Source organism: Sphaerisporangium fuscum (genome assembly GCF_018531465.1).
GTDB classification, from domain to species: domain Bacteria; phylum Actinomycetota; class Actinomycetes; order Streptosporangiales; family Streptosporangiaceae; genus Sphaerisporangium; species Sphaerisporangium fuscum.
The window spans coordinates 113,208-226,212 of record NZ_JAHDTF010000005.1 but is presented as its reverse complement, the minus strand read 5'-3'; the positions used below and the strand labels follow the sequence as shown (position 1 = coordinate 226,212).

109 protein-coding genes and 4 pseudogenes (2 of these 113 only partly in view) are annotated in these 113,005 nt (G+C 70.8%); 80 read left to right on the top strand and 33 right to left on the bottom strand.

The window, feature by feature from the left end; all coding sequences use genetic code 11:
- Positions 1-606: the beginning of an acetate--CoA ligase gene (gene acs / locus KIK05_RS08410; RefSeq protein WP_214410010.1), read on the bottom strand. The gene continues 1,371 nt to the left of window position 1, outside the view; 606 of the gene's 1,977 nt are visible here — the first part of the coding sequence; its start codon is at positions 604-606; the stop codon falls past the left edge of the window.
- Between the two features lie 412 nt (positions 607-1,018).
- Here acs and KIK05_RS08405 point away from each other — a divergent pair, with 412 nt between their 5' ends.
- Positions 1,019-1,804, top strand: coding sequence for a Fic family protein (locus KIK05_RS08405; RefSeq protein ID WP_214410009.1), 786 nt, complete (start codon positions 1,019-1,021; stop codon positions 1,802-1,804).
- An 804-nt stretch (positions 1,805-2,608) separates the two neighbouring features.
- On the opposite strand, the gene KIK05_RS08400 is transcribed toward KIK05_RS08405, so the two are convergent.
- Complete coding sequence (locus tag KIK05_RS08400; protein ID WP_214410008.1) at positions 2,609-3,181, bottom strand: TetR/AcrR family transcriptional regulator; 573 nt, start codon at positions 3,179-3,181, stop codon at positions 2,609-2,611.
- Between the two features lie 88 nt (positions 3,182-3,269).
- Between KIK05_RS08400 and KIK05_RS08395 the strand changes: the two genes are divergently transcribed.
- From KIK05_RS08395 to KIK05_RS49390, 9 genes are all read left to right on the top strand, one after another.
- Complete coding sequence (locus KIK05_RS08395; RefSeq protein ID WP_214410007.1) at positions 3,270-3,641, top strand: DUF4267 domain-containing protein; 372 nt, start codon at positions 3,270-3,272, stop codon at positions 3,639-3,641.
- Positions 3,642-3,677: 36 nt separating this feature from the next.
- Positions 3,678-4,172, top strand: a complete 495-nt coding sequence (locus tag KIK05_RS08390) for a cupin domain-containing protein (protein WP_214410006.1) — start codon at positions 3,678-3,680, stop codon at positions 4,170-4,172.
- 99 nt (positions 4,173-4,271) lie between these two features.
- Positions 4,272-5,312 carry a septum site-determining protein Ssd gene (ssd, locus tag KIK05_RS08385; protein WP_214410005.1) on the top strand — a complete coding sequence of 347 codons (1,041 nt, stop codon included), beginning with the start codon at positions 4,272-4,274 and terminating at the stop codon, positions 5,310-5,312.
- A complete protein-coding gene (locus KIK05_RS08380; protein WP_214410004.1) occupies positions 5,309-6,466 on the top strand; it encodes a TadA family conjugal transfer-associated ATPase in 1,158 nt (385 codons plus the stop codon). The genes ssd and KIK05_RS08380 overlap by 4 nt, the downstream gene beginning before the upstream one ends.
- 137 nt (positions 6,467-6,603) lie before the next feature.
- A complete protein-coding gene (locus tag KIK05_RS08375) occupies positions 6,604-7,314 on the top strand; it encodes a type II secretion system F family protein (RefSeq protein WP_214410136.1) in 711 nt (236 codons plus the stop codon).
- Positions 7,315-8,137: 823 nt separating this feature from the next.
- On the top strand, positions 8,138-8,743 hold the full coding sequence (locus KIK05_RS08370; protein WP_308249816.1) for a type II secretion system F family protein: 606 nt from the start codon (positions 8,138-8,140) through the stop codon (positions 8,741-8,743).
- Between the two features lie 872 nt (positions 8,744-9,615).
- On the top strand, positions 9,616-9,867 hold the full coding sequence (locus KIK05_RS48005; protein WP_214410002.1) for a DUF4244 domain-containing protein: 252 nt from the start codon (positions 9,616-9,618) through the stop codon (positions 9,865-9,867).
- Positions 9,868-10,303: 436 nt separating this feature from the next.
- Positions 10,304-10,891 (top strand): TadE family type IV pilus minor pilin, encoded by a 588-nt coding sequence (locus KIK05_RS48785; RefSeq protein ID WP_308249815.1) that lies wholly within the window; start codon positions 10,304-10,306, stop codon positions 10,889-10,891.
- Complete coding sequence (locus tag KIK05_RS49390; protein ID WP_372455576.1) at positions 10,891-11,322, top strand: Rv3654c family TadE-like protein; 432 nt, start codon at positions 10,891-10,893, stop codon at positions 11,320-11,322. The genes KIK05_RS48785 and KIK05_RS49390 overlap by 1 nt, the downstream gene beginning before the upstream one ends.
- Before the next feature lie 146 nt (positions 11,323-11,468).
- Here the strand turns inward: KIK05_RS49390 and sftH are convergent, their stop codons facing one another.
- A complete protein-coding gene (gene sftH, locus KIK05_RS08355; RefSeq protein WP_504740186.1) occupies positions 11,469-13,712 on the bottom strand; it encodes a DNA 3'-5' helicase SftH in 2,244 nt (747 codons plus the stop codon).
- Positions 13,713-13,945: 233 nt separating this feature from the next.
- Here sftH and KIK05_RS08350 point away from each other — a divergent pair, with 233 nt between their 5' ends.
- From KIK05_RS08350 to KIK05_RS08330, 5 genes and pseudogenes are all read left to right on the top strand, one after another.
- Positions 13,946-14,296 carry an STAS domain-containing protein gene (locus KIK05_RS08350; RefSeq protein ID WP_114029683.1) on the top strand — a complete coding sequence of 117 codons (351 nt, stop codon included), beginning with the start codon at positions 13,946-13,948 and terminating at the stop codon, positions 14,294-14,296.
- A gap of 2 nt (positions 14,297-14,298) precedes the next feature.
- Positions 14,299-14,769 (top strand): ATP-binding protein, encoded by a 471-nt coding sequence (locus KIK05_RS08345; RefSeq protein WP_214409999.1) that lies wholly within the window; start codon positions 14,299-14,301, stop codon positions 14,767-14,769.
- Between the two features lie 791 nt (positions 14,770-15,560).
- A pseudogene (locus KIK05_RS08340) lies at positions 15,561-15,665 on the top strand (IS481 family transposase); the annotation flags it as partial.
- Between the two features lie 635 nt (positions 15,666-16,300).
- Positions 16,301-18,637, top strand: coding sequence for a sodium-translocating pyrophosphatase (locus tag KIK05_RS08335; RefSeq protein WP_214409998.1), 2,337 nt, complete (start codon positions 16,301-16,303; stop codon positions 18,635-18,637).
- A 114-nt stretch (positions 18,638-18,751) separates the two neighbouring features.
- Positions 18,752-19,234 (top strand): SixA phosphatase family protein, encoded by a 483-nt coding sequence (locus KIK05_RS08330; protein ID WP_214409997.1) that lies wholly within the window; start codon positions 18,752-18,754, stop codon positions 19,232-19,234.
- A gap of 66 nt (positions 19,235-19,300) precedes the next feature.
- Here the strand turns inward: KIK05_RS08330 and serB are convergent, their stop codons facing one another.
- Positions 19,301-20,539 (bottom strand): phosphoserine phosphatase SerB, encoded by a 1,239-nt coding sequence (serB, locus tag KIK05_RS08325; protein WP_214409996.1) that lies wholly within the window; start codon positions 20,537-20,539, stop codon positions 19,301-19,303.
- A gap of 113 nt (positions 20,540-20,652) precedes the next feature.
- On the opposite strand from serB, the gene KIK05_RS08320 reads away from it, so the two are divergent.
- The gene (locus KIK05_RS08320; RefSeq protein WP_214409995.1) at positions 20,653-21,426 is read left to right on the top strand and encodes a GNAT family N-acetyltransferase; all 774 of its coding nucleotides are present in this window, start codon (positions 20,653-20,655) and stop codon (positions 21,424-21,426) included.
- Positions 21,423-22,259: a lysophospholipid acyltransferase family protein gene (locus KIK05_RS08315; RefSeq protein WP_214409994.1), complete on the top strand. Its 837-nt coding sequence runs from the start codon at positions 21,423-21,425 to the stop codon at positions 22,257-22,259. The genes KIK05_RS08320 and KIK05_RS08315 overlap by 4 nt, the downstream gene beginning before the upstream one ends.
- 68 nt (positions 22,260-22,327) lie before the next feature.
- Here KIK05_RS08315 and KIK05_RS08310 read toward each other — a convergent pair whose 3' ends face one another.
- The 4 genes from KIK05_RS08310 to KIK05_RS08295 form a co-directional block, all read right to left on the bottom strand.
- Positions 22,328-22,891, bottom strand: a complete 564-nt coding sequence (locus KIK05_RS08310) for a hypothetical protein (RefSeq protein ID WP_214409993.1) — start codon at positions 22,889-22,891, stop codon at positions 22,328-22,330.
- Positions 22,892-23,071: 180 nt separating this feature from the next.
- On the bottom strand, positions 23,072-23,632 hold the full coding sequence (locus KIK05_RS08305) for a hypothetical protein (RefSeq protein WP_214409992.1): 561 nt from the start codon (positions 23,630-23,632) through the stop codon (positions 23,072-23,074).
- 104 nt (positions 23,633-23,736) lie between these two features.
- Entirely contained in the window at positions 23,737-24,813 is a 1,077-nt protein-coding gene (locus KIK05_RS08300) for an S-adenosylmethionine:tRNA ribosyltransferase-isomerase (RefSeq protein ID WP_214409991.1), read from the bottom strand.
- 20 nt (positions 24,814-24,833) lie between these two features.
- Positions 24,834-25,523: an SDR family NAD(P)-dependent oxidoreductase gene (locus KIK05_RS08295; RefSeq protein WP_214409990.1), complete on the bottom strand. Its 690-nt coding sequence runs from the start codon at positions 25,521-25,523 to the stop codon at positions 24,834-24,836.
- A 122-nt stretch (positions 25,524-25,645) separates the two neighbouring features.
- Here KIK05_RS08295 and KIK05_RS08290 point away from each other — a divergent pair, with 122 nt between their 5' ends.
- A complete protein-coding gene (locus KIK05_RS08290) occupies positions 25,646-26,779 on the top strand; it encodes a GAF domain-containing sensor histidine kinase (RefSeq protein WP_308249814.1) in 1,134 nt (377 codons plus the stop codon).
- A complete protein-coding gene (locus KIK05_RS08285; protein ID WP_214409988.1) occupies positions 26,776-27,411 on the top strand; it encodes a response regulator in 636 nt (211 codons plus the stop codon). The genes KIK05_RS08290 and KIK05_RS08285 overlap by 4 nt, the downstream gene beginning before the upstream one ends.
- 25 nt (positions 27,412-27,436) lie before the next feature.
- Here KIK05_RS08285 and KIK05_RS08280 read toward each other — a convergent pair whose 3' ends face one another.
- Positions 27,437-28,171 carry an Rv1486c family protein gene (locus tag KIK05_RS08280; protein ID WP_214409987.1) on the bottom strand — a complete coding sequence of 245 codons (735 nt, stop codon included), beginning with the start codon at positions 28,169-28,171 and terminating at the stop codon, positions 27,437-27,439.
- Between the two features lie 132 nt (positions 28,172-28,303).
- Here KIK05_RS08280 and KIK05_RS08275 point away from each other — a divergent pair, with 132 nt between their 5' ends.
- Positions 28,304-29,098: an ABC transporter ATP-binding protein gene (locus KIK05_RS08275; protein ID WP_214409986.1), complete on the top strand. Its 795-nt coding sequence runs from the start codon at positions 28,304-28,306 to the stop codon at positions 29,096-29,098.
- Here KIK05_RS08275 and KIK05_RS08270 read toward each other — a convergent pair whose 3' ends face one another.
- Positions 29,099-30,184, bottom strand: a complete 1,086-nt coding sequence (locus KIK05_RS08270) for a M20 family metallopeptidase (RefSeq protein ID WP_214409985.1) — start codon at positions 30,182-30,184, stop codon at positions 29,099-29,101.
- Between the two features lies 1 nt (position 30,185).
- Complete coding sequence (locus tag KIK05_RS08265) at positions 30,186-31,196, bottom strand: LacI family DNA-binding transcriptional regulator (RefSeq protein WP_214409984.1); 1,011 nt, start codon at positions 31,194-31,196, stop codon at positions 30,186-30,188.
- Between the two features lie 249 nt (positions 31,197-31,445).
- Here KIK05_RS08265 and KIK05_RS08260 point away from each other — a divergent pair, with 249 nt between their 5' ends.
- From KIK05_RS08260 to KIK05_RS08220, 9 genes are all read left to right on the top strand, one after another.
- On the top strand, positions 31,446-32,393 hold the full coding sequence (locus tag KIK05_RS08260; protein WP_250562426.1) for a substrate-binding domain-containing protein: 948 nt from the start codon (positions 31,446-31,448) through the stop codon (positions 32,391-32,393).
- Between the two features lie 14 nt (positions 32,394-32,407).
- Positions 32,408-33,163, top strand: a complete 756-nt coding sequence (locus tag KIK05_RS08255; RefSeq protein WP_250562425.1) for an ATP-binding cassette domain-containing protein — start codon at positions 32,408-32,410, stop codon at positions 33,161-33,163.
- On the top strand, positions 33,160-34,161 hold the full coding sequence (locus KIK05_RS08250) for an ABC transporter permease (RefSeq protein ID WP_214409982.1): 1,002 nt from the start codon (positions 33,160-33,162) through the stop codon (positions 34,159-34,161). The genes KIK05_RS08255 and KIK05_RS08250 overlap by 4 nt, the downstream gene beginning before the upstream one ends.
- Positions 34,158-35,189 (top strand): phosphotriesterase family protein, encoded by a 1,032-nt coding sequence (locus KIK05_RS08245; RefSeq protein ID WP_250562424.1) that lies wholly within the window; start codon positions 34,158-34,160, stop codon positions 35,187-35,189. Before KIK05_RS08250 ends, KIK05_RS08245 begins: the two co-directional genes overlap by 4 nt.
- A 43-nt stretch (positions 35,190-35,232) precedes the next feature.
- Entirely contained in the window at positions 35,233-35,982 is a 750-nt protein-coding gene (locus tag KIK05_RS08240) for a glutamine amidotransferase (RefSeq protein ID WP_214409981.1), read from the top strand.
- Between the two features lies 1 nt (position 35,983).
- Positions 35,984-36,937, top strand: a complete 954-nt coding sequence (locus tag KIK05_RS08235) for a nucleoside hydrolase (RefSeq protein ID WP_214409980.1) — start codon at positions 35,984-35,986, stop codon at positions 36,935-36,937.
- A 169-nt stretch (positions 36,938-37,106) separates the two neighbouring features.
- Positions 37,107-38,027 (top strand): SPFH domain-containing protein, encoded by a 921-nt coding sequence (locus KIK05_RS08230; protein WP_214409979.1) that lies wholly within the window; start codon positions 37,107-37,109, stop codon positions 38,025-38,027.
- Positions 38,028-38,166: 139 nt separating this feature from the next.
- Positions 38,167-38,922 (top strand): sulfite exporter TauE/SafE family protein, encoded by a 756-nt coding sequence (locus tag KIK05_RS08225; RefSeq protein WP_214409978.1) that lies wholly within the window; start codon positions 38,167-38,169, stop codon positions 38,920-38,922.
- 29 nt (positions 38,923-38,951) lie between these two features.
- Complete coding sequence (locus KIK05_RS08220; RefSeq protein WP_214409977.1) at positions 38,952-39,200, top strand: DUF8836 family protein; 249 nt, start codon at positions 38,952-38,954, stop codon at positions 39,198-39,200.
- 13 nt (positions 39,201-39,213) lie between these two features.
- Here KIK05_RS08220 and KIK05_RS08215 read toward each other — a convergent pair whose 3' ends face one another.
- From KIK05_RS08215 to KIK05_RS08205, 3 genes are all read right to left on the bottom strand, one after another.
- A complete protein-coding gene (locus tag KIK05_RS08215) occupies positions 39,214-40,155 on the bottom strand; it encodes a Rieske (2Fe-2S) protein (protein WP_308249813.1) in 942 nt (313 codons plus the stop codon).
- Positions 40,156-40,219: 64 nt separating this feature from the next.
- Positions 40,220-40,831, bottom strand: a complete 612-nt coding sequence (locus KIK05_RS08210; RefSeq protein WP_214409976.1) for an HD domain-containing protein — start codon at positions 40,829-40,831, stop codon at positions 40,220-40,222.
- A 49-nt stretch (positions 40,832-40,880) separates the two neighbouring features.
- On the bottom strand, positions 40,881-43,073 hold the full coding sequence (locus tag KIK05_RS08205; RefSeq protein ID WP_214409975.1) for a molybdopterin-dependent oxidoreductase: 2,193 nt from the start codon (positions 43,071-43,073) through the stop codon (positions 40,881-40,883).
- A 195-nt stretch (positions 43,074-43,268) separates the two neighbouring features.
- On the opposite strand from KIK05_RS08205, the gene KIK05_RS08200 reads away from it, so the two are divergent.
- The 4 genes from KIK05_RS08200 (at position 43,269) to KIK05_RS08185 (ending at position 48,048) form a co-directional block, all read left to right on the top strand.
- Positions 43,269-44,462 carry a CapA family protein gene (locus KIK05_RS08200; RefSeq protein ID WP_214409974.1) on the top strand — a complete coding sequence of 398 codons (1,194 nt, stop codon included), beginning with the start codon at positions 43,269-43,271 and terminating at the stop codon, positions 44,460-44,462.
- Positions 44,463-44,662: 200 nt separating this feature from the next.
- A complete protein-coding gene (locus tag KIK05_RS08195) occupies positions 44,663-46,369 on the top strand; it encodes an SDR family oxidoreductase (RefSeq protein ID WP_214409973.1) in 1,707 nt (568 codons plus the stop codon).
- A 33-nt stretch (positions 46,370-46,402) separates the two neighbouring features.
- Positions 46,403-47,086 carry a TetR/AcrR family transcriptional regulator gene (locus tag KIK05_RS08190; RefSeq protein ID WP_308249812.1) on the top strand — a complete coding sequence of 228 codons (684 nt, stop codon included), beginning with the start codon at positions 46,403-46,405 and terminating at the stop codon, positions 47,084-47,086.
- A gap of 119 nt (positions 47,087-47,205) precedes the next feature.
- Positions 47,206-48,048 carry an alpha/beta fold hydrolase gene (locus tag KIK05_RS08185; RefSeq protein ID WP_214409972.1) on the top strand — a complete coding sequence of 281 codons (843 nt, stop codon included), beginning with the start codon at positions 47,206-47,208 and terminating at the stop codon, positions 48,046-48,048.
- A gap of 14 nt (positions 48,049-48,062) precedes the next feature.
- Here the strand turns inward: KIK05_RS08185 and KIK05_RS08180 are convergent, their stop codons facing one another.
- On the bottom strand, positions 48,063-48,398 hold the full coding sequence (locus KIK05_RS08180) for a hypothetical protein (RefSeq protein ID WP_214409971.1): 336 nt from the start codon (positions 48,396-48,398) through the stop codon (positions 48,063-48,065).
- 161 nt (positions 48,399-48,559) lie between these two features.
- Here KIK05_RS08180 and KIK05_RS08175 point away from each other — a divergent pair, with 161 nt between their 5' ends.
- Positions 48,560-49,099 carry a tetratricopeptide repeat protein gene (locus KIK05_RS08175; protein WP_308249811.1) on the top strand — a complete coding sequence of 180 codons (540 nt, stop codon included), beginning with the start codon at positions 48,560-48,562 and terminating at the stop codon, positions 49,097-49,099.
- 88 nt (positions 49,100-49,187) lie between these two features.
- Here the strand turns inward: KIK05_RS08175 and KIK05_RS08170 are convergent, their stop codons facing one another.
- From KIK05_RS08170 to KIK05_RS08140, 7 genes and pseudogenes are all read right to left on the bottom strand, one after another.
- Positions 49,188-49,859, bottom strand: coding sequence for a hypothetical protein (locus KIK05_RS08170; protein ID WP_214409970.1), 672 nt, complete (start codon positions 49,857-49,859; stop codon positions 49,188-49,190).
- Between the two features lie 97 nt (positions 49,860-49,956).
- On the bottom strand, positions 49,957-52,536 hold the full coding sequence (gene clpB, locus KIK05_RS08165) for an ATP-dependent chaperone ClpB (protein WP_214409969.1): 2,580 nt from the start codon (positions 52,534-52,536) through the stop codon (positions 49,957-49,959).
- 370 nt (positions 52,537-52,906) lie between these two features.
- Positions 52,907-53,159, bottom strand: a pseudogene (locus tag KIK05_RS08160) (heat shock protein transcriptional repressor HspR); the annotation flags it as partial.
- Between the two features lie 21 nt (positions 53,160-53,180).
- Positions 53,181-54,359 (bottom strand): molecular chaperone DnaJ, encoded by a 1,179-nt coding sequence (gene dnaJ, locus KIK05_RS08155; RefSeq protein WP_214409967.1) that lies wholly within the window; start codon positions 54,357-54,359, stop codon positions 53,181-53,183.
- A 35-nt stretch (positions 54,360-54,394) separates the two neighbouring features.
- A complete protein-coding gene (gene grpE, locus KIK05_RS08150) occupies positions 54,395-55,000 on the bottom strand; it encodes a nucleotide exchange factor GrpE (RefSeq protein ID WP_372455573.1) in 606 nt (201 codons plus the stop codon).
- Between the two features lie 35 nt (positions 55,001-55,035).
- The gene (gene dnaK / locus KIK05_RS08145; protein ID WP_214409965.1) at positions 55,036-56,913 is read right to left on the bottom strand and encodes a molecular chaperone DnaK; all 1,878 of its coding nucleotides are present in this window, start codon (positions 56,911-56,913) and stop codon (positions 55,036-55,038) included.
- Positions 56,914-57,111: 198 nt separating this feature from the next.
- The gene (locus tag KIK05_RS08140) at positions 57,112-57,570 is read right to left on the bottom strand and encodes a hypothetical protein (protein ID WP_214409964.1); all 459 of its coding nucleotides are present in this window, start codon (positions 57,568-57,570) and stop codon (positions 57,112-57,114) included.
- Positions 57,571-57,719: 149 nt separating this feature from the next.
- Here KIK05_RS08140 and KIK05_RS47995 point away from each other — a divergent pair.
- Positions 57,720-58,193: pseudogene (locus KIK05_RS47995) on the top strand (FtsX-like permease family protein); the annotation flags it as partial.
- Between the two features lie 78 nt (positions 58,194-58,271).
- Here the strand turns inward: KIK05_RS47995 and KIK05_RS08135 are convergent.
- Together KIK05_RS08135 and KIK05_RS08130 are read right to left on the bottom strand one after the other, a co-directional pair.
- Positions 58,272-58,442, bottom strand: a pseudogene (locus KIK05_RS08135) (ATP-binding protein); the annotation flags it as partial.
- Positions 58,443-58,559: 117 nt separating this feature from the next.
- Positions 58,560-60,119, bottom strand: a complete 1,560-nt coding sequence (locus KIK05_RS08130; RefSeq protein ID WP_308249810.1) for an alpha/beta hydrolase — start codon at positions 60,117-60,119, stop codon at positions 58,560-58,562.
- A 258-nt stretch (positions 60,120-60,377) separates the two neighbouring features.
- Between KIK05_RS08130 and KIK05_RS08125 the strand changes: the two genes are divergently transcribed.
- Both KIK05_RS08125 and proC read left to right on the top strand, forming a co-directional pair.
- Positions 60,378-61,235, top strand: a complete 858-nt coding sequence (locus KIK05_RS08125) for a proline dehydrogenase family protein (RefSeq protein ID WP_308249809.1) — start codon at positions 60,378-60,380, stop codon at positions 61,233-61,235.
- Between the two features lie 108 nt (positions 61,236-61,343).
- A complete protein-coding gene (proC, locus tag KIK05_RS08120) occupies positions 61,344-62,138 on the top strand; it encodes a pyrroline-5-carboxylate reductase (protein ID WP_214409962.1) in 795 nt (264 codons plus the stop codon).
- Between the two features lie 141 nt (positions 62,139-62,279).
- Here proC and KIK05_RS08115 read toward each other — a convergent pair whose 3' ends face one another.
- Positions 62,280-62,501, bottom strand: a complete 222-nt coding sequence (locus KIK05_RS08115; RefSeq protein WP_214409961.1) for an EF-hand domain-containing protein — start codon at positions 62,499-62,501, stop codon at positions 62,280-62,282.
- 241 nt (positions 62,502-62,742) lie between these two features.
- On the opposite strand from KIK05_RS08115, the gene KIK05_RS08110 reads away from it, so the two are divergent.
- The 10 genes from KIK05_RS08110 (at position 62,743) to KIK05_RS08065 (ending at position 72,692) form a co-directional block, all read left to right on the top strand.
- A complete protein-coding gene (locus KIK05_RS08110) occupies positions 62,743-63,999 on the top strand; it encodes an MFS transporter (protein ID WP_214409960.1) in 1,257 nt (418 codons plus the stop codon).
- Between the two features lie 37 nt (positions 64,000-64,036).
- Complete coding sequence (locus tag KIK05_RS08105; RefSeq protein ID WP_214409959.1) at positions 64,037-65,458, top strand: efflux RND transporter periplasmic adaptor subunit; 1,422 nt, start codon at positions 64,037-64,039, stop codon at positions 65,456-65,458.
- An 82-nt stretch (positions 65,459-65,540) separates the two neighbouring features.
- Complete coding sequence (locus KIK05_RS08100) at positions 65,541-66,263, top strand: ABC transporter ATP-binding protein (RefSeq protein WP_214409958.1); 723 nt, start codon at positions 65,541-65,543, stop codon at positions 66,261-66,263.
- On the top strand, positions 66,260-67,444 hold the full coding sequence (locus KIK05_RS08095) for an ABC transporter permease (RefSeq protein WP_214409957.1): 1,185 nt from the start codon (positions 66,260-66,262) through the stop codon (positions 67,442-67,444). Before KIK05_RS08100 ends, KIK05_RS08095 begins: the two co-directional genes overlap by 4 nt.
- A gap of 169 nt (positions 67,445-67,613) precedes the next feature.
- Entirely contained in the window at positions 67,614-68,777 is a 1,164-nt protein-coding gene (locus KIK05_RS08090) for an acetoin utilization protein AcuC (protein WP_214409956.1), read from the top strand.
- Between the two features lie 76 nt (positions 68,778-68,853).
- Positions 68,854-69,651, top strand: a complete 798-nt coding sequence (locus KIK05_RS08085) for a phosphatase (protein WP_214409955.1) — start codon at positions 68,854-68,856, stop codon at positions 69,649-69,651.
- 321 nt (positions 69,652-69,972) lie between these two features.
- Entirely contained in the window at positions 69,973-70,176 is a 204-nt protein-coding gene (locus KIK05_RS08080) for a helix-turn-helix domain-containing protein (RefSeq protein ID WP_030456159.1), read from the top strand.
- A 317-nt stretch (positions 70,177-70,493) separates the two neighbouring features.
- Positions 70,494-70,592, top strand: coding sequence for a 30S ribosomal protein bS22 (locus KIK05_RS08075; RefSeq protein ID WP_018654693.1), 99 nt, complete (start codon positions 70,494-70,496; stop codon positions 70,590-70,592).
- A 109-nt stretch (positions 70,593-70,701) separates the two neighbouring features.
- Positions 70,702-71,742: an NAD-dependent epimerase/dehydratase family protein gene (locus tag KIK05_RS08070; protein WP_214409954.1), complete on the top strand. Its 1,041-nt coding sequence runs from the start codon at positions 70,702-70,704 to the stop codon at positions 71,740-71,742.
- The gene (locus KIK05_RS08065; RefSeq protein ID WP_308249808.1) at positions 71,739-72,692 is read left to right on the top strand and encodes a lysophospholipid acyltransferase family protein; all 954 of its coding nucleotides are present in this window, start codon (positions 71,739-71,741) and stop codon (positions 72,690-72,692) included. Before KIK05_RS08070 ends, KIK05_RS08065 begins: the two co-directional genes overlap by 4 nt.
- Here KIK05_RS08065 and KIK05_RS08060 read toward each other — a convergent pair.
- Positions 72,689-73,585 carry a LysR family transcriptional regulator gene (locus KIK05_RS08060; protein WP_214409953.1) on the bottom strand — a complete coding sequence of 299 codons (897 nt, stop codon included), beginning with the start codon at positions 73,583-73,585 and terminating at the stop codon, positions 72,689-72,691. The two genes, KIK05_RS08065 and KIK05_RS08060, sit on opposite strands and share 4 nt — an antisense overlap.
- Before the next feature lie 186 nt (positions 73,586-73,771).
- On the opposite strand from KIK05_RS08060, the gene KIK05_RS08055 reads away from it, so the two are divergent.
- A complete protein-coding gene (locus KIK05_RS08055) occupies positions 73,772-74,560 on the top strand; it encodes an EamA family transporter (protein WP_214409952.1) in 789 nt (262 codons plus the stop codon).
- A gap of 24 nt (positions 74,561-74,584) precedes the next feature.
- On the opposite strand, the gene KIK05_RS08050 is transcribed toward KIK05_RS08055, so the two are convergent.
- The 3 genes from KIK05_RS08050 to KIK05_RS08040 form a co-directional block, all read right to left on the bottom strand.
- The gene (locus KIK05_RS08050) at positions 74,585-75,454 is read right to left on the bottom strand and encodes an HAD family hydrolase (protein WP_214409951.1); all 870 of its coding nucleotides are present in this window, start codon (positions 75,452-75,454) and stop codon (positions 74,585-74,587) included.
- Between the two features lie 132 nt (positions 75,455-75,586).
- Positions 75,587-76,309, bottom strand: coding sequence for a DUF5667 domain-containing protein (locus tag KIK05_RS08045; RefSeq protein WP_214409950.1), 723 nt, complete (start codon positions 76,307-76,309; stop codon positions 75,587-75,589).
- Positions 76,310-76,430: 121 nt separating this feature from the next.
- Positions 76,431-76,961, bottom strand: a complete 531-nt coding sequence (locus tag KIK05_RS08040) for a sigma-70 family RNA polymerase sigma factor (protein ID WP_308249807.1) — start codon at positions 76,959-76,961, stop codon at positions 76,431-76,433.
- 299 nt (positions 76,962-77,260) lie between these two features.
- On the opposite strand from KIK05_RS08040, the gene KIK05_RS08035 reads away from it, so the two are divergent.
- Positions 77,261-78,865, top strand: coding sequence for a putative quinol monooxygenase (locus KIK05_RS08035; protein WP_214409948.1), 1,605 nt, complete (start codon positions 77,261-77,263; stop codon positions 78,863-78,865).
- Positions 78,866-78,885: 20 nt separating this feature from the next.
- On the opposite strand, the gene KIK05_RS08030 is transcribed toward KIK05_RS08035, so the two are convergent.
- Entirely contained in the window at positions 78,886-79,134 is a 249-nt protein-coding gene (locus tag KIK05_RS08030; protein WP_214409947.1) for a glutaredoxin family protein, read from the bottom strand.
- A 244-nt stretch (positions 79,135-79,378) separates the two neighbouring features.
- Between KIK05_RS08030 and KIK05_RS08025 the strand changes: the two genes are divergently transcribed.
- The 13 genes from KIK05_RS08025 to ccsA all read left to right on the top strand — a co-directional run bounded on the left by KIK05_RS08025 (position 79,379) and on the right by ccsA (position 92,861).
- Positions 79,379-80,074: a redox-sensing transcriptional repressor Rex gene (locus KIK05_RS08025; RefSeq protein ID WP_214410128.1), complete on the top strand. Its 696-nt coding sequence runs from the start codon at positions 79,379-79,381 to the stop codon at positions 80,072-80,074.
- On the top strand, positions 80,071-81,417 hold the full coding sequence (locus tag KIK05_RS08020) for a glutamyl-tRNA reductase (RefSeq protein ID WP_214409946.1): 1,347 nt from the start codon (positions 80,071-80,073) through the stop codon (positions 81,415-81,417). The genes KIK05_RS08025 and KIK05_RS08020 overlap by 4 nt, the downstream gene beginning before the upstream one ends.
- Complete coding sequence (gene hemC / locus KIK05_RS08015; RefSeq protein WP_214409945.1) at positions 81,414-82,352, top strand: hydroxymethylbilane synthase; 939 nt, start codon at positions 81,414-81,416, stop codon at positions 82,350-82,352. Before KIK05_RS08020 ends, hemC begins: the two co-directional genes overlap by 4 nt.
- Complete coding sequence (locus KIK05_RS08010) at positions 82,349-83,986, top strand: bifunctional uroporphyrinogen-III C-methyltransferase/uroporphyrinogen-III synthase (protein ID WP_214409944.1); 1,638 nt, start codon at positions 82,349-82,351, stop codon at positions 83,984-83,986. The genes hemC and KIK05_RS08010 overlap by 4 nt, the downstream gene beginning before the upstream one ends.
- Positions 83,987-84,061: 75 nt before the next feature.
- Positions 84,062-85,051, top strand: coding sequence for a porphobilinogen synthase (hemB, locus tag KIK05_RS08005; protein WP_214409943.1), 990 nt, complete (start codon positions 84,062-84,064; stop codon positions 85,049-85,051).
- A gap of 85 nt (positions 85,052-85,136) precedes the next feature.
- Positions 85,137-85,790: a bifunctional DNA primase/polymerase gene (locus KIK05_RS08000; RefSeq protein WP_214409942.1), complete on the top strand. Its 654-nt coding sequence runs from the start codon at positions 85,137-85,139 to the stop codon at positions 85,788-85,790.
- A 73-nt stretch (positions 85,791-85,863) separates the two neighbouring features.
- Entirely contained in the window at positions 85,864-87,165 is a 1,302-nt protein-coding gene (gene hemL / locus KIK05_RS07995; RefSeq protein WP_308249805.1) for a glutamate-1-semialdehyde 2,1-aminomutase, read from the top strand.
- Positions 87,166-87,214: 49 nt separating this feature from the next.
- The gene (locus KIK05_RS07990; protein WP_214409940.1) at positions 87,215-88,180 is read left to right on the top strand and encodes a LysR family transcriptional regulator; all 966 of its coding nucleotides are present in this window, start codon (positions 87,215-87,217) and stop codon (positions 88,178-88,180) included.
- Between the two features lie 13 nt (positions 88,181-88,193).
- Positions 88,194-88,826: a histidine phosphatase family protein gene (locus tag KIK05_RS07985; RefSeq protein ID WP_214409939.1), complete on the top strand. Its 633-nt coding sequence runs from the start codon at positions 88,194-88,196 to the stop codon at positions 88,824-88,826.
- A gap of 171 nt (positions 88,827-88,997) precedes the next feature.
- Complete coding sequence (locus KIK05_RS07980) at positions 88,998-89,573, top strand: TlpA family protein disulfide reductase (RefSeq protein ID WP_308249804.1); 576 nt, start codon at positions 88,998-89,000, stop codon at positions 89,571-89,573.
- Positions 89,574-89,600: 27 nt separating this feature from the next.
- Complete coding sequence (locus tag KIK05_RS07975) at positions 89,601-90,332, top strand: cytochrome c biogenesis CcdA family protein (RefSeq protein ID WP_308249803.1); 732 nt, start codon at positions 89,601-89,603, stop codon at positions 90,330-90,332.
- Positions 90,332-91,915 carry a cytochrome c biogenesis protein ResB gene (gene resB / locus KIK05_RS07970; RefSeq protein ID WP_214409938.1) on the top strand — a complete coding sequence of 528 codons (1,584 nt, stop codon included), beginning with the start codon at positions 90,332-90,334 and terminating at the stop codon, positions 91,913-91,915. The genes KIK05_RS07975 and resB overlap by 1 nt, the downstream gene beginning before the upstream one ends.
- Positions 91,905-92,861 carry a cytochrome c biogenesis protein CcsA gene (ccsA, locus tag KIK05_RS07965; RefSeq protein WP_214409937.1) on the top strand — a complete coding sequence of 319 codons (957 nt, stop codon included), beginning with the start codon at positions 91,905-91,907 and terminating at the stop codon, positions 92,859-92,861. Before resB ends, ccsA begins: the two co-directional genes overlap by 11 nt.
- A gap of 144 nt (positions 92,862-93,005) precedes the next feature.
- On the opposite strand, the gene KIK05_RS07960 is transcribed toward ccsA, so the two are convergent.
- Positions 93,006-93,314 carry a PLDc N-terminal domain-containing protein gene (locus KIK05_RS07960; protein WP_214409936.1) on the bottom strand — a complete coding sequence of 103 codons (309 nt, stop codon included), beginning with the start codon at positions 93,312-93,314 and terminating at the stop codon, positions 93,006-93,008.
- Between the two features lie 389 nt (positions 93,315-93,703).
- Here KIK05_RS07960 and KIK05_RS07955 point away from each other — a divergent pair, with 389 nt between their 5' ends.
- The gene (locus KIK05_RS07955; RefSeq protein ID WP_250562422.1) at positions 93,704-94,555 is read left to right on the top strand and encodes a hypothetical protein; all 852 of its coding nucleotides are present in this window, start codon (positions 93,704-93,706) and stop codon (positions 94,553-94,555) included.
- Between the two features lie 121 nt (positions 94,556-94,676).
- Positions 94,677-94,925 (top strand): hypothetical protein, encoded by a 249-nt coding sequence (locus tag KIK05_RS07950; protein ID WP_214409935.1) that lies wholly within the window; start codon positions 94,677-94,679, stop codon positions 94,923-94,925.
- A gap of 210 nt (positions 94,926-95,135) precedes the next feature.
- Here the strand turns inward: KIK05_RS07950 and KIK05_RS07945 are convergent, their stop codons facing one another.
- A complete protein-coding gene (locus KIK05_RS07945; RefSeq protein WP_214410124.1) occupies positions 95,136-95,375 on the bottom strand; it encodes a BldC family transcriptional regulator in 240 nt (79 codons plus the stop codon).
- Positions 95,376-95,668: 293 nt separating this feature from the next.
- On the opposite strand from KIK05_RS07945, the gene KIK05_RS07940 reads away from it, so the two are divergent.
- Complete coding sequence (locus KIK05_RS07940; protein ID WP_214409934.1) at positions 95,669-95,869, top strand: DUF4229 domain-containing protein; 201 nt, start codon at positions 95,669-95,671, stop codon at positions 95,867-95,869.
- Here KIK05_RS07940 and KIK05_RS07935 read toward each other — a convergent pair.
- On the bottom strand, positions 95,866-97,143 hold the full coding sequence (locus KIK05_RS07935; RefSeq protein ID WP_214409933.1) for a delta-60 repeat domain-containing protein: 1,278 nt from the start codon (positions 97,141-97,143) through the stop codon (positions 95,866-95,868). The genes KIK05_RS07940 and KIK05_RS07935 overlap by 4 nt on opposite strands.
- A gap of 78 nt (positions 97,144-97,221) precedes the next feature.
- On the opposite strand from KIK05_RS07935, the gene KIK05_RS07930 reads away from it, so the two are divergent.
- From KIK05_RS07930 to KIK05_RS07860, 15 genes are all read left to right on the top strand, one after another.
- Positions 97,222-97,956 carry a demethylmenaquinone methyltransferase gene (locus tag KIK05_RS07930; protein WP_214409932.1) on the top strand — a complete coding sequence of 245 codons (735 nt, stop codon included), beginning with the start codon at positions 97,222-97,224 and terminating at the stop codon, positions 97,954-97,956.
- Positions 97,957-98,084: 128 nt separating this feature from the next.
- The gene (locus KIK05_RS07925) at positions 98,085-99,359 is read left to right on the top strand and encodes a geranylgeranyl reductase family protein (RefSeq protein WP_214409931.1); all 1,275 of its coding nucleotides are present in this window, start codon (positions 98,085-98,087) and stop codon (positions 99,357-99,359) included.
- A gap of 91 nt (positions 99,360-99,450) precedes the next feature.
- Complete coding sequence (locus KIK05_RS07920; protein WP_214409930.1) at positions 99,451-99,810, top strand: NADH-quinone oxidoreductase subunit A; 360 nt, start codon at positions 99,451-99,453, stop codon at positions 99,808-99,810.
- 40 nt (positions 99,811-99,850) lie between these two features.
- On the top strand, positions 99,851-100,402 hold the full coding sequence (locus KIK05_RS07915; RefSeq protein ID WP_214409929.1) for a NuoB/complex I 20 kDa subunit family protein: 552 nt from the start codon (positions 99,851-99,853) through the stop codon (positions 100,400-100,402).
- Positions 100,399-101,076: an NADH-quinone oxidoreductase subunit C gene (locus tag KIK05_RS07910; protein ID WP_214409928.1), complete on the top strand. Its 678-nt coding sequence runs from the start codon at positions 100,399-100,401 to the stop codon at positions 101,074-101,076. Before KIK05_RS07915 ends, KIK05_RS07910 begins: the two co-directional genes overlap by 4 nt.
- Positions 101,073-102,443 carry an NADH-quinone oxidoreductase subunit D gene (locus KIK05_RS07905; RefSeq protein ID WP_214409927.1) on the top strand — a complete coding sequence of 457 codons (1,371 nt, stop codon included), beginning with the start codon at positions 101,073-101,075 and terminating at the stop codon, positions 102,441-102,443. The genes KIK05_RS07910 and KIK05_RS07905 overlap by 4 nt, the downstream gene beginning before the upstream one ends.
- Positions 102,440-103,117 carry an NADH-quinone oxidoreductase subunit NuoE gene (gene nuoE, locus KIK05_RS07900; RefSeq protein WP_214409926.1) on the top strand — a complete coding sequence of 226 codons (678 nt, stop codon included), beginning with the start codon at positions 102,440-102,442 and terminating at the stop codon, positions 103,115-103,117. Before KIK05_RS07905 ends, nuoE begins: the two co-directional genes overlap by 4 nt.
- Entirely contained in the window at positions 103,114-104,403 is a 1,290-nt protein-coding gene (gene nuoF, locus KIK05_RS07895) for an NADH-quinone oxidoreductase subunit NuoF (RefSeq protein ID WP_214409925.1), read from the top strand. The genes nuoE and nuoF overlap by 4 nt, the downstream gene beginning before the upstream one ends.
- A complete protein-coding gene (locus tag KIK05_RS07890; RefSeq protein ID WP_214409924.1) occupies positions 104,400-106,829 on the top strand; it encodes an NADH-quinone oxidoreductase subunit G in 2,430 nt (809 codons plus the stop codon). The genes nuoF and KIK05_RS07890 overlap by 4 nt, the downstream gene beginning before the upstream one ends.
- On the top strand, positions 106,826-108,175 hold the full coding sequence (gene nuoH / locus KIK05_RS07885; RefSeq protein WP_214409923.1) for an NADH-quinone oxidoreductase subunit NuoH: 1,350 nt from the start codon (positions 106,826-106,828) through the stop codon (positions 108,173-108,175). The genes KIK05_RS07890 and nuoH overlap by 4 nt, the downstream gene beginning before the upstream one ends.
- On the top strand, positions 108,162-108,677 hold the full coding sequence (gene nuoI, locus KIK05_RS07880) for an NADH-quinone oxidoreductase subunit NuoI (RefSeq protein ID WP_214409922.1): 516 nt from the start codon (positions 108,162-108,164) through the stop codon (positions 108,675-108,677). The genes nuoH and nuoI overlap by 14 nt, the downstream gene beginning before the upstream one ends.
- On the top strand, positions 108,670-109,551 hold the full coding sequence (locus tag KIK05_RS07875) for an NADH-quinone oxidoreductase subunit J (RefSeq protein WP_214409921.1): 882 nt from the start codon (positions 108,670-108,672) through the stop codon (positions 109,549-109,551). Before nuoI ends, KIK05_RS07875 begins: the two co-directional genes overlap by 8 nt.
- Entirely contained in the window at positions 109,548-109,844 is a 297-nt protein-coding gene (gene nuoK / locus KIK05_RS07870; RefSeq protein WP_214409920.1) for an NADH-quinone oxidoreductase subunit NuoK, read from the top strand. The genes KIK05_RS07875 and nuoK overlap by 4 nt, the downstream gene beginning before the upstream one ends.
- A 9-nt stretch (positions 109,845-109,853) precedes the next feature.
- Complete coding sequence (nuoL, locus tag KIK05_RS07865; protein ID WP_308249802.1) at positions 109,854-111,764, top strand: NADH-quinone oxidoreductase subunit L; 1,911 nt, start codon at positions 109,854-109,856, stop codon at positions 111,762-111,764.
- Positions 111,764-113,005: the 5' portion of an NADH-quinone oxidoreductase subunit M gene (locus KIK05_RS07860; protein ID WP_214409919.1), read on the top strand. The gene runs 288 nt beyond the window's last position; 1,242 of the gene's 1,530 nt are visible here — the first part of the coding sequence; it begins with the start codon at positions 111,764-111,766; the stop codon falls past the right edge of the window. The genes nuoL and KIK05_RS07860 overlap by 1 nt, the downstream gene beginning before the upstream one ends.

The window sequence follows — 113,005 nt, the reverse complement described above, 5'->3', positions numbered from 1 at the left end:
CCTGCGGAAGCCGCCGTCGGCGGTGATGACGAGCTTGGCGTCGGCGTCCTGGATGCGGCCGCTCAGCGCGGAGGCGGAGAAGCCTCCGAAGACCACCGAGTGGATGGCGCCGATGCGGGCGCAGGCCAGCATCGCGATGGGCAGCTCGGGGATCATCGGCATGTAGATCGCCACGCGGTCGCCCTTGCCCACCCCCAGCTCGGTCAGGGCGTTGGCGGTCTTGGCGACCTCGCGCTGCAGGTCGGCGTAGGTGATGGTGCGGCTGTCGCCCTCGGGCTCGCCCTCCCAGTAGTACGCCACCTTGTCACCGCGCCCCGCCTCGACGTGCCGGTCGACGCAGTTGTAGGCGACGTTCAGCGTGCCGCCGAGGAACCACTTGGCGAAAGGCGGGTTCCACTCCAGGGTGGTGTCCCAGCGCCGGCCCCAGCTCAGCCGGTCGGCCGCCCGCTCCCAGAAGCCGAGGCGGTCGTTGGCCGCCTCGTCGTAGGCGTCGGCCGTCACATTCGCGGCCGCCGCGAGGTCCGCCGGGGGCTCGAAGCGCCGCGTTTCGTGAAGCAGGTTCGACAGAGTCTCCTGGGTCTCGCGACCAGGGGTTTCCGGGGCCACAACGTACTCCTTCACATGGCCTGGCTCGATTGGCTGGGTCCCACTTCACCAGCAGGGGGGCGGGGGGGACAAGTGGTCCCTGCTCACTCTAGGCGGAGGTCCGGCGAGTCCGAAGCCGTTCACAACCGACTTAACAGGCAGTCACAAAAGCTGCGGATTCGTTGCGGGAATGATATCTAACAATAAATGCGACACGGGGGAGAGGGGTTTTCAGCGGGACCGCGTTGAACGGTACGAAGCGTGCGCCCAGCGGCCCGGGAGCATTCAGAGCGGCCCAGTCTTGACCTCTCGGGGAAGCATCCTTGGTAAGTGACGGCCTCCGGTACCCCCTCCCTGGCGCCACCTTGACCGGGCGTTGACCCAGGGGCGGTGCTGTGAGGTCTCCGGCTACCGGCCGGTAGGGTCGGGAGGCGTGAGCGACCCACTGGCTGCCATCGCCGAACTGCCCGGTGTGCCCGAGGCCGTGCAGAACGCCCGCGCCGCGGTCGACAAGCTGTACAGGCACCGGGTGCTGCGCCGTCGCGGGCCCGAGGTGTCGGCGGAGTCCGCCCTGAGAGGCGCGCGGGCCTCGGCGGCTCTCGAAGGCGCCGACATCCCGCTGGCGTCGCTGCGCTCGGGCGAGGCCGGCTCGCCGGTCGCCCAAGGAGCTCTTCGCGTGTCCTCCGAGGTGGGCAGGCTCGGCGCCACCTGGCGCACGGCGCCCCGGCAGGTTCTCGCCCGGCTGCACGCCCTGGCCGCCGTGGGACTCGTCGGCGACGATCTCCTCGGACGCCCGCGGGCCGCCTCCGAGGCCGCCGACCCGCTCGAGATCGGTCCGGCGCCCGGGGCGCAGGCCACGGCGGGGCGGGTCTCGGCGCTGGTGACGCTGATCACCGGCGAATCCAAGGCCCCCGCGCTCGTGCTCGCCGCGATCGTCCACGCCGAGCTCGCCGTGCTGCGCCCGTTCGGGACGGCCGACGGGCTGGTGGCCAGAGCGGCGGAGCGGCTGACGCTGGTGGAGTTCGGGCTCGATCCGAAGTCGCTGGTGGCGGTCGAGGTGGGCCACGCCGACCTCGGGCAGGCGTACGCCGAGAGCCTGCGCGGTTACCTCAAGGGGACGGCCGAGGGGGTCGGCGGCTGGGTACGGCACTGCGCGAGCGCGGTCGAGCTGGGCGCCCGCGAGGCGACGGCGATCTGCGAGGCGTTGCAGCGAGGCTGAGGGGCCGGCGGCGCGGCTGAGACACCCCCACACACAGGCGAACGGCGTCCCTGGTGTGGGACGCCGCCGCCGGTACGACACGCCGGGTTACCAAGCGTGCACCTCGTATCGTCTGAGCGGGTCAAGCCCGGCTCGACGCGCCTCCCGCGGCTGGTCGCGCGTGGGTGCCCGGCGGTCGTACGCGAACATTGAGTCCGTGAGACCTTTCTACGACGGATCCGGGCTGATGGGAACCCCTCGGACCAAGACCTTTACCGACTTCTGGCCTGCCTCGGGCCGGTCGGGGAGCATGTGGCACGAACCGGTGAGATGCCACCGGTCCCGGGCGGGTGGGCGGCCCTGACAGGCCGGTGTGAAACGGTCTCGATCACCCTCGGTGATGAGGCTTCCGGTACGCCGTTTTTCGCATACTTCCAGTAGCCGATCCGCTACCGCCGAAAAAAACCACTGGAAATTAGAGATTGCTCCTCGACGGAACTTGAGTTCATCGGGCACCATACGTTGGTGTCCACATGACTGTGGCGATCGAGCTTGGGTCACGTTTTACGATCCCTTGCCCGCGTCGCGGCGGACCTTGAAAGCTTTCTTCTGAAACGGGACCGGCTCTACCCCCCCCGGAGCCGGACCGGTTGGCGACCCCCGCTCTCCCCCCCCGGCGGGGGTCGCCTCTTTTTCGTCACCCCTGGCGTGGCCTCCCCGGCCACCGGGATCGGCCCGTTCCGGGTACGCCCCGCCGGAGCCTCGTCGGCTCTTCGGGTGCTGCGGCGGGGCTCTCCGTACCGCCGGGCAGGCCGAGGTCCTGGGTCAGCCGCAGAACCGCTTGATCAGCGTCGCCAGGCGCTCCTCGTGATGCCCACCGAGGAGCCGGCCGTTGCGCATGAGCGTGAGAAGCCCGTGCAGCCCGCTCCAGAGGGTCTCGGTGAGGACGTCCACGTCGTCGTCCCCCGCGAACGGCAGTACGGCCTCGCGGAGCTCGCCGAACGCCTCCTGCAGTGGGGCCGGCGCTTCGGGGGTGGCGAACGGCAGGTCGACGATGTGCGTGAACATCGCGTCGTACAGCGCCGGGCGCCGCTCGCCGAACGACGAGTAGGCGGTCGCGATGCCGGTCAGGGCCTGCCGGGGGTCGGACGCCGCTGTGCGGGCGGCGCGCAGCTCGATGGCCAGCTCGGCGCAGCCCTCGACGGCGACCGCCGCCATGATCGCGTCTTTGCCCTTGAAGTGGCTGTAGAGGACCGGCTGGCTGTACTCGATCTCCTCGGCCAGCCGCCGCGTCGTCACCGCGTCCCAGCCCTCTGACTCCGCCAGCTCTCGTGCGGCCGTGACGATCAACCGCTCCCGTTCTGCTCGCTCGCGCTCGCGGCGCGTCTGGATCGACATGACAAATAGTCTAGCGCCGCTAGCGCTGCTGTCGAGGCTATGTTAGTGTCGCTCTTGCTCCTAGCGGTGCTAGCAAAGGAAACCCGAGATGCTCACTACCGTTGCCTACGGGCTCGCCATCGTTCTCAACCTGCTCTTCCTCTTCATCGGCTTCCGGTTCCTCACCGTCCCTGTGCCCGCCGCCGCCGGGTACGGCGTCCCGGCCAAGCCGGACGGAGACCGTGCCTACCTGACGATCAAGGGGATGCGCGACGGCTGCTACGGCCTTCTCGGTCTCGCCCTTCTCGTCTTCGTGGGCGCCCGCGCCGAGGCCTGGTTCATGCTCGTCGGGGCCATCCTCCCGTTCGTCGACACCTCCATCGTTCTGCGCTACGGGGGCGCCAAGGCCACCGCGTTCGGCGTCCACTTCGCCACCGCCGTGGTCATGCTCGCCGGCGCCGCCCTCCTGTTCGCCATCTGACACCTCTGTCTTGACAGCTTGAAGGAGTAATACGAAATGACGCTCATCGTGCCGAACTTCGCCGAGTCCGTTGTCGTCCGCTCCGCCGAGGCGGAAGTGATCGGCCAAGCCCCCACCACCATCAGGCTGCTGGCCGACAGCAGCTCGACCGGTGGCGCCCTCTCGACCCAGCGCGTCACCCTGACCGACGGCGCGGACGGCGCCAAGCCGCACCACCACGCCAACTCCGCCGAGCTGTTCTACATGCTGGACGGCACGGCCCAGCTGCTGTCCGGCGAGCAGGTCGTCACCGCCGAGCGCGGCGACCTGGTCATCGTCCCGCCCGGTCTCGCCCACGCCTTCGCCGCGGCCCCGGGAGAGAACGCCGACATCCTCATCGTCATCACGCCGGGCGTCGAACGCTTCGAGTACTTCCGCCACCTGGAGCGCATCGCCTACGGCAAGGTGCCGCCGGAGAGCCTGCTGGACGTCCAGGAGCTCTACGACACCTACTTCCTCCAGAGCAAGCCCTGGGACGACGCCCGGGCCTGAGCCCTCTTCCGAGGGTTATCCACAGAACGCGGTTCGGGGCGACGGGGGCGGTGCCAGATTCCGCAAGGTGGGTCTCCCGACGACAGACGGAGGCCCCCCATGAACCGCCCCTTGGTGATCACCGAAGACCAGGATCTCCTCGACGATCTCTTGAGGATCGCGGCGGCCGCCGACGTGGAGATCGACGTGGCCCACGCGCCCGTCCATGCCCGGCCCTACTGGAAGCGGGCGCCCCTCGTCGTCGTGGGAGCCGACGCCGCCGACTCGCTCGCGGCCACCGGGCCACCGCCGCGCCCCGGGGTGCTGCTCGTGACGCGCACTCCGGACGATCCCGGCGTCTGGCGGCGGTGCGTCGCCGTCGGCGCACAGGCGGTCCTGGAGCTGCCGGAGGCCGAAAGACAGCTGGTCGACGAATTCGCCGAGGCCTCCGAGCCCATGGTCAGAGCAGGCGAGACGGTGTGCGTCATCGGCGGCAGAGGCGGGGCGGGGGCCAGCGTCCTGGCGACATCCCTCGCCCTCGCCGGTTCCCGCCGCGGGCTTCGCACCCTCCTGGTGGACGCCGACCCGCTCGGCGGCGGCATCGACGTCGTCCTCGGCCAGGAGCAGGCCACCGGAGCGAGGTGGCCCGATGTGGTCGAAAGAGAAGGCCGGGTGAGCTTCACCGCGCTTCAGGAGGCGCTGCCCACCGTCGGTGAGCTGACAGTCCTGTCCTGGCATCGCGGCGAATCCCCACCCATCCCTCCAGAAGCCATGCGCGCGGTCCTGGAGGCGGCCCACCGCGGATGCGATCTCATCGTCGTCGACCTTCCCCGCCACGTGAGCCCCGCGGCCGCCGAAGCGCTGTCCCGGGCGGCGTCCACCCTGGTGCTCGTGCCCGCCGACGTCAGAGGAGTGCTGGCGGCCTCCCAGCTGCTGATCGAGCTGCGCAGGCACACCTCGGCCCTCGGAGCGGTCGTACGCGACGGCGTGCTGCACCCCGACGTCATCTCCACCTCGCTCGGGGTGCCGTGCCTCGGCCTCCTGGCCGACCAGCGCGGCCTCGCCGAAGCGCTCAACCGAGGCGATGCCCCGCCGCTCAACGAGCGCACACCCCTTGGCCGCTTCTGCGCCCAGTTCCTCACCACCCTGGGGGCTCGATGACCAGGGCCACGGTGTCACCGGAGCTCGTCGAGGCCGTCCGCGTGCGGCTCGCCCGGTCGGGAGCGGAGCCGTCCGCCGCGCAGGTGGCCGCCGCTCTCCGCGCGGAGCGGGCGGTCCTGGGGGACGCCGAGATCCTCGCGGTGGCCCGCGCGCTGCGGGCCGACCTGATCGGCGCGGGGCCGCTGGAGCCGCTCCTCGCCGAGCCCGAGGTCACCGATGTGCTCGTCAACGGCGCCCGCGAGGTCTGGATCGACGACGGGCGAGGCCTGCGGCGTACCCCGGTCACGTTCGCCGACGACGACGAGGTCCGCAGGCTGGCTCGGCGGCTCGCCGCCGCCGCGGGGCGACGCCTCGACGACGCCTCCCCCTATGTCGACGCCCGGCTGTCCGGCGGTGTCCGGCTGCACGCCATCCTGCCCCCTGTCGCCCCCGAGGGCACTTGCCTGTCACTCCGGCTTCCGCCACGCCGCTCCTTCACCCTGGAGGAGCTGGTTCCCGGCCGGGGGGCGGTGGCGCTCCGTGCGATGGTCGCCGCGCGATCGGCGTTCCTGGTGACAGGAGGCACGGGCACCGGCAAGACCACTCTGCTGTCGAGCCTGCTGTCCCTGGCCGACCCGGGTGAGCGGCTGCTCCTCGTGGAAGACTCCTCGGAACTGCGGCCGATCCACCCCCATGTCGTCCGGCTCGAGACCAGGCCCGCCAATCTCGAAGGCGCGGGCGGGGTGAGCCTGCGTGACCTCGTCCGGCAGGCGCTGCGCATGCGGCCCGACCGGCTGGTCGTGGGAGAGGTGCGAGGCGCCGAAGTCGTCGACCTCCTGGCCGCTTTGAACACCGGGCACGACGGCGGCTGCGGCACCCTGCACGCCAACAACCCGGCCGACGTGCCCGCCCGTCTGGAAGCGCTGGCCTGCGCGGCAGGGCTCACCAGGGAGGCCGTGCACAGCCAGATCGCGGCGGCACTCGACGCGGTGATCCACGTCGTCCGCGAGCCCGGCGGCGGCCGGCGCCGGGTCGCCGAGATCTGCGTGCTCGAACGCGCCTCCTCGGGCCTCGTCCGCGTCGTCCCCGCCCTCCTCTTCCCCGCCCGCGGCGAACCCGAAGCGGGCCCTGCCCTCCCCAGCCTCCTCACCCGAGCCCCGGGGGTAGCGGGGTGAGCGCCTCTTCAGCCCGGTGTCCCGGACGCCTACCTGGTCGTTCTCCGGCCCCTTACGACGGTCGTAGATCGGACAACGGCATGGGGGGAGGCGTATGAAGCTGTCGACGGAGCGGAAGGGATTGAGCAGTGCTTGTGATGGCCGTCGCCTTGGCCGTGGTCGCGGCCCTGGCCTGGACGGCGCCCGATCCAGAGACGATTCGGCTGCTGTCGATCACGCGCGTGCCCGGTGCCGGACGACGGTGGTGGGCATCCCGCCTCACACGGCTGGTCCGCCGGCCCGATCGAAGGCGCCTGGCCGCCGCCTGGAGACGGACCTCCATCGAGCTGTGCCAGGCCATCGTCGCTGAGCTCGCGAGCGGGCGCACGCCTGGGGAAGCCATGGCACGGGCGGCCTCCTCCCTCGAACCACCGGATCCTGCCGTCCTGCGTCCGGTGATCGCCGCAGCTCGCGATGGTGGTGACGTCGCCGGGGCTCTCCAGGGCGCCGTCCCCGCTCACGGAGGGGAAGGGCTCTTAGGCCTCGCGGCGTGTTGGCGGGTCAGCGTCACCGTGGGCGGAGGGCTGACGGCGTTGGTAGAGCGCGTCGGGCAATCCCTCAGAGAGGCCGAGGCTCATCGCGCGGAGGTGGCCGCCCAACTGGCCGGTCCGCGCTCCACGGCCCGATTGCTCGCGGTTCTCCCGGTGTTAGGGGTGCTGCTCGCGGCAGGTCTGGGACTTCGCCCCTTTTCCTTCCTTGTGGGCAGTCCGGCCGGCCTCGCGTGTCTCGCAGTCGGTGTGCTGCTCGACCTCGCCGGGGTGGCATGGACGAACCGTCTCGTAGCCCGTGCGGAACGTACGGGCGCCTGAGCCGGCGGACCCTGCGGGCAGTGGGCGCACACCGGACCTTGATCCCGAGGTCCCAGCAGGACCCGCGGCGCCGGCGACACGACCGTCCGACCAGGAGCGGGCACCCCGAGCGCACGGGCAGGGCCCCGGGTGCGACGCGTCGTTGCCCAGCCCGGCATGACTCGGCTGTACGACGAGGCCGGAGCAGGACCGGGGAGGTCATTCGAAACCGGTGAAGCAGCCTCTAACGATCTATGAGGCGGCGTAGCGGGCACCCCGAGCGCACGGGCAGGGCCCCGGGTGCGACGGCGTCACTGCCCAGCCCGGCATGACTCGGCTGTACGACGAAACCGGAGCAGGACCGGGGAGGTCATTCGAAACCGGTGAAGCAGCCTCTAACGATCTATGAGGCGTGGACGACAGAAGGACGATCGGCATGATCCTCTTGTTAGCCGCAGGGCTGGCCGCCCTGGCGACCTGGCTGTGGCTCACGCCCTGGGACGCAACCGAGCGGCTGGCCCGCCTCCATGACCAGCGGCCTCCGTCGGATTGGCCTGACGCCCTCGACACGGCTGGAGCGGGCGCGGAAACAGGAGCGCCTTCGGGGTGGGCGGGAGCAGACGGGGGCTGGGGTCACTCGTCCGACCCTCCTGCCCTATGGGCTGGGCGGCAGAGGAGTGAACGGGAGGATCACCGCTTGCGCCGACGCGTCCCTCATCACCCTGGTGACCCTCTGCTCCTAGCCTCGCACCCCGGCCTGCTGAGCCAAGGGCGCGCAGGCGGATCAGGGCGCATCCGGCGCTTTCCTGTCGGTGATCGATCCATGCGTCCAGACGACGGCGGTGTGCGGCAGCAGCGGCTCGGTGAGGTGCTTACGGTCCTGTCGGCCGCTGTGGGCGGGTTTCTTTTCATCGGGGGACTGCCAGGCCTGATCGGCGGCGCCGGCATCGGTGTGGTCGTGGTCGTGGTCCGGCGCCGCCGGGAGCCGGGAGAGGTGCGGCGGCGACAGGCTCGCATCAGCACTGATCTGCCGTTCGCGGCCGACCTCATGGTCGCCTGTCTACGCGCCGGTCAGCCGGTGAGCGGCGCGGTGGAGGTGACGTCGGAGGCGGTGGGAGGGCCGCTGGGGGAGCGCCTGGCATGGGTCAACGGCCAGTTGCGCCTCGGTGCGCGCCCGGAGTCCGCCTGGTCGGCGCTGGAAACCGACCGCCCGCTCGCCGCGTTCGCCCGTGGCATGGCCCGTGCCGCGGTCAGCGGTGCTCCGGTCGCCGATGTGCTGTCCAGACTGGCCAACGACGCCCGCCAGGAGACAAGGTCGGCCTCCTCCGCCGCCGCACGGCGAGCGGGAGTCCAGGTGGTCGCCCCCCTCGGGTTGTGCTTCCTGCCCGCCTTCGTCTTCCTGGGCATCATTCCGGTCGTCGCAGGATTGGCGGACCAGGTATTCGGTTGATCTAGCCCCCTGTGAAGACGCCTGAGAGACCAGGGTGGCCACCCCCTGGAAGCAGGGCAGCCAGACCTTACACGCACCTGCTCACAGGTCGTCGCGGTCATCGCCGCCGGGTCATCGTCAGCGCCGGTCAGCGCACCTGGGGATCATTTGTCATCCCTCGGCCGACGCATCGGCTGACCGTGTCCGTCTTGGGCGCTGGGGGAGTTGTCTTTCGGACGGCTGTTTCTCAGGTTTGTCGCTTTCGAGAAGGTCCTTCTCCGCTTTGTTGCCGTTTCGAATGACTCTTTTCGCTTGTCGTCGTGGCGCTATTTCGGTACCGCGTCCGCAAGGAAAGGTGCGCCGGATACGGTGCCGACACGCGGCGGTGTTGAGCGAACCCGAGATGATCGATCAGGTGGCCAAGGTGGCCGTTGACCTCAGGGAAGAAGAGATCTTCCCCTTTCACCACTGGGCCTTCCCGTCGTACCCTTCGGTCCCTGCCGTACCTCTGTCCGCGGATTTTTCGCGTTATGCCGGCTTGTAGAGCGGGCAGCGCCCGTTGGCGCGACGCTGGTCCGGTGTGATCGCCCGAGAGCAAAGGGAATCCCTCTTGACCACCCTGTGCAAGGGGGTGGCTGACGGAGACATGCTCTCGTTCAGAGGTCGTCCTGAACCTTCTCGCGATTGGAAGTAATCCACTTATCCACAGGCGTCGCGGTATTGGGTGAAGTTGTCCACAGAATCTCGTTCGGCTGATTCTTGGGCTTCGCCGCTAGGCCAATCTGATCCTGCCTGTTCGGGCCGCTGCGGATCCTCCGTAGAGCGGCGACACGACAAGGGGAGGTCGGATGCGCAGGTCGGTTGAAGTTCGCGGCCGGAGCACTTTGGGGCGGATGCTGATCAGGAAGACGCTGGAGGTAAGGCGGCTGGTTCACAACTGGCGGAGACAGGCCGAAGACTGCGTGCGCAGGGTCAGTGCTGTGGCCCGCGCGCGCTCGGAGGCAGGCATGTCCACGGCCGAATACGCGGTCGGCACCATCGCGGCCTGCGCCTTCGCCGGCCTCCTGTTCAAGATCGTCAGCAGCCCGGAAGTACGCAAGATGCTCTCCGACGTCATCGGTCGAGCTCTACAGCTCGCAGGGTGACCGCGGCGGGGCACGGTGGCGAGCGCCACTCCACCGCCGCGCCCCGCCCTCAGCCGCCCTGGCACACCTGAAGGGCAAGAAGAGGTTGGACGATACGGGGGTGCGAGGGCATGAACAGCCGCAACGACCTCTGGAGGCCGAGGAACCGAGCCAAGTGAACAGCCTGAGCGAGGCGGAGGGGTGGCCGGCCTGGACGACCAGGAGGACCGCCTCAGTAGGTACACCCGGGCGTGCTTCCGGATGTACGAGGGGGCGGCCCAGGACGTCACTCCCAAGGAAAGTCGGAGGCGCCGACAGGGGTCTGGCGGGGGCACGTGGGGGGCCAGTGGTGGTCAGTCGGCTCTCGACGATGCCCTTGACGGCCTTGGTGTCCGAGATCTGAGTCAGGCCGGGCGGCAGCGAAGAGCCGGCACGGGAGTGAGGTCGTGAACGGCGGATGACAGAGAGCCCTGAACAGGAGTGCGTGCCGGGGCGGAGGACGGGAGGGGCGGAGTGCGTGGAGTGGCACAAAGGGCATGGAGAGCCTGAACGAGGTCAAGGCAGTAGAGGGGGTGAAGGGGAGGGACGGCGTGGGCGGGCGGGCTCGGGTGGCGGCGGGTTTGGTGGAAGTAGTGGTGGGACAGGGAGATCAGGGCGAAGCGACATGGGCTCGGTGACGGCTGAAATCGCTGTGGCTCTTCCGTCGCTCGCTCTGCTGTTGGGGGCGGCTCTCTGGGCGGTCGCCGCCGTGCAGGCCCAGCTGGAGTGTGTCGATGCCGCCCGGGCCGGTGCCAGGGCCGCGGCCAGGGGCGAGTCGCTCGATGCTGTCCGTCTCGCGGCCAGGCGTGCGGCACCTCCCGGTTCCGCTGTATCGGTCGTGCATGAAGCGGAGCTGAGCCGCGTCACCGTTTCAAGCTCGATCCGGCCCAGCTGGGGGTTCGCGTTACCGCCTGTCCAGGTCGGTGCCTCTGCCGCGTCCCCCAACGAACCCGGAGCCGTCGGCTCGTTTCCTGCGGGCGGCCATGCTCTCGAGGACGTGCCGTGATGTTCGTTGCGCTTCTTGTACGGATTCGCAGGCTTCGCCTTGGCTCAAGGCTCGGCCGCCTCCTCGACGTGGCTCGTCGGCGGATCAGTACGGGAGGGGATCGCGGTTCGGGCACCGTATGGGTGCTCGCGGGGGTGGTGCTGATCTGGTTTCTCGCCGGAACGGTGCTGTTCGTCGGCTCGGCTCGAGTCGCACGCCATCGCGCGCAGTCCGCGGCCGATCTCAGTGCTCTCGCCGGTGCGGCTCACGCCCTCGCCGCTCCGGAACGGGCCTGCCTCCGCGCACGCGATCTTGCCGGTGCCAACCATGCCAGCCTGGTGAGGTGCGTGGTCCGCGACGGGGTGGTGGACGTACGAGTGAGCGTCAGACTCTCGCTTCCTGGTTTAGGACCCCGGTTCGCCCTCGCTGACTCACGTGCCGGCCCCAGGTAGCCCTCACGCAGGTGGGGAGGTGGGCGGACGGCGTGGGCACGTGCTGGCCCTAGGAGGTGGGTGGCCGGGTGGGCGCGTGTCGGCCCCTGGTCGCTCTCATCCGGGTGGGGAGGTGGGCGGGTCGGGTGGCAGGTCAGGTTGGGTGGTCAGAGAGGCGGAAGGAGGGTGTCGAGGAGTTGGATGGCGCCTTGCTTGTCCAGGGGTTCGTTGCCGTTGCCGCACTTGGGGGACTGTATGCAGGATGGGCAGCCGCGTTCGCATTCGCAGGACGCGATGGCTTCGCGGGTGGCCGTGAGCCAGTCGAGGGCGCGGGCGTAGCCGCGTTCGGCGAAGCCGGCGCCGCCCTCGTGGCCGTCGTACACGAAGACGGTGAGAAGACCGGTGTCCATGTGCAGTTCGGTGGAGACGCCACCGATGTCCCAGCGGTCGCAGGTGGCGAACAGCGGGAGCAGGCCGATGGAGGCGTGTTCGGCCGCGTGGGCGGCCCCGCCGAGGTCGAGGCCCTCGGCGCGCAGGGGGGCGAGCACGTCGTCGGGCAGGGTCCACCACACCGCTCTGGTCCGCAGGGTGCGGGGCGGCAGGTCGAGGGGTTCTTCCCCGAGGACCTCCCCGGTCTGGACCCGGCGCTTCAGGAACGAGACCACCTGCCGCGTCACCTCGACGGTGCCGAAGTGCAGCTCTCCAGGCCCGAGGGGATGAGATCGAAGCGACTCGAGCACCGAGATGTCGGTCACGTCCCTGGCGAAGGTCGAATAGTCGGGGCTGGCCTGCGTGACGAGGGCGACCTCGGCGTCCAGGTCCAGCATCTCGACCAGATAGGTCTCACCCTGGTGGAGGTACACCGCGCCCGTGTGCACCGAGGAGTGGGCGGAGGGCTCGTCCACGGTGCCGAGCAGTCGCCCGGTCGAGGACTCCACGACCTGGACGGGAGGCCCGCCCGATCCTCTGATGTCGGCGAGGTTCGCGGCGCGCTCCCGCCGGGTCCAGAACCATCCCTGGGCGCGTCGCCGCAGCATGCCCTGCTGCACGAGATCGTCCAGCACCGTCTCCGCCGAGGGCCCGAACACGGGCAGGTCCGCCTCGGTGAGCGGAATCTCGGCTGCCGCGGCGCACAGGTGGGGGCCGAGGACATACGGGTTGTCCGGGTCGAGCACGATGGCCTCGACCGGCTGCCCGAAGAGCGCCTCGGGATGGTGCACGAGGTAGGTGTCGAGAGGGTCGTCCCGCGCGATCAGCACCGCGAGCGCGTCCTGGCCGTCCCGTCCGGCACGGCCCGCCTGCTGCCACAGGGACGCCCGCGTGCCCGGCCAGCCGGCGATCAGTACGGCGTCGAGGCCGGACACGTCGATGCCGAGTTCCAGGGCGTTGGTCGTGGCCAAGCCCATGATCTCGCCCGAGCGCAGCCCCTTCTCGAGCATGCGCCGGTCTTCGGACAGATACCCGGCGCGGTAGGCCGCCACCCGCGCCGGCAACTCGGGCGAGATCTCCTCCAGGTGCCCCCGGGCGATCAGCGACACGGTCTCGGCGGCCCGGCGGGAGCGGACGAACGCCAGGGTTCTCACGTCGTCGACCACCAGGTCGCTCAGCAGGTCGGCGGTCTCGGCGGTCACGGTGCGTCGTACCGGGGCGCCGCTCTCGCCCCGCAGGTCCGTCAGAGGCGGCTCCCACAGGGCGAAGGTGGTGGAACCCCTAGGAGAGGCGTCCGTGGTCACCTCGGCCATCTCAAGGCCCGTCAGGCGCATCGCGGAGGCCGCGGGGTCGCTCACTGTGGCCGAGACGAGGATGAACACCGGCCGGGAGCCGTATTTGCCGCAGATCCGGCGCAGGCGGCGCAAGATCTGGGCCACGTGCGAGCCGAAGACGCCTCGGTAGCCGTGGCACTCGTCGACGATCACCACCTTGAGCCGCCGCCAGAACGACGTCCACGCCGAATGGTGGGGCAGCATCGACCGGTGGAGCATGTCGGGGTTGGTCAGCACGTAGTTGGCGTTCCGGCGGACCCACTGTCGCTCGTCGGGCGGGGTGTCGCCGTCGTAGGTGGCGGCGCGCACCTGGGCGAGCTTGAGCCCCCGGACCGCGCGCAACTGGTCGGCGGCCAGCGCCTTGGTCGGTGTGAGGTAGAGGACGCTACCCCCGGAGAGTATCTCCGACACGGCCGGCACCAGGTAGGCGAGAGATTTTCCCGAGGCCGTTCCAGTGGAGATGATCACGTTTTGGCCACGGTGTGCCAGCTCGGCGGCCTCTGCCTGGTGTTCCCACAGGCCCTCGACGCCCTGATTTCGCAGACGGCTGACAAGCAGTTCGCCGACCCATTCCGGCCAGCACACATGACCTGGCTGACGTGCGGGAACGTGCTCTACATGGGTGACACGCTCCCGGCGTGCGGGCATGGCGAGCAGGCGGCTCAGGATCGGCCCTGGTCGCCGCGATGGTGATGTGGTCGCAGTCACTGGTTTCCAGTTTGGCATCTTGGGGGAGAGTCGCCCGGAGTCGTGATTTCGTATAGACACGAAGGCGGGGCGTGGTTGAATGCCGCGCGTCAGGGTATTGCGCGCTGGGACTTGGGGTCCCAGCATGTCAGACCCCTCGTCGTGGACTCAGCAGGCAAGGCGCTGGAGGATCTGTGGATCTGAAGTTGGACCACCACACTGAAGACCGACTCACCATCGTGGAAGTCGAGGGTGAGATCGACGTCTATACCGCGCCGAGGCTGCGTGAGCTGCTGATCGACCTGGTTAACAAGGGCAACTTCCACCTCCTCGTCAACATGGAGAAGGTGGACTTCCTAGATTCCACGGGACTTGGAGTCCTGGTCGGCGGGCTCAAGCGCGTTCGGGCGCACGACGGCTCCCTGGAGCTCGTCTGCACGCAGGAGCGGATCCTGAAGATCTTCCGGATCACCGGTCTCACCAAGGTCTTCGGGATCTACGCCTCGGTCGAAGAGGCCAAGGAAGCTCACGGCCGAGACAAGTAGTCATGGCCACCGTCGAGCTGACGTTCAGTGCACTGCCGGCCCACGTGCGCACCGCGCGGCTGGTCGCCACGGCGATCGCCCGGCGCACGGGGGTCGCGGAGGCGCTGCTGGACGAAGTGCGGCTCGCCGTCGGAGAGGCCTGTTCACGGGCAGTGGAGGCACACCGCGTCCACTGCCCGGGCGAGCCGATCCGCATCGAGCTGTGCGACGATTCAGGGCGCTTCGAGGTCACCGTCACCGACTCGGCACCTAGCGACGATCTCGAGCAGGCGTACGCGGGGGAGGGCGAGCCGCCGGCCGCCGTCAACGGCACGGCCTTGGCCAGCCTGCTCCCCGCCGACACGCTGATGTCCGGGTTCGGCATCGCGGTCATCGCCGCCTTGGCCGATGACGTCGAGGTGTATCCGAGTGCGAAGGGGCTGCGGATCAGGATGAGCTGGCCCGCCGCCACCACCGGCCTGGCCACTGCCTGAGCCGTTCGGCCCCGTCGTCGGGGCGGTCTCCGATCCGGCTCCTCGCATCCGGCCGTGCCGGCCGGGCGTGCGAGCGCTGGCTGCCCGGAGCTGCGGACGGCCACCGCGAGGGACCGGCAGGCCCTGCATTCGAGCCTGCCCACTCCCGGGATGAACGGCCGCTGCGAGGGATCGGTAGGCCCTGCATTTGCCCAGCCCGGGATGAACGGCTGGCGCGAGGGACCGGCAGGCCCTGTATTCGAGCCTGCCCACTCCCGGGATGAACGGCCGCCGCCGAGGGACGGCAGGCCCTGCATTCGAGCCGCCCCCCGTACGAACGGCCGTCGAGAGGGAACGGCAGAGGATGGGCGTCGGCCGTATTGGGCCTGTGCGGGGGATTCCTGGCTGTGGGCGCTGCAACGCGGACGTACGCCCCTCTGCGGGCCTTTCGCTGGTGCTGAGGCATGGACCGGGACCGGAGACCAGGGGTGACCAGGGCCGAGCAGCCGATCGCCCGGAGGGCTCTGTGAGGGCTGGCTGCCCGGCAGCCCAGAAAGGACCCCACGGCGACCAATCACCTCCAGCATGGTGAAAACCCGCGGTTCTCCGTAGGGCACCGCCGGGCCACAGCCAGGGCCGCCGGCAGGCCTTCCGGTGGTGCCGGCCAAGCCCCTGATCGTGGCTGCGGAGGGCCGGGATGAGGTGGCCTGGACTAGGTGTATTGACCACGAGCGTTGTTGACGGTGGGGTTTGATCAATAGAGAGGCCTCCGGTGTGGTGTAGGTGTCGAATCTGCATCACACGGAGGCCTCGTGTCCCACCGTAACGCCCGGCTGACCGTTCATGGTCGGCGTCTGCTGGTCCACCGCGTACTCGCCGGCCGTCCGGTCGCGCATGTCGCCGCCGGGATGAGGGTGCTGGGGGCGGTTGGTGCGCCGAGGCTGGGATGTGTGGCGTTCGGTAAGAGGGCGGGGTCGCTTTCTGATTGCTGTCTGGGGTCGGGGTCGGGGTCGGGGTCGGGGTGTGGCCGCAACGAGGCGGCCGGGGGTTGGGGCGCCGAGGTTGGGATGCGTGGCGTTAACAGGGGCGGGGTCGCTTTCTGATTGCTGTCTGGGTGGGCCTCGTCGGGGGCGGGGTCGGGGGGCCGAGGGCGGGGTCGGGGGCGGCGCGGGGTGGGAGGGGTGGGGGCGTGTCGGGTCGGCATGTCACTTGTTATAACGGTCATAATTTTTCGGTAATAAAAGCCTGTCCGTAACCCGGATGTCACGGGCTGTCAGAGGGGGAAAACCGCGTTGTTGTAGGGCAAAGCCGCGCGGCTTACTGGACGAGGCCCTAATTAGCTGGCGGGAGAGGCTTCATATCTGGCCCGTGCCTGCGTAGACTCCCCGCACCGGCCAAGGTTTTGTCCCCGCAGATCGACGTCGCCCTGCGGGCAGGTCTGCGGACGTTACCGGAAGCGGCACTGCCAATCCAGCTCGGATGCGCGCCGCCCCCCGAGTGATTTCGCAGCGCGGTCCGGGCTTGGACCAACCCGTCTGGCCGAGGAGGACGGATGCCCAGGCTCAATCTGGCCGCTGGCGACACCGCAGCGGTATCCCTTAGCGGCTCCCATCTCACCATCGTGATCGTGGTTGCCGCGGTGGCGCTGCTCGCGCTCGCCGTCGCAGGTGGTCTCGTCCGAGAGGTGCTCGCTGCCGGTCAAGGCACCGAGCGCATGCAGAACATCGCCCGAGCCGTCCAGGAAGGCGCCGCCGCCTACCTGACGCGACAGTTCAGAACCCTCGCTGTCTTTGTCGTACTCATCCCGTTCCTGCTTTTGCTGCTCCCCTCCGAGTCGACCGGTGTCGCGATCGGCCGTTCGGTGTTCTTCGTGGTCGGGGCCGGGTTCTCCGCCTTGACGGGATTCATGGGCATGTGGCTGGCCGTCCGCGGAAACGTCCGCGTCGCCGCCGCCGCCCGTGAGTCGGGTGAGAAGGTCGCGATGCGCATCGCGTTCCGTACCGGTGGCGTGGCCGGCATGTTCACCGTCGGGCTGGGCCTGCTGGGCGCCGCGATCGTGGTGTTCGCCTACAAGGGTGACGCTCCGAGCGTCCTGGAGGGCTTCGGCTTCGGCGCCGCGCTGCTGGCGATGTTCATGCGAGTCGGCGGCGGCATCTTCACCAAGGCGGCCGACGTGGGCGCCGACCTGGTCGGCAAGGTCGAGCAGGGCATCCCCGAGGACGACCCGCGTAACGCCGCCACCATCGCCGACAACGTGGGCGACAACGTCGGTGACTGCGCCGGCATGGCGGCCGACCTGTTCGAGTCGTACGCGGTCATGCTGGTCGCGAGCCTCATCCTGGGCAAGGCGGCCTTCGGCACCGAGGGCCTGGTGTTCCCGCTGATCGTTCCGATGATCGGTGTGCTGACCGCGATCATCGGCATCTTCACCACCTCTCCCCGCGGCGGTGACCGCAACGGCATGGCGGCCATCAACCGCGGGTTCTTCATCTCGGCCGCGATCTCGGCCGTCCTGGTGGCCGCGGCGGCCTTCGCCTACCTGCCGGACTCCTTCTCCAAGCTGAGCGGCGTCAGCGACAGCGTCGCCAACCTGAGCTCCGACCCGCGCCTGATCGCGATCGGCGCGGTGCTGATCGGCCTAGTGCTGGCGAGCGCGATCCAGGTGCTCACCGGCTACTTCACCGAGACCAACCGCCGCCCGGTGAAGGACATCGGCGAGAGCTCGCTCACCGGCCCGGCGACGGTCATCCTCTCTGGCATCTCCGTGGGCCTGGAGTCGGCCGTCTACTCCGCCCTGCTCATCGGCGGCGCGGTGTACGGCGCGTTCCTGCTGGGCTTCGGCAACGTGACCGTGGCGCTCTTCGCGGTCGCCCTGGCCGGCACCGGCCTGCTCACCACCGTCGGCGTCATCGTCTCCATGGACACCTTCGGGCCGGTCTCCGACAACGCCCAGGGCATCGCGGAGATGTCGGGCGACGTCGAGGGCGAGGGCGCGCGCATCCTCACCTCTCTCGACGCCGTGGGCAACACCACCAAGGCGATCACCAAGGGCATCGCGATCGCGACGGCCGTGCTCGCGGCGACCGCGCTGTTCGGCTCGTTCCGCACGGCCGTCGAGGGTCAGCTCGCCAAGGCGACGGCGGGGGTCAAGGACGCGCTGCAGTCGTTCAGCAGCTTCAGCCTCAGCGTCGACTCGCCGAACGTGCTCGTCGGCCTGGTGATCGGCGCCTCGGTGGTGTTCCTGTTCTCGGGCCTCGCGATCAGCGCCGTCGGACGGGCGGCCGGGCGGGTCGTCATGGAGGTCCGCGAGCAGTTCCGCACCAAGCCGGGCATCATGACCGGTGAGGAGCTGCCCGAGTACGGCCGTGTGGTCGACATCTGCACCCGCGACTCCCTGCGTGAGCTGGCCACGCCCGGCCTGCTGGCCGTCATGACGCCGATCGCGGTCGGTTTCGCCCTCGGGTACGCCCCCCTCGGCGCCTACCTCGCGGGCGCGATCGCCGCCGGCACCCTGATGGCGGTCTTCCTGGCCAACTCCGGCGGAGCCTGGGACAACGCCAAGAAGCTGGTCGAGGACGGCCACCACGGCGGCAAGGGTTCGGAGGCCCACTCGGCCACGGTCATCGGCGACACCGTCGGCGACCCGTTCAAGGACACCGCCGGTCCGGCGATCAACCCGCTGATCAAGGTCATGAACCTCGTGGCGCTGCTGATCGCCCCGGCCGTGGTGACGTACGCCGACAACGCCGCGCTGCGCATCGGCGTCACGGTGGTCGCGCTGGCGATCGTCGTGACGGCCGTGGTGGTGTCGAAGCGGCGTTCGGCGTCGATCGCTCCGGCGGGCGGCGAGCCGAGCAAGAAGCTCGAAAGCGAGAAGGTCTCGAGCTGATCGACCGGCGATCGAGAGGCTGAGGACGCGTGAACGGGGTACGGCTGGGCCCGAGGGCTGTAGCCGTACCCCTTCAAGCAGTAGCCGTACCTCTTCGATGGGATAGTTGGGGTGATGAACACGCTCATCGTGCTGAGACACGCCAAGGCCGCGAACGTCCCCGGGCTGGCCGACAGGGAACGTCCTCTCACCGATCGCGGTGAGCGGGACGCCGGGCGGGCCGGAGAGACCCTGAAGGAGATGGGCCTGACTCCCGACCTCGTGCTCTGTTCGCCCTCGGTGCGCACCCGGCAGACCGCCGAGTTCGTCCTGGCCGGGCTCGGCGCGGACTCGCCGGTGCACGTGGAGAGCGAGATCTACGAGGCGTACGCGGACGAGCTGCTGGAGCTGGTCGGCCGCACCGACGACGAGGTCGGCACGCTGCTCCTGGTCGGCCACAACCCCGGTGTGCACGAGCTGGTCATGAACCTCACGCTGACCCGGGACGACGACGGCTTCCCGCCGGGGGCCTTCGCCGTGCTGGAGACGGGCGCCTGGGGGGAACTGGGCCCCGGGGACGCCCGCCTGCTGAGCCGGTGGACCCCGAAGGACCACTGAGGCCCAGGCAACCGGACATCCGCCAGGCGCAGTCACCACCGGCCCGCATCCCGCCGTGTGGGTGGTTCACAGGGACGGCGGGGTGGCGCTCAGCGGCTCCAGGGGGTCTTCGGCGTCGGCGGCCTCCACCTCTTCGCGGGTGATGCCGAGGAGGTAGAGGATCGCGTCCAGGTAGGGGACGTTCACGGCGGCGTCGGCCGCCTGCCGTACGACGGGCTTGGCGTTGAAGGCGATGCCCAGCCCCGCGGCGGCGATCATGTCGAGGTCGTTGGCGCCGTCGCCGATCGCGACCGTCTGGCTGATGGGGATGCCCGCCTGCTCGGCGAACCGTTCCAGGGCGCGCGCCTTGCCCGGACGGTCGACGATCTCGCCGACGACGCGGCCGGTGAGCTTGCCGTTGACCACCTCGAGAGTGTTGGCGGCGGAGTAGTCGATGCCGAGCTCTTCGACGAGCGAGTCGGTGATCTGCGTGAACCCGCCGCTGACGATGGCGAAGCGGTAGTCGAGCCTCTTGAGCGTGCGCACGAGGGTGCGGGCGCCCGGGGTGAGGACGACATCTTTGCGCACCTGCTCGAAGACGTCCTCAGAGAGGCCTTCGAGCAGCGCCACGCGCTCGCGCAGCGAGGCGGCGAAGTCGAGCTCGCCGCGCATCGCGGCGGTGGTGATCTTCTCGACCTCGTCCATGCAGCCCGCGTGCTGGGCCAGCAGCTCGATCACCTCGGCCTGGATCAGCGTGGAGTCGACGTCCATGACGATCAGCCGCTTGGCCCGGCGGTGGATGCCCGAGCGCTGCACGGCGACGTCGACCTGCTGCAGAACGGCCTCGGCGGTCAGCTCGCTGCGCAGGGTGGCGGGGTCGGCCCCGGAGATCGCCAGCTCGATGCAGGTGACCGGCAGGTGGGCCAGGCGTTCGATGCGGTCGATGTTGGCGCCCGCCGCGGCGATGCGGCCCGCGATGCCGGCCATGGCGGCCGGAAGCAGCGGGTTGCCGAGGACGGTCACGTGGAGCCGTCCCCTGCGGCGCTTCTCCTTCAGGTCGGTGCCCGTGGTGAGCTCGACCTCCATGCCGAGGTCTTCGGCCACGCGCTCGACGGCGGCCCACATGGCGCCGAGGGTGCCTCCGGTGCCGGTCGGCGGGCCGCCGGCGTAGGAGACCAGGACGCCGAGGACGAGCCGGCCGCGGATCACGACCTGTTCGACGTCGACGACGTTGACGGGGAAGGAGGCCAGCACCGAGAACAACCTGGACGTGACGCCAGGCCGGTCGGGGCCGGTCAACGTGATCAAAAGCGTTCTCTGCTTCATCGCGCACAACGCTACCGACCGCTCAGGGTGAGCGCGCACGCGGTTCACCATACGGACGGCAGATGGCCATCTCCGCATGTCTTCATGGGTTTGCCACAAGAGGAGGCATGCCCATGACCCAGGTCTTTGCCAACGTCGCCCCCGGTGGGGCCGGCCCCGGTCTCGGCGGGACGGTCCTGACCGACGCCCGCGGCCGCTACACGGTGGAGCTGGCGAGGGACGCGGCGGACGTCCGGGCCGCGCAGCGGCTCCGGTACGAGGTCTTCGCCGAGGAGATGGGGGCCCGCCTTGACTCGCCCCTCTCGGGGCTGGACGCGGACAGGTTCGACGCCTACTGCGATCACCTGCTGGTGCGGGACGGCGACACGGTGGTCGGCACCTACCGGATGCTGTCGCCGGGCCGGTCCGACCGGCTGTACTCGGACGGCGAGTTCGACCTGTCGGCGCTGGACGGCATCCGCGGCGGCATGGTGGAGGTCGGCCGTACCTGCGTGCACCCCGATCATCGGGGCGGCGCGGTGGTCGGGCTCATGTGGGCGGGCATCGCCCAGTACATGATCAACGGCGGCCACGCCTGGCTCGGAGGGTGCTGCTCGGTCCCGCTGGACGACGGGGGGACGGCCGCGGCGGGCGTCATGGACAAGATCGGCCTCGGCCCGGAGCAGTACCGCGTCACGCCCCGCGTCCCGTGGACCGGTGAGGGCGCGGCGCGTTCGGACACGTTCGTGATTCCGAAGCTGCTGCGCGGCTACCTGCGACTGGGGTCGTGGATCTGCGGCGCCCCCGCGCACGACCCCGACTTCGGGACCGCCGACTTCTTCGTCCTGCTCTCGCTGGCCAACGTCGACGTCCGGTACCTGCGGCACTTCCTCGGGGTGGCCGGATGAACGGCTGGCTGCCAGGCTCGCCGTGCAGCGCCGGCGCGTGCGTCACGCCCGCTGCCCAGGCGGCGGGGCCGGTACGGCGGGCGGCACGGCTGCTGGGGGTCGTGGTGGTCGTGCTGGCGGGCCTGCCCTGCGCCCTGCTGGCCGGGGACGCCCGCCGCGCGGCGGTGACGAGCGCCTGGTGCCGCGCCTTCCTGCGGGTCCTCGGGGTACGCCTGGAGGTCCGTCGGAGCCTCGGTGCGACACGGGAAGCGGCCTCCAGCGGCGCCCTCGTGGTCGGCAACCACATCTCCTGGCTGGACCCTCTCGTGGTCGCGGCGGCCATGCCGTGCCGTCCGCTGGCCAAGAGCGAGATCGCCCGGTGGCCGGTCATCCGGTCCCTCGTCGCGGGCGGCGGGGCCATCTTCATCGACCGCGAGCGCCTGTCGACGCTGCCCGCCACCGTCAGGGAGGTGGGCGACGCGCTGCGCTCCGGACGGTCGGTCTCGGTGTTCCCCGAGGGGACGACATGGTGCGGCCGGGGCATGGGCGCCTTCCGCCCGGCGATGTTCCAGGCCGCGATCGACGCGGACGCCCCCGTCAGGCCGATCGGCCTGCGGTTCCTGGACGGCGACGGCGACCTGGCCACGACTGCCGCGTTCGTCGGAGACGACACCCTGCTCGCCTCCCTGTGCCGGGTGGTCGCGGCGAGGGGGCTGGTCGTCGAGGTCACCGTGTTCCCGGAGATCACCTTCCAGGGACGCGGTGAGGTCACCAGGCGGTCTCTGGCCCGGACGGCGCAGGCCGTGGTGTCCGGCGGCCTGCGGCCGCGGCACGAGGTCCCCGCCGCCGCGTGAGGGCGTCCGCCGGGACGCCGGGCGGCCGGTCCGGCTCCAGGCCCGACCGGCCGCGACCGCCTGCCGCGTCAGCGCACGATCCTGGTCCTGAAGGCCTTGTAGTCGACCTGGTTCTGGATGTCGAGCCGCTGCAGCTCGACCTCGTTGGTGATGTCCACACCCGCCGGGACGTCGATGGAGTAGTGGCCGAACTTGCCGACGGCGGTGCCCTTGGTGCTCTTCTTCAGCCACACGCGGACCTTGAGGCCGGTCGACTGCCTCGGGGCGAGGGTCTTGTAGATGCAGAAGAGCTCGCGGCCCGAGGTGGCGCAGTACGTCCCGGACGACTTGCCCGTCACACGGACCTTGCTGGCACCGGCCGGGAGGATCCCGAAGATGCCGGCGAGGTCGGTCGGGTACTCACCCTTGTTGGTGCTCTTGATCGAGTAGGTGATGACGCCGCCGCGCAGTACGGCGCGCGGCCAGCGCACGCTCGTGGAGAGCGGGGACTGCGGACGGGCGGCGGCCGTGTGGGCGGCGGTGGCCGGGGCGCCCGCCGCGGCGGTGGCGGCGCCGGCGGGGAGCGCGAGCGAGGCGCCCGCCAGGGATCCGGCGAGGGTGAGAGCGGCGAGTGCGGAGAGGGGCCGACGCATTGGTTGTCTCCTGTGCAGTGGTTCGTAGAACGAGATCAAGCATCGGGATGGCGACTTGCAACATCCTTGGCGGCCACTTGAGCCCGCCGCCGCGTGGGCGTCGCCTGGAACGACGGAGCGGCCGCCGCTGTCGCGGTGGCCGCTCCCAAGTCGTTCCTGCCGGTCCGGGCGGACCCTGCCTCAGCGCTTGACGATCTTGGTCTTCACTGTGACGACACGGTCGGCCTGGCCGGCGATGTCGAGCTTGTTCAGCTCCTCCTCGTTGGTGACGTCCACACCGGCCGGGACGTCGATGGAGAAGGTCTGGTACCGCAGCACCGCGGTGCCCTTGGTGCTCTTCTTCAGCCAGACCTTGAGGTCGAGCTGGGTGGACTGCTTCGCCTTGATGGTTTCGTAGTAGCAGATGAGCGAACGGCCGGCGATGTCGCAGAGCGTGTCGGCGGCCTTCTTGGTGATTCGCGCCTTGCTGATGCCCGCGGGGAGTTCCATGATGATCCCGGCGAGGTCGGTCGGGTACTCGCCGACGTTCTTGCTCGTGAAGGTGTACCTGATCGCCCCGCCGCGGTAGGTCCACTCGTCATTGTGGTGCTTGGTGGAAAGCGGGGACTGCGAACCGCTCGTCACGTGGGCGCTGCTCGCGGGGGCGGTCGCGGTGGCGGCGCCGGCGGGGAGCGCGAGTGAGGCGCCCGCCAGGGATCCGGCAAGGGTGAGTGCGGCAAGTGCGGAGAGGTGCCGACGCATTCAGTGATCTCCCGTGGAGAGTGACTCGAATGAGCGAACCAACGGCGAATTGTCACCGCGGAACGCGCGCGACGATCACTTTACGCGGTTTTTATGCTCCATGATCACTGAATATTGGGATCCGGCATGATTAGGTGGAGATCGCCGAACTCATGCCACAAGTAGCCTTCGCGTAGCGCCTCCTCGTAAGAGCGGGACAGAAGCTCCTCGCCCGCGATCGCCGACAGCATCATCAGGTGGCTGGAACGCGGCTCGTGCAGGCCAGTGATCAGCCCGTCCACCGCCCGCACCCCTTCGGTCGGGGTCACCACGTGCGAGGTCCAGCCCGCCACGGCACGGACCCCTCTGGACATCCCCTCCCCGGCGGGCACGGCCCCGAGGCCGGCCGCGAACGTCCCGGCCGCCCGGCCCCCTCCGGCGGGCAGGGCCGCCGTCTCCAGGGCGCGGACGACCGTCGTACCCACCGCGATCACGCGGCCCTCGGCCTGGTTCACCATCCGGGCCGTGTGGGGCGGGACGCTGAAACGCTCCGGATAGGGCGGCTCGTCCTTCTCGGGGGACGCCACGCCGGTGTGCAGGGTGATGGGCGCGATCGACACCCCTCGCGTCACCAGCGCGGTGACCAGCTCATGACTGAACGGCCGCCCGGCGCTCGGCATCTCGGCGCTCCCCGGCCGCAGGCCGAACACGGTCTGGTAGGACGACAGCGGCCAGTCCCGTTCGACGTAGGAGTACCTGATGGGTCTGCCGTGGCGGGCCAGGTAGCGGGGTACGTCGCGGTCCACGCTCGCCCGCCACAGCCGGGGCGTCTCGCGCTCCAGCAGCCGCAGCGTGGCCCCTCCCGGGAGCGGCAGCCACTCGCCGGGCTCGCCCCCGGTGTACGGCGCGGTGACGCCCCCCGTGCGCCGCCGCAGCTCCACCAGCCACGAGCCGTCCTCGCGCTCGGTGGAGAAGTGCACGGTGACCCGGTCGAGCGGTACGGCGGCGGGCAGCGTCGCCGAGTCGTTGACCACCAGCAGGTCGCCCGGACGGAGCAGTTCGGGCAGGTGGGTGAAGGCGTGGTGGGTCACCGAGCCGGAGTTCTTGCCGGACACCATGAGCCGTACGCCGTCCCGCGCCAGCCCCCGTGCCTCCGGCGGCTCGTGCGCCTCGCGCGCGGGGGGAAGGTCGAAGGTGATCATCGCAGGGCCTCCCGATCCCATCACGCCGTCACCCGGCCGCTGTCGGGGCGGCGTTCGACCAGGTCGGCGAGGAAGGCCGCGGTGGTGGCGGGGTCGGCCGCCTTCGCCGCCTCCTCCTCGCCGACGGCGTCGGCGAGCATGCGGGTCTTCATCTCCCCGGGGTCGACCCACCAGACGGCGATGTCCGGCTCCTCGACGGCGAGGACGTGGGAGAGCCGGTCGAGCGCGGCCTTGGTCGCGCCGTACCCGCCCCAGCCCTCGTACGCCCCGACCGCCGCGTCGGAGGAGATGTTGACCACCGCGCCGCGGCGCTCGCGGAGCCCGCGAAGGGTCGCCTGGATGAGTCCCAGTGGCGCGATCACGTTCTGCCGGAAGGCCTCGCCGAGCTCGTCCAGAGGATAGGCCGCGAGCGAGGGCAGCGGTACGGCGCCGAGCGTGCTCGCGTTGTTGACCAGCAGGTCGAGGCCGCCGGCCGCGTGCGCGGCCTCGGCGAGGCGGGCCCGGTGAGCCGGGTCGGCGACGTCGCCGGCGATGGCGGTCGCCCCGGTCTCCCGCGCGGCCCGGGAGAGTTCGGCGGCGCCGCGGGCGGTGATGATCAGTCGCCAGCCGCCGGCGGCGAGGGCGCGGGCCAGCGCGAGGCCGAGCCCGCGCGAGGCGCCGGTGACCAGAGCGGTGCGGGGGGGCCCGGCGGAAGATGTGAGTTCTGCCATGGCTTGACGGTAGGAAGCGGCGACGGCGTGGGCATCGGGCCTGCGACCGGCTTTCCTCTGGGCTGATGGGCCTAGGGCCGGGGACCGATCCCGCCGTTCGCGGGCCCCTCTAGAGTGTGGGCGTGACGACGGAACCGGGGGCCGAGCGCGACGCCGTGCTGCACGCGGTCAGCTCCGCGGTGCTGGCCGTGACGCGCCACCTGTCGGTCCGCGAGGTGCTCCAGGTCATCGTCCGCTCGGCGCGTTCGCTGCTCAACGCCCGCTACGCCGCCCTCGGTGTTCCCGACGACGACGGCTCGTTCGCCGAGTTCGTCGCCGAGGGCGTCAGCGACAAGCAGTGGGACGCCATCGGCCCGTTGCCCCGCCAGCACGGCATGCTGGCCGCGATGCTGCGGGAGGCCGCCCCTGTGCGCCTGCCCGACATCCGCGAGGACCCGAGGTTCGAGTGGTGGCCGAGCGCCCATCCCGTCCTGAAGGACTTCATCGGGGTGCCCATCCGCGACGCCCAGGAGGTCCTGGGCATCATCTTCCTGTCCAACAAGCGGGACCGGGGCGGGTTCACCCAGGCCGACCAGGACCTTCTCACGCTCTTCGCCGCGCACGCGGCGATCGCGATCACCAACGCCCGGCTCTACGAACGCAGCCGCGAGCTGACGGTCGTCGAGGAGCGCAACCGCATGGCGCGCGAGCTGCACGACGCCGTGACGCAGAAGCTCTTCTCGCTGCGGCTCACGGCCCAGGCGGCCGGCTCGCTGGTGCGGCACGACCCGGAGCGCGCGGTGGACGAGATCGACCGGGTCCAGCGGCTCGCCGGAGAGGCGCTCGCCGAGCTCCGGGCCGTGATCGTCGAGCTGCGCCCGGCGGAGCTCGACCGCCACGGGCTGGCGGAGACCCTGCGCAAGCACGTCGCCCTGCTCGACCGGCTGTACCCCGTGAAGGTCTCGTTCGCGGCCACGCCCGTCTCCGAGCTGCCCGCCGAGACCGAGGTGGCCGTGCTGCGGGTGGCCCAGGAGGCCGTCCACAACGCGCTGAGGCACGCCGGCGCATCGTCGGTGCGGGTGAGCCTGGCCGCCTCAGGATCGGTTCTCACGCTCCGGGTGAGCGACGACGGGGACGGTTTCGAGGTCGATTCCTCGACGTTCCGCGGTCTCGGGCTCATCTCGATGCGCGAGCGGGCAGAGGCGTCCGGCGGCTCGCTCCGGATCTCCTCGCGGCAGGGGGCGGGGACGACCGTGGAACTGGAGGTGCCGCTGTGATCCGTGTCCTGATCGCCGACGACCACCCCATCGTCCGGCAGGGCCTGCGCACGTTCCTCGGCCTCCAGGACGACCTGGAGGTCGTGGGGGAGGCGGCCGACGGGGCCGAGGCGGTGTCGCTGGTCGCCTCGCTGGCGCCCGACGTCCTGCTCCTCGACCTGAAGATGCCCGTGCTGGACGGCCTCGGCGCCCTGGCCGAGCTGTCGGCACGGGGGCTCGCCGTGCGCGTGATCGTGCTGACGTCGGTGAGCGACAAGGGCGACGTGGCGCCCGCCATGCGGTCGGGGGCGTCGGGGTTCCTCTACAAGGACGTCGATCCGGCCGCGCTCGTGCAGGCGATCCGTTCGGTGTACGGCGGCCAGGTGCTGCTCGCGCCGGAGGCGGCCGAGGCGATGCTGGCGGGTCCGGCGGCGCCCGCCGCCGTCGAGGGGGCCACGGCGGTCGTGCTGACCGAGCGGGAGCGCGAGGTGCTCACGCTGATCGCCTCCGGCCGCTCGAACCGCGAGATCGCCCGGGAGCTCGTCGTCGCCGAGAAGACCGTCAAGACCCACGTCTCCAACGTGCTCATGAAACTCGGCGTGCAGGACCGCACTCAGGCCGCCCTGTACGCCGTCCGCCACGGCCTCGCCTGACCGCCGGCGGCGCGTTCCGGGGCCGTTATGGCTTGGAGGTGTGGCGGGCCTCGATGAGGGCGTTGTGGGCGGCGACGCGGGCGCGGCGGACGGCGCGGTCGAGGTCGCGCAGGGCCGCGGCGCGCACGGCGACCTGGCCCGAGGTGAGACCGCGTTCGCCGGCGAGGCGGAGCACCGAGGCGAGCCGGGCGGTCAGCGCGGCGACCCGGTGGGCGCGGGCGGGGTAGCCGGGGGCGAGGCCGTCGTCGGTGGTCCTGATGGCCGGCTGGCCCGCCACCGGCCCCTCCACCGAGAGCAGCGCGTCGGTGGCGGCCCGCATGGCGATGGTCAGCGCGTGCTCGGCCTCGGCGAGGCCGGGGACGTCCGGCGGCGTGGGATCGGCCGGCATCGCCGTCCAGCGGATGCCGGAGTACGACGAGCCGCGGCGGTCGGGGGAGGGCACGAGGCCGAGACAGCGGTCGGGAAGGACCGCCGTGGCCGCCTGACCGGCGTCGACGGCGGCGATCGTGAACGGCGGCGGCCCGGTCAGGCCGAGAGGATCGCCGGTCGAAGGAAGGGCCAGGCGCAGGGCGGTCAGGCCCTCGACGCGGAGGTCGGCGAGGAAGCCGCGCAGGGGGGTCTCGGTCACCTCGCTCGAGACGACCTGTGGTCCCGCGGCGCGCTCCAGCCTGTCGACGGCCTCGTCCAGGCCGACATGTCCGGCAAGCCAGGCGTTGCCCCATGCGACCAAGGTGGCGGAGATCGGTGAATCGGGGTGCACCGAACCACGATATGCGCTGATGCTGCAATAGGTTTGGTCCGGAGCACACTCGGCGGGGTGACTCGCCCGGTGGATTCCGGCTTGATCCGGATCGACCGGGTCGGCGGCGGGAACACGTCAGGAGGTATTCGGATGGGTGGTCAGGTGCTTCGGCTCCAGGACGTCGCCGTTCGCAGAGATGGGGCGGCCCTGTTGCGGGGCATCGACTGGACCGTCGAGGAGGACGAGCGCTGGGTGGTGATCGGCGCCAACGGCGCCGGGAAGACCACGCTGCTGCAGGTCGCGGCGGCGCTTCTTTATCCCAGCGAAGGCTCGGTGGAGATCCTCGGCGAGCGGCTCGGGCAGACGGACGTCTTCGACCTGCGTCCCCGCATCGGACTCGCCAGCGCGGCGATCGCCGAGAAGGTGCCGCCGGAGGAGAAGGTCATCGACCTCGTGCTCACCGCGTCGTACGCCATCCTCGGCCGCTGGAACGAGGAGTACGACTCCGGTGACGTCACCCGTGCGGTGGAGCTCATCGACCAGCTCGGTTGCGCGCATCTGATCAGGCGGAAGTTCGGCACCCTCTCGGAGGGCGAGCGCAAGCGCGTGCAGATCGCGCGGGCCCTCATGCCCGACCCGGAACTCCTGCTGCTCGACGAGCCGGCCGCCGGCCTCGACCTCGGCGGCCGCGAGGACCTCGTGCGCCGCCTGTCGGCCCTGGCCTACGACTCCACGGCCCCGACGCTGGTGCTGGTCACCCACCACGTCGAGGAGGTGCCGGCCGGGTTCACCCACGTGCTGCTGCTGCGTCACGGGTCGGTGGTCGCCCAGGGGCCGATCGAGTACGTCATGACCGCCGACAACCTCTCCCGCACCTTCGGCGTGCCGCTGAGCCTCGAACGCAGCAGCGACGGCCGCTGGTACGCCCGCGCCCTCCCGGGGTGATCAGAGGCGGCCCAGTGCCGCCCGGTAGATGTCCACGGCCTCCTCGATGCGCGGGATCCGGCAGTACTCGTCGGTGACGTGCGCCTGTTCCGGCTCGCCGGGGCCGCAGATCACCGCGGGGGCTCCGCCGCACGCGGCGACCAGCACCGAGGCGTCGGTGAAGTAACTCGCGGCCGGACGCTCGCCCGGGTCGTGCGCTCCCGCGGCCAGCAGGGCCTGGACGAACGGGTCGTCCTCCTCCGTCCAGACCGCCGGCAGGTCGCTCAGCGTCTCCAGGATCGTCTCGCCGCCGAGCGTGTCGCGCAGCCGGTCGCGCAGCGCGGCGTGGTCCTGCCCGGCCACCGTGCGCAGGTCGAGCGTCGCCTCGGCGAGGTCGGGCACGGAGTTCACGTTGATCCCGCCACGTACGGTGCCGACGTTCGTCGTCGGGGCGCCGAGCCTGGGGTGCGCGGGGACGCCGTGGTCGAAACGCTCGGCGGCGGTGATCGCGCGCGCCAGCTTGTAGACGGCGTTGTCGCCGAGATGAGGCATCGAGCCGTGGGCCGTGACGCCCCGGGTGACGGCCTTCAGCCACAGCGCGCCCTTGTGCCCGAGCAGCGCCCGGTTCGCGGTCGGCTCGGCCACCAGCAGCCCTCGAGAGGGACCGGCGAGGCCCTTGGCGGCCATGTCGAGCGCGCCCTCGCAGCCGGTCTCCTCTCCCACGGTCAGGAGCAGTTCGAGCGCCACCCGGCGCCCCTCGCCGCGGCTGTGCTCCTCGGCGGCGACGACGAGCGCGGCAACACCGGCCTTCATGTCGCTCGTCCCCCGCCCGTACAGGCGGTCGCCGTCCACTTCCGCCGCGTGCGGGTCGTGGGTCCACTCCCGGGCGCCCAGGGGGACGGTGTCGAGGTGGCCGGTCAGGGTGACGGGCACGCCTGATCCCCAGCGCGCCACCAGGCCGGCGCGGCCGGGCGCGTACTCGTGCGCCCGTACCTCGAAGCCCGCGGCCTCCAGGCGGCGGGCGAGCGGCGCGGCGACCGCGGCCTCGTTGCCGCCCACCGAGTCGATCATGACAAGTTCGCGTGTCAGCTCCACGGCGGCGTTCACGTCATTCTCCTTCCGTCCGCTGCCTGCTGGTCTCGCGCACCACGAGCCGGGGGGCGATCGCGATGCGCTGGATGGCCCGCGTGCGGCCGAGCCGTACCTGCTCCAGCAGGCGTACGGCCTCGGCCGCCATCTCGTCCACGGGCTGGGCGACGGTGGTGAGCGGCGGGTCGCACATCGCGGCGTGTCCTACATCGTCCATGCCCACGACCATGACCTCGTGGGGGACCCGTATCCCGCCAAGGCGCAGCGCCCGGATCAGGCCGATCGCGATCTCGTCGTTTCCGCAGATCACGGCGTCGGGCAGCGGGCCGTCCCCGAGCAGCAGCCGTCCTGCCTGCATGCCCCATTCGTGGGTGAACTCGCCGAGCAGGGGCGTGCGGGCCTCCAGGCCGGCGCGTTCGGTGGCGAGCTGGAAGCCCGACAGGCGCAGCCGGGCGGAGGAGTTCACCAGGCGGCTGCCGGCGAAGACGACCGTCCTCGCGCCGCCCGCGGCCACGTGCTCGACGGCCTGGGCGAGGGCGGCGTTGTCGTCGAGGCCGACCCAGTCGGTGCCGCCCGCCTCGATGTACCGGTCGAGCTGCACCAGGGGGACGCGGCCGGCTGCGCTCAGTACGGCGGGCGCGCTGGCCTCGATGTCGCACGGGCTGATGATCAGGCCGTCGACCCGGCGGCTCAGCAGCGTCTCCAGCCGGCGCGCCTCGATGAGAGGGTCGTACTGGGACGAGCACAGCAGCAGGTCACGCCCGGTCTCCTGGAGGCGGCGCTCCACCGCCTCGACCATCGTGGTGAAGAACGGGTTGCCGATGCCGGGGACGATCATGCCGATCGTGCCGGTGGTCTGGTCGCGGAGCGCCTTGGCCACGGCGTTCGGCTGGTAGCCCAGTTCGGCGGCGGCGCGGCTCACTCGTTCGGCCACGTCCGCGGTCACCTTGCGCCGGCCGGAAAGCGCCCGGGATGCCGAGGCAACCGACACGCCCGCGGCCTTGGCCACGTCGTGGATCGTCACGCCCATGTGGCAATCGTTTTCCCTCGTCTTGGGGGGTGGGCTTCGGGGGCTGCGGGTGTTTCGCGCTCCTCACCGACCCGTTTGCCCAGATGATAGAGGTAGATCCTCTGCTGTGCACCCTTGACGGCGATTTGTCCGTGTGGCTAGCCTCGGCGCAATTGGTAATCGATTACCCAACCTAAGCGCACGAGCCCCCCTTCTGCACCAGCGCCCCCGAAAGGCTGACCCATGGCGCGATCGATTCGACTGACCCGTATGACCGCCGCGACGGCGATCCTCGCCACCGGCCTCCTCGCCGCCGCCTGCGGCTCAGGCGACTCCGGCTCCGGGGGCGGGGACGGCGGCCGCCCCAGGGTCGGCCTGGTCCAGATCAACCAGCAGGCGATCTTCTTCAACGAGATGAACGCGGGCGCCCAGCAGGCGGCCAAGGAGGCGAACGTCGATCTGACGATCTTCAACGCCAACGACGACCCGGCCAAGCAGAACGAGGCCATCGACAACTTCGTCCAGCAGCAGTTCGACGCGCTCGTCGTGGTCTCCATCGACGTCGAGGGCATCAAGCCCGCCCTGAAGATCGCCAAGGACGCCGGCCTCAAGGTGGTCACGGTCGACGCGATCGTCGACTCGCCGGCCGTGGACACCCAGGTCGGTGTGGACAACTCCGCCGCCGCCAAGCAGGCCGGCACGTTCGTCAACGACTGGACCAAGGCGCAGAAGCTCGCCGCCCCGAAGATCGGCGTGGTCGGCGCGCTCAACTCGTTCATCCAGAACATCCGCAAGGACGACTTCAACAAGACCGTCGAGGGCGCCGGCGCGAAGATCGTGCAGACCGTCGACGGGCAGAACAAGCAGGAGGCCGCGATGAGCGCCGCGGAGAACCTCCTGACCTCCCGCTCGGATATGAACATCGTCTACGCGACCGGCGAGCCCGCCCTGCTCGGCACCGTGGCCGCCGTGAAATCGCAGAACGCCGCCGACCGCGTCAAGGTCTTCGGCTGGGACCTCACCAAGGAGGCCATCGGCGGCATCGACGCGGGCTTCGTCGCCGGCGTCGTCCAGCAGGACCCGAGGACCGAGGGCTACGAGGCGGTCAAGGAGGCCAAGTCGCTCGTCGGCGGAGGCCAGGCCAAGAAGAAGATCGACGTCCCGGTGACGATCGTCACCAAGGAGAACGTCGACAAGTACCGGGCGACGTTCCAGTGACCGACCGTGTGGTGATGCGCGACATCCGCAAGCGCTACGGAATGGTCGACGCCCTCCGGGGCGTGACCCTGCGGGTCGGCGCCGGCGAGGTGGTCGGCCTGGTGGGCGACAACGCCGCCGGGAAGTCCACCCTCATGAAGGTGCTGGCGGGCGCGGTCGTGCCGGACTCCGGCGAGATCGTCTTCGACGGCACCCCGGTCTCCTTCACCGGCCCCCGGGACGCGCGGGAGCTCGGCATCGAGATGGTCTACCAGGACCTCGCGCTCTGCGACGACGTCGACGTGGCGGGCAACCTCTTCCTCGGCCGCGAACCGCGCAAGGCCGGCGGGCTCCTGCTCGACCTGGCGAAGATGCACCAGGACGCGCGTGACCACCTCGACGCGCTCAACATCCGCATCCCGCTCACCGACATCCCGGTGGGCGGGCTGTCAGGAGGCCAGCGCCAGGCCGTGGCCATCGCGCGTGCGGTCACCTTCGGCCCGAAGCTGCTCATCCTGGACGAGCCCACCGCCGCGCTGGCCGTCGCCGAGGTCGAGACGGTCCTGGAGCTGATCAGGACCGTCTCGTCCCAGGGGGTGTCGGTCATCCTGATCACGCACCGGCTGCAGGACCTGTTCGAGGTCTGCGACCGGCTGTGCGTGATGTACGAGGGGACGCTGCGCGCCGACCTGGACGCCCGGACCACCAGCCTGCAGCAGCTCGTGTCCGAGATCGTCGCGCACGACGGACCGGGCGGCGCGGCGCGCGACACGAGAGGAGCGCGGCGATGACCACCACCAGCCAGCGGATCGTGACCAGCCGGTCGGCCCGCGCGGGAGCGCACATCGGCAGGCACGGGCAGACGATCGCGATCGCGGTCATGCTCGTGGTGCTGCTGGTGTTCTTCGCCCTGTCCGCCGACCGGTTCGCCACCGCCGGGAACATGCTCAACCTGGTGCGGCAGATCGCCCCGACGCTCATCGTGGCCGTCGCCATGACGTTCGTCATCAGCACCTCGGGCATCGACCTGTCGGTCGGCTCGACCGTGGCGCTGTCGGGCTCCCTGCTCGCCATCGTGCTGAAACACGGCTGGGATCCCACCCTCGCCCTGATCGCGATCCTCGCGCTCGGCGCGGCCGTCGGGTTCGTCAACGGGTGGTTCTCCGCCTACCAGAACATCCCGCCGTTCATCGTCACGCTCGCGATGCTGTCGATCATGCGGGGAACGGCGCTGCGCGCCACGGAGGGCTACTCGACCCCGATCGACGGCGACCTGTGGATCGTCCAGCTCGGCCAGGGACGGATCGCCGGCGTGCCCGTGCCCGCCATCCTGGCGGTGCTCGTCGCCCTCGCCGCGTGGGGCGTGCTCACCCGCACGCCGTTCGGCCGCTACGTCATCAGCCTCGGCTCCAACGGCGAGTCGCTGCGCCGTACCGGGGTGAACACCCGCAAGGTCGGGCTGGCGGTCTACGTCCTGACCGGTGTGGCCGCGGCGCTGGCCGGCGTGCTCATCGCGACCCGGCTCAGCTCGGGGTCGTCCAACGCGGGCACCGGCTTCGAACTGGAGGCCATCACGGCGGTCGTGCTCGGCGGCACCAGCCTGTTCGGCGGCCGGGGCAGCATGCTGGGCACGATCTTCGGGGCGCTGACCCTCGGGGTGATCGCCAACGGCCTGGTGCTGCTGCACGTCTCGCCGTTCTACGTGCAGATCGTGCAGGGGGCCATCCTGCTGCTGGCCATCTTCGCCAACAGCAAGGTGTGGAGCAGGTTCGGCGCGGTGCGCAAATGAACGTGACGACCGTGCTCGGCCCGGTGCCGGTGACCGAGCTGGGGATCACGCTCTGCCACGAGCACCTGCGCAACGACGGCGCGCTCGCGTGGCACCCGGCCGAGGAGGGGGACGCCGAAGGCGAGCTGATCGCCTCCTCCCCGGTGCGGCCCGAGTTCCTCGCCCGGCTGCGCCACGACCCGTACCTGTCCCGGGACAACGTCTCCCTGGACGACACGGCGGTCGCCGTCGAGGAGGTGGCCCGGTTCGCCGCGCGCGGCGGCCGGACGGTGCTGGAGGTGACCCCCGACGGCCTCGGCCGGGCCCCCGCCGAACTGGCCCGCATCGCCCGCGCGACCGGACTGAACGTCGTCATGGGCTGCGGCTTCTACCTGGAGCGCACCCACCCGCCACGGGTCGGCGCGATGAGCGTCGAGGGCGTCGCCGAGGAGATCGAGCGGGACGTCACCGAGGGCGTGGCGGGGGTACGCGCCGGGGTGATCGGCGAGATCGGCGTCTCGGCCGGCTTCACCCCCGCCGAGGAGAAGGTGCTCCGGGCCGCCGCGCGGGCGCAGGCCCGCACCGGGGTGCCGCTGTCGGTGCACCTGCCCGGCTGGGTACGGCACGGCCACCGGGTGCTCGACGTCATCGGGGAGGAGGGCGGGCGGCTCGCCGCGACGGTGCTCTCCCACCTCAACCCCAGCGGCGCCGACCGGGACCACCAGGTCTCACTGGCCCTGCGGGGCGCCTACCTGGGCTACGACATGTGCGGCATGGACTACCTGTACCCGGGCGAAGGCCAGTCGCCGTGCGACGAGGACAACGCCGCCGCCGTCACCTGGCTGACCCGCGCCGGGCTGGGCCACCGGGTGCTGCTCTCCCAGGACGTCTTCCTCAAGACCATGCTGGTGCGCCACGGCGGCAACGGCTACTCCCACGTCCTCACCCACTTCGTCCCCCGCCTGCACCGCCACGGGCTCACGCCGGAGGAGACGACGCGGATGCTGGTGGGCAACCCCCGTGAGCTGTTCCTGGCCGCCCGGCGATGACCTCTGACTTCCATTCACATTCGACGAGCAAGGAGATCTTTCGATGACGCGCGTGCTGGTGGCCGGTGAGTCGTGGGTGAGCGAGTCGACCCACTACAAGGGCTTCGACTCCTTCACCACGACCACCTACCACACCGGCTTCGAGCCGCTGCGGGACGTCCTCGAGGCCGACGGCGTCCAGGTCGACCACCTTCCCGCGCACGACGTGCCCAAGCTGTTCCCGGGCACCGCCGAGGAGCTGGCGGCCTACGACGTGGTGGTGCTGTCGGACATCGGCGCCAACAGCATCCTGCTGCACCCCGACACCTGGCTGGCCAGCAAGAAGTCGGTCAACCGGCTCGACCTGCTGGCCGACTGGGTCCGGCAGGGCGGCGGCCTGGCGATGGCGGGCGGGTACCTGAGCTTCCAGGGGATCGAGGCCAAGGCCGCCTTCAGCGGAACGGCCGTCGAGCGGGTGCTGCCCGCGGTGATCTCCCGCTACGACGACCGGGTGGAGGCCCCGCAGGGCCTGCCGGGCGTGCTGGCCGACGCCGAGCACCCTATCGTGGCGGGGCTGCCCGCGCGCTGGCCCGACCTGCTCGGCTACAACCGTTTCACCCTGCCGGAGGACGCCCGCCTGCTGGCCACCGTCGGCGAGGACCCGCTGCTCGCGGTGCGCGAGGTGGGGGCGGGACGCACGCTCGCCTGGGCGTCCGACATCGCCCCCCACTGGTGCCCGGAGGAGTTCACCGGCTGGGAAGGCTATGCCACGATCTTCACCCGCGCCGTCCGCTGGCTGGCGAAGGAGCTCTGACATGCCGGTTCCGGTGATCCTGGACTGCGATCCGGGGCACGACGACGCGATGGCCATCCTGCTGGCGGTCGCCCACCCGGCCATCGACCTGCGGGCGGTCACCACCGTCGCGGGCAACCAGACGGTCGCCAAGACCGCCCTCAACGCCCGGCGCATGCTGAGCCTCGCCGGGGCGCACCAGGTGCCGGTCGCGGCCGGGTGCGACCGGCCGCTGTCGGGTGCGCTGGAGATCGGCGACTACGTGCACGGGGAGAGCGGCCTGGACGGGCCGGCGTTCGGGGAACCGGTCGTGCCGCTGGATCCCCGGCACGGCGTGGACCTCATGCACGACACGCTCGCCGCGGCCGGCGAGCCGATGACGATCGTGGCGATCGGTCCGCTGACCAACGTCGCCACGCTGCTGCGCCGCCATCCGGGCGACCGGGAGCGCATCCGCGAGATCGTCATCATGGGCGGCTCCGTCGACCGGGGCAACCACACGCCCTACGCCGAGTTCAACATCTACGCCGATCCCGAGGCGGCGGCGGAGGTGCTCGACAGCGGCGTGCCGACCACCTGGGTCGGGCTGAACGTCAGCCACCAGGCCCTGGTCACCGCCGACGTGCTGGCCCGCCTGTCGGCGCTGGGCACGCCACTGGCCGAGCTGTGCGTGGAGCTGCTCACCTTCTTCGGCACGACCTACCAGCGGACGTGGGGCTTCGAGGCGCCGCCGCTGCACGACCCGATCACGGTGGCGTACCTGATCGACCCCGCCGTCCTCGGCCACGTCCACGTGGGGCTGCGTGTCGAGCTCGACGGCACACACACGCGCGGCGCCACCGTGGCCGACCTGCACGGGCGGATGGACTGGGCGCCGAACGCGAACGTCGGTCTCACCCTGGACCGCGAACGCTTCTGGGATCTGATGATCGGCGCGGTCGACGCCCTGGGGCGGTCCGGGGACGAACGGCGCTGAGGCGCCGCACCCGGCAGGGACGGCGGATCCCTGCCGGGCGTCACGCCGCGAAGGTCGTGGGAATTCATGCCCGATGCGTTTGACGGAGCTGGTCGAGGAACATGTAAAGGCCAGACCAAATAGCATCTCGGTCGAGGGGCACGTCGGACACCTCGGGTCGGAGTGGCTCATGACTCAGCTCGTCGTCTTCGTGATCGTGGTGGCCATCGCCGGCTTCGCGGTATACCGCACGATTCGCATCGTTCCGCAGGCGCAGGCCTACATCATCGAGCGGCTGGGGCGTTACCACCGCACGCTGACGCCGGGGCTGAACGTCGTCGTGCCGTTCATCGACGGCGTGCGCACCGTCGTCGACCTGCGCGAGCAGGTGGTGTCGTTCCCGCCGCAGCCGGTGATCACCTCCGACAACCTCGTGGTGTCGATCGACACCGTTATCTACTTCCAGGTGACCGACCCGAGGGCCGCGACGTACGAGATCGCCAACTTCCTCACCGGCGTCGAGCAGCTGACGGTCACCACCCTGCGCAACGTCGTCGGCGGCATGGACCTCGAACGCACGTTGACCTCGCGCGAGGAGATCAACTCCGAGCTGCGCGGGGTGCTCGACGAGGCGACCGGCAAATGGGGCATCCGGGTCAACCGCGTCGAGCTGAAGGCCATCGAGCCGCCGGCCTCGATCCAGGACTCGATGGAGAAGCAGATGCGGGCCGACCGCGACAAGCGGGCCTCCATCCTGTCGGCGGAGGGGCAGAAGCAGTCGGCGATCCTGACGGCGGAGGGTGAGCGGCAGGCGGCCGTCCTGAAGGCGCGGGGCGAGGCCGAGGCGGCGGTGCTGCGGGCACAGGCCGACGCCGAGGCCCAGGCGATGCGGGCCAAGGGCCAGGCCGACGCCATCGCGATGGTCTTCCGCGCGATCCACGAGGGCAACCCCGACCAGCGGTTGCTCGCCTACCAGTACCTCCAGACGCTTCCCGAGATCGCCAAGGGCGACGCCAACAAGGTCTGGATCGTGCCGTCCGAGATGAGCAAGGCGCTGGAGGGCCTCGGCGGGCTGTTCGGCAAGTCCTCCGACGGCTCCACCGCGCGCTAGGTGCGGGCTCGGTTCGCCTCTCTTTCCGGTGGAAGGGGAGGGGCTTCGCGCTGAGTACCCTTCCCTTTGGCGGACCCCTCCCGCCGCCATGGGACGGCTGCCCCCTACGATCGGGCAAAACCGTACGAAAGGTGGCACCGTGACACCGTGGGAGGTGGCCGGGGTCCTCGCGGCCGGAGTCGCGGCGGGTGGCATCAACGCCGTGGTCGGGTCGGGTTCGCTGATCACGTTCCCGACGCTGGTGGCCATGGGGTACCCGCCGATCGTCGCCAACGTGTCGAACAACGTCGGGCTGGTCGCGGGCGGCGTGAGCGGCGTGCTGGGCTACCGGGAGGAGCTCAAGGGGCAGAGTGAACGGCTGCTGCGGCTGGGCGCGGCCTCGGTGCTGGGCTCGCTGGCGGGCGGCCTGCTGCTGCTCGCCCTGCCCGCCGAGGCCTTCCGGGTGATCGTGCCGGTGCTGATCGCGCTGGCCTGCGTGCTGGTGGTCGCCCAGCCCCGGCTCAACGTCTGGATCGCCGAGCGCCGGGAGACCGCCCACCCGCACGGCGGACCCTGGCTGTGGGCGGGGGTGTTCGCCGCGGGGGTGTACGGCGGCTACTTCGGCGCCGCCCAGGGTGTGGTGCTGATCGGGCTGCTCGGCATCTTCCTGGACGAGCACCTCCAGCGGGTGAACGCCGCCAAGAACCTGCTGTCGCTGCTGGTCAACACCACGGCGGCCGTGCTGTTCGCCCTGATCGCGCCGGTCGACTGGTGGGTCGCGCTCCTCATCGCCGTGGGGTCGCTGGTGGGGGGCTTCTTCGGCGCGCGGGTGGGCCGCAAGCTGCCGTCCCGGGTGCTGCGCGGGATCATCGTGTGCGTCGGAGTCGTCGCGATTGTCAAACTGGTGTACGGCTGACGAAGCGGCAAGTGGGTATTTACCCTGATATGAAGGGTGACCGGGTCGAGATCGTCATAGACGCGGGCGACAACACGCCGCGAACCTACGAAGTGGTGGCGACGAAGGCCGGGCGCCGCGTCGACATCGCCACCCGCAGAGGGCTCGTCGAGGTCAGCGAGGTCACAAGGAGCGGCACCCCCGTCCGCACCGCGCGCTTCATGGCCAGCCGCATTCTCGCCCTCGTCGAGCACCCGGCCGCCGACCGCATCGTGGAGGGGGACGAGGAGCCCGAGTGAACCCCCTGGGCCGCTAGATCGGGCGCGGGCGGACCTGCACGACGCCGTCACCGCGCACGTTCACCTCGAAGGCCGGTTGGGGCGAGGTGGCGGGGCCGTGCACGACCGCGCCGTCCTCCAGACGGAACGTGCTGCCGTGCCAGGGGCACACCACGCAGACCTCGTCGTTCTCGAGCTTCAGCCGTCCCTGGTGCAGCGGGCCCGCCAGGTGGGAGCAGCGGTCGGCCAGGACCTTCACGGTCGCGCCGTGGCGCAGGACGAACAGGTGGATGTAGCCGAGGCGCCGTGAGACGGGGCGGCCGTCCGGCAGGTCCCACAACCGGCACAGGTCGTGCCAGCCGAGGGGCACCAGGTGCGTGGTCGGCTCGGCGTGGGTGGGCCCGGCCGCCATGCGGTAGGCCAGGTGCCCGCCGAGGTACCCGCCCACGCTCACCGCGGCCAGGCCCGCGAACCCCAGCATGCGTCCCGCCCGTTCCTTGCCGGACAGGCGCAGCAGGAGCGAGCCCGAGTAGAGCCCGAGGGCCGTCAGGTTGACCAGGGAGTGGACGAAACCGACCCGCTGCTGCTCGAGATGCAGCACCGACCAGTCGGTGATCCCGGCGGCGGCGGCCGGGACGGCGCCCGCGATGCCCGTCGCGAGCACGGCACTGGAGGAGCGGGAGTCGGCGCCGATGAGGTCCAGCACCGCCGTCGCCGTGAAGCAGCCGAGGCTGATGGTGGCCAGGGGAGGGTGGAGAGGGTGGCCCGTGGGCACGCCGTGCAGCAGGTCCCGGGCCATGCTCCCGGAGGGGAGCTTGCGGCGGATCGTCTTCGCCAGCGGGACTATCAGCCGGTCGATGCCTCTCATGTGCTCGAGGCGATCGGTGAGGCCGACGGGCAACGACATGCGGGTGATGCCGAGGGTCTCCCTCAGCGACCGCCGTCGTGAGTTGATGGACTTCGAAGTTTCCTCCACTTTCGCCCCCTCTTGCCCCTTGAGGACCTACCCCCAAGAGCGGAAGAAACACCGCGAAGGCCCGTCACCCCCGGCCTGGAGCCAGGTGGCCACGGACCACCGACGACTCGACGATCTCGGTGGCGTAGACGGCCAGGGCGGGCGATCCCTCACGGATGATTTCTACTTTCTCCATGACCTGGTCGGCCGTGACCCCGTGCCGTACCCAGCTGCCTCCCTCGCTGTTGTAGTTGGCCATGATCGGAGCCAGCCGGTCGATGGCCTTGGCGAACCTCGCCTCGGGTGTCGTGCGCTCCTCGAACTCGTCCCACAGGGCGCGCAGCGTCACGGTCTGGTCCTCCGGCAGCAGACCGAAGATGCGGTCCGCGGCGGCGCGCTCGGCCTTCTCCTGCACCTCGACCTCGGTCAGGTCGTAGATGAAGGTGTCACCGGCGTCGATCTCGACGATGTCGTGGACCAGCAGCATGGACGTCACGCGCGCGAGGTCGACGTCCGCGGGCGCGTACTCGGCGAAGACCATGGCCAGCATCCCGAGATGCCATGAGTGCTCGGCGTCGTTCTCCCGGCGAGAGCCGTCCATCAAGGTGTTGCGGCGCAGCACGCGCTTCAATTTGTCGATTTCCACGACGAAACCGACCTGGGCCAGCAGACGTTCCTTATCGGGCACGGTGGTCACGCGCCACAGCCTATTACCGCGCGCGACCCCACCGCCCCTGACCGTCCGCTCAGGCGGGGACGAGCGTGACCGGGACGCCGTTGAGCACCGCGTTGCCGGACAGCGGGTCGACGATCGACTCGTCGGTCAGGATGTTCGCGCTGACCCCGGCGTTCTTGGCCGCGACGAGCTGCGAGGTGCCGGCGTGACCCCAGCCGTGCGGCAGGCTCACCACCCCTCGCATGATCGTGTCGGTGGGCTCCAGCTGGACGACCAGTTCGCCGGCCGCCGACCTGATCACCGCGTGGCCGGCCAGCCCGAGCTCCTCCACATCCTGTGGATGGATCTGGAGCGTGCAGCGGTTGCTGCCGCCGACCAGCGGGGCGACGTTGTGCATCCAGCTGTTGTTGGAACGCAGGTGGCGGCGCCCGATGAGGACGAATCCGCTCGCCCGCCTGCCGAGCCCCTCGCGGAGCCGGGGGACGTCGGCGAGGATCGCCTCCGGGGCGAGTTCGACGGCGCCGGAGGCCGTCGTGAGGACGCCCTCGGGGATGCGGGGCCGCAGAGGGCCGAGGTCGATGCCGTGCGGGTTCTCCAGCAGCGTCGTGAGCGACAGGCCGTTCCCCTCGCCGAGCGCCCGCCCGCCCCAGTCGCCGTACGGGCCCAGGCGGAGCATGGCGTCCAGGCGCAGCTCGGCGCCGTTCGACCCGGTCAGCAGGGCGCGCAGCCCGGCCGGGTCCTGCCCCTCCACGGGAGACCCGGGAGTCTCCACGGCCCTGCGCAGCGTCTGGTCGAGCGCGAGCTCGTCCAGCAGGGCCGGGTCGGCGCTCGCGCCCTGGCCTGAGGCGATCATGGTGAGCCGCGCGAGGATCTCGCCCTCCGACGGCCGTCCCTCCGGCAGCGGCACCACCGGAGGCGAGTACCTGACGTAGTCGCGCACCGCGAAGCCGAGCAGCGCGAAGTCGTAGTGCCCGGCCTGAGTGACCCGCGGCGGCGGCAGGATCACATCGGCGTGCCGGGTCGTCTCGTTCAGGTACGGATCGACGCTGACCATGAAGTCGAGGCCCGCCAGGGCCCGGTCGAGCCGCGCGCCGTTCGGCGCCGAGAGCACCGGGTTGCCGGCCACCGTGATCAGCGCCCGGATCCGGCCCTCGCCGGGCGTCTCGATCTCGTCGGCCAGCGTCGCCACCGGCAGCTCCCCGTTGGCCTCCGGCAGGCCGCGCACCCGGCTGTGCCAGCGCCCGGTGGCGTACGGCCTGCGCCGCCGCGGGCCCTCGGTGGCCGGACGGGGGAACATGGCGCCGCCGGGGCGGTCGAGGTTGCCGGTCAGGACGTTGACCACGTCGACCAGCCACTGCGCGAGGGTGCCGAACTCGACCGTGCAGGTGCCGATGCGGCCGTACACCGCCGCCGTCGGCGCGGCCGCCAGTTCCCGGGCCAGCCGGGTGATCAGCTCGGCCGGCACGCCGCAGGCGTCCGCGCAGGCCTCGGGGGTGAAGCCGGAGACGGCCTCCTCCAGCTCGGCCAGGCCGCCGACCGGCACGCGCACGTCGGTGAGCTTCTCGGTGAGCAGTGTGTGGACGACGCCCATCAGCAGGTAGGCGTCGGTGCCGGGCCGGATGAACACGTGCTCGTCGGCCAGGGCCGCCGTGCGGGTGCGGCGCGGATCGACGACGACCAGCCGCCCACCGCGCCTGCGCAGGGCCTTCAGCCTGCCCGGGAAGTCGGGGGCGGTGCAGAGGGAGCCGTTCGACTCCAGCGGGTTGGCCCCGAGCATCAGCAGGTAGTCGGTGCGGTCGAGATCAGGCACCGGGATCGTGAGCGAGTGACCGAACATCAGGCCCGCCGACACCTGCTTCGGCATCTGGTCGGCGGTGCTGGCCGAGTACACCTGCCGGGTGCCGAGGGCGCGGATCAGCGGGGCGGCGTACAGCGCGCCGGCCATGGTGTGGGCGTTGGGATTGCCCAGGTAGATCGCCCGGGAGGGGGCGGGGACGGCGGACAGGCCGCGCTCGACGGCCTCGAAGGCCTCCTGCCAGCTCGCCTCCCGCCACTCGCCGCCTTCACGGATGAGCGGGGTGCTCAGGCGGTCGCCGTCCTGGTCGAGGCGGCCGAGGCTCGCGCCCTTCGGGCAGACGAAGCCCTTGCTGAAGGGATCGTCGGCGTCCCCCCGCACCCCGATGACGTTGTCGCCGTCGTCCAGGGTGAGGGTGAGGCCGCAGACGGCCTCACACAGCGGGCAGGTCCGGTGAGCCGTACGCATCGAGCGGCCTCCTGAGTTCGAGAGATGAACTCATCTTTACCGCTGATGGCGCCGACGGGGAAGAGCGAAGAGTTACCGCATCCCTGGACCAGGGCGCCGGCCTGGCCCTCCACCCGACGGCGTGCCTGGCGATTCTCGGCCGCCATGGGGTGGCGGTGTCCATCTCGCAGGGGAAAGTGGCATGCTCTTGGAGCGATGAGAAGTCACCCTGCCGCCCCCGTCCCTCCCGCCCCCGCCGAGACCACCCCCTCCACTCGTGTGCGGGGCGGCCGGCGCGCCGGGCGCGTCGCGGCCGTGGCCGTGGCCGTGGCGGTGTCCCTCGCGGGTCTGTCCGCCTGCTCGGCGGCCGAGCCCGCCACCACCCCCGGCTTCAAGGCCACCGGCTCGGCGAAGAGTCCCACCTCCTCCGGCGACTCCGGCGAGCAGGACAAGCCGGCCGCGCAGCACAAGCCGTTCACGATCGCGTTCGGCGGCGACGTGCACTTCGAGGGCATGCTGAGGAACCGGCTGGCGAACCCCGCCACCGCCCTCGGCCCGATCTCCTCGGTGCTGCGGCGCGCCGACCTGACCATGGTGAACCTCGAGACGGCCATCACCCAGGGCGGTACCCCCGCGCCCGGCAAGCAGTTCACCTTCCGCGCGCCGCCCACCGCGTTCACCGCGCTGAAGGCCGCGGGCGTCGACGTCGCGTCCATGGCGAACAACCACGGCATGGACTACATGGAGAGCGGGCTGCGCGACTCCCTCGCCGCGATCCGCCGCACCCACTTCCCGGTCGTCGGCATCGGGGCGAACGCCGCCCAGGCGTACAAGCCGTTCCGCAAGACGGTCAACGGCAATCGGGTGGCCATCATCGGCGCCACCCAGGTGATGGACTCGCAGTTCATCCAGGCGTGGACGGCCACCGACACCAAGGGCGGCCTGGCCTCGGCCAAGGACGAGCAGCGGCTCCTGGCCGCCGTCCGGCAGGCCCGCAAGAGCGCCGACACCGTCATCGTCCACCTGCACTGGGGCACCGAGCTGCAGAAATGCCCCAACCAGGCCCAGCTGAGCCTCGCACCCAAGCTCATCGCCGCCGGCGCCGACGTCATCGTCGGCGGGCACGCCCACATCCTGCTCGGCAGCGGGTACCTCAAGGGGCGGTACGTCAACTACGGCATGGGCAACTTCGTTTTCTACAACTCCGGCCCGCTGACCGGCGCCACCGGCGTGCTGACGCTGACGATCGAGGGGCGCAAGGTGCTGAAGGACCAGTGGACCCCGGCGCGCATCAGCGGCGGCATCCCGATCCCGGTGACCGGGACCGCCAAGCAGCAGGCGGTGGCGAACTGGAAGTCCCTGCGCGGCTGTGCGGGCCTGAGTGCGAGCCCGGCGGCGACCGCGGGCTGAACACGGCCGTGGGCTGAACACCGGCGTGCGGGTTCCGGTCCACTGGTGACGCGCGCCCCGCCGGTCCATGGCCCAGGGGTGAGCGGCGCCGAGGGGGGATCGGCCCGAGGAGCTCTGAGGCCGTGTCTTCCTCGGGTCTCACACCCTGCCTATATTTGGACGAGTTGTCCAATAATCTTTCCCGGTGTGAAGTGAGGCGTATGCGGTTCATCGACGCGGGTGACGTACGGCTGGCGCTCCACGAGCAGGGGGACCCGGCGAGGCCGACGGTGCTGCTGGTCCACGGCTACCCCGACACCCACCGGGTGTGGGACGAGGTGGCGGAGCTGCTCACCCCCGGCTTCCATGTCGTCAGGTACGACGTCCGGGGGGCGGGCCGCTCGTCCGCGCCGCGCGAGACCGGCGCCTACCGCCTCGACCGCCTGGTGGGCGACCTCGCCGCCGTGCTCGACGCGATCGGCGAGCAGACCGTGCACCTGGTCGGCCACGACTGGGGCTCCATCCAGGGATGGGAGGCGGTGCGGCGGCTCCCCGGGCGCTTCGCCTCGTTCACCTCGATGGGCGGCCCCGGCCTGCACCAGTGGGCGCGCTTCATGAAGGACGCGGCCCCGCGCGACGTCGCGGGGCAGGCCCTCCGCTCGTGGTACATGGCCGCCTTCCAGGCGCCCGGGCTCCCGGAGCTCGCCTGGCACGCCGTCGTGCCTCGCGTGCTCGGCCGCGCCATGCGCCTGGAAGGGGTGCGTCCGCGCGAGGGGCATCCCGCCACCACACTGGTCCGCGACGGGACGAACGGGGTGAACCTCTACCGGGCCAACATGTTCGCCTCTCGCGACGAGGTGCCAGAGCCGTACGTCGACGTGCCGCTGCAGCTCATCGAGGCCGCGAACGACCCCTTCGTCTCGCCGCGGCTGCTCGCCTCCCTGCGCCGCTGGGTGCCCCGCATGTGGCACAGGAAGATCGCCGCGGGACACTGGGCGCAGCGCACCCATCCCGAGGTCGTCGCCCGCATGATCGGCGAGTTCGTCCGTCACATCGAGGACGGCACACCGCCCTCCCGTGAGCTCGCCCGCGCCGGCGGCACGCGCGGCGTGTACGACCGGCGGCTCGTCGTCGTCACCGGGGCGGGGAGCGGCATCGGACGGGCGACGGCCAGGGCGTTCGCCGCCCACGGCGCCGAGGTCGTCTGCGCCGACCTCGACCTCGACGCCGCCCGGCGCACCGCCGAGGAGATCGGGCGCCGCGACGGCGTCGCCCACGCGCGCCGGGTCGACGTCTCGCGCGCCGACGAGATGGAGCTGTTCGCGCAGGCCGTGCGTGACGAGCACGGCACCCCCGACATCGTGGTCAACAACGCCGGCATCGCCGTCACCGGGTCCTTCCTCGACCACGAGCTGTCCGACTGGCGGCGCACCATCGACGTCAACCTCTGGGGCGTCGTTCACGGCTGCCGCCTGTTCGCCCGGCAGATGGTCGAACGCGGCGAGGGGGGCCACATCGTCAACATCGCCTCGCTGGCCGCCTTCATGCCCTCACGGCTGCTTCCGGCCTACTCGACCTCGAAGGCGGCGGTGAAGATGCTCAGCGACTGCCTGCGCGCCGAGCTGGCCGGCAAGGGCATCGGTGTGACGGTGGTCTGCCCCGGGTTCGTCTCCACCGCGATCGCGAGCAACGCGACGTACCGGGGCGGTCACCGCGCGCTGAGCGAGTGGGTGCTGCTCCGGCGCGGCTACCCGCCGGAGCGGGTCGCGGCGCACATCCTGCGGGCCGTCCACCACGACACCGCCGTGGTGCCCGTGAACGCCGAGGGCAAGATCGGGTACGCGCTGTCGAGGCTCTCCCCGGGGCTGCTGCGGGGATTCGCCCGTCTGACCGATGCCAATATGGGACGACTGCCCGCGAAGCGCTGACCGCTGACGCTCTGTCAGGGCAAGATGAAAACCGTGCCTGCCTCGCCCACCCACCCCTGCGATGACGAGCATCAGCCCCTGCGCCGCAAACCCTCCCAGCGGCGCAGCGCACGACGTGTCGAGCGCATGCTCGACGCCTGTGCCGAGCTGCTCGACGAAATCGGTTACGAGTCGCTGTCGACCACCCGCATCGCCGAGCGGGCCGGGGTCGCCATCGGCTCGGTCTACCAGTTCTTCCCCGACAAGCGGGCGGTCACCCAGGCGCTGACCCAGCGCAACGTCGAGCTGTTCATCGCGCGGGTCGGCCGGCGGTTCATGACCGAGGAGTACGCCGGCTGGTGGCACGCCGTCGACGCGATCATCGACGAGTACGTCGACATGCACCGCAGCGTTCCCGGCTTCCGCGCGCTGCGCTTCGGCGACGCCGTCGACCTCAACCTGCTCGACTCGGTCTCGGAGAACAACACCGTGATCGCCGGGCGGCTTCGCGGGCTGCTGCTGGCCGAGTTCGGCATGGCCGACAGCGAGGAGCTCGACCTCAGCCTCACGGTGGCCGTCGAGGCCGGGGGCGCGGTGCTGGCCCTGGCCTTCCGCCGCGATCCCCAGGGCTGGCCGCCGCTCGTGCGGGAGGCCAAGCGCCTGATCCGCGAATACGTGTCGAGCCAGCTCCGCTCCGGGCCCGGCTCCGGGGCCCCGATCGCGGCCTCGTCCGCCTGACCGCCGCCGACGCTCACCTCCCTGACCTGCCGGCGCGACCCGCGCTGATCGGAAACCCGGCTGAAGAGTGCGATACAGGATGTCGCGCTGGGTAACCCTTGATTACGGGAGGTGAGCGGATGAGTGCCCCGCGCGATGACGTACTGGTGGTGCCCGGAAGCCGCCTTCACTACGAGGTCCGTGGCACCGGACCTCTCCTGCTCGTGCTGCAAGGGGGCGATGGGGACGCCCGGCACAGCGGTGGGCTGGTCAGGCGGCTCGCCGGTGAGTTCACCGTCGTGACGTACGACCGCCGCGGCCTCTCCCGCAGCACGATCGACGACCCCTCCCGTCCGGTGACCGTCGAGACGCACGCCGACGACGCCCACCGCCTGCTGGCCGCGCTGACCCGCGAACCCGCCCTGCTCTTCGGGTCGAGCTTCGGCGGCCTCGTCGGGCTCGCGCTCGCCACGCGGCACCCCGAGCAGGTGGCGACTCTGGTGACGCACGAGCCGCCGGTGCTCGGGCTGTTGCGCGGCGCCGCGAGGGCCCGCGCCCGGCGGGTCCTGAAGGAGCTCGAGGTCGTCTACCGGGACGAAGGGTGGGTGGCGGCGTTCAAGACGCTGGCGGAGATCACCGGTGCCGGCGCGGGCGACCGGGAGCCCGACGCCGAGCTGCCGCCGCCGCTGTCGAGAGAGCGCATCGCCAACATGCACTTCTTCTTCTCCCGCGACCTCCCCGCGCTGCGCCGCTGCGAGCTGGGCGTCGCGGAGATCGCCGGACTCGGGAGGGCCGGCTGCGCGCGTGCGGTCCCCGGCGCCGGCCGTACGACGCCGCGCGACTTCTTCGACCACCTCTGCGTGGAGGCGCTGGCCCGCGTCCTCGGCACCGAGGTCGTGGAGTTCCCGGGCGGTCACAACGGTCCGACCACCCATCCGGCGGGGTTCGCGTCGCGGCTGGGTGAAGTGCTGCGGGGGACGTGATGAGGCTCAGAACGTCATTCGACGCCCGGCGGCGGGATGAACGACTGCGGTTCCCGGGTTCCGCGGGTCACCTGCGGACGGCCCTCGGCCTCACGGGCGGCGGTCGGCGCCGAACCTCGCGAGCCGCCGGAGTACGAGGCGCCGTCCTGGTCCAGGGCCCCGCACGGCGTCGACACCTGGTGAACCGCCTTCCGCGCCGCCTGGACCTCCGCGTGCAGCCGCATCACCTCCTGGCGTTGGCGCTCGGCCGTCTCCACCCGGGCGGTGGCGTAGCCGAGGGTCCCCGGGACGACCGCGGCGAGCACGGTGGCGCAGGCGACGGCGAAGGTGGTCTGCCAGGACATGTCCATCGCAGCTCCTTCGAAAGGCGTGAGAGACCTTCCAGGCAGTGCCGATATGCCCGTCTCCCAGCAGCGGCACGCGGAGTGTGGTCAAACATGTGCGAATCGGGATCGAAGCAATGCCTGCGGTTGTCCGCGCAGAGTCGAGCAGCGCTCGGTAACCTCGTCCTGTGGCTCATGTGACGCGGGAGCAGCTTGATCGGCTGCTCGAACAGGCCCTGCTGAACGACGATCACGGGGCTCTGGCCGGGCGGCTCGACGAACTGGCGCGTTGCTACGCGTCCGGAGAGGTCTCTCGTGCCGCGATCCTGGTGATGGCCGCCGAAGAATGGCGGCAGGCGGGGCAGGCGGCCAGGGCCCTTGCGTCCTACCAGCAGGCGCTCGACGACGGCGGTGAGGTGAGCGTCGACCCTCGGGCCGGCATCGCCGACACCCTCTTCGAGCTCGACCGTCCCGACGAGGCGCGTGAGCTGGTCGAGTCGATCAAGGCCGACGGGCGCGCCGATCCCGCCACCGCGCTCCACGTGGCCGAGACCCTGCTGGCCTACGGCGACCTCCCCGGCGCCCACGAGTGGGCCACCGAAGGGATCCTCGCGAGCGAGGGCACGGGCGGCACCCGCGACGCGCTGCTGCGCACGCGCTACCGCATCCGCGTCGACCTCGGCCTCCCCGAAGACGATCTCGACGCCCTGCTCGACGTCTCCCGCTGATCCCGCACGCCCCGGCAGGGGTGTGCGGGCCGCGACCCCGCCGTCGCGGCCCGCACGATGACGGTGCCGGTTCCTCCGCCTCAGCCCCTCACCGGGTGCGGAGGTTCGGCACGGACAGATCGTTCACGGTGGCGGGCGACTGCTGGGGGAGGCCCACCTCGGGCACCGCCTTGACCTCGGCGACCGTCTGCGGCTCGACAGGCAGCCCGCCGGAGAGGACCGGCACGGAGCCGGTCGCGTCCGGCGCCGGAGAGGCGGGGAGGCCGGGAACGGGCGAGCCGGCGACGCTGGAGAGCGGCGTGCCGATCTCGGAGGCCGGGGCACCCGGCGGCACGTCGGAGGCCGTGGCGCCGCGCGCGTTCAGGCGGGCCGTGCCGGGCAGCCGCGACGCGGTCTCCGCCCGCGCGACCAGGCTCCCCTGCCGCTGCGGCGCGCCGTAGCCGGCCCTCGTCCCGCCGAAGGTCCTGGGCAGGAAGTGGTCCCTGGCGTACTCCGGGACGCTGCGGATGATGGCCGGAAGGTTGGTCAGGCCGAAGACGACGGTGGTGTCGGACGGCAGCCGGGACGAGCGGCCGATGTGCTCGATGCTGACGATCAGGTCGCCGTTGCCGGGCCCCTCGACCCGCGGCGCCGGGATGCCGGGGACGGGGTCGGCGGCGTGCCGCGCGGCGGCGAGCGCGCCGCCCATGCCGAGCCAGCTCGCGCCGGCGGCGACCACGGCCACGGCGACGGCGCCCCGGATCTTGCGTGAAGTGCGCATGAAGACTCCCTGACTACTTCTCGTGCTTTGACGAGCACTGAAGGTAGTCAGGGAGCCTCGCTGTGAGCGGGTCGTTGACCCAATGCTGGTGAATCCCTTACCGGGCGGCCTCCACCGTGAGGGTGTCCCCGGCGACGTCCAGATCGACCACGACCTCGTCGCCGTCGTGGATCGCACCGGCCAGCAGGCTCTTGGCGAGCTTGTCACCGATCGCCGACTGCACCAGCCGGCGCAGCGGCCGCGCGCCGTACAGCGGGTCGTACCCGGTGAGGGCCAGCCAGTCGCGCGCGGCCGGCGTGACGGTCAGCGTCAGCCGCCGGTCGGACAGGCGCCGCGCGAGCCTCGCGACCTGCAGGTCGACGATCTGCGTCAGCTCCTCCGAGCCGAGCGCCTCGAACTGGATCACGTCGTCGAGCCGGTTCAGGAACTCCGGCTTGAAGGAGTTCCGGACCGCCTGCATGACCTTCTCGCGCCTGGCCTCGGGCTCGAGCGCCGGGTCGACGAGGTACTGCGAGCCGATGTTCGAGGTCAGGATCAGGATCGTGTTGCGGAAGTCGACCGTGCGGCCCTGGCCGTCGGTCAGGCGCCCGTCGTCGAGCACCTGCAGCAGGATGTCGAACACCTCGGGGTGGGCCTTCTCGATCTCGTCGAGCAGCACCACGGTGTACGGCCGGCGCCGCACCGCCTCGGTGAGCTGGCCGCCCTCCTCGTAGCCGACGTAGCCGGGAGGCGCGCCGACCAGACGGGCGACGCTGTGCTTCTCGCCGTACTCGCTCATGTCGATGCGGGTCATGGCGCGCTCGTCGTCGAAGAGGAACTCCGCCAGGGCCTTGGCCAGCTCGGTCTTACCGACGCCGGTGGGGCCGAGGAAGAGGAACGAGCCGGTCGGCCGGTCGGGGTCGGCGACGCCCGCCCGTGCCCGGCGCACGGCGTCGGACACGGCCTGGACGGCCTCGCGCTGCCCGACGAGCCTGCGCCCGAGCTCGTCCTCCATGCGCAGCAGCTTGGCGGTCTCGCCCTCCAGCAGGCGCCCGGCGGGGATGCCCGTCCAGGAGGAGATCACCTGCGCGATGTCGTCGGCGCCGACCTCCTCCTTGACCATGGAGTTCTCGGGCTGCGCCTGCGCGCTCGCCTCCTCGACCTCCTTCTCCAGGCGCGGCACGTCGGCGTACATCAGACGGGAGGCCGCCTCGAAGTCGCCGTCGCGCTGGGCGCGCTCGGCCGCCGAGCGGGCCTCGTCGAGCTGCTTCTTCAGCTCGCCGACCCGGTTGAGGCCGGCCTTCTCCTTCTGCCAGCGCACGACCAGGTGGTCGAGCTCCTCCTGGCGGTCGGCGAGCTCCTTGCGGAGCTTCTCCAGGCGCTGGACGCTCGCCTCGTCGGTCTCCTTGGCGAGGGCGAGCTCCTCCATCTTGAGCCGGTCGACGGCGCGCTGCAGCTCGTCGATCTCGACCGGACGCGAGTCGATCTCCATGCGCAGGCGGCTCGCGGCCTCGTCCACCAGGTCGATGGCCTTGTCCGGCAGGAATCGCGCGGTGATGTACCGGTCGGAGAGCGTGGCGGCGGCGACCAGGGCGCTGTCGGAGATCTGCACCTTGTGATGGGCCTCGTAGCGGCCCTTGAGCCCGCGCAGGATCGCGATGGTGTCCTCGACCGTCGGCTCGCCGACGAAGATCTGCTGGAACCGCCGCTCCAGGGCGGGGTCCTTCTCGATGTGCTCGCGGTACTCGTCGAGCGTGGTCGCGCCGATCATGCGCAGCTCGCCGCGGGCCAGCATGGGCTTGAGCATGTTGCCCGCGTCCATCGCGCCCTCGGCCGCGCCCGCGCCGACCATGGTGTGCAGCTCGTCGATGAACGTGACGACCTGGCCGTCGCTCTCCTTGATCTCGTTGAGGACGGCCTTCAGCCGCTCCTCGAACTCGCCGCGGAACTTCGCGCCGGCGACCATCGCGCCGAGGTCGAGGGAGACCAGGCGCTTGCCGCGCAGGCTCTCGGGCACGTCGCCGGCGACGATGCGCTGGGCGAGGCCGTCGACGACGGCGGTCTTGCCGACGCCCGGCTCGCCGATCAGCACCGGGTTGTTCTTGGTGCGGCGGCTGAGGACCTGGATCACACGGCGGATCTCGTTGTCGCGGCCGATGACCGGGTCGAGCTTGCCGGCGCGGGCCTGCTCGGTGAGGTCGACGCCGTACTTCTCCAGGGCGCGGTAGGTGTCCTCGGGGCTCTCGCTGGTCACGCGGGCGTGGCCGCGCACCTTCTCGAACGCCTCCAGCAGGGCGTTGGGGGTCGCTCCCTGCGCCTTCAGCAGCTCGGCGATGCGGCCCCCGTCGGCGGCGAGGCCGACCAGCAGGTGCTCGGTGGAGACGTACTCGTCCTCCAGCTGCTTGGCGCGGGCCGCGGCGGTGTTCAGCACCACGAGCAGCTGCCGGGAGGACGACGGGGCGCTCACGGTCGCCCCCTGGGCCTTCGGGAGCTGCTCCAACTGCTGCTCGGCCTCGGCGCGGAGCCTCTTCCAGTCGGCCCCGACGGCCTCGAGGAGGTGCACGGCGGTGCTGTCGGTCTGGGCGAGCAGGGTGGTGAACAGGTGGGCGGGGGCGACCTCGGGGTTGCCCTCGGCCGCGGCGCGCCGGACGGCGCCCGACAGGGCGTCCTGGCTCTTTCGCGTCAGCTTGTAGTCCACGCTTATCTTGCCTCTCCTCGCATGGCGGCTCGCCGCGTGTTCGCCGGGGCGGTGCCTCGCCGCTTCGCTATGTCAGCGCCGAAGACCTGGGGCGCTGATGTGAGCGCGGCGAGGTTCGGCGTCGTGGTGTCGGTCCGCCGGGCGGCCGGGGTGGTGCCGGTGGCGGTGTGGACGGAGGGCGTCCGGTCCGGGCGCCCCGCCGTCTTCGGGCCGTCCCGCACGGGCCATCTGTCAGTGATCAGCCCAGTCGATGAGGGCGATGTGCCGGAGATGGCCTACGCGGGTGGAAGTTGGTACTGGATCAGGGCGCGGATCATCGCCATCTCGCTCCTGAGCCGGCTGATCTCCTCGCGCATGCGGAGGTTCTCGGTCTCCAGGGCGAGGATGCGTTTGATGCCCGCCAGGTTGATGCCCTCCTCCTGGGAGAGCCGCTGCACCTCACGGAGCATCACGATGTCGCGGGTGGAGTAGAGCCTGCCCCGGCCGGCCGTCCGGCCCGGGCTGACCAGGCCGAGGCGGTCGTACTGACGGAGCGTCTGCGGGTGCAGCCCGGAGAGCTGGGCGGCGACCGAGATGACATACACGGGTGTGTCATCGGACAGGTCGAAGTAGTTGGCGTCCACGGGCGTCGCCTCCCTTCGGGCTTACTCGCTGTCGGCCAGTTTGAGCAGCTCGGCACGGGGGTCCGCTTCGCCCGTGACGGCGCGGAACTCCTCGAGCGCGGCCTTTTCCTTCTCGTCGAGCTGCTGCGGCACCGCGACCTCCACGGTGGCCAGCAGGTCGCCCTTGCTTCCGTCCTTGCGGGCGACCCCCCGGCCGCGGACGCGGAACGTGCGGCCGTTCGGGGTGCCCTCGGGGATCCGGAGGGTGACCGGCATGCCCTGGAGGGTCGGCACCTTGATCTCGGCACCGAGAGCGGCCTCGGTGAACGTGACCGGAACGGTGATCGTGAGGTTGTCGCCGGAGCGGCCGAACACCGCGTGCGGCTTCACGTGGATCTCGACGTAAAGGTCGCCGGCGGGCCCGCCGTTCTCGCCGGGCGCGCCCTTGCCCTTGAGCCGGATGCGCTGGCCGTCGGCCACCCCCGCCGGGATGCGCGCCTGCAGCGTGCGGGTGCTCTTGCCACGCCCGCTGCCCTCGCACACCGGGCAGGGGTCGTCGACGAGCAGCCCACGGCCCTTGCAGTCGCGGCAGGGCTCGGAGAAGGCGAAGTTGCCGAGGTTGCGGCTGGCGGCTCCGGTGCCCTCGCACGTCGGGCAGACGCGCGGGGTGGTGCCGGCCTTGGCGCCCGTGCCGTTGCAGGCCGAGCAGGCCGAGGAGCTGGTGAGCCGCAGGGCCACCGTGGTGCCGTTGGCCGCCTCGGTGAACGAGAGGCTGACCTCCGACTCGATGTCCTGCCCCCGGCGGGGACGGTTCGTGGTCGAGGTGCGTCCGCCGCGGTTGAACAGGCCGCCGAACAGGTCGCCGATCCGCTCTCCCGCGCCGCTGCCGCCCTGCGCGCTGCCTCCGAAGAGGTCGCCGAACTCGAACGGGAAACCGCCGCCGCCGCGGGGGGCGCCGCCCCCCGCGTACCCGCCGAGACCCGATCCGAACAACGTGCGCGCCTCGTCGTACTCCTTGCGGCGCTTGGCGTCGGACAGGATGTCGTAGGCCTCCGAGACCTGCTTGAACTTGGCCTCGGTCTCGGTGTTGCCCTGGTTGGCGTCCGGGTGGTACTTGCGTGCCAGCCTGCGGTACGCCTTCTTGATCTCGTCGGCGGTGGCGGTCTTCGACACACCAAGGACCGCGTAATAGTCCTTCTCCAGGTAGTCCTTGGTGCTCATCTATTGCTTCCTTCGCCTGCCAAAGGGGTTGTCGCTCAATTGTCCTCGGGGTCGGCCGCGGCCTCGCCCGCCTCGCCCGTCTCGGACGCGGAGCCCTGGGAGGGCTCCTCGGGCTCGGCGACGGCCACGCGGGCCGGGCGCAGGACCCGCTCACCCAGGCGGTAGCCGGGCTGGAGGATCTCCACGCAGGTGGGCTCGGTGACCTCGGCCGAGTAGCTGTGCATCAGGGCCTCGTGCACCGTGGGGTCGAACGCCTCGCCCTTGGTGCCGAAGGCCGACAGCCCCAGCTTGCCGACCGCGCTCTCGAGCGCCTCGCTCACCTTGGCGAACCCGCCGGTGAGCTCACCGTGGTCGCGGGCCCGGCCGATGTCGTCCAGGACCGGCAGGAGCTCGGCGAGCACGTTGGCGACCGCCTGCTCCCGCACCACGACCCGGTCGCGCTCGACGCGCTTGCGGTAGTTGGAGTATTCGGCCTGGAGCCGCTGGAGGTCGGCGGTGCGCTCGGCCAGCTGCGCGCTCACGCCGTCGTCGGGCCGCGGCGCCTCCGCCGGGGCGGCGGGGGACGGCTGCTCGGCCGTCTTCCCCGCCCCCTGGCGCACCTCGCCGGTCTCCGGGTCGATGCGCCTGTTGTCGCGGATCACAAGGCCCTCGTGCTCGCTCCCAGAATTCGGGGACGTCACGCGGCACCGCCCTCCCGCTTCTTAGGCTCCTCGTCGACGATCTCGGCCTCGACGACGTCGTCGTCGGCCTTGGCGCCGGCGCCCGCGGTCGCGCCCGAGGCGTCGGCCGCGCCGTCACCGGCGGCCTGGGACTGAGCGTAGATCGCCGAGCCCATCTTCTGGCTGACAGTGGCGAGCTTCTCCGCAGCGGCGCGGATGGCGGCCGAGTCGGTGCCCTCCAGCGTCTTCTTCAGCTCCGACAGGGACTCCTCGACCTCGGTCTTGACCTCGGCCGGGATCTTGTCGTCGTTGTCGCGGAGGAACTTCTCGGTCTGGTAGGCGAGCTGGTCGGCGTTGTTACGCGTCTCGGCCTCGTCGCGGCGCCGCTTGTCCTCTTCAGCGTAGGACTCGGCCTCGCGCATCATGCGCTCGATGTCGTCCTTCGGCAGCGCGGAGCCACCGGTGATCGTCATCGACTGCTCCTTGCCGGTGCCGAGGTCCTTCGCCGAGACGTTCACGATGCCGTTGGCGTCGATGTCGAAGGTGACCTCGATCTGCGGGATGCCGCGCGGCGCGGGGGCGATGCCGGTCAGCTCGAAGGTCGCGAGCTTCTTGTTGTAGGCCGCGATCTCGCGCTCACCCTGGAAGACCTGGATCTGCACCGACGGCTGGTTGTCCTCAGCGGTGGTGAAGACCTCCGACCGCTTGGTCGGGATCGTGGTGTTGCGCTCGATGATCTTGGTGAAGATGCCGCCCTTGGTCTCGATGCCGAGGCTCAGCGGGGTGACGTCGAGGAGCAGGACGTCCTTGACCTCGCCCTTGAGCACACCGGCCTGCAGCGCGGCGCCGATCGCGACGACCTCGTCGGGGTTGACGCCCTTGTTGGGCTCCTTGCCGCCGGTCAGCTCGCGGACCAGGTCGCTGACGGCCGGCATGCGGGTGGAGCCGCCGACGAGCACCACGTGGGCGATGTCGGAGACCTTGATGCCGGCGTCCTTGATGACCTGGTGGAACGGGCCCTTGCAGCGCTCGAGCAGGTCGGAGGTGATGCGCTGGAACTCCGAGCGGGTCAGCTTCTCCTCGAGGTGGAGCGGGCCCTCGGCGGAGGCGGTGATGTAGGGCAGGTTGATCGAGGTCTCGGTCTGGGCCGACAGCTCGATCTTGGCCTTCTCGGCCGCCTCGCGAAGGCGCTGGAGCGCCATCTTGTCCTTGGAGAGGTCGACGCCGTGGGCGTTCTTGAAGCGGGTCACCAGCTCGTCGACGATGCGCTGGTCCCAGTCGTCGCCACCGAGGTGGTTGTCACCGCTGGTCGCCTTGACCTCGACGAAGCCGTGGCCGTCCTCCTGGCCGACGTCGAGCAGCGAGACGTCGAAGGTGCCGCCGCCGAGGTCGAAGACCAGGATGGTCTGGTCCTTCTCCTTGTCGAGCCCGTAGGCCAGAGCGGCCGAGGTGGGCTCGTTGATGATGCGCAGGACGTTGAGGCCCGCGATCTGGCCGGCCTCCTTAGTGGCCTGGCGCTGGGCGTCGTTGAAGTACGCCGGGACGGTGATGACCGCGTCGGTGATCTTCTCGCCGAGGTACGCCTCGGCGTCCGTCTTCAGCTTCTGCAGGACGAAGGCGCTGATCTGCTGGGGGGAGAACTTCTTGCCGTCGATCTCGACGGTCCAGTCGGTGCCCATCTCCCGCTTGACCGAGCGGATGGTGCGGTCGACGTTGGTCACGGCCTGCCGCTTGGCGACCTCGCCGACGAGCACCTCGCCGTTCTTCGCGAAGGCGACGACGGACGGGGTCGTCCGCGAGCCCTGCGCGTTGGCGATGACGGTGGGCTCACCGCCCTCGAGGATCGAGACGACGGAGTTGGTCGTCCCAAGGTCGATACCTACCGCACGTGCCATGAGTACGTCCTTGTAGTCAAAGTTGAGTCCGTATGGCTCAATCTTGAGCCTGGCTCGTCGCTTTGTCAAGCGACTTGAGTCTGATGGGCTCAACCCTATCCGCTGCCAGGTTATTCCGCGCACAGCCCGCCCTCGCAGGGGCTTCGGCGCATGAGAAAGGCCGCCGGTCGATGACCGGCGGCCGGGGCTGCGGGGCTCTCAGAGCTTGGCGCCGTCGACGACCTTGCGGTGGCCGAGGGGGGCCTTGAGCTTGACGGTCGTCGTCTTCTGCACGGCGATCTCGATGCAGGCGACGTCCTCCGAGCCCGGCTCGGCGCCCTCGTACAGGGTCACGATCACACGCTTCCCGGTCTGGCGCAGGCTCACGTGATCGAGGACGGCGCAGGGCTCCACGCCGGACCACCACACGATCTTGAGCGTGCGTCCGTCGCGGGAGGGCTTGGCCGACTCCCACCGCACCTCGTGCGGCTTGATCGTGTGCCCCTTCGGCCGGATGGGGGTGGGCTCGGTCTTCGGCGCCACCGTGGCGGAGACCGAGGTCGTCGCCGTCGTGGAGACCGGCTGGTCGGGGGTCAGGCTCGTGGCCGTGGCACTCGGAGCCGCGCCGCATCCGAGAGCGAGCAGCAGGGATCCGGTCGCCAGTGTCGCCGTCATCATCCGCATATCCCTACGACGTATCCGATCCCACCGGGGTTCGAGGCCCTCCGGCAGATGCCCGGGGCGTCCTGGTCACTTGTCCGGTACCGGCCCGGCGACGCCCTCCGTAGCGTTCCGATCAGCAGGGAAGACGCCCCTGATCCGAACATATGGGGAAGCTCAGTGAAACTCACCGAACGCCTCGGCACCACGTTGGCGCCGGCGGCCGTGACGACCTGCACCTTGCGCCCGACGTCGACCCCGGCGAGCGTGACGACGACGACCGCGCCCGCGACGACGCCGCCACCATCGTCGGCATCGCGGCGGGCTTCGCGGTGTTCATCGCCGTGTTCGTGGTCTCCTCGACGTTCGCGTTCGCGGTGGCGCAGCGCCGCAGGGAGTTCGCGCTGCTGCGCACCGTGGGCGCCACCCGCCGCCAGGTCCGCTGGATGCTGTACGGAGAGGCCGGCCTGGTCGCGGTCGTCGCCTCGGCGATCGGCGCGGCGGCCGGGCCGGCCGCCGCCGGTCCCGTGCTCGACTGGCTGGTCGGCCTCGGCATGGCACCCGGCTGGCTGACGCCGACCGACGCGTCGTGGCCTTCCGCCGTGGCCTTCTCCACCGGCGTCGTGGTCGCCCTCTGCGGCGTGGCCGCCGCCGCAGGGCGCGGACCGCAGCAGCTGGTGGAGGGCCGCGAACGGCAGTTCCGCCTCGGTCTCCACGCCGGTGCTGCGCAGCACCCTGAGCCCCTCGGCCCGGTCCACCGCATACCGGAGGAGGGCCGTCTTGCCGATGCCCGGGTCGCCGCGCACCACCAGGACGCCGCTGCGTCCCGCACGAGCGCCGTCCAGCAGGTCGTCCAGGGCTTGCTGGTCGCCGCGTCTTCCCCGAAGCATGGCCAGCAATGTAGCGAAGCAGGGCCATGTCATCAGGAAACGGCATTACACCCAGACGGTGGGACGCCCCGCCGATCCGGTGATCGGCGGGGCGTCCGGGCCGGGTAGGCGGGCGGGTCAGCGCTCGCCGGGCACCCAGTCGTCGTCCGCGGTCGGGGCCGAGCGCAGCGTCGCGGCCGGCGGCACCGGGTCGGGGAACGGCGCGCAGTGGACGTCCGGGCCGGGGAGGCTCGCCGGGAGCGTGCCGTCGGTCAGGTACGCCTTCCAGATGTCGTCGACGCACGCGTTGCCGCGGCCGGTGAGGCCGTGGTTGCCGCCGCCGTCCATGACCACCAGGCGGGAGGTCGGGAAGCGCTTGTGCATCTCGACGCCACCCTGGTACGGCGTGGCGGCGTCCTTGGTGTCCTGGAAGAACAGGGCGTCCTTGATCCACTTGCCGTTGACGCGCAGGTCGTCGTGCCCGCGGACCGGCCACGACTGGCACTGGGCGTTGTACCAGGCGTTGCCCCAGGTGAGGAACGGCGCGGTGCGGTAGGACTGCCACCAGTCGCGGTGCCAGGTGCCCCAGTCGCGCGGCCAGCGGGCGTCGCTGCACTCCACGGCCGAGTAGACCGCGAAGCCGTTGTCGTCGCCGCTGTTGTCGCCGTAGGTCGCGTACGCCGACTGCAGGGCCGAGTCGTCACCCGCCACGTACTTGGCGAGGGCGTTGGCGAGGAGGGGCCAGCGGCTCTTGAGGTAGCCGCCCGCGAGGTAGGTGTCGTCGAGTTCGTCCGGACCGACGCGGCCTCCGGCCGGGGTGGCCTTCAGCTTGGCGCGGCTGGCGTAGTACGCCTTCTCCACGTCGGCGGGGTTGGTGCCGAGGTGGTAGGTGCCGTCGTACTGGGCGATCCAGGCGAAGAACGCCTTGGCACGGTCCTCGAAGGCGTGGTTCTGGTCGAGGTTGGCGTCGTACCAGACCCGCTCGGGGTTGACGATGCTGTCCAGCACCAGGCGGCGGACCTTGCCCGGGAAGAGGGTCGCGTACGTGGCCCCCAGGTAGGTGCCGTAGGAGTAGCCGACGTAGCTGATCTGCTGCTGCCCGAGGGCCTTGCGGATCTGGTCCATGTCCTTGGCCGCGTCGACCGTGGTCATGTGCTTGAGCAGGTCGCCGTAGGTCGCGTCACAGGCCTTGGAGTAGCCCTGCATCTTCTTCACCCAGGCGGCCTCCTCCGCCCACGTGGAGGAGATGTAGTCGGGGCGCACCGGGTCGAAGAAGTGCGGGTCGCAGCTCAGAGCCGGCTCGCTGGACCCGACGCCGCGCGGGTCGAAGCCGATGAGGTCGTACTGGGCGGCCAGCGGGGCGCCGAGGCGGGTCTGCATCACCGCCGGGTAGGCCAGGCCGCTGCCGCCCGGGCCGCCGGGGTTGAACAGGATCGCGCCCTGGTAGTGCGCGGTGTCGGTGGCCTTCTTGCGTGAAACAGCGATCTTGATCTTCTTGCCCCACGGCCGGCCGTAGTCCAGCGGGACCTCGACCGAGGCGCACTCGATGCCCGCGGGCAGGCCGGCGCACTGCGCCCACTGGGGGGCGGGGGGTGTGTAGTCGGGGGCCTGCTGAGCGCTGGCCGTCGCGGGTGCCGCGACCAGTGCTCCGCTCAGACCCACGCCGGCGGTGGCCAGCGCTATCAGGATCTTTTTCACGTAAACCCCTTCGATACCGGCGGTTCCGGCGCTGGAACCGACTTACGGCACCATCGGGTAGATCATGCGTATAAAGGCGGTATAAGACGACAGCCGTCTGTACTTGGTTGTCAAACCGCAACATGGGCCGTGCGTCCCGTGATCGACGTCTGAAGGGCCGTAAGGTGGGGAGGTCTCTCCCATCGGCCGTCATCTCGTCGGGAAGGGTTGCCAATGGTCTTGCGTCAGGTTCTGCTAGCGGCTTCCAGCAGCGACCGCGTGGAGAGCGTCGTCAGGACGACGCCGCTCACCGCCCGGTACGTCGCGGGGGAGGGCGCCGACCAGGCCGTGGCCGCGGCGGCAGGGGTCGTCGCCGACGGGCTGCTGGTGAGCCTCGACCATCTCGGCGGGGAGGCCCGCGACGCAGCCCAGGCCGCCCGCGCCGTGGAGGCGCATCTCGGGCTCCTCGACGGCCTCGCCCGGCGTGGCGTCGCCAAGGGGGCCGACATTTCGCTCCGGCTCTCGGGCCTCGGGCTGCGCTTCGACGAGAAGCTCGCCAAGGACAACGCCGCCCGCGTGTGCCAGGCGGCCGAGGAGGCCGGGGCGGGCGTCACCCTCGACGCCGAGGAGGCCCCACTGGCCGAGGCGGCACTGCGGCTGCACTCCCAGCTGCTCGAGGAGCACTCCTCCGTGGGTGTGGAGATCCAGTCGTCCTGGCGCCGGGCCGAGGAGTACTGCCGGTCGCTGGCCTCGGCCCGCGTACGGCTCTCGCGCGGCCTGATCGGCGGGCCCGCGCCGGTGTCCTACCAGGAGCCGGAGGACGTCGACCGCTCGTACGTGCGCTGCCTCAAGGCGCTGATGACGGCCGGGGGGTACCTCACGGTCGCCACGCACGACCGGCGGCTCGTCGAGATCGCCTCGGCGCTCGCGGTGCTGAACGAGCGCGAGCCCGGCGGCTTCGAGTACCAGATGGCCTACGGCGTGCGCCGTCCGGAGCAGCGGCGGCTGGCTCACGACGGGGCGCGCGTCCGCGTCCGCATCCCCTACGGCGCCGACTGGTACGCCCAGCTCACCCGCCGGGTCGCCGAGCGGCCCGCCAACCTCACCCTTCTCGCCCGCTCCCTGGTGGGGCGCTGACGGTCGTCCACAGGCGAAGAGTTGTCCACAGGCGGGGCGGTGGCGGGACCTCGCGGGGTGCGGAGTCGGTAGGCTTCGAACGCTCCCAACTCCCAGAGGTGCGTTGACATGATCGCGATTCTTGGCACAGGCAAGATGGGCGAGGCCCTGCTGTCGGGGCTGCTGCGCGCGGGCGTCCGGCCGGGCGAGATCATGGCCACCGCCCGCCGCGAGGAGCGGGCGCAGGCGCTGCGCGAGCGCCACGGTGTGCAGGTCGTGTCCAACATCGACGCGGCCAAGACCGCCGACACGCTGATTCTGGCCGTGAAACCGCAGGACATGGGCAATCTGCTCACCGAGATCGCGCCCCACGTGCCCGCCGGCAAGCTGGTGGTCACCGTGGCGGCCGGCATCACCACGTCCTTCGTGGAGTCCCGGCTCGGCGACGAGGTCCCGGTCGTGCGGGTCATGTCCAACACCCCGGTGCTGGTCGACGAGGCGATGAGCGTGATCTCGGCCGGCGCCCACGCCTCCGAGAAGCACCTCAAGCACACCGAAGACCTGCTGAAGCCCGTCGGCAAGGTGCTGCGCATCCCCGAGTCCCAGCAGGACGCCGCGACGGCGCTGTCCGGCAGCGGCCCGGCCTACTTCTTCTACCTCGTCGAGGCCATGGTCGACGCAGGCATCCTGCTCGGCATGCCGCGGGCGGCGGCGCTCGACATGGTCATCCAGTCGATCGTCGGCGCGGCGACCATGCTGCGCGACTCCGGCGAGCACCCTGTCATCCTCCGCGAGGCGGTCACCTCGCCGGGTGGCACCACCATCTCGGCCATCGCCGAGCTGGAGCGCCACCGCGTCCGCGCGGCCTTCCTCGCCGCCATCGAGGCCGCCCGCGACCGCAGCCGCCAACTCGCCTCCGGCTGAAGCCCCCGCCGGTCGTACGGTGAAGCCGGCGCCGTTGGACGGCGGGTGGCTCGGCTAGCCGGTACGGCGGTGGCCGTAGTGGCCACTCACCCGCCCGGCCTCCGGCCCCGGACGATGTTCTCGACTCGACGCCGGAGTGGATCAGGCGTCGAGGGACGTCAGGCGGGCGAACTCCTCGAACGAGATCCGGCCGTCGCCGTCCGCGTCCGCCTCGGTGTCGAGCGCGCCGATGGCCTCGGCGGGCAGGTGAGGGAAGTGCTCCCTGAACTCCGCGTGGGTGATGAAGCCGTCGCCGTCACCGTCGATCGAGTCGAACCGCTTCTTGAGCCGCGCCCACCGCTGGTCCGCGCTTTCTTCTGACAAGGAAACCTGCCTCCCGGGCGAAAAGTAACCCTTTACGCCGAACACCCTAGTTCTCCGCACGACGCCGGGCACGCCCGGGCGCGACGGTCACTCCTTAGGAAACTTTCCGAACAGAGGCGTAAGGTGATCTCGGACCGCCCCGGCGCACCCGAGCCGCCGCGGCCTCACACCGAGGGCGGCAGAAGGATCGCACGGCGGAGGAACGGCGTGGCCGCCATGGGCGGGGGGACACGGGGGATCGATGACGGGGCGCACGGAAACGGACGAGCGGGCGAGCGGGCCCGAGGTCTGGACCCCCGGCTTCCGGCTCTTCTTCACCGCCCGCTCGGTCTCGACGCTGGGCACCGCCATGGTGCCCGTCGCGATGTCGCTCGGCGTGCTCCAGGCCGGCTACGGCCCGACCGGGGTGGGCTACACGCTGGCGTCCGCGACGGTGCCGGTGGCCGTCCTGGTGCTCTTCGGCGGGGTCTTCGCCGACAGGTTCACCCCGCGCCGGATGATGGTCGGCGCCGACCTCGCGCGCCTGGTGTCCCAGTCGGTCACCGCGACGCTGTTCCTCACCGGCACCCCCGCCCTCTGGCAGCTCATGGTGATCGCCGCGATCAACGGCACGGCCGTGGCCATGTTCCAGCCCGGCCTGGCGAGCCTCGTCCCGCAGCTGGTGCGCGACGTGCAGCGCGCGGTGGCCACCCAGCGCACATCCGAGTCGATGATGCTCCTGATCGGGCCCTCGATCGCGGGGTTCCTGGTGGCGTTCGCCGACGTGGGCGTGGTGTTCCTGATCGACGCGTTCGGGTTCGGCGTCAGCGCCCTGTGCCTGGCGCTGCTCCGGCTGGACCCGGCTCGCGCGAAGGCCGCGGACGGGAGCATCTGGAGCAACCTCCGGGAGGGATGGCGCGAGTTCAGGTCGCGCACCTGGATGTGGGGCGTGATCGTCATTTGGTCGGTCATGGGGATCGCCGCCTTCGGTCCCTCGCTGCCGCTCGGATCCGCCCTGATCAGCGCCTCGTACAAGGCCACCGGGTACGGCTTCGTCACCTCGGCCTACGGCGCGGGCACCATCCTCGGCGGCGTGATCGCCATGCGGGTCAAGCCGGTCCGGCCGCTGGCCGCCGGGGCGGCCGCGATGTTCCTGTACGCGCTCCAACCTCTGTCGATCACCCTCGGTCTCCCGCTGCCGCTCATGGCCGCGTGCCATCTCCTTGCGGGGACGGGGGCGGCCTTCTGGGGCGTCATGTGGATGACCAGTGTGCAGACGCAGGTGGCGCCCGAGGTGCTGAACCGGGTCCACGCCTACGAGGTGGCGGGGTCGGTCATGGCGCTCCCCGTCGGCCAGGCCCTCGCCGGTCCCGCCGCTTCCTGGCTGGGGGCGGAGCGGGTCCTCGCGGTCTCGACGATGGTGGCCGTGGCGGGCTGTGTCGTGCTGCTGAGCGTGCCCGCCATCCGCCGCCTGCGCCGCGTCGCCGCTCCGCCGGCGGCGGGCGGGCCTTCGGGCTGACCGTCGGGGCGCAGGGGGTCGCTCCTACGATGGGCCGGTGACGATATGTCGCGGTATCCCCCCGCTTCTCATCGGTCTCGCCGTGCTCGTGTCCGCCTCCGCCTGCTCCCAGGACGAGACGCCGAAGGTGCAGATCGCCGAGGTCGAGCGCGCCCCGGTCCGCGAGGTGGTCGAGGCTCCGGCCACGGTCGGTGCCCGCGCCACCGCGACCCTGCGGTCTCCCGCCTCCGGCACGGTGGCCAAGCTGTACGTGCACGACGGTGACGCCGTCGACAAGGGGCAGGTCCTCGCCCGGATCAGCTCTCCGCAGGCTAAGGACCAGCTCAAGCAGGCCCGCCGCGCGGAGCGGCAGGCGTCCCGACCGGTACGGCTCGCGGGCGCGGCGCCGATGCCGACGATCAGCCTCGCGGGCCTCGGCGCCACCCCGGCCCTCGACCGCAAGATCGCCCGTGGTTTCGCCAGGGCCCGTGCGGCGGCCAAGAAGATCAAGGATCCTCTGGTCAGAGCTCAGTTGCTCGCCGCGATCGACGCCGCCGCGGCCCAGCAGCGGGCGCAGCGGACGGCGCTGAACCAAGTGACCAAAGGGTTGACCGCGTCGGTCAACCAGGTGCTCTCGCAGGTCGGCGGGCAGATCGGGGCGGGGCTCGGCGGGCTCGCCTTCTCCATGAGCTCCCTGCAGGCGGCCTCCAGGAGCCAGGCGCGGGCAGCGGTCAAGGTCGCGGAGACGACCGTCGACGGGCTGGTGATCAAGGCGCCCTTCCGCGGGATCGTCACCCTCGGCGGCCCGCCGGGCGGCGGCTCCGGCGGCCTCGGCGCCCTCATCGGCCAGCTGCCCGCAGGTCTCGCGGGACAGGCGGGCTCGGCCGGGGCGTCGCCTGGCGGGCCCGGGGCGGCGTCCGGCTCCGGCGGCACGATCGCCGCCGGGGTTCCGGTGGCGGCGGGCGATGCCGTCGCCACGGTGACCGACGTCTCGAAGCTGACACTCTCCGCCGACGTGGACGAGACGGACGTCCTGCTGGTGAGGCCCGGCGTCAAGGCGGAGGCCGAGCTCGACGCGGTGACCGGGGCCACCTACGGCGCGAAGGTCGCCGCCGTGGGCGTCACCCCGAAGGAGGGCACCACCGGCGGTGTGAGCTATCCGGTACGGCTGACGCTGGGCCGGGGCGCGTACGACGACGGAGGCGTGGCGCCCGCGCCGAAGCCCGGAATGAGCGCCGTCGTCCGGCTCACCGTGCGGGAGTCGCCCGACGCGGTCGCGGTGCCCGCGTCCGGCGTCGTCACCAGTGGCAAGGAGACGGTGGTCTGGGTGGTCCGCGGCGACGGCACGGCCGAGCGGCGGGTGGTCAAGCTCGGCGCCCAGGGCGACGCCGAGGTGGAGGTCACCCGGGGTCTGTCGGTCGGCGAGAGGGTCGTCGTCAAGGGCGCCGACACCGTGAGCGCGGGGCAGAAGCTCACATGACGACGCGTCCGGGCCGGTCACCGGCCGCCCGTACGTACCCGCGACCGGCCCTCGGCGCGTCCGGTGACGGAGGTGGGGTGTGGTGAGCGTGCCCGCGTTCGAGACCGTCGATCTGGCCCGCTCCTATCGGCTGGAGGGTGTGTCGGTCGACGCGCTGCGCGGGGTGAGCCTGCGCATCGACCACGGGGAGTTCGTGGCGATCGTCGGCCCGTCCGGGTCGGGCAAGTCGACGCTCATGCACCTGCTGGGCTGCCTCGACAGGCCCACCTCCGGCATCCTTCGGGTGAACGGGGTCGACGTCGCCACGCTGGACGACGGCGGCCTGGCCGAGCTGCGCAACCAGGCCATCGGGTTCGTGTTCCAGTCGTTCCACCTGCTCGCCCGCACCTCGGCCCTGGAGAACGTCGCGCTTCCGCTGGTCTACCGGGGGGTGGGCAGGGCCGAGCGGCGTGAGCGGGCCCGGCGGGCCCTTTCGGCCGTCGGCCTCGGGCACCGGCTGGGCCACCGGCCGTCCCAGATGTCGGGCGGCGAGCAGCAGCGGGTGGCGATCGCCCGGGCGCTGGTCGGCGACCCGAAGGTCGTGCTCGCCGACGAGCCGACCGGCAACCTGGACTCGCGCAACGGGGAGGAGGTCATGGACATCCTGCGGGAGCTCAACTCGTCCCGGGGGGTGGCCGTGGTCCTGGTGACCCACGAGCGCGAGGTGGCCGACCTCGCCCGGCGGCGCATCCACGTCCGCGACGGCCGCATCGAGCTGGACACGGCCGCCGGCGATGACGGCCAGGGCGACGAGGTGGCGCCGTGAGGACGGCCGAGGCGTTGCGGATGGCGCTGGAGGCGCTGCGCGCGAACCGGTTGCGCAGCGCGCTCACCATGTTCGGCGTCGTGATCGGCGTGTCGGCGGTGGTGATCCTCGTCGCGATCGGCACCGGGGCCAAGCAGGCGGTGGAGAAGGAGATCGCCGGGCTGGGGAGCAACATCATCCTGGTGGTCCCCGGCCAGGTGGGGCTCGGGGCCGCGCCCACGCAGAGCCGTCTCACCCTCGCGGACGTCGCGTTCGTCCGCCGCCTGGTCGGTGATCCGGCGAAGGTGACGGTGGCCGTCAGTTCCGGCGAATCGGTGCGGGTCGGTCGTACGGAGGTCTTCGCCACGCTCACCGGCACCGACGAGAACCTGCCGAACATCTTCGAGCGGCCGCTGCGCCGGGGCAGGTACCTCAGCGCGACCGACGTGGAGACGCGGCGGCGGGTGGCGGTCCTCGGCTCGGAGGTCGGGGCGAAGCTGTTCGGCGACGTCGACCCGATCGGCCGCCAGGTGACGATCTCGGGGGTGCGGTTCCGTGTCGTCGGCCTGTACGAGCCGCTGGGATCGACGTTCGGCGTGGCACGCGACCAGGAGGTGCACGTGCCCGTCACGACGGCGCAGCGCCTGATCGGCCTGTCACGGATCAACGGCATCGCGGTGGGGGCGTCCGGCCCGGACGAGATCGAGCCGCTGCGGCAGCGGGTGGTGACGGGGCTGAGCGGGAGGTATCCGGGGGAGCGGTTCAGCGCCGTGACCCAGACCCAGCTTCTCGGCACCATCGGAACGGTGCTCAGCATGCTGACCGGGGTCCTCGCCGCCATCGCGGGCATCTCGCTGCTGGTCGGCGGCGTCGGCGTGTCCAACATCATGCTGGTCAGCGTCCGGGAGCGCACCCGGGAGATCGGGCTGCGCAAGGCGCTCGGGGCCCGGCAGCGGGACGTCCTCGGGCAGTTCCTCATCGAGGCCGTGCTTCTCACCACGATCGGCGGCGTGATCGGCATCCTGATCGGGGTGGGCGGTTCGCTGCTGATCCAGGCGCTGTCGCCGGTGCCGGCGGCGATCACGTGGTGGTCCGTCGTCCTCGCCTTCGGCGTGTCGGCCGGCGTGGGCGTCTTCTTCGGGGTGGCCCCGGCGCGCCGCGCCGCCCGCCTCGACCCCGTCATCGCCCTGCGCGCCGAGTAGAGCCCGCCGCCGCCCCACGGAAACCCGGCGCAGGAGGGGATGGGCGGTCTGTGGGGGATCCGGGAGGGTGCGGTACGGTCGATTCATGGGTGCGCGGTGAACCGGTGATCGCGCGTTGTGCACGGCCGAGGCTTCGGTGCGGCCGAACCGTCGTGGGGCAGGTGAAGGCGTGAGCCGGTCCGTACGGGTTGTATGGGACGACGAGCTGATCTCCTATGACTTCGGCCCAGGTCATCCCCTCGCACCCGTCAGGGTCGAGCTGACCATGGCGCTCGCCCGTGACCTCGGCGTCCTCGACAAGGTGGAGATCGCGGGCTGCGCTCCGGCCACCGACGACGAGCTGGCGATGGTGCACCGGCGCGACTACATCGAGGCCGTCAAGCGGGTGTCGGTCGCCGGCCGTCCCGACCTGTCCTGTGGTCTGGGTACGGCCGACAATCCGGCCTTCGCCGGGGTGCACGAGGCATCCGCGCTGGTCGCGGGCGCCTCGCTCGCCGCCGCGCGCGCCGTCTGGACCGGAGAGGCCGAGCACGCGCTGAACGTCGCGGGCGGGCTCCACCACGCCATGCCGGGGGTGGCCAGCGGCTTCTGCGTCTACAACGACCCGGCCCTCGGCATCGCCTGGATGCTCTCGCAGGGGGCACGGCGCATCGCGTACGTCGACGTCGACGTGCACCACGGCGACGGTGTGCAGGCGATGTTCTACGACGACCCGAGGGTGCTGACGATCAGCCTGCACGAGAGCCCGCGCACGCTGTTCCCCGGCACCGGGTTCCCCGGCGAGACGGGCGCGGACGGCACGGCCGTCAACGTCGCCCTCCCGGCGGGGTGCGGCGACACGGGGTGGCTGCGGGCCTTCCACGCGGTGGTGCCGCCGCTGTTGCGGGAGTTCGCGCCCGAGGTGCTCGTCACCCAGCACGGCTGCGACAGCCACGCCCTCGACCCGCTGGCCCACCTCATGCTGAGTGTCGACGGGCAGCGGCAGGCGTACGCCGCGCTGCACGACCTCGCCCACGAGACCGCGGGCGGCCGGTGGATGGCCACGGGCGGAGGGGGCTACGAGCTGGTGCAGGTGGTGCCGAGGGCGTGGACCCACCTGATCGCCGAGGCCGCGGGCGACCCCGTCGAGCCGGCCACGCCCACGCCGCAGAGCTGGCGCGACTTCGCGGCGCGGCGAACGGGGGAGATCGCGCCACTGACGATGACAGATGGTCGTACGCCGGAATTTCGGGATTTCTCCGACGGTTACGACCCCGGGGACCCCATCGACCGAGCGATCATGGCGACGCGGAGGGCGGTCTTCCCCTTCCACGGCCTCGATCCTCAGCCCTGATCGGCCCGGCCGCGACGGCCGCGGGCCCCCGGAGATACAAGGTCGCAGACGACCTGTCTAGTGGACGGAGTGAACGATGGAAACCGCGACTGCACCTTCGCGGGAAGAGCTGAAAGACCACCTCATCCGGGCGAAGATCGCAGGAGACGTGGCGACCAGCCGGGAGAACAACCTCGACCACTACCGTTCACTGGCCAACCGTGACCCTCATTACATGTTCGGCCTCACCCTCCAGGGCGAGTGGACCTACCGGGACATCCTTTCCCTGATGGCCAAGTCCGCCGGCGTCGTCGCCGACCCGGAGCACCGGTACGGGCAGGACACGATCGACCCCGAGCGCACGCTCGACGCGCTCGACGCGATGGGGGACCGGATCGCGGCCGTGCTCAAGCGCGACAACCCGCGCGTCCTGGTCGCCACCGGCCACCCCACCGGCCTCCTCACCACACACCTGGCCCTGGCGCGCCTCGCGCGGGAGCGCGGCGCCGAGCTGCTGACTCCGAGCGAGACCCGTTCGTTCGCCAGCGCCGGACTCGGCCGCAAGCGACGCATCCGCTACCTCGACGACGTCGCGATGCTGGACGACGGCGGCGCGCTGGTGCACACCCACGACCCGGCGCCCATGCAGGCGATGCTCGCCGAGCTCGGCGACGGCCGGCCCGACCTGGTGATCGGCGATCACGGATGGGCCGGCGCGGCGGGCGAGGCCGGGATCGAGACCGTCGGGTTCGCCGACAGCAACGACCCCGGGCTGTTCGTCGGCGAGGCCGAGGGCAAGATCGCGGTGTCCGTCCCCCTCGACGACAATGTGTTGCCGCGGCACTACGAACCGATGAACCGCTACCTGATCTCCCGCATCGCGAGTGGCCTCTGAGACGGGTGGTACGCGATCCGGGCCGCCCCTAACCGTCCTTTCGCCCGCGCGTTAGCCCCGGCGCATCGACCGTTTGCCAACTTTTTTGTGATCCCGGGCGACTCTAATGGGACACGATTGGACCGTGTTCAAGATCGAGACCAGGGTTCCGTGTGGCTGCTGGCCAGCGATTTTCGCCATTCCGGTGGCGTGGGTCTCCGTGGACTGGTGGAATAGGGGGTTTGCGCGATCGGAGACGCGTTCTACGCTGACAGCAGTACACGTGCGTGAGCAATGGCACCAGTGGGGATAACCCGGAAACACGTGCGGAAGAGGCGTCCGATGGGTGCAGGCGAAAGACCTCTCAGCGAGGTGAAGTTCCTGACGGTGGCGGAGGTCGCCACCGTCATGCGGGTGTCCAAGATGACGGTGTACCGGCTGGTCCACTCAGGTGAGTTACCGGCCATCCGGGTCGGGCGATCCTTCAGGGTGCCTGAGCAGGCGGTGCACGACTACCTGAGGGATGCGTTCATCGAAGCGGGTTGAAGGCAGCAGTAGCACATCACCTGACGAACGCATGGCATGTCAGGGTGCGGCCCCGGCCGGAGACGAAGCGGGTGCCTTCGCTCGCGTCGTGGCCGGTCAGGGGGCGACACCCGTCGGTGGGCCACGCGGGATCCCCCCGGGGGAGCGATCGACCGTGAATCGCCGGTAGGCTGTTGAATCGGTGTGCTTCCTGGCGAGGCGCCGGTGCGAGCCCTCGGCGTGCCGCAGCTGCGGTGCGTCCAAGGGCTGAGCGCAGGGCGCGTCTCGTCGCGAGGGCACACGCCGTTTTGACAAACCTACCTTCACCTGGGGGTCCCGTGGGCTCTGTGATCAAGAAGCGTCGTAAGCGCATGGCCAAGAAGAAGCACCGCAAGCTTCTCAAGAAGACCCGTATCCAGCGGCGTAACAAGAAGTAAGCAGCGCGGACCGACGACGCAGAGCGGCCGGGCCAGGTGTAGGGATCTTTCGCCCGGTGAGCACCTGAGCAAGCGCGCGACCCACGACATGTGATCCTGCGAGGCGCCGATGACCCACACCGTGCTCGTCACCGGGGTCTCCCGGCACGTCGGCGCCCGAGTGGCGAGCGTTCTCGCAGCCGATCCGGACATCGACCGGGTCATCGGAGTGGACACCGTGCCGCCGCCATCGCTCGCGCGAGGCGGCGGCGGCGTCGCGCTGGGCCGTACCGAGTTCGTCCGGGTTGATCTGCGCAGCCCGGACATCGCGCAGGTGATCGCCGCCGCCGACATCGACACGGTCGTGCACGTGAGCCTGGTCAGCGCTCCCTCCAGGAACGCGGGCCGGTCCTCGATGAAAGAGCACAACGTCATCGGCACCCTGCAGCTGCTGGCCGCGTGCCAGCGGTCCGCCACGGTGCGCAGGGTGGTCGTCCGCTCGACGACCGCCGTGTACGGCTCCTCGTCGCACGACCCGGCGGTCTTCACCGAGGACGTCGAGCCGGCGGAGCCGCCGAGTCACGGCTACGCCAAGGACGCCACCGAGGTCGAGGCGTACGTGCGGGGGTTCGCACGTCGCCGCCCCGACGTCACGGTCTCGACCCTGCGCTTCACCAACTTCATGGGGCCGGGTGTCGACTCGCCGCTGACGCGTTACTTCACCCAGCCCGTGGTGCCGACCGTGCTCGGCTTCGACCCGCGCCTGCAGTTCGTCCACGAGGACGACGGCGTCGAGGTGCTGCGGCGCATGGCGGTCGAGGACCACCCCGGCACGTTCAACGTCGGAGGTGAGGGCGTCATGCTCCTGTCGCAGTGCGTGCGCCGCACCGGCCGTCCCACCGTGCCGGTGCCCTCCACGGCATTCCGCCTGATCGGCGACCTCGCCCGCGGCGTCGGCCGGGTCGACTTCTCCCCCGAGCAGCTCGCGCTGCTCAGCTACGGGCGGGCCGTCGACGCCGCCAGGCTCGCGGCCGAGCTCGACTGGCGGCCCAAGTACACCACCGCGGAGGCGTACGACGATTTCCTCCGCTCGCGTGGCCTGTTTGCCGCTACGCCACTCACTGTGATCGACTGGATCACCACGGTGCTGGCTGAGGGCGGGAAACGGTGAAGCAGAGAGACGAATCGCACGACTTCCGTGGCGAGGAGCACGAGGACGCCCGGGTGATCCCCATCACCTCCGCGCGCCGTCACACCGGCGAGGAGAGGGCCGCCGCCGTCGAAGATCGCGTGACCGAGCTGCTCGCGTTCCTGCGCCGCCGGCTGGCCGGGGAGTACGAAGTCGACGAGTTCGGGTTCGACCCGGAGCTCAACGACAAGGTGCTGCTGGAGCTGATCCGGCCGCTGTACCGCCATTGGTTCCGCGTCGAGACCTTCGGCCTGCCGCACGTGCCCGAAGAGGGCGGCGCGCTGGTCGTCGCCAACCACTCCGGCACCGTGCCGGTCGACGCGCTGATGCTCCAGGTGGCGCTGCACGACGACCATCCCGCCCACCGCCCGCTCCGGCTGCTGGGCGCCGACCTGGTCTACAAGCTTCCCGTGCTCGGCCACCTGTCGCGCAAGTCCGGCCACACGCTCGCCTGCCCGGAGGACGCCGACCGGCTGATGCGCAAGGGCGAGCTGGTGGGGGTCTTCCCCGAGGGCTTCAAGGGCGTGGGCAAGCCGTTCTCCGACCGCTACAAGTTGCAGAGGTTCGGCCGGGGCGGGTTCGTGGCCTCGGCGATCCGGGCCCAGGTGCCCATCATCCCGTGCTCCATCGTGGGGGCCGAGGAGATCTACCCCAAGATCGGTGACCTTCGCTCGCTGGCGCGCCTGCTCGGCGTGCCGTACATCCCGATCACGCCGCTGTTCCCGTGGCTCGGGCCGCTCGGCCTGATCCCGCTGCCCTCGAAGTGGATGATCCAGTTCGGTGAGCCGGTGCGCACCGACGAGTACGACCCGGAGGAGGCCGACGACCCGATGCTGGTCTTCAACCTCACCGACCAGGTGCGTGAGCTCGTCCAGCAGCAGCTCAACCGGCTCCGCCTCCACCGCGGTCACGCCTTCCCGCCGTTCTTCTAGCAGGCCTCGCCGGTCGCGTGGCCGGCGACGAGGTCCACCACCAGCCGTACGCCCGCCCGGTTCCAGCCGCCCGGCCGGGTCACCGCGTACATGCGGCGCCGCAGATCGAGTCCCCGGAGCGGGACGGCGGCGACGTCGTCGCGGTCGGCGGCGAACTCGGGCACCAGCGCGACGCCGAGCTCGGCCGCGACGATGTCCAGCACCAACTCCAGGCTGTCGGCTCGGTGCGCCACGACGGGGACGAAGCCGGCCAGCGCGCACACCCTGGCCGCCAGCTCGTCGTCGGCCTTGCCACGCGAGTTGAGCACCCAGGGAGACCGGGCGTAGGCGGCGAGCGCCGCGGGGAACTCCGCCGTCTCCGGCACGGACCCGTTCCGGGGGACGACCAGCACCAGCGGCGTCTCGCACAGCAGCAGCGACGGGCCGTCGCACGTCCAGGGCACCAGGTTGTAGTCGTAGACGAAACCGAGGTCGACCAGGCCGTCGTCGAGCAGGCTCATCACCTCGTCGGGCTCGTGCTCGTGCAGGTGCGGCCGCAGGTCGGGGTGTGAGCGCGCCAGCTGGCGCGCGACGGGCAGCAGGTCGTGGGAGATCGCCCCGGCGTAGGCGGCGATGCGCAGCACTCCGGCTGGCTCGCCCTGCGGGTCGAGCGCGGCGCGTGCCTCCGCCACCGACGCCAGGATCCGCCTGCCGTGCTCGGCCAGCCTGCGCCCGGCCGGGGTCAGCCGCACCTTCCGTCCCGCGGGCTCGACCAGCGCCGTGCCCATCTCCCGCTCCAGCGCGGCCAGTTGCTGGGAGACGGCCGAGGTGCCGTACCCGGTGGCGGCGGCGACCGCGCGGAGGGTGCCCCGCCGTTCGAGCTCGACCAGTACGCGCAGCAGGCGAGTGTCCATGGGAGCATTGTCCGCGTTCCGCGGACATCATGTCCATGATTACGTGGTGGACGTGGACGGTGTGGTCGCGCTGACATGGTGGACGTGACCGACACATCCTCTCCAGCGGTACATGTCACCATCGCCGGCCCGCCGGGTTCCTCCCGAGGCGGCCGGACGGGCGCCGTCGCGATGGCGTTGGGGTCGATGACATCCATCCAGATCGCCTCGGCGGCCTCCACCGGCCTGTTCGCGAGCGTCGGCCCGGCGGGCAGCGCCTGGATCAGGCTCACCTTCGCCGCCGTGGCGTTCGCCATCGTCGCCCGGCCGAGGGTCTGGGCCCTGCCGCGGGCGGACCTGGGCTGGTCGCTCGTGCTCGGCGCGGTCAGCGGAGCGCTGACCGTGCTGTTCGTCGAGTCCATCGCCCGCATCCCCCTCGCCATGGCGACGGCCCTGGAGTTCCTCGGCCCGCTGGCGGTCGCCGTGCTGCGGCGCGCCGGGCGGTGGGGGCTGGTGTGGCCCGCGCTCGCGCTGACCGGAGTGCTGGCGCTCACCCGCCCCTGGCAGGGGGACGCCGACCTGGCCGGAGTGGCGCTGGCGCTCGGCGCGGCGGTCTGCTGGGGCGCCTACATCCTGCTCACCCGACGTGTGGGCGAACGGCTGCCGGGCGTCCAGGGCCTGGCGATCTCGATGCCCGCCGCCGCGGCGGCCACGGCGGCGTTCGGCCTGCCGCAGGCGCTTCCCGGCCTCTCGGCACAGGTCCTGTGGCAGTCCGCGGTGCTCGCGCTGCTGGTTCCGGTGCTGCCCTACACCCTGGAGCTGCTCGCCCTGCGCCGGCTGCCCAGCGCGGTGTTCGGCGTGCTGATGTGCCTGGAGCCCGCGCTGGCGGTGCTGGCCGGGCTCGTGCTGCTCCGTCAGGTCCCGGCGCCCGTCCAGCTGGCCGGCATCGTGCTGGTGACCATCGCGGGCATCGGCGCGAGCCGTACGGCACGGTAGATCACCGAGCCGCGGCGAGGCGTGCTACATCGAGCGGTAGTGCTTGCGGAGGGCTATGGCGGCCGCGACGCCGCCGGCCAGGGCGCCGGCGGCGGCGGCGATGGGGAGGCCGATCATGGTGGCCTTCCGGCCGGTGCGGAAGTCGCGGGTCTCCCACTTGTTCTTGCGGGCGTGTTCGAGCAGCTCGCTGTCGGGGTTGATGGCGTACGGGTGGCCGACGAGCTGGAGCAGGGGCAGGTCGTTGGCGGAGTCGCTGTAGGCCGTGCAGCGGGACAGGTCGAGCCCTTCGCGCCGCGCCAGCGCCTTGACGGCCTCGGCCTTGGCGGGGCCGTGCAGCAGGTCGCCGACGAGACGGCCGGTGTAGACGCCGTTCTCGGTCTCGGCGACGGTGCCGAGGGCGCCGGTGAGCCCGAGGCGCTGGGCGATCACCCGGGAGAGCTCGACCGGCGTGGCGGTGACCAGCCACACGCGCTGCCCGGCGTCGAGGTGCGCCTGCGCGAGGGCGCGGGTGCCGGCCCAGATGCGGTCGGCCATGACCTCGTCGTAGATCTCCTCGCCGAGGCGCACGACGTCGTCGACCTTCAGACCGGCGACGAAGGCGAGGGCGGTCTCCTTGGCCTGCGCGATGTGCTCGGGGTTCTCGTTGCCGCGCAGGCGGAAGATCGCCTGCCCGACGGCGAACTTCAGCAGGTCCTTGGTGGTGAACAGGCCGCGGGAGGCGAGGCCCCGGGCGAAATGGTAGATCGAGGCGCCGCGCATCATCGTGTTGTCGACGTCGAAGAACGCCGCCGCGGCGGTGTCCGGCTCGGCCGCGGGGGGAGTGGCTACCGCGGCGGCCGCCGCGACCTCTCCGGCCATCTCCGCTTCGGTGTGCCGTCGTAGTAACCGCCTCATAGCACCTCAGCTTAACCGGGAACAGGGGGTGTGATCGGTGTACGAGGCGTTAGCGTGGCGTGACGTTTGGCGCACGGGACAGGGGGTTCGTCCCATCCGTCCCGATCGTCCCGTACCTGATGAAAGGCCTGATCAGGGATGCACGCCGGGGGTGTGCTCGGGGCCGGCGAGGTCGTCGATCATGTCGAGGTAGGCACTGGCCTTCATCCGGTCGTCGTCGCCGAGCTGCGGGATCATCGGCTCAACAACATCACGCTGCTCCTGCGTGAAACGCTTCAGCGTCGGCGCGTGGCTGCCGCCGTCGGTGCGCTTGACGTGACCGAGAGCCGACAGGGCCGAGCGGGTCGTGCGCGTCATCTCGTCGAGGGTGGGCCCGATGAGCCGGGCGCGGCGGGAGTCGGGGTAGCCCAGCAGCGCGGCGGCCTCCGTCGCGCGGGAGTGGGCGGCGCTCAGCTCGCGCTGGGCGCGTTCCATGTCGTCGGTCGTGAGGCTGAGCAGGGTGGCCTCGGCGGCACGCTTGATCGGGTACAGCCGGTCGCCGGGCACGGCGCCGTACGTCTGGATGCCGGTGAAGATCAGGAGCCCGGCCGTGACGACCACGAACGTCGCAGGCCGGAGCCTGACGAGGAAGGGGGCGCGGTGCCTGACCGGCGGCGGGTCCGGGACGGCGTCGGCGGAGGCGGCCTGCGCGGCGAGCAGCTCCTCACGGAGCCGGGAGCGGAAGTCGGGGCGCGGACCGCTCGCGGGGTCGGCGCCGATCTCCTCGAGCCGGTTCAGGAAGTGCGGTCGGGATCCGGGCCGTGTGTCGGAGGCCCGAAACCTGCGCAGCCACTGCGAAGGCCCCCACTCGCTCATGAAAGCTCCCTAGCCCGCGCGCACTACGATGATCCATAGGTGCTACTTGCCCAACGATGCGGGGAGCCCTGAGGTTACGGCCGCCCTGCTGTACCGCGATGCCTCGCGGCGCCAGCCTAGATCAATTCAGGTCCTCGGGCAGCGCCCTGGCCAGTGCGCGGATCGCGCGGAACTGCAGGGCCTTGATGGCGCCGCTCTTCTTTCCCATGATCAGGGCCGTCTCCGCCAGCGACATGCCGTGCAGGAAGCGCAGCACGACACATTCCTGCTGCTCGGGGCCGAGGTCGCGCACCGCGCGCAGGACCCGCTCGTTCACCATGGTGGCGACCACCGCGTTCTCCGGGATGTGCGAGCCGTCCAGCGGGGTGTCGAGGACCTCGGCGGTGGAGACTTCCAGGCGGTAGCGGCCGGACTTGAAGTGGTCGGCGACGAGGTTCCTGGCGATCGTCACCAGCCAGGCGCCGAAGTCCCTGCCCTGCCAGGTGAAGTCCGCCATGCGGCGCAGGGCCCGTAGGAACGTTTCACTGGTGAGGTCTTCCGCGAGGGCGTGGCAGCCGACCCGGAAGTACACGTAGCGATAAACAAGATCGACATAGCGGTCGTACAGCGCCCCGAAGGCGTCGGTGTCGCCGGTTTTGGCGCGGAGGACCACCCTCCGGAGTTCGTCGGAGTCCGGGTGAGGGCGCTCTCGCTGGTCAGCGCTGGCGCGCGTGGCGTTCAGTGTATCGGCCGATCCTGGAGGGGAAAGCCCGGCGACCGACCAAGAGTTCGACATCCGGTATCCCGGGGGAGGAAAGGGAAGGGCGCGTGCGTGCTCGAACACTCTAGAAATCATCGGGAAATTACACAATCCACTTTGCCTCAGTAACTACCTCTCGTAACAGGAGCCATGCGGCACTTCGGGCCTCGGCTACCTCTCCGGAGGTAATGTCCGGCAGAGTTGGGACCATCATGGAAGCCCTCGTTGCCGTCACCGCCTTCGCCGGCGCGCTGTTCGCCGCCATCACCACCGGCATCCTGGTCGGGCGTCTCCGCGACGAACGGAGCGGCTGGCTCATCGCCTGGACCGTGACCACCGCGTCGCTCTGCCTGGCCCTCGGTGCGATCGCCATCGGGCACCTCATGGGGTTCGGGTCCGTCACCTTCCGCGTCTACCAGATCACCGGGGCGTTCCTGGCGCCGTTCTGGCTCGCGATCGGCCTGATCCAGCTGCTCGCGCGAAAGCCCCGGGGACGATTCGCCGCCTGGCTGTTCGGCACGGCGTTCACGGTCGTCAGCACGGTGATCATGGTCGTCGACCCGATCAGCCAGCCCGAGAAGTTCACCAAGGCGCTGCCGCTCGCGGACACGCACTGGACGATCATCCCGACGGCCCTGCTCACGGCCGCCCACGCCCTGACGTACCTCATGCTGATCGGCTGCCTCATCCTGGCCGTGCTGAGATGGCGCAACGGCGACGACGTCGACGCCGACAACATGCACGCCGGCGTGGTGCTGGCGCCGACGGGGCTGGCCCTGGTGGGAGCGGTGCGCTTCGCGATCCCCGGCGTGTTCGCGGCGCTGGTGGTCACGCTCATGGTCGGCGCCGTCTGGTACGCCGTGGCCCGACCCCTCGCGCCCTACGACGAGGAGCGCGACGACGACGACGAGGACTGGGACGACGAGCCCGCCCCCCGGCGCGCGCCCGAGCCGCAGCCGGCGTTCGAGTCCGGCGGGGGCAGGCGCGGCCGCCGGGCCGAGGCGGACCCCGGGGCCGACCGGAGCGTTCCCGAGCCACAGGCGATGTACGACTCGGGACCCGGCGCGCGCGGCCCCGAGGCCGGCCCGGGCCCCCTCGGGCCCACTCCGGCGATGCCGCCGCCGCCCCGCCGTTCGGGCCTCGGCGACCTCGTCGCGGAGTACCGCGCGGGCGACCAGGGCGAGGTGGACTTCGCGGCCCGCATGCAGCCCTCCGGAGGCTTCGTGGGCCCGATGACCGGCGAGTTCATCGGTCCCGACGTGGCCGCCCAGGGGCCCGCCGGCCCGGTCGGCTACCCCACGCCGGGCCAGAACGCCGCCCACCGCGCCCCCGTGCCTCCGCCGCAGGACCCTTCCATGCCCGCCACGGGCGTGCTGTTCTCCGCCGCCGAGATCCAGAACCAGTCCTTCGGGCGCCCTGATCCGCAGGTGCCGCCCCCCGTCCGGGCCGACGTGCCGGTCGCCTCGGCGGGGTCGGTGAAGCCGTCCTCCGGCATCTACGGGCTGCTGACGGTGTTCACGCTGATCGACGGGGCGGGGGAGGCGTTCGACCGGCTGGCCGAGGAGACCGTGGAGGCCGTGCGCCGCAGCGAGCCGGACACCTTGATCTTCGCCTGCCACTCGGTCAAGTCGGCGCCCCTGCAGCGCATCGTCTACGAGATCTACCGCGACGAGGTGGCGTTCACCGAGCACCAGCGCCAGGCCCACATGGAACGGTTCGCCCGCGAGCGCGTGGCCCACGTGCTCGCGGCCAACGTGATAGAGCTCAACGTCAACGCGGCCAAGGTGGTGCCGCTGCCCACGGCCTTCCGTCTGTGACCCGGCGAGGGCCGGGGCCCTCAAACCGCCAGGGCGGCGCGCAGGCGGGCCTCGTCGACGCGCCAGAAGTCGTGCTGCACGCCGTCGACGAACGTGACGGGAATCAGATCCCCGTAGGCCTTCTGGTCCTCCTCGGAAGCGGTGATGTCACGCTCCTCGACGGGGACCCCGAGCTCGGCGGCCACCCGCTGGATGATCGCCCTGGCGTCGTCGCACAGGTGACAGCCGGGCTTGCCGAGCAGAGTGATCGTGTGGTCTCGCGCAGGCATGGGCTCAGCCTAACGGCCCACGTGGGACGTGGGCTCGATCACACTGGGAGGGCCGGATCCCGGACCGCCACCCCTACCTGGGATGGTGGGACCCGAGAGTGGGCGCTGCGACTTTGTGCATAGCTTCACAAAGGTACTAATCTAGATGCCTGCGCCCTCTCCTCGACATCCGTCGCAACCGCGAGCGCGGCCGGGGCGCACCGGCCGCCCGTCCCCTGGAGTTCCGGCCGAAGTGATCCGCCGCATGTCTCAAGCGCGCGAACGTGGCATCCCCGATGCGACCGTCGCGCGGTTGCCGCTTTACCTGCGCGCACTGAACGGGCTCGCGGAACGGGGCACCGCCACCGTCAGCTCCGAGGATCTCGCCGTCGCCGCCGGGGTGAACTCCGCCAAGCTCCGCAAGGACCTCTCGCACCTGGGGTCGTACGGCACGCGCGGCGTCGGCTACGACGTCCAGTACCTCATCTACCAGATCTCGAGGGAGCTAGGGCTTACTCAGGACTGGGCCGTCGCCATCGTCGGAGTCGGTAACCTCGGCCGGGCGCTCGCGAACTACGGAGGGTTCGTCTCGCGTGGGTTCCGGGTGGCCGCGCTGTTCGACGCCGACGCCTCGGTGGTCGGCGAGCGCCTCGTCGGCATGACCGTCGACCACATCGACGAGCTGGAAAACGTGATCAAGAAGCGGGGGGTGTCCATCGTGGTCATCGCGACGCCCGCCTCGGCCGCCCAGGAGGTGGCCGACAGGGTCATCGCCGCCGGGGTCACGAGTATCTTGAACTTCGCCCCCGTGGTGCTCTCGGTGCCCGACGGAGTCGATGTTCGCAAGGTCGACCTATCCACCGAACTGCAGATCCTCGCGTTTCATGAGCAGCGCAAGGCGGACCGGGAAGCAGGGAGCCCCATGATGGCCGACGACTTGGCCGAGGCGATGGATCTATGAGCCTTCTCGCGGTTGGTCTCAGTCACCGGACGGCGCCCGTGGCACTGCTCGAACGCGTGTCCGTCACCGGCGACGCCCTGGTCAAGCTTCTGCACGACGTCCGCGCCGACGCCCACGTCTCCGAGGTGATGATCGTCTCGACCTGCAACAGGGTCGAGGTCTACGCCGAGGTCGACCGGTTCCACGCCGCCGTCACCGCCATCACCGATCTGCTGAGCGACCACTCCGGCGTCCCCCAGGAGCAGCTCACCCGCCACCTGTACGTCCACTATGAGGACCGCGTCGTCGAGCACCTGTTCACCGGGGTCTGCGGGCTCGACTCCATGGTGCCGGGCGAGGGGCAGATCCTCGGGCAGGTGCGCCAGTCGCTGCGGCTCGCCCAGGAGCAGGGCACCGCCGGCACCACCCTCAACGAGCTGGCCCAGCAGGCGCTGCGCGTCGGCAAGCGGGCCCACACCGAGACCGGCATCGACCGGGCGGGCGCCTCCCTCGTCAGCGTGGGGCTCACCCTCGCCGAGCGCGTCCTCGGCCCGATCGCCGACAAGCGCGCCCTGGTGGTCGGCGCCGGGTCGATGAGCGCCCTGTCGGCGGCCACCCTGAGCCGCGCGGGCGTCACCGACATCGTCGTCGCCAACCGCACCTTCGACCGCGCCGTACGGCTCGCGCAGAGCGTCGGGGGCCGCGCGGTCGAGCTGGCCGACGTCGAGAGCGAGCTCGCGGCCGCTGACCTGGTCATTTCGTGCACCGGAGCCGGTAACGTTGTCATCGGCACCGAAATGGTGGCGCGCACCTTACGCGACAAGCCTCTGTTCCTGCTCGACCTCGCGCTCCCGCACGACGTCGACCCGGGCGTCCGCACGCTTCCCGGCGTCACGCTCGTCGACCTGGAGTCGATGCAGGAGGCCGGGATCGGCGGCGAAGGCCAGGGGGGCGTCGCGTCCGACGAGATCGCGGCCGTCCGCGCCATCGTGGCGGCCGAGGTGTGCGAATACCTCAGGGCCGAGCGCGCGGCGAAGGTGACGCCGACGGTGGTCGCGCTCCGCGCGAAGGCCGCCGACGTCGTCGAGAGCGAGCTCGGACGGCTCGTCACCCGGGTGCCCGAGATCGACGCCCGGGTGCGCGGCGAGATCGCCCAGACCGTCCGCCGGGTCGTGGACAAGCTGCTCCACGAGCCGACGGTGCGTGTCAAGCGGTTGGCGGCGTCACCGGCGGGCGATCATTATGCTGAGGCGCTGCGCGAGCTGTTCGATCTGAATCCGAAGGTGCCCGAGGCAGTGACCAGGGCTGATGTGGCCGAGGTGGAGACCGACTCGACCGGTCGGGCCGGCGAGGAGGAGGCATGAGCGAGGAGCGGGCGCAGAGCACAGGGGTGAGGACCCTTCGTCTCGGCACGCGCCGCAGCCTGATGGCCACCAGCCAGTCACAGCTGGTCGCCGACCGCCTGACCGAGCTCACCGGGCGCCCCGTCGAGCTGGTCGGCGTCACGACGTTCGGCGACGTCACCAAGGCCCACCTCGCCCAGCTCGGCGGCACCGGCGTGTTCGTCAGCGCCCTGCGCGACAAGCTGATCGAGGGCGAGATCGACTTCGCGGTCCACTCCCTCAAGGACCTGCCGACCAAGCCCGATCCTCGGGTCGTGATCGCGGCGATCCCTCCGCGCGACGACCCCAGGGACGCGCTCGTCGGCGCCGCCAAGTTCGACGACCTCGCGCCCGGCGCCAAGGTCGGCACGGGCTCGCCGCGCCGCGTCGCCCAGTTGCGCGCGCTGCGCCCGGATCTCGACTACGTCGCGATCCGCGGCAACGCCGACACCCGTATCGGTAAGGTCACCTCGGGCGAGCTCGCCGCCGTCGTGCTGGCCGCGGCCGGCCTCGGGCGCATCGGCCGCGAGGCGGAGATCGCCCAGGTGTTCGACGTCACCGAGATGCTGCCCGCGCCCGGCCAGGGGGCGCTCGCCGTCGAGTGCCGCGCGGACGACGCCGAGATGATCGAGTTGCTCGGTGTCATGGACGACGCGCGCACCCGCGCCGCCGTCGATGCCGAGCGGGCCGTGCTGGCCGCCCTCGAGGCCGGTTGCAGCGCCCCCGTAGGTGCGTACGCCGTCGATGACGGGCACATTCTCAACCTGACCGCCGCCGTGGTCGCCTTCGATGGCACGCGGTCGGTGCGCAAGTCCACCGCCGGTGAGCCCTCGGCCGCCATGGAACTCGGCCGCGAACTCGCGACCGCCATGATCGCCGAGGGAGCCGGCACGTTGATGGGGGAGCGGACCCATTGAGCTCCGGAAGCCAGACCAGCAAGACCGCCCAGACCGGTACGAAGGCGGAGACGAGCGGCCACGACGGCGGCCGGCGGCGTGAAGCCGGCTTCGTCGCCTTCGTCGGCGCCGGCCCGGGCGACGAGAACCTCCTCACGCTGCGCGGCGCCCACCTGCTGGCGCGGGCCGACGTCGTCGTCCTCGACCAGCAGGCGTTCGGCGCCCTGCTGCACCACTGCTCCCCGCACGTCAAGGTGGTCGACATCGCCGACGAGACGGGGGCGGTGTCGCTGAAGGCCGTGCAGGAGGCCAAGGCGGGCTGCCGCGTGGTGCGCGTGTGCGCCGGCGACCCCGGTTTCTTCTCCTCGGTCTCCGAAGAGGTCGCGGCCTGCGCGAAGGCCGACGTCGAGTTCGAGATCGTCCCCGGCGTGCCGCCCGCGACGGCCGTGCTGACCTACGCGGGCATCGCGCCCGCGGTGTCGGTGCCGGAGTTCCGAGTGGTCGACGCCGGGCAGGTCGCCGACTGGTCCGCCCACGCCGCCTTCGACGGCACCCTGGTGATCTACAACGGCATCGCCGAGGCCGTGCCGATCGCCAAGGCCCTGGTCGCGGCCGGCAGGCCCGACACCACCCCGGTGGCGGTGACGCAGAGCGGCACCACCACCGAGCAGTACACCGTGGTCTCCTCGCTCGGCAGGCTCGCCCCCGACCTCAAGCACGCCGGCATCGCCGAGCCCGCCCTGATGGTCGTGGGCGACGCCGTGACCGGCCGCGACCGGCTCTCGTGGTTCGAGAACAAGCCGCTGTTCGGCTGGCGGGTGCTGGTCCCGCGCACCAAGGAGCAGTCGGCCGGGCTGTCGGAGCAGCTCCGCTCGTACGGCGCGGTGCCCGAAGAGGTGCCGACGATCTCCGTCGAGCCGCCGCGCACCCCGCAGCAGATGGACCGCGCGATCAAGGGCCTGGTGACCGGCCGCTACGAGTGGGTGGCCTTCACCTCGGCCAACGCCGTCAAGGCGATCAGGGAGAAGTTCGACGAGTACGGCCTGGACGCCCGGGCGTTCGCGGGCCTCAAGGTCGCCGCGGTTGGCGAGGCGACGGCGAAGGCCCTGGTCGAGTTCGGCGTCAAGCCCGATCTCGTCCCCGTCGGCGAGCATTCCTCCGAGGGCCTCCTCGCCGAGTGGCCGCCGTACGACTCCATGCTCGACCCGATCAACAGGGTCCTGCTGCCGCGCGCCGACATCGCCACCGAGACGCTGATCGCCGGGCTCACCGAGCTGGGCTGGGAGTGCGACGACGTCACCGCCTACCGCACGGTCCGAGCGGCCCCGCCGCCGGCGCCGATCCGGGAGGCGATCAAGGGCGGCGGGTTCGACGCGGTGCTGTTCACCTCGTCCAGCACCGTCAGGAACCTCGTCGGCATCGCCGGCAAGCCGCACAACGTCACCGTGATCGCGGTCATCGGCCCGCAGACCGCCAAGACGGCCGAGGAGTTCGGCCTGCGGGTCGACATCATGGCCGACAAGCCTTCGGCTTCGGCCCTCGCCGCCGCCCTGGCGGAGTACGGTGCCAAGCAGCGCCAGGCGGCCCTGGCCGCCGGCGACGTTCCTCGCCGGCCCTCGCAGACCCGCAGGGGCGCCCGGCGCCGAGCGAAGTAACCCAACGAGATCCCCATCGTCGCGCCCCAGGCGCCGTGCGCGTCCGCGACAGGGTCGGGGAGGGGAGACAACCAGATGAGCAACGCAGAGTTCCCGGTGGCGCGGCCTCGCAGGCTGCGCCGTACCGCCGCGATCCGCCGTGTGGTCGCGGGCACCCGGCTGCACCCCGCCGAGCTGGTGCTGCCGATGTTCGTCAAGGAGGGCATCACCGAGCCCCAGCCCGTGACGTCCATGCCGGGCGTCTTCCAGCACACCCGCGACTCGCTGCGCAAGGCCGCGCACGAGGCCGCGGAGGCGGGCGTGGGCTCGCTCATCCTGTTCGGGATCCCGGCCGTCAAGGACGCCAGGGGCTCCGGCGCCGACGACCCCGACGGCATCGTGCAGGTGGCGCTCGCCGACCTGCGGGCCGACCTCGGCGACGACATGGTCGTCATCACCGACACCTGCCTCGACGAGTTCACCGACCACGGGCACTGCGGCATCCTCACCGCCGACGGCGAGGTCGACAACGACGCGACGCTGGAGCGGTACGCCTCGGCGGCCGTCTCCCAGGCGGCGGCCGGCTCACAGGTCATCGCCCCGAGCGGCATGATGGACGGCCAGGTCGGCGCGATCCGCGCCGCGCTCGACGACAACGGCTTTTCGCACATCCCGATCCTGGCCTACTCCGTGAAGTACGCCTCGGGCTTCTACGGGCCCTTCAGGGAGGCGGCGGAGTGCGCGCCGCAGTTCGGCGACCGCAGCGCCTACCAGCAGGACCCGGCGGGCCCTCTGGGCGAGGCCCTGCGCGAGGTGCGTCTCGACCTCGCCGAGGGCGCCGACGCCGTCATGGTGAAGCCCGCGCTGGCCTACCTCGACATCCTGCGCCAGGTGCGCGACATCGTCGAGGTGCCGGTGGCGGCCTACCAGGTGAGCGGGGAGTACGCCATGGTCGAGGCGGCGGCGGCCAACGGCTGGATCGACCGCGAGCGCATCATCATGGAGTCGCTCACCGCGATCAAGCGGGCCGGAGCCGACATGATCCTCACCTACTGGGCTACGGAAGTGGCCAGAAGACTATCCTGACGGGCCATTTTCCGGGGGTCGGGTCACCTGAGCCGACTCCCATCAGGCATCATCGGGGAAAGGCGCGGGTGGGGGAGGAACGCACATGGTGGGGGTACCACTGACGGCTCGCCGGGCGAAAAGGCGCGGCCGCACGCACGGCAAGGCTCAGACGATCACCTCGGTTCTCGAGTACGCCGAGCTCGGATGGGCCAGCTGCCTGGGTGCCCACCCGCTGCGTGAGGGCAGGCGCGCGTGTTCGTGCGACCGCGTGGGCTGTCCCGACCCAGGTGCTCATCCGGTGTCGCCGGCCTGGCAGATGATGGCCACCACCGACACGGCCCTGCTGACCCGATGGTGGCAGCAGGACCCCGAGGCCAATGTGATCCTGCCCACGGGCAGGGTGTTCGACGTGTTCGACGTACCCTCCGCGGCGGGCCACACGGCCCTCGCCGCCATGGACTCCGCGGGTTTCGCCACGGGCCCGGTCGCCACAGGAGGCGACCGGGTCCTTTTTTACGTCGCCACGCGCGGCGCCCCGGAGGACGAGGACGAGTGGTGGTCCTGCCACCTCGACTGCGGCCCGGAGACGATCGACGAGACGCCCGGCCTGCGCTGGCACTGCCGCGACAGCTACGTGCTCGCCCCGCCGTCCCAGCTGGCCGACGGCAGCCAGGCCCGCTGGCTGCGCCCGCCCGACGGCCGTCCCCTCCCCGACCCGCTGCACGTCCTCGACTGGCTGGCCGACGCCTGCGAGTGACCGGCGGTCTCCGCTCATGCCCCGCTCCCGCCCGGATGAGCCACCGCCGGCCCCGGGCACTAACCTTGGGACAGTGAGCGGTACGAAGATCTCAGAGGACCTTTTCGCGCGCGCCCGGGCCGTCGTGCCGGGAGGCGTCAACTCCCCGGTGCGGGCGTTCGGCGCCGTCGGCGGCACCCCGAGGTTCATGGAGTCCGGTGAGGGCCCCTACATCGTCGACGCCGACGGCAACCGCTACGTCGACCTGGTCTGCTCCTGGGGTCCGATGATCCTCGGCCACCGGCACCCCGCCGTCGTCGAGGCGCTCACCGAGGCTCTGTCGCGTGGCACGTCCTTCGGCACCGCGACTCCGGGTGAGGTCGAGCTCGCCGAGGAGATCGTCTCCCGCGCTCCGATCGAGATGGTGCGCCTGGTCAACTCGGGCACCGAGGCCACCATGTCCGCCGTGCGGCTCGCGCGGGGCTTCACCGGGCGTTCCCGCGTGGTGAAGTTCGCCGGCTGCTACCACGGCCACGTGGACGCGCTGCTCGCCTCCGCCGGCTCGGGCGTGGTGACCTTCGGGCTGCCCGACACCCCCGGCGTCACCGGCGCCGCGGCCGCCGACACGATCGTGCTGCCCTACAACTCTCCCGAAGAGGTCACCGAGGCGTTCAGGGAGTACGGCGACCAGATCGCCTGCGTGATCACCGAGGCGTGCCCGGCCAACATGGGCGTGGTGCCGCCGCTGCCGGGCTTCAACGCCCTGCTGCGCGAGCTGTGCACCGCCCACGGCGCCCTGCTGATCATGGACGAGGTGCTGACGGGCTTCCGCGTCTCCGCCGCCGGTTGGTACGGCATCGACCCGGTGGAGGCCGACCTGATGACCTTCGGCAAGGTCATGGGCGGCGGGCTGCCCACGGCGGCGTTCGGCGGGCGCATGGAGGTCATGAGCCGGCTCGCGCCCGAGGGGCCGGTCTACCAGGCGGGCACCCTCTCGGGGAACCCTCTCGCCTGCGCCGCCGGGCTCGCGACGCTGCGGGGCTGCGACGAGGAGGTGTACGACAAGGTGGACGCCGCCGCGCTGATCATCGGCCGTGCCGCCTCGGACGCGCTCGCCGCGGCCGGGGTGCCCCACCGGCTGCAGCGCGCGGGCAACCTGTTCTCGATCTTCTTCACCGCCGACTCCGTCACCGACTTCACCGGCGCGCGCAGCCAGGACACCGAGGCCTACCGCGCGTTCTTCCACGCCATGCTCGACCAGGGCGTCTACCTGCCGCCGTCGGCGTACGAGGCGTGGTTCCTGTCGGCGGCCCACGACGAGGAGGCCGTCACCCGGGTGGTCGAGGCGCTTCCCGCCGCCGCCAAGGCCACCGCCGCGGCGTCGGCGTCCGCCTGACGCTTCAGCGCCACGCGACTTTCGGCAAGGAATCATTTAGCATCTCTATATGCTGGATCTCCATCGGCTGAAGGCCCTGCACGCGGTCGCGGTGTACGGCTCCGTCGGCGCCGCGGCCGAGGCGCTCATGGTGACGCCGTCGGCGATCTCCCAGCAGATCGCCAAGCTGGAGCGCGAGATGGGCGCCACGCTCATCGAGCGCAGCGGGCGCGGGGTGAAGCTCACCGACGCCGCCGGGCTGCTCGCCGAGCACGCCGAGCGCATCCTGGCGCTGGTCGAGACCGCCGAGGCCGACTTCGAGGCGCTGCGCGGCACCGTCGTCGGGCGCCTGACCATGGCCGCGTTCCCCACCGCGGCCCGGGGCCTGCTCCCCTTCGCACTCAAGGAGCTCAGGCAGCGCCACCCCGAACTCGACATCGTGCTCTACGAGCGGGAGCCCGAGCGGCAGGTGCGCGAGGTGGCCCGGGGAGAGCTCGACCTCGCCCTGGTCCAGGACTGGATGAACCGGCCGATGGCCATCCCCGACGGGCTCTCCCGCGCCACGCTCCTCGACGACGTGGCCGACGTGATCATGTCCGCCGACCACCCCCTGGCCGACCGCCGCGAGATCGACCTCGCCGACCTGCACGGCGAGCGGTGGGTCAGCTCCTCGCCGGGCACCGTCTGCCACGACTGGCTCGTCTTCACGCTGCGGACGGCCGGCCTGGAGCCCGACTTCTCCTGCATGGCCGACGAGTATCCGACACAGATCGCGCTGGTGGCGGCCGGTCACGGCTGCGCCATCGTGCCCCGGCTCGGCCGGGATTTCCTGCCTCCCGACGTGCGGGCGGTGCCGGTGCGGCCGCGTCCGACCCGCCGCATCTTCGCGATCTGGCGCACCGACGCCGCCCGCCGTCCGGCGATCCGCGCGGCGGTCGAGGTGCTGCGCGAGATGTCCCCCTCACCCGGGGTGGTGCGCGCGGACGCGCGCGACGCCGTCACCGCAAGCCGTGCCGCGCGGCAGGCGCACCAGTAGGCTGGTGTCCGTCATGACTGAAACCACCGTTGTTCACCTGCTCCGCCACGGAGAGGTGCACAATCCCGAAGGGCTCCTGTACGGCAGGCTGCCCGGATATCACCTTTCCGACAACGGCCGCTCGATGGCCGACATGGTGGCCAAGGCGCTCGCGGGGCGCGACATCGTCGCGCTGTTCAGCTCGCCGCTCGAGCGCGCGCAGGAGACGGCCGCCCCCCTCGCCCAGAGCACCGGCCTGGAGATCCAGACCGACGAGAGGCTCACCGAGGCCGAGAACGTCTTCCAGGGCATGGCGGTCGGTGGCATGTTCCGTGCGCCGGGCAACTACCGCTACCTGTGGAACCCCCGCCGCCCCTCCTGGGGCGAGCCGTACGTCCAGGTGGTCGAGCGCATGCGGTCGATCATCAACGACGCCCGCCGCCGGGCCCGTGGCCACGAGGTCGTGCTGGTCAGCCACCAGCTCCCCATCTGGATCATCAGGCTGGCCGCCGAGGGCCGCAGGCTGTGGCACGACCCGCGCCGCCGCCAGTGCGCCCTGGCCAGCGTGACCAGCTTCACCTTCGAGGGCGACAGACTGGCGAGCGTCGGCTACAGCGAACCCGCCGGGGCGCTCATCAAGCCCCAGAACCTGGCCAGGCCGCGCTAGCCGCGAGGCACGAGCCCGTACGACGACGAAGCCCGCCGCCTCAAGGGGCGCCCCTCGCCGCCGAGCGGAGCGAGGCAAAGAAAACACAGCCCCTCCCCGATTTCGAGGGTGTGCGGTGCGGTGGGTAGGGTTTGAAGCTCTACCGGTTGTAGTGCAAGGAGATCCTCCTCCGTGTCGGCCAAGTCACGTGCCCTTGTCATCGCAGCGCTGGCCATGACGGTGCTCGCGGGCTGCGCGGGCACCCCGTCGCAGCCGCAGTCCGGCGACACCCGCTTCGTCGCCGGCGACGGCAGCATGCAGGTCTTTCCCGCCACCGCACGGCAGGCGGCCCCGGCCGTGCAAGGGGAGACGCTGGAGGGCGGCGCGGCCGGTCTCGCCGACCACAAGGGCAAGGTGGTCGTGCTGAACTTCTGGGCGTCCTGGTGCGCGCCCTGCCGCAGCGAGGCCCCGGTGCTCAAGGACATCGCCGCCAAGACCAAGGATCGCGGGGTCCAGTTCATCGGCGTCGACTTCAAGGACGACAAGGCGCAGGCCCTGGCGTTCCAGCGCACCCAGCAGCCCGGCTACCCCAGCCTGTTCGACCAGCCCGGCAGGGTCGCGCTCGCCTTCCACGGCATGGTCAACCCCGCCGCCATCCCCTCCACGCTCGTCCTCGACCGGCAGGGCCGGGTCGCCGCCCGGGCCCTCGGTGAGGTGCAGTACTCCAGCCTGCTCGACGCGGTCACCAAGGTCAGCGATGAGAAGTGACGTGATCCCTGACGGGCCCGGTGCGCCGTGAGCGGCATCGCCAGCACGATCGCGGCGGGCTCGCTGCTCGTGGCGCTGCCGGTCGCGGCCCTCGCGGGCCTGGTGTCGTTCCTGTCCCCGTGCGTGCTGCCGCTGGTGCCCGGCTATCTGTCGTACGTCACGGGCATGAGCGGCGACCCCCGGCGGGGCCGCATGGTGGCGGGCAGCGCGCTGTTCGTGCTCGGCTTCTCCCTGGTCTTCGTGGCGGGAGGAGCGCTGTTCGGCGGTCTCGGGTCGCTGCTGCTCGGGAACGCCCAGGTGATCACGCGGGTGCTCGGCGCGCTGACGATCGTGCTCGGGCTGGCCTTCGTGGGGCTGATCCCCGGTCTGCAGCGTGACGTGCGCATCCACCGCTTCCCGGCGGCCGGGATCGCGGGCGCGCCGCTGCTCGGCATCGTGTTCGGCCTCGGCTGGACCCCCTGCATCGGGCCCACCCTGTCGGCGGTGCTCACCCTGTCGCTCGACCAGGCGAGCGCCGTGCGCGGCGCGGTGCTCGCCTTCGCGTACGCTCTGGGGTTGGGCGTGCCGTTCGTCCTGGCGGCGCTCGCCTACCGCAAGGCCATCCACACCTTCAAGGCGGTCCGCCGCCACTCCCAGCTCATCACGCGTGTCGGCGGGGGCATGCTCGTCCTGGTCGGCGTCCTGCTGGTGACCGGCCTCTGGGGCCAGTTCATCGCGAACATCCAGGGCTGGGTGGGCGGATTCGAGCCGGTGATCTGATGACGTTTACCCGAGAAGTCCAGACGGACCCGCCGCGCCCCGCCGGCCTCGGCCCGGTCGGCTGGCTGCGGTGGGCCTGGCGCCTGCTCACCTCGATGCGCACGGCGCTCATCCTGCTGTTCCTGTTCGCGCTGGCCTCCGTGCCCGGGTCGATCTACCCGCAGCGGTCGATCAGCCCCGAGAAGGTCGCGCAGTACTTCAAGGACAGCCCGGGCCTGGCCAAGTGGCTCGACCGGCTCTGGCTTTTCGACGTGTTCACCTCGCCGTGGTTCGCGGCGACCTACCTGCTGCTGTTCATCTCGCTCGCCGGCTGCGTGATCCCCAGGGCGAACGCCCACCTGCGCGAGCTGCGCCGCAAGCCCCCGGCCGCGCCGCGCAACCTCTCCCGGCTCCCTGAGCACGCCTCCTTCACCGCGACCGGCGTCACGGCGGAGGAGATGGCGGCCCGGCTCCGGAGGCAGCGCTTCCGCACGGTCACCGGCCCCGGCTGGGTGTCGGCCGAGAAGGGTTACCTCCGCGAGAGCGGCAACCTGCTGTTCCACGTGGCCTTGCTCGCGCTGCTGATCGCGGTCGGGGTGGGGGGCCTGTACGGCTACCGCGGCAACGTGCTGCTCATCGAGGGGAACGGCTTCGCCAACACCGTCGCCGCCTACGACAGGTACATCCCGGGGCAGAAGGTCTCCTCCGACTCGCTGGAGCCCTTCTCGTTCACCCTGCAGGACTTCCAGGCCACTTATGTCGCCGGCGGGGAGCGGCGCGGCCAGGCTCTCGACTTCTCGGCCAAGCTGAAGGTCGTCGACCACCCGGGCGGGCCCGAGCGGCCGTACGACCTGAAGGTGAACGAGCCGCTCGACGTCAACGGCACCCAGACCTACCTCATCGGGCACGGTTACGCCCCCGCCTTCAAGGTGGTCGACGGCAAGGGGCAGGTGGCCTTCGAGAGCTCCGTGCCGTGCCTGACGGCCGACCAGGCGACCTACACCTCCGAGTGCGTCATCAAGGCCCCGGACGCCCAGCCGTCCCAGCTGGGCTTCCTGGTGAGGTTCCTGCCGACCACCGTGCCCGCGCAGGACGGGTCGTACGTCTCGGTCTTCCCGGGCGCGGCCAACCCCACGGCCCAGGTGTTCGCCTTCTCCGGCGACCTCGGCATGAAGGGGGCGCCGCAGTCGGTGTACCGGCTCGAGACCAAGAACCTCAAGCCGCTGGTGATGGGGTTCAAGACCAAGCCGCTGGCCGTCGGGGAGACCCTGAAGCTGCCCGACGGCGCCGGGTCCATCCAGTTCACCGGCGTACGCGAATGGATCAGCCTCCAGATCGCCTACGACCCGGGCCGCGTGCCCGCCCTGATCGCCGCCGCTCTCGCGGTGATCGGCCTTATCCCGGCGCTCACGGTGCGCCGCCGCCGCGTCTTCGTGCGCGTCGGCGAGGCCGGTGACGACGGTGCCACGACGGTCGAGGTCGGCGGGCTGGCGCGCACGGAGGGAGCGGGCTTCGCCGAGGAGTTCGCGACGATCGTCACGGCCCTGCGGGGTTCCGAGGCAGGCGAGGCCGCCTCGCGGGAAGGAGTGAAGAATGCCCACTGACGTCAACGCCGGGCTCGCCACGCTCAGCGACCAGCTGATCCTGGCGACCGTTCTGCTGTACGTCTTCGCCATGATCGGGTACGCGCTCGATCTCGGCTTCGGGCGGATCCGGGCGAGTGCCGCGGCGCCCGCCCGCGTGCCGGCGTCCGTCGGCGGCGGCGCCGACGCCCCACCGGGGGACGCCGAGACGACCGCGGGGAAGGCGGCCGTGGAGCCGCCCGCGTGGGCCGCCCGGGCGGCCACCGTGGCGGTGGTGCTGACCTGGCTCGGCCTGGCCACCAATCTCGGGGCCATCATCAGCAGGGGCGTCGCCGTGGGGCGCTGGCCCTGGGGCAACATGTACGAGTTCGTGGTGGCGATCTGCTTCGCCGCCGTGGGCGCGTTCCTGGTGATGCAGGTCCGCCAGCCGGTGAGGTTCCTCGGGGCGTTCGTGTCGCTCGCGGGGGCCCTCGGGCTCGGCTTCGCCGTCCGTTACCTGCACGTGCAGGCCGGTCCCGTGGTGCCCGCCCTCAACTCCTACTGGATCGCCATCCACGTCACCGCCGCCATCCTGGCGAGCGGCCTGTTCATCGTGGCCGGCGTGTGCGGCGTGCTGTTCCTGGTGCGCAAGGAGGGCCCGTCGAGGCTGCCCGGCCGTGAGGAGCTCGAGCGGGTCGCCCACCGGGCCATCGTGTTCGCCTTCCCGATCTGGACGTTCGCCGTGATCGCCGGCGCGCTGTGGGCCGACAAGGCCTGGGGCCGCTACTGGGGCTGGGACCCCAAGGAGGTCTGGGCCTTCATCACCTGGATCGCCTACGCGGCCTACCTGCACGCCAAGGCGACCGCCGGTTGGAAGGGGAGGGCGGCGACGATCGTGCAGCTGATCGCCTTCGGCTGCCTGCTGTTCAACCTCGTCGGTGTGAACATCTTCCTGTCGGGCCTGCACTCCTACGCGCAGGTCCCCTAGGGCCTGCTTTCCGCAAGAGCTCGGATCTCCCTGGTCAGGCGATCGAGCCAGATCGACGAGGGCGATGTGCGGAAAATGGGCCCCTGAACGACCCCAGAAAGTCGAAGCCTCCCCGGGAAGATCGCCCGGGGAGGCTTCTTTCGTTCAGTCGTCCTCGCGGCGCAGGCGCCGGTCGAGGTCCCGGAGGAAGTCGGGGTCGTCGTCGGGCCCGCGGGGGACGGACGGCCGGGGGTGGCCGGCGCGGCCCATCTGACGGCGTCGTATCGCCTGCTCACCGAGGGGCCGGCCGAGCAGCAGCCACAGCAGGCCGCCGAGGTCGGCCAGGAGCACGACGATGAGAACCCACAGCAGCTTCGGCAGGTTTCGTACGTCTTCCTCGGGTGTGGTGATCACATCGAACAGGCAGTAGAGCCAGAAGGCCAACAGCGCCAAGCCGAGAAGCACGCTACCCATGCCCCGCAGCGTAAGCCATTCCGCGCTAGATCGTGTTTTCGGGGCAGAGATCGTACGTCCGGGAAACGCATCCCGGTGCGACTTTCGTGATGACTTCCCGGGCGGCCTCTCGTACCGTGGACCGTGACCACGCTACGTCAACGGGAGGGGTACGTGCCGATGGTGGCGCTCGCTCGGGCACCATGGCCGTCGTCATGACGGGGTACTCCGGCGACAGGGGTCGCCATCGCCGCGGGCCGCGCTGGCGTCAGCGGGGGCCGTACGCCTACCGGGGCGAGACATCCCGCGAGGGGACCGCGGAGTCCGGTGACGGCAGGCGCGTGGACGGCGCGGAGCTTCCGCGCGAGGGCCGTGGCGACGCGCGCCGGCAGGGCCGCGGCGACTCTTTTATGGACGTTTTTAGGGACAGCCGTAATGACGCCTCGCGGGACGGGCGCGCCGAATATCGCGACAGCGGGCGCCGGGCGAACCGCCGCGAGAGGCGGGCCGAGACGTTCTGGGAGGGCGACGGGCCCCGCGCCGACGCTCCGGGGGCGGTCACCGCGCCGGTGGTCGACCGGCCGCAGTACATCTGGCGCGACTTCGAGCTCGACGACGTGCCCCCGCTCGCCCAGCCCAACTCCCCGGACACCCCCGACCTGCGCGACGGCCTGAAGCACTGCGGGCCGCTGGAGCAGATCCTGTACCGCCAGTGGGACGCCGCGGACGGTCCTCCCTCGCCGGAGGCCGTCCGGGCCGTCGACAGCCTCTCCCGGCTCCCCGAGCGCCTGAAAGCCCTCCTGGCGGTCGGACTGGACGGCATCTACGTCGGGGCCGGAGGGGTGCCCGATCTGGACGACATGGGCTATCTGCGGGGCGCTCCGCTGCCGTCGGGAAAGGCGACGTGGGACGTCTGCGCCGGCGCGTACGGCGACCGCAAGATCGTGGTGGGCGACCGGCCCTCTCCCACTCCCGACGTGATGATGCACGAGACGGGGCACGCCCTCGACGACATCGACTCGGCGCCGGGCGACTGGGTGTCCGACTCGCCGGAGTTCGTCGCCCTCTACGAGGAGTGCGGCCCGCTGTTCGCCTCCTCGTTCCACAAGCAGCCCGGTGGCCTCGGGCGCAAGGAGTTCTTCGCCGACGCCTTCGCCGCGATCGCCTCGCGGCAGCGTCCGGCTCTGGTCGACATGCTGAACGGCGACACGCGCGCCGCTTTGAATGTCATGCTGTTCTTCAACAGGCGCTACGGGATCTAGGCCTGTTTTCCGCACGAGCCCGAATCTCCCTGGTCAGGTGGTGTATGCGATCCGGTGCTATCAGTGATCAACCCAGGTCGATGAGGGCGATGTGCGGAAAATGGGTCTAGGTGGTCCGGCCATGTACGTCATCCGGCTCGCGGACGGGACGCTGCGGATACCGCAGACCCTGACCAGTGACGACGGCCGCCTGATCGGCAACGCCTACGTCGAGCTCGCGCCGAGCGACCCCGACTACGACCGCTGGCTGCCCGAGTCGATCACCGAGGAGCAGGACGCGGAGCGGCGCAGGCGCTGGCGCGAGGACAATGATGAGCTTGAGCGCGAATTCCTCGCGTTCAAGGAGTCGCAGACGAACTCCGACCGCTGATCGCCGCCACGAGGACCGCTCGCCGTCCACCGACGGCACTCGGCGGATCGGCCAAGACTACGGGCCCCAAAAACCGTTTAAGGCCTAGCCGTAAAAAAGAACAGTGACCCTGCGGCTTCCGGGGGGCACGCAGGATCACCGGGTGGTGCATTGAGGGTTCGAGTTCACCGCACCTCGCGTTCGCCGCCAGGCTCGGCGGGAGCTCTCACCTCAGACGCGCGGCGTGTCGCCACTCGGCCGATCGGCCGCGAGGACTTCCTCGCCACGCAGGAGAGCGTGCACCTCCGACTCGCGGAAACGCCGGTGCCCTCCGGGGGTGCGGATGCTGCTGATGCGGCCTGCCGCTGCCCATCGCGTCACCGTTTTTGGATCGACCCGGAAGAGGGCGGCAACCTCTCCGGGGGTCAGCAGTCGTTCGCTGCTACTCTCCACAATCTCTCCCCCTCGCATCCCGCATCCTGAAGCGGGCGGACAGGTATCCAGTTTGCCGAGCCAAAACTGATATATCCGTGATTTACCTTCGATGATCACGGGTTGTTATCAGCCGAGTGCCCGTTTGTTATATGATAGAGCCTCTTTGGGGCGCTCGTGGGTGTTTCTTTACAAAAGCGCCGTGTTGGGAACACTAGCAGCGCTCGCTCCCGATGCGAAGTGAGCGCGGTAAAGGTCCAGGACCGAAAACAGTCTCCGTCCAGGGTGACCCGTAGACCGCTCCATCGCGCGGGGGGCGTAACCTCAAGGATGTGCGACCGTTTCTCGTTTACACCGCGTCACGGCTCGGTCTGTTCGCCGTCACCTTCGTTGTGCTCTACCTGATCGGCCTTCACGACGTCTTCTGGCTGCTCGTGATCAGCCTGGTGATCAGCGGCGTGGCCAGCTACGTGCTGCTGTCGAAGCAGCGGGACGCGGTGAGTGAGCAGATCAGCAAGGGCCGCGATGATTAGGGGAGCGGGAACATGCCGACCCGGGCATGGTACTCGTGTCCGAGGTGCGTGGTGTCGCTTCCGACGAGAAGGCCGTCTTTGTGTGCGAGGAACGCTTTGACCCCGATGCCCCGGTCGCGGGTGGGGTTCCAACTCAGCGCTCTGCCCGTCGCCGGGTGAATCGCTCCAATCCCCGGCCGTGACACCGCCCCTCGCCCGGCCGAGTCGGAGCCCCGGGGGTTGTCGAGCCAGCGCTGATGCCCCCCGACGTAGACCGCCGCGCCCGTGACCGCGACCGAGTACAGAGAGTCACCGCCGGTGTAGTTGACCCACGTGGGCCTGATGGCGTCGCCGTGCGAATAGGTCTCGAACCGGGCCGCTGAATCGCACAGCTTGCGCGTCCCCTTGGCGCCCCCTGTCGTGACAACGACGAAATACTGCCCGTCCGGTGAGAAATCAAGGCCGCGAACGTAAGAGGGGAACACCTCCTTACAGTCGGCGGCGTAAGCCTCGGTATGCCAGTCGGTCACCGCCGGCCGCGCGGCGCCGATGTCGACGAGGCCGAGCTGGGGACGGCGCCGCCCGCCGAGAGTGGTGAAGGAGCCGTCGACCGCGAGCCGGTCGCGGGACGCGGCCATCGCGTAGACCTTGAGCGCGCCGCCGCGCCCGCCGTCCGGCGTGACGGTGAAGGCGGGGTCGACCGCCCCCGTGGCCGGGTCGAGGCGCGCCAGCGCCTGCCGCGGCGTGCGCCCGATCGCGGTGAAGTCGCCGCCGACGTACAGCCTCCCGGCGTGGAGCACCAGGCTGGAGACGTCGCCGCCGCGCACCGGGGCCGAGAAACCCGGGTCCGGGGATCCGTCGGCGAGCCGCAGGCGGGCCAGGCCGTGGCCGGCGCGCGGCGAGACGAACGAGCCGCCGACGTACACCGAGCGCCCGTCGGGGCCCGCCGCCAGCGCGCTGACCGCCCCCTCAAGCCGGGGCGCGAACCGGCGGTCGACACGGCCGGTCCTGAGGTCGAAGGCGAAGACGCCGTCGCGCGGCAGCGTGGCCGAGCCGCGGGCCTCGCGCACCCGGCTGAAATCACCGCCGACCACGACGGTGTCGCCGACGAGGGCGAAGGCGTTGACGATGCCGTCGAGGACGTGAGGAGTGGTGTCCACGGGGTCGGCGGAGACCACGCGGGGGTGGGCGACGTCCCCGGCCGAGGCCGGGGCGGCGGGCAGGACGGCGAGGGCCCCCGCGAGCAGAGGGGCGGCTATGACGGCCGACTTTCGGGTCGAGTTTTGGTCAAACATGTACCAAGTCCTAGCAGACGCTGGGTGACGAGGCGACTACTTTGGGTCGATCAACCCATGCCTACTAAGCTTGGCGCCATGACGCGCGCATCCCTGGACAAACAGCCGCACGAGGTCGCCGCGATGTTCGACCGCACGGCCCGGCGCTACGACCTGGTCAACGACGTGTTGTCGCTCGGTCAGGACCGCCTCTGGCGCAGGGCCACCGCCGCGGCCGTCGACGCGGGCCCGGGTGAGCTCGTGCTCGACCTCGCCGCCGGCACCGGCACCTCGACCGACGCCTTCACCGCTCTCGGGGCCCGGGCGATCGCGTGCGATTTCTCGCTGGGGATGCTGCGCACGGGCGTCGAGCGGCGCGGGGGCTCCGGCCTTTCCGGCGGAGGGGTGCGCGGGGTCACGTTCGTCGCGGGAGACGCGCTGCGGCTGCCCTTCGCCGACGACACCTTCGACGCCGTGACGATCTCGTTCGGGTTGCGAAACGTCAACGACACGGTCGAGGCGCTGCGCGAGATGTACCGCGTGACGCGGCCCGGCGGCCGCCTGGTGGTGTGCGAGTTCTCGCGTCCCACCGTCAAGTCGTTCGACCTGGTCTACAGCCAGTACCTCATACGGCTGCTGCCCCCGGTGGCCAGGGCGGTCAGCTCCAATCCCGACTCCTACGAGTACCTCGCCGAGTCGATCCGCGCCTGGCCTGACCAGGCCGCTCTCGCCGGGCTCCTGCAGGAGGCCGGCTGGCGGCGCGTGCAGTGGCGCAATCTCTCGCTGGGCATCGTGGCATTGCATAGAGCAGGTAAACCAGCCATGGGCAAGTAGGTAACCTCCATCTGACATCGGGCAGGGAAAAAGGGTTAGACTTCCGCCGACAAGTTTGTGAAGTGGTTCACAAAGGAACGAAGGCCCCAAATCCGAGGCCCCTCGACACCCAGGACAGGACAGGTCCCGTGAGCGAGTCAGCCCCCGCGCCGGACGCCGACGTCATCGTCGTCGGTGCCGGACCCGCGGGTTCGACCACGGCCTTCTACCTCGCACAGGCCGGCTTCGACGTGCTGCTGCTGGAGAAGACCCGCTTTCCCCGCGAGAAGGTGTGCGGAGACGGGTTGACCCCGCGTGCCGTCAAAGAGCTGATCGCCATGGGCGTCGACATCGACGCGCCCGGCTGGATCAGGAACAAGGGGCTGCGCGTGGTCGGCGGAGGCCTGCGGTTCGAGCTCGCCTGGCCGGAGCTGTCCAGCTACCCCGACTTCGGCCTGGTCCGCACCCGCCGCGACTTCGACCAGATCCTCGCCGAGAACACCGAGCGCGCCGGCGTCACCCTGCTGCAGGGTGTCAACGTCACCGGCCCCGTGCTCGACGAGCGCAGCGGCCACGTCGTCGGCGTGACCGCCAAGAAGGACGGCGAGCAGGTCACCTACCGCTCGCGACTGGTCGTCGCGGCCGACGGCAACTCCACGCGGCTGTCCCTGGCCATGGGCCTGCACAAGCGCGAGGACCGGCCGATGGGCGTCGCCGTCCGCACCTACTACACCAGCCCCCGTCACGACGACGACTGGCTGGAGATCTGGCTGGAGCTGTGGGACACCGAGCCCGACGGCAGCTCCCGGCTGCTCCCCGGGTACGGCTGGGTGTTCCCCGTCGGTGACGGCACCAGCAACGTCGGGCTCGGCCTGCTGAACACCAGCGAGGCGTTCCAGAACATCGACTACCGCGACCTGCTGCGCCGCTGGGTCAAGAACATGCCCTCCGACTGGGAGTTCTTCGAAGAGAACATGACCGGGCCGATCCGCGGCGCGGCCCTGCCGATGGCCTTCAACCGGCAGCCCCACTACACCCGCGGCCTGCTGCTCGTCGGCGACTCGGGCGGCATGATCAACCCCTTCAACGGCGAGGGCATCGCCTACGCGATGGAGACCGGGCGCATCGCCGCCGACGCCATCACCACCGCTCTGTCCGCCCCCACCGCCGCCCAGCGCGAACGCGTGCTCCGCGCCTATCCGCAGACGCTCAAGGACGCCTTCGGCGGTTACTTCACCCTCGGGAGGCTGTTCGTCGAGGCGATCGGCAGACCGGGCGTGATGGGGTTCCTCACGCGGCACGGTCTGCCACATCCCACTCTGATGCGGTTCGCTATGAAACTCCTTGCTAATCTCACGGACCGGCGGGGCGATGCTTCAGACCGGATCATCAACGCCCTGTCCAAGGTCACGCCGCCGGCATGACACAGCACCCGGAACGAAGATCGATGATCGCCCTGCCTAGACTCAGCAACCGATTGACCGACGCCTCAGCGCTCAGAGGGGACGCATAGCGATGGAACTGTACGTACCGATTCTGGTGCTCGCGGTCCTCGCGGCCGGTTTCGCCGTCTTCTCCGTGGGGATCGCCCCCTTCACGGGTCCCAAGCGCTGGAACCGCGCGAAGCTCGACGCCTACGAGTGCGGCATCGAGCCGACGCCCCAGCCCGTCGGCGGTGGCCGGTTCCCCCTGAAGTACATGATCACCGCGATGCTCTTCATCGTGTTCGACATCGAGATCATCTTCCTTTATCCGTGGGCGGTCGCCTTCGACTCGCTCGGGGTCTTCGGACTGGTCGAGATGGTGCTGTTCATCGTCACCGTCCTCGTCGCCTACGCCTACGTGTGGCGCCGTCGCGGGCTGGACTGGGACTGAGAGGCAGCGTGCCGGAAGGCGCGCGGGAGGAAGCACTGACATGGGTCTCGAAGAGAAATTGCCCAGCGGGTTCATCCTGACCACCGTCGAGCAGGTGGCCGGATGGGCGCGCAAGAACTCCGTCTGGCCGGCCACCTTCGGCCTCGCCTGCTGCGCCATCGAGCTGATGGCCACCGGCGGCCCGACCCACGACCTGGCGAGGTTCGGCATGGAGCGCGCGTCGGCGTCGCCGCGCCAGGCCGACCTGATGATCGTGGCCGGACGACTCTCGCAGAAGATGGCGCCGGTGCTGCGCCAGATCTACGACCAGATGGCCGAGCCGAAGTGGGTCATCGCCATGGGCGTCTGCGCCTCCAGCGGTGGCATGTTCAACAACTACGCCATCGTCCAGGGCGTCGACCACGTCGTGCCGGTGGACATCTACCTGCCCGGCTGCCCGCCGCGCCCCGAGATGCTCATCGACGCGATCGTCAAGCTGCACGACAAGATCCAGAACATGAAGTTCGGCGCCCACCGCGCCAAGCAGATCGACGAGCTGGAACTGCGGGCTCTGCGGTCGCTTCCGCTCATCGATCAGGGGACCTCGAAATGAGCACTGACAACCTTCCCGGAGTCCCGGAGGAGCCGATCGCCCGCCGGGGCATGTTCGGCGCGTCCGACTCCGGTGACACCTCGGGTTACGGCCGCCTCGTCGTGCGCCGCCCGCCGAAGCTGTCGAGCGAGCGGCCGTACGGCGGCTACTTCGACGAGGTGGCGGACGCGCTGGAGCGGGTCGCGGGCGACGCGTACGCCGACATGGTGGAACGCGTGGTCGTCGACCGCGGCGAGCTGACCCTGCACGTCAAGCGTGAGCACCTGGTCGAGTTCATGGGCCACCTGCGCGACGACCTCGCGCTGCGCTTCGAGCTGTCGCTCGGCGTGTCGGGCGTGCACTATCCCGAGGAGACCGGCGCCGAGCTGCGCGCCGTCTACCACCTGTGCTCGATCACCCACAACCGGCGCGTCCGGGTCGAAGTCGCGTGCCCCGACGCGGATCCCCACATTCCCTCCACGGTGTCGATCTACCCGACGCACGACTGGCACGAACGCGAGACCTACGACTTCTTCGGGATCATCTTCGACGGCCATCCGGCGCTCACCCGCATCGAGATGCCCGATGACTGGGAAGGCCACCCGCAGCGCAAGGACTACCCGCTCGGCGGCATCCCGGTGCAGTACCGCGGCGCCACCACCCCCGCGCCGGACCAGAGGAGGTCGTACGCATGACCGCCATCCACGACGGTGAGACCGCTCACAACCAGAACGCCCACGCCACCGGCGACGACGCCGCCGAGGGCCGCGTCTACAGCGTCAACGGGCAGGACTGGGACGAGGTCGTCGGCGCCGCCGCCGAGGGCTCCGAGGAGCGCCTGGTCGTCAACATGGGTCCGCAGCACCCCTCGACGCACGGCGTGCTCCGCCTGGTGCTGACCCTCGACGGCGAGACCGTGACCGAGGCCCGCGTGGGCATCGGCTACCTCCACACCGGCATCGAGAAGAACATGGAGTACCGGACGTGGACCCAGGGGGTCACGTTCGTCACCCGCATGGACTACCTCGCGCCGATCTTCAACGAGACGGCGTACTGCCTGGCGGTGGAGAAGCTCCTCGGCATCACCGACCGGATCCCGCAGCGCGCGCAGACCATCCGCGTGATGATGATGGAGCTCAACCGCATCTCCTCGCACCTGGTCGCCATCGCGACCTTCGGCCTGGAGCTCGGCGCCACCACGCCGATGCTGTTCGGCTTCCGTGAGCGCGAGATGGTGCTCGACCTGTTCGAGTACATCACCGGCCTGCGCATGAACATGGCGTACGTCCGCCCGGGCGGCGTCTCGGTCGACCTGCCGGCGGGCGCGGTCGACAAGATCGGCGAGTTCCTCAAGGTCATGCCGGGTCGCATCAAGGAGATGCGCAAGCTCCTCGACGAGAACCCGGCCTACACCCGCCGCACCAAGGACGTCGCCTACCTCGACCTCACCGGCTGCATGGCCCTCGGCGTGACCGGGCCCATGCTCCGCGCGGCCGGCCTCCCGTGGGACCTGCGCAAGTCGCAGCCCTACAGCGGCTACGAGACCTACGACTTCGACGTGCCGACCGAGACCTCCTGCGACGTCTACGGCCGCTACCTGGTCCGTATGGCCGAGATGGAGGAGTCCCTCAAGATCATCGCCCAGTGCCTCGACCGGCTCTCGGGCTCCGAGCTCAAGGGCAAGCCGGTCATGATCGAGGACAAGAAGATCGGCTGGCCGTCGCAGCTCGCGCTCGGCCCCGACGGCCTCGGCAACTCGCCCGACCACATCGCCCACATCATGAGCTCCTCCATGGAAGCCCTGATCCACCACTTCAAGCTGGTGACCGAGGGCTTCAGGGTCCCGGCGGGACAGGCGTACGTCCCGGTCGAGTCGCCGCGCGGCGAGCTGGGCGCCCACGTGGTCAGCGACGGAAGCACCCGGCCGTACCGCGTGCACTTCCGCGACCCGTCCTTCACGAACCTGCAGGCGGTCCCCGCCACCTGCGAAGGCGGCATGGTTGCCGACGTCATCGCCGCGGTCGCCTCGATCGACCCGGTCATGGGAGGTGTGGACCGGTGACGAGCTACTCGCCGGAAGTCCGCGAGCGTCTCGAACGCGACGCGAAAGAGATCATCGGACGCTACCCGAAGAGCCGCTCGGCGCTGCTGCCGCTGCTGCACCTGGTGCAGTCGGAGGACGGCTACGTCTCCGACGCCGGGCAGGAGTTCTGCGCCGAGATGCTGGGCCTGTCGAAGGCCGAGGTCGTGGGCGTCTCGACGTTCTACACGATGTACAAGCGCAAGCCCGCCGGTGAATATCACGTGGGCGTCTGCATCAACGCGCTGTGCGCCATCATGGGCGGCGACCAGATCTGGGACGAGCTGAGCGAGCACGTCGGCGTCGGCAACGGCGAGACCACCGGCGACGGCAAGGTCTCGCTGGAGCGCCTGGAGTGCAACGCCGCCTGCGACTTCGCGCCCGTCATGATGGTCAACTGGGAGTTCTTCGACAACCAGACCCCCGAGTCGGCCAAGCAGCTCGTCGACGACCTGCGCGCGGGCAAGGAAGTCACGCCCACGCGCGGCCCCTCGCGCCTCTGCAGCTTCAAGGAGGCCTCGCGCGTGCTCGCGGGCCTGCCCGACGGCCAGGCCGGTGACGGCCCCTCCGCCGTCGGCCCCTCCGTCGAGGGCCTGAAGGTCGCCAAAGCCAACGGATGGACCGCGCCGGCGCCGTCGAAGGGGGCCTCCGAATGACCACGCTGACCCCGGTGCTCACCGCCAACTGGGACCGGCCCGACTCCTTCACCCTGGCGGGCTACGGGGAGTACGAGGCCGCCAAGAAGGCGCTGGCCACCGACCCCGACGCCATCATCAAGGCCGTCAAGGACTCCGGTCTGCGCGGCCGAGGCGGCGCGGGCTTCCCCACCGGCATGAAGTGGGGCTTCATCCCGCAGGGCGACGGCAAGGCCCACTACCTCGTCGTCAACGCCGACGAGTCGGAGCCGGGCACCTGCAAGGACATCCCGCTGATGATGGCCAACCCCCACTCCCTGGTGGAGGGTGTCATCATCACGGCCTACGCCATCCGCGCCAACCACGCCTTCATCTACATCCGCGGCGAGGTGCTCCACGTCATCCGCCGCGTGCAGGCGGCGGTGCGCGAGGCGTACGAGAAGGGCTACCTCGGCACGAACATCTTCGGGTCGGGCTACGACCTGGAGCTCGTCGTGCACTCCGGCGCCGGTGCGTACATCTGCGGCGAGGAGACGGCGCTGCTCGACTCGCTCGAGGGCTACAGAGGCCAACCTCGGCTCAAGCCCCCCTTCCCGGCCGTCGCAGGCCTTTACGCCTGCCCCACTGTCATCAACAACGTCGAATCGGTCGCCAGCGTTCCCAGCATCGTCGCCAACGGCGCCGACTGGTTCGCCTCGATGGGCACCGAGAAGTCCAAGGGCTTCGGCATCTTCTCGCTGAGCGGCCACGTCACCCGCCCCGGGCAGTACGAGGCGCCGCTCGGCATCACCCTGCGCGAGCTGCTCGACATGGCGGGCGGCATCCGGGCGGGGCACCGGCTGAAGTTCTGGACCCCCGGCGGATCGTCCACCCCGATCTTCACCGACGAGCACCTCGACGTCCCGCTCGACTTCGAGTCGGTGGGCGCCAAGGGCTCCATGCTGGGTACCCGCGCGCTGCAGATCTTCGACGAGACCACCTGCGTCGTGCGTGCCGTCCTGCGCTGGACCGAGTTCTACGCCCACGAGTCCTGCGGTAAGTGCACCCCCTGCCGGGAGGGCACCTACTGGCTGAAGCAGGTCCTTCGGAGGCTCGAGAAGGGCCAGGGCACCGAAGAGGACCTCAGCACGATCACGGACATCGCCGACAACATCCTGGGCCGCTCGTTCTGCGCCCTGGGCGACGGCGCGACCAGCCCGATCCACTCGTCGGTGAAGCACTTCCGCGACGAATACCTCAAGCACTTCGAGATCGGCGGATGTCCGTTCGACCGGGCGGCGTCCACTGTGTGGGGGGCATCCGCATGACCGTTCAGACCACGTCCGAAGGGCAGGTCGAGCAGCCCGTCGAGATGGTCACGCTGACCATCGACGGTTTCCAGATCAGCGTCCCCAAGGGAACGATGATCATCCGGGCGGCCGAGATGCTGGGCATCCAGATCCCCCGGTTCTGCGACCACCCGCTGCTCGAGCCGGCGGCCAACTGCCGCCAGTGCCTGGTCGACATCACCGACGCCGGTAACGGCCGCGGCTTCCCCAAGCCGCAGCCGTCCTGCGCCATCGAGGTCGCCGAGGGCATGGTGGTGCTGACGCAGCTCACCTCGCCGGTCGCCGAGAAGGCCCAGCGCGGTGTCATGGAGCTGCTGCTCATGAACCACCCGCTCGACTGCCCGGTCTGCGACAAGGGCGGCGAGTGCCCCCTGCAGAACCAGGCCATGTCGAACGGCCAGGGCGAGTCGCGCTTCCACGAGCACAAGCGCACCTTCGAGAAGCCCATCCCGCTGTCGACCGAGGTCCTGCTCGACCGCGAGCGGTGCGTCCAGTGCGCCCGCTGCATCCGCTTCTCCGACGAGATCGCCGGTGACCCGCTGATCGACTTCTTCGAGCGCGGCGCCTCCGAGCAGGTCGGCGTGGCGAACGGCGAGCCGTTCGAGTCCTACTTCTCCGGCAACACCGTGCAGATCTGCCCGGTCGGCGCGCTCACCGGCGCGGCCTACCGCTTCCGGGCCCGGCCGTTCGACCTGGTGTCGACGCCCAGCGCCTGCGAGCACTGCGCCAGCGGCTGCGACCTGCGCACCGACCACCGGCGCGGCCGGGTCACCCGGCGCCTGGCCGCCGACGACCCGCAGGTCAACGAGGAGTGGAACTGCGACAAGGGCCGCTGGGCCTTCTCCTACACCACTCAGCCCGACCGCCTGCAGACGCCGCTGGTCCGCGACGAGGAGGGCCGCCTGCGGCCCGCGTCCTGGCCGGAGGCCCTGACGGTCGCCGCCGAGGGCCTCGCCAAGGCCCGCGGGAAGGCCGGCGTGCTGGTCGGCGGACGGGTGACCGTCGAGGACGCCTACGCCTACTCCAAGTTCGCGCGCATCGCCCTCGGCACCAACGACATCGACTTCCGCTCCCGCCCGCTGTCGGAGGAAGAGGCCGTCTTCCTCGCGCACACGGTCGCGGGCAAGGGCATCGAGGTCTCCTACAGCGACCTCGAGAAGGCCCCGGCGGTGCTGCTCGCCGGGTTCGAGCCCGAGGAGGAGTCGCCGATCGTCTTCCTGCGCCTGCGCAAGGCGTGGCGCAAGCGCGGCCTGAAGGTCTTCTCGATCGCGCCGTTCGCCTCGGCCGGACTGGCCAAGATGGGCGGCACCCTGATCCGTACGCTTCCGGGCGCCGAGGCCGAGGCCGTCGGCGAGCTGATCTCCGGCTCCTCGGCCGCCGCCGAGGCCCTGAAGCAACCGGGCGCGATCATCCTGGTCGGCGAGCGGCTCGCCACCGCCGGGGGCGCGCTCTCGGCCGCCGTACGGCTCAGCGCCACCTCCGGTGCCCGGCTCGCCTGGGTTCCCCGCCGGGCCGGTGAGCGCGGCGCCCTGGAGGCCGGCGCCCTGCCGGGCCTGCTGCCGATCGGCCGTCCCGTCGCCGACGAGACCGCCCGCGCCGAGGTCGCCCGCGCCTGGGACGTCGCGAGCATCCCGGCCACCCCGGGACGCGACACCACCGCGATCATCACCGCCGCGCTGAACGGCGAGATCGACGCCCTGGTGGTCGGCGGGGTCGACCCCTACGACCTGCCCGACCCCGCGGCCGCGCTCGAGGCCCTCGAGAACACCCCGTTCGTCGTCTCCCTCGAGATGCGCGCCAGCGCCGTCACCGACCGCGCCGACGTCGTGCTGCCCATCGCGGCCGTCACCGAGAAGAACGGCACCTTCGTCAACTGGGAGGGCCGGGGCCGCTCGTTCGAGCGGGCCATCGAGGTGCCGGGCGTGATGAGCGACCTGCGCGCGATCGGCGCGATCAGCGACCACATGGACGTGCACCTCGGCCTGCCCGACGCCGCCGCCGCCCGCCGCGAGCTCGCGACGCTGGGCGCCTGGCGCGGCTCCCGGCCGAACGGCCCGAGCGTCACCGGTGGCGTCCACGCCGACCCGCAGGCCGGCGAGGCGGTCCTGGCCACCTGGCACCTGCTGCTCGACGAGGGCCGCATGCAGGACGGCGAGCCGTTCCTCGCGGGCACCGGACGCGCCGTGGAGGCTCTGCTGTCGGAGGCCACGGCCGCCGAGATCGGCGTGCTCGACGGCGGCAAGGTTCACATCGCCACCGAGGCCGGTACGGTCACGCTGCCCGTCCGGGTGGCCGACCTGCCCGACCGTGTGGTGTGGGTGCCGTCGAACTCCGCCGGCTGCTCGGTCACCCGCGACCTGCGCGCCGTGGCCGGTGACGTCGTCAAGATCGGGAGCGAGTCATGACTCCTCAAGCCTTTGTCCTCGCCGATGGCGCCAACCCCACGTTGGCAGACTTCGGCAAGGACCCGCTGTGGCTGTCCATCATCAAGGCCGTCTTCATCTTCGTCTTCCTGATGCTGGGCGTGCTGTTCGGCGTGTGGTTCGAGCGCAAGCTCATCTCACGCATGCAGCACCGCTACGGCCCGAACCGCGCGGGCAAGTTCGGCCTGCTGCAGACGGTGGCCGACGGCCTGAAGATGGGGTTGAAGGAGGACATCCTCCCGAGGACCGTCGACAAGGTCGTCTACATCCTCGCCCCGATCATCATCGCGGTCCCGGCGTTCCTGTCGTACTCGATCATCCCGTTCGGGCCGATGGTGTCGATCTTCGGGGTGCGGACGCCGCTGCAGCTCACCGACCTGCCGGTCGCGGTGCTGGTGGTCCTCGCGATGGCCTCGATCGGCGTCTACGGCATCGTGCTCGCGGGCTGGGGCTCGCGCTCGCCGTACGCCGTGCTCGGTGGCCTGCGCTCCACGGCCCAGGTGATCTCCTACGAGATCGCGATGGGCCTGTCGTTCGTGGCGGTGTTCCTGTTCGCCGGCACGCTCTCCACCTCCGAGATCGTCGCCAAGCAGGCCTCGGGCGGTGACTGGCACGGCATCCCGCTCCCGTCGTGGTACGCCATCCTGCTGATCCCGTCGTTCCTGATCTACGTGATCACGATGCTCGGCGAGACCAACCGCGTGCCGTTCGACCTCCCCGAGGGTGAGGGCGAGCTGGTCGGCGGCTTCCACACCGAGTACTCCTCCTCGCTGAAGTTCGCGATGTTCATGCTGGCCGAGTACGCCAACGTCCTCACGGTGTCCGGGCTGTGCATCACGCTGTTCCTGGGCGGCTGGCGGGCCCCGTGGCCGATCTCCCTGTGGGACGGCGCGAACACCGGCTGGTGGCCGATGCTGTGGTTCTTCATCAAGCTCGTGCTGGCGTTCGCCTTCTTCATCTGGGTGCGCGCCTCCCTGCCCCGTATCCGGTACGACCAGCTCATGGCCTTCGGCTGGAAGGTCCTCATCCCGCTGAACCTCGCGTGGATCCTGCTGGTCGCCACCGTCCGGGCCACCCGCATCGCGGGCGAGCAGAGGTCACTGGTGATGATCATCGCAGCGGTGGTCGTCGTCGGGGTCCTCGCGATCTACTTCCGCTTCGACACGGTCAACCAGCGTCGCCGCGAGGCCAAGGCCGCGCAGGTGGAGGCCGAGTTCGAGCAGCTGCGCGCCGAGCCCACCGCCGGTGGGTTCCCGGTTCCGGCCCTGGACCTGCCGCACTACCACGGCGTCAACGGACGCAAGGAGGTCCCCAGTGGGACTAACTGATTTCCTGAACCCCGTGAAGGGGTTCGGCGTCACCTTCCACCACATGTTCAAGAAGCCGGTGACGGTCAACTACCCGGAGGAGAAGCGGCCCACCGCCCCCCGGTTCCACGGCCGTCACCAGCTGAACCGCTGGCCGGACGGTCTCGAGAAGTGCGTCGGGTGCGAGCTGTGCGCCTGGGCCTGCCCGGCTGACGCGATCTTCGTGGAGGGTGCCGACAACACCGACGAGGAGCGCTACTCCCCGGGTGAGCGGTACGGGCGGACGTACCAGATCAACTACCTGCGGTGCATCCTTTGCGGCCTGTGCATCGAGGCGTGCCCGACACGCGCGCTGACGATGACCAACGAGTACGAGCTCGCCGACGCGAGCCGTGAGAGCCTCATCTACACCAAGGAGATGCTGCTCGCGCCGCTGGGTCCCGGCATGGAAGCGCCCCCGCACGCCATGCGCCTCGGCGAGACCGAAGAGGACTACTACCGGTTGGGCCGTAGCAATGGGTGAAACGATCACGTTCTGGGTGCTGGCGGTCGTCTCGGTGGCCGCGGCGTTCGGACTCGTCTTCAGCCGCAAGGCGGTGTACTCCGCGCTGATGCTGGGCGTGGTGATGCTCTCGCTGGCGGTGCTCTACGCCGTTCAGGACGCCCCGTTCCTCGCCGTGGTGCAGATCATCGTCTACACCGGCGCGGTCATGATGCTGTTCCTGTTCGTGCTGATGCTGGTCGGCGTCGACTCCTCCGACTCGCTGGTGGAGACGATCAAGGGGCAGCGCTTCTGGGCGATCATCGCGGGCCTCGGCTTCGCGGTGCTGCTGGCCGTCGGCATCGGCAACGCCGTGATCGGGGACGCCGCCGGGGTCGCGAACGTCGAGGGCGGCAACGTCCCGGCGCTGGCCAAGCTGATCTTCACGCGGTACGTCTTCGCGTTCGAGGTCACCTCGGCGCTGCTCATCACCGCCGCGCTCGGCGCGATGGTGCTGGCGCACCGCGAGCGCAGCGCTCCGAAGCCCACGCAGAAGGACCTCTCGCGCGCCCGGTTCCTCGGCGACCACCCGACCCCGCTCCCGGGGCCCGGCACCTACGCCCGGCACAACGCGATCGACATGCCCGCGCTGCTGCCGGACGGCTCGGTCTCCGAGCTGTCGGTCAACCGCTACATCGCCCGGCACGACGTCGAGAGCGGCCGGCTGCCGGACAATCCCCGGCTCGCCAGCGCCATCAAGCAGGTCGCCGAGAGCAACCGCCGCACCGAGCAGCCGAAGGTCGTCCAGGCCGTCGCCGAGGCCCCCGAGGTCCCGGTTCCGGCCGAGGACGAGCCCGTGGCCGCCCGGTCCGCCGGCAAGGCCGCGGACGGCCCTGTCGAGGAGGAAGGCAAGTGACCACCCACTACCTGGTGCTCTCCGCGCTGCTGTTCGCCATCGGCGGCGTCGGCGTGCTCGTACGCCGCAACGCCATCGTCGTGTTCATGTGCGTGGAGCTCATGCTCAACGCCTGCAACCTGGCTTTCGTCACCTTCGCCCGCCAGCACGGCAACCTCCAGGGCCAGATCATCGCCTTCTTCGTGATGATCGTGGCCGCCGCCGAGGTCGTCGTGGGTCTCGCGATCATCGTGACGATCTTCCGAACCCGCAGGTCCGCGTCGGTGGACGACGCCAACCTGCTGAAGTACTAAGAGGTCGCCGTGGAAACCGCTGCTGAGATCGTCCGGCACTCCGGTGGAGTGGTCGGCGTCTCCTGGCTGACGATCGCCCTGCCCCTGCTCGGCGCGGCGATCCTGCTGCTGGGCGGCCGCCGCACCGACCGTTGGGGCCACCTGCTCGGCGTCGCCATGTCGCTGGCGTCGTTCGTGGTCGGAGTGCTCGCCTTCTTCGAGCTGATCGGCTTCGGGCCCGACCAGCGCCGCCGCCTCGTGGAGCTGTACGACTTCCTGCCCTCGGGCTCGCTCCACGTGAAGATGGGCCTGCTGCTGGACCCGCTGTCCATCTCGTTCGTCCTGCTGATCACCGGTGTCGGGTCGCTGATCCACATCTACTCGATCGGCTACATGGCGCACGACCCGAACCGGCGGCGGTTCTTCGCCTACCTGAACCTCTTCGTCGCGGCGATGCTCCTGCTGGTGCTGTCCGACAACTACCTCGGCCTGTACATCGGCTGGGAGGGCGTCGGTCTGGCGTCCTACCTGCTGATCGGCTTCTGGCAGCACAAGCCGTCGGCCGCCGCGGCGGCCAAGAAGGCGTTCGTCGTCAACCGTGTCGGCGACATGGGCCTCGCGCTCGGCATCTTCGTCATCTTCACGACGTTCGGCACCATCGCCTTCAACGAGGTGCTGCCCAACGCCGGCAAGGCCGGGCAGGGCACGCTGACGCTGATCGGCCTCGCGCTGCTGCTCGGCGCGTGCGGCAAGTCCGCCCAGCTCCCGCTGCAGTCCTGGCTCCTGGACGCCATGGAGGGCCCGACCCCGGTCTCGGCCCTCATCCACGCGGCCACCATGGTCACCGCCGGCGTCTACCTCGTGGTCCGATCCGGCCCGATCTTCGAGGGCGCCCCGACCGCGCAGCTCGTCGTGACGATCGTCGGCGTCGCCACCCTGCTCGCCGGTGCGATCATCGGTACGGCCAAGGACGACATCAAGAAGGCGCTGGCCGGTTCGACGATGTCGCAGATCGGCTACATGATGCTCGGCGCCGGCCTCGGCCCGATCGGGTACGCCTTCGCCATCGCCCACCTGATCACGCACGGCTTCTTCAAGGCCTCGATGTTCCTCGGCGCGGGCTCGGTCATGCACGCCATGAACGACGAGGTCGACATGCGCAAGTTCGGCGGCCTCGCCTCGGTGATGAAGATCACCTGGGCGACGTTCGGGCTCGGCTACCTCGCCATCATCGGCTTCCCGCTGCTGTCCGGTTACTGGACCAAGGACGGCATCATCGAGACCGCGATGGAGCACAACCCGATCCTCGGCTGGCTGGCCGTGCTCGGCGCCGGCATCACCGGCTTCTACATGTCGCGCCTGTTCTTCATGACCTTCCACGGCAAGCGCCGCTGGGAGAAGGACGCCCACCCGCACGAGTCCCCGGCCGTCATGACCTGGCCGCTGATCATCCTGTCGATCGGCTCGGTCTTCGGCGGCGCGTTCCTCATCGTGGGCAACCGCTTCATGGAGTTCCTCGCCCCGGCCGTCGGCCGTCCCGAGGAGATGCCGACCTTCCACCCGTTCAGCCCCGCCGGTCTGGTGACGCTGGCGCTGGTCGCCATCGGCGTCGCCTTCGCCTGGATGAAGTACGGCAGGGCCGAGGTCCCCGCGGTCGCCCCGCGCGGCTCGTTCCTCACCGTCTTCGCCCGCCGCGACCTGTACGGCGACGCGCTGAACGAGGCGCTGTTCATGCGCCCCGGCCAGTGGCTGACCCGGCTCGCGGTCTTCTTCGACAACCGCGGCGTCGACGGGCTGGTCAACGGGCTGGCCGCCACGATCGGCGGCACGTCGGGCCGGCTGCGCCGCGTGCAGACGGGCTTCGTCCGGTCGTACGCCTTGTCGATATTCTTCGGTGCCGCCCTCCTGGTCGGCGCATGGTTCGTCGTAGGGAACCTGTGATGCCCTGGCTCTCAATTCTGATGGGCGTGCCCGTGGTGGGCGCGCTGGCGGTGGCGGCGGTGCCCAAGGGCAACGACAAGCTCGCCAAGCAGCTCACGCTCGTGGTGTCGCTCGTCGTGCTGGTGCTCACGATCGCCATGGCGGCCAAGTTCGACCACTCCGGGCCGCGTTACCAGTTCAGCGAGGTCCACCAGTGGATCCCGTCGTTCGGCGTCCACTACGCGGTCGCCGTCGACGGCATCGCGCTCGTGCTCATCGCCCTGGCGGCGGTGCTGGTCCCGATCGTGGTGCTGGCCTCCTGGAACGACGCCGACCGGCCCGACGCCAAGCGGTCGGTCAAGACGTACTTCGCACTGATCCTGGTGCTCGAGGCGATGATGATCGGCGTCTTCGCGGCGACCGACGTCTTCCTCTTCTACGTCTTCTTCGAAGCGATGCTGATCCCGATGTACTTCATGATCGGGTCCTACGGCGGGGCGCAGCGGTCGTACGCGGCCGTGAAGTTCCTGCTGTACTCGCTGTTCGGCGGCCTGCTCATGCTGGTGGCCGTGATCGCGCTGTACGCCCTCGCCGGCAAGGGCACCTTCCTGCAGCCCGAGCTGATCGGCGTCATCAAGGACCCGGCCACCCAGAAGTGGCTGTTCCTCGGCTTCTTCATCGCGTTCGCCGTCAAGGCCCCGCTGGTGCCGTTCCACACCTGGCTGCCCGACGCCGCCGCCCAGGCGCCCGCCGGCGCGGCCGTGCTCCTGGTGGGCGTGCTCGACAAGGTCGGCACCTACGGCATGCTCCGCTTCTGCCTCGAGCTCTTCCCGGACGCCGCGAAGTTCTTCACACCCGCCGTGATCGCGCTCAGCGTGATCGGCATCGTGTACGGCGCGATCGTGGCCATCGGGCAGGCCGACATGAAGCGGCTCATCGCCTACACCTCGATCTCGCACTTCGGCTTCATCACGATGGGCGTGTTCGCGCTGACCGCCGACGCCGGGGCCGGAGCCACGCTCTACATGGTCAACCACGGTTTCTCGACCGGCGCGCTGTTCCTGCTCGCCGGATTCCTGATCAACCGCCGCGGCTCGCAGTTCATCGCCGACTACGGAGGCGTCCAGAAGGTCGCCCCGATCCTGGCGGGCACCTTCCTGGTCGCCGGTCTGTCGTCGCTGTCGCTGCCGGGCCTTTCGACCTTCGTGAGCGAGTTCCTCGTCCTGATCGGCACCTACGAGCAGTACGTCGTACCGGCCGTC

Bases quoted from the DNA above. Each gene is read 5' to 3' on its own strand.
- KIK05_RS08400 (WP_214410008.1), bottom strand. From the start codon at position 3,181: ATGTCGATCCAGACGCGCCGCGAGCGCGAGCGAGCAGAACGGGAGCGG.
- KIK05_RS08395 (WP_214410007.1), top strand. From the start codon at position 3,270: ATGCTCACTACCGTTGCCTACGGGCTCGCCATCGTTCTCAACCTGCTC.
- KIK05_RS08390 (WP_214410006.1), top strand. From the start codon at position 3,678: ATGACGCTCATCGTGCCGAACTTCGCCGAGTCCGTTGTCGTCCGCTCC.
- ssd (WP_214410005.1), top strand. From the start codon at position 4,272: ATGAACCGCCCCTTGGTGATCACCGAAGACCAGGATCTCCTCGACGAT.
- KIK05_RS08380 (WP_214410004.1), top strand. From the start codon at position 5,309: ATGACCAGGGCCACGGTGTCACCGGAGCTCGTCGAGGCCGTCCGCGTG.
- KIK05_RS08375 (WP_214410136.1), top strand. From the start codon at position 6,604: ATGGCCGTCGCCTTGGCCGTGGTCGCGGCCCTGGCCTGGACGGCGCCC.
- KIK05_RS48005 (WP_214410002.1), top strand. From the start codon at position 9,616: ATGCTGATCAGGAAGACGCTGGAGGTAAGGCGGCTGGTTCACAACTGG.
- KIK05_RS48785 (WP_308249815.1), top strand. From the start codon at position 10,304: ATGACAGAGAGCCCTGAACAGGAGTGCGTGCCGGGGCGGAGGACGGGA.
- KIK05_RS49390 (WP_372455576.1), top strand. From the start codon at position 10,891: ATGTTCGTTGCGCTTCTTGTACGGATTCGCAGGCTTCGCCTTGGCTCA.
- sftH (WP_504740186.1), bottom strand. From the start codon at position 13,712: ATGCCCGCACGCCGGGAGCGTGTCACCCATGTAGAGCACGTTCCCGCA.
- KIK05_RS08345 (WP_214409999.1), top strand. From the start codon at position 14,299: ATGGCCACCGTCGAGCTGACGTTCAGTGCACTGCCGGCCCACGTGCGC.
- KIK05_RS08335 (WP_214409998.1), top strand. From the start codon at position 16,301: ATGCCCAGGCTCAATCTGGCCGCTGGCGACACCGCAGCGGTATCCCTT.
- KIK05_RS08330 (WP_214409997.1), top strand. From the start codon at position 18,752: ATGAACACGCTCATCGTGCTGAGACACGCCAAGGCCGCGAACGTCCCC.
- serB (WP_214409996.1), bottom strand. From the start codon at position 20,539: ATGAAGCAGAGAACGCTTTTGATCACGTTGACCGGCCCCGACCGGCCT.
- KIK05_RS08320 (WP_214409995.1), top strand. From the start codon at position 20,653: ATGACCCAGGTCTTTGCCAACGTCGCCCCCGGTGGGGCCGGCCCCGGT.
- KIK05_RS08315 (WP_214409994.1), top strand. From the start codon at position 21,423: ATGAACGGCTGGCTGCCAGGCTCGCCGTGCAGCGCCGGCGCGTGCGTC.
- KIK05_RS08310 (WP_214409993.1), bottom strand. From the start codon at position 22,891: ATGCGTCGGCCCCTCTCCGCACTCGCCGCTCTCACCCTCGCCGGATCC.
- KIK05_RS08305 (WP_214409992.1), bottom strand. From the start codon at position 23,632: ATGCGTCGGCACCTCTCCGCACTTGCCGCACTCACCCTTGCCGGATCC.
- KIK05_RS08300 (WP_214409991.1), bottom strand. From the start codon at position 24,813: ATGATCACCTTCGACCTTCCCCCCGCGCGCGAGGCGCACGAGCCGCCG.
- KIK05_RS08295 (WP_214409990.1), bottom strand. From the start codon at position 25,523: ATGGCAGAACTCACATCTTCCGCCGGGCCCCCCCGCACCGCTCTGGTC.
- KIK05_RS08275 (WP_214409986.1), top strand. From the start codon at position 28,304: ATGGGTGGTCAGGTGCTTCGGCTCCAGGACGTCGCCGTTCGCAGAGAT.
- KIK05_RS08265 (WP_214409984.1), bottom strand. From the start codon at position 31,196: ATGGGCGTGACGATCCACGACGTGGCCAAGGCCGCGGGCGTGTCGGTT.
- KIK05_RS08260 (WP_250562426.1), top strand. From the start codon at position 31,446: ATGACCGCCGCGACGGCGATCCTCGCCACCGGCCTCCTCGCCGCCGCC.
- KIK05_RS08255 (WP_250562425.1), top strand. From the start codon at position 32,408: ATGCGCGACATCCGCAAGCGCTACGGAATGGTCGACGCCCTCCGGGGC.
- KIK05_RS08250 (WP_214409982.1), top strand. From the start codon at position 33,160: ATGACCACCACCAGCCAGCGGATCGTGACCAGCCGGTCGGCCCGCGCG.
- KIK05_RS08245 (WP_250562424.1), top strand. From the start codon at position 34,158: ATGAACGTGACGACCGTGCTCGGCCCGGTGCCGGTGACCGAGCTGGGG.
- KIK05_RS08240 (WP_214409981.1), top strand. From the start codon at position 35,233: ATGACGCGCGTGCTGGTGGCCGGTGAGTCGTGGGTGAGCGAGTCGACC.
- KIK05_RS08235 (WP_214409980.1), top strand. From the start codon at position 35,984: ATGCCGGTTCCGGTGATCCTGGACTGCGATCCGGGGCACGACGACGCG.
- KIK05_RS08230 (WP_214409979.1), top strand. From the start codon at position 37,107: ATGACTCAGCTCGTCGTCTTCGTGATCGTGGTGGCCATCGCCGGCTTC.
- KIK05_RS08220 (WP_214409977.1), top strand. From the start codon at position 38,952: ATGAAGGGTGACCGGGTCGAGATCGTCATAGACGCGGGCGACAACACG.
- KIK05_RS08205 (WP_214409975.1), bottom strand. From the start codon at position 43,073: ATGCGTACGGCTCACCGGACCTGCCCGCTGTGTGAGGCCGTCTGCGGC.
- KIK05_RS08200 (WP_214409974.1), top strand. From the start codon at position 43,269: ATGAGAAGTCACCCTGCCGCCCCCGTCCCTCCCGCCCCCGCCGAGACC.
- KIK05_RS08195 (WP_214409973.1), top strand. From the start codon at position 44,663: ATGCGGTTCATCGACGCGGGTGACGTACGGCTGGCGCTCCACGAGCAG.
- KIK05_RS08185 (WP_214409972.1), top strand. From the start codon at position 47,206: ATGAGTGCCCCGCGCGATGACGTACTGGTGGTGCCCGGAAGCCGCCTT.
- KIK05_RS08180 (WP_214409971.1), bottom strand. From the start codon at position 48,398: ATGGACATGTCCTGGCAGACCACCTTCGCCGTCGCCTGCGCCACCGTG.
- KIK05_RS08170 (WP_214409970.1), bottom strand. From the start codon at position 49,859: ATGCGCACTTCACGCAAGATCCGGGGCGCCGTCGCCGTGGCCGTGGTC.
- dnaJ (WP_214409967.1), bottom strand. From the start codon at position 54,359: ATGAGCACCAAGGACTACCTGGAGAAGGACTATTACGCGGTCCTTGGT.
- dnaK (WP_214409965.1), bottom strand. From the start codon at position 56,913: ATGGCACGTGCGGTAGGTATCGACCTTGGGACGACCAACTCCGTCGTC.
- KIK05_RS08140 (WP_214409964.1), bottom strand. From the start codon at position 57,570: ATGATGACGGCGACACTGGCGACCGGATCCCTGCTGCTCGCTCTCGGA.
- proC (WP_214409962.1), top strand. From the start codon at position 61,344: ATGATCGCGATTCTTGGCACAGGCAAGATGGGCGAGGCCCTGCTGTCG.
- KIK05_RS08110 (WP_214409960.1), top strand. From the start codon at position 62,743: ATGACGGGGCGCACGGAAACGGACGAGCGGGCGAGCGGGCCCGAGGTC.
- KIK05_RS08085 (WP_214409955.1), top strand. From the start codon at position 68,854: ATGGAAACCGCGACTGCACCTTCGCGGGAAGAGCTGAAAGACCACCTC.
- KIK05_RS08080 (WP_030456159.1), top strand. From the start codon at position 69,973: ATGGGTGCAGGCGAAAGACCTCTCAGCGAGGTGAAGTTCCTGACGGTG.
- KIK05_RS08070 (WP_214409954.1), top strand. From the start codon at position 70,702: ATGACCCACACCGTGCTCGTCACCGGGGTCTCCCGGCACGTCGGCGCC.
- KIK05_RS08060 (WP_214409953.1), bottom strand. From the start codon at position 73,585: ATGGACACTCGCCTGCTGCGCGTACTGGTCGAGCTCGAACGGCGGGGC.
- KIK05_RS08055 (WP_214409952.1), top strand. From the start codon at position 73,772: ATGACATCCATCCAGATCGCCTCGGCGGCCTCCACCGGCCTGTTCGCG.
- KIK05_RS08050 (WP_214409951.1), bottom strand. From the start codon at position 75,454: ATGAGGCGGTTACTACGACGGCACACCGAAGCGGAGATGGCCGGAGAG.
- KIK05_RS08045 (WP_214409950.1), bottom strand. From the start codon at position 76,309: ATGAGCGAGTGGGGGCCTTCGCAGTGGCTGCGCAGGTTTCGGGCCTCC.
- KIK05_RS08035 (WP_214409948.1), top strand. From the start codon at position 77,261: ATGGAAGCCCTCGTTGCCGTCACCGCCTTCGCCGGCGCGCTGTTCGCC.
- KIK05_RS08030 (WP_214409947.1), bottom strand. From the start codon at position 79,134: ATGCCTGCGCGAGACCACACGATCACTCTGCTCGGCAAGCCCGGCTGT.
- KIK05_RS08025 (WP_214410128.1), top strand. From the start codon at position 79,379: ATGTCTCAAGCGCGCGAACGTGGCATCCCCGATGCGACCGTCGCGCGG.
- KIK05_RS08020 (WP_214409946.1), top strand. From the start codon at position 80,071: ATGAGCCTTCTCGCGGTTGGTCTCAGTCACCGGACGGCGCCCGTGGCA.
- hemC (WP_214409945.1), top strand. From the start codon at position 81,414: ATGAGCGAGGAGCGGGCGCAGAGCACAGGGGTGAGGACCCTTCGTCTC.
- hemB (WP_214409943.1), top strand. From the start codon at position 84,062: ATGAGCAACGCAGAGTTCCCGGTGGCGCGGCCTCGCAGGCTGCGCCGT.
- KIK05_RS08000 (WP_214409942.1), top strand. From the start codon at position 85,137: ATGGTGGGGGTACCACTGACGGCTCGCCGGGCGAAAAGGCGCGGCCGC.
- KIK05_RS07990 (WP_214409940.1), top strand. From the start codon at position 87,215: ATGCTGGATCTCCATCGGCTGAAGGCCCTGCACGCGGTCGCGGTGTAC.
- KIK05_RS07985 (WP_214409939.1), top strand. From the start codon at position 88,194: ATGACTGAAACCACCGTTGTTCACCTGCTCCGCCACGGAGAGGTGCAC.
- resB (WP_214409938.1), top strand. From the start codon at position 90,332: ATGACGTTTACCCGAGAAGTCCAGACGGACCCGCCGCGCCCCGCCGGC.
- ccsA (WP_214409937.1), top strand. From the start codon at position 91,905: ATGCCCACTGACGTCAACGCCGGGCTCGCCACGCTCAGCGACCAGCTG.
- KIK05_RS07960 (WP_214409936.1), bottom strand. From the start codon at position 93,314: ATGGGTAGCGTGCTTCTCGGCTTGGCGCTGTTGGCCTTCTGGCTCTAC.
- KIK05_RS07955 (WP_250562422.1), top strand. From the start codon at position 93,704: ATGGACGTTTTTAGGGACAGCCGTAATGACGCCTCGCGGGACGGGCGC.
- KIK05_RS07950 (WP_214409935.1), top strand. From the start codon at position 94,677: ATGTACGTCATCCGGCTCGCGGACGGGACGCTGCGGATACCGCAGACC.
- KIK05_RS07945 (WP_214410124.1), bottom strand. From the start codon at position 95,375: ATGCGAGGGGGAGAGATTGTGGAGAGTAGCAGCGAACGACTGCTGACC.
- KIK05_RS07935 (WP_214409933.1), bottom strand. From the start codon at position 97,143: ATGTTTGACCAAAACTCGACCCGAAAGTCGGCCGTCATAGCCGCCCCT.
- KIK05_RS07930 (WP_214409932.1), top strand. From the start codon at position 97,222: ATGACGCGCGCATCCCTGGACAAACAGCCGCACGAGGTCGCCGCGATG.
- KIK05_RS07920 (WP_214409930.1), top strand. From the start codon at position 99,451: ATGGAACTGTACGTACCGATTCTGGTGCTCGCGGTCCTCGCGGCCGGT.
- KIK05_RS07915 (WP_214409929.1), top strand. From the start codon at position 99,851: ATGGGTCTCGAAGAGAAATTGCCCAGCGGGTTCATCCTGACCACCGTC.
- KIK05_RS07910 (WP_214409928.1), top strand. From the start codon at position 100,399: ATGAGCACTGACAACCTTCCCGGAGTCCCGGAGGAGCCGATCGCCCGC.
- KIK05_RS07905 (WP_214409927.1), top strand. From the start codon at position 101,073: ATGACCGCCATCCACGACGGTGAGACCGCTCACAACCAGAACGCCCAC.
- nuoF (WP_214409925.1), top strand. From the start codon at position 103,114: ATGACCACGCTGACCCCGGTGCTCACCGCCAACTGGGACCGGCCCGAC.
- KIK05_RS07890 (WP_214409924.1), top strand. From the start codon at position 104,400: ATGACCGTTCAGACCACGTCCGAAGGGCAGGTCGAGCAGCCCGTCGAG.
- nuoH (WP_214409923.1), top strand. From the start codon at position 106,826: ATGACTCCTCAAGCCTTTGTCCTCGCCGATGGCGCCAACCCCACGTTG.
- KIK05_RS07875 (WP_214409921.1), top strand. From the start codon at position 108,670: ATGGGTGAAACGATCACGTTCTGGGTGCTGGCGGTCGTCTCGGTGGCC.